Annotated in this window: 121 protein-coding genes, 4 tRNA genes and 3 pseudogenes; 81 read left to right on the top strand and 47 right to left on the bottom strand. The window is 65.6% G+C overall.

All coding sequences use genetic code 11. The features are described 5' to 3' along the window. On the bottom strand, window positions 1-2,918 hold a 2,918-nt coding region (locus tag AC1DYD_RS20915), incomplete at its 3' end, for a transglycosylase domain-containing protein (protein ID WP_478174669.1). 268 nt (window positions 2,919-3,186) lie between these two features. Here AC1DYD_RS20915 and AC1DYD_RS20910 point away from each other — a divergent pair. Next, entirely contained in the window at window positions 3,187-4,344 is a 1,158-nt protein-coding gene (locus AC1DYD_RS20910) for a hypothetical protein (protein ID WP_478174668.1), read from the top strand. 48 nt (window positions 4,345-4,392) lie between these two features. Here the strand turns inward: AC1DYD_RS20910 and AC1DYD_RS20905 are convergent, their stop codons facing one another. Then, on the bottom strand, window positions 4,393-4,632 hold the full coding sequence (locus AC1DYD_RS20905; RefSeq protein ID WP_478174667.1) for a hypothetical protein: 240 nt from the start codon (window positions 4,630-4,632) through the stop codon (window positions 4,393-4,395). 345 nt (window positions 4,633-4,977) lie between these two features. Here AC1DYD_RS20905 and AC1DYD_RS20900 point away from each other — a divergent pair, with 345 nt between their 5' ends. After that, window positions 4,978-5,211 (top strand): hypothetical protein, encoded by a 234-nt coding sequence (locus AC1DYD_RS20900; RefSeq protein ID WP_478174666.1) that lies wholly within the window; start codon window positions 4,978-4,980, stop codon window positions 5,209-5,211. A gap of 851 nt (window positions 5,212-6,062) precedes the next feature. On the opposite strand, the gene AC1DYD_RS20895 is transcribed toward AC1DYD_RS20900, so the two are convergent. From AC1DYD_RS20895 to AC1DYD_RS20870, 6 genes are all read right to left on the bottom strand, one after another. After that, window positions 6,063-6,138, bottom strand: a tRNA-Thr gene (locus tag AC1DYD_RS20895). Window positions 6,139-6,149: 11 nt separating this feature from the next. Beyond that, window positions 6,150-7,160, bottom strand: a complete 1,011-nt coding sequence (locus tag AC1DYD_RS20890; RefSeq protein ID WP_478174665.1) for a class 1 fructose-bisphosphatase — start codon at window positions 7,158-7,160, stop codon at window positions 6,150-6,152. A gap of 21 nt (window positions 7,161-7,181) precedes the next feature. Then, window positions 7,182-9,872, bottom strand: coding sequence for an aminopeptidase N (gene pepN / locus AC1DYD_RS20885; protein WP_478174664.1), 2,691 nt, complete (start codon window positions 9,870-9,872; stop codon window positions 7,182-7,184). After that, the gene (locus tag AC1DYD_RS20880; RefSeq protein ID WP_478174663.1) at window positions 9,859-10,539 is read right to left on the bottom strand and encodes an HAD family hydrolase; all 681 of its coding nucleotides are present in this window, start codon (window positions 10,537-10,539) and stop codon (window positions 9,859-9,861) included. Before AC1DYD_RS20880 ends, pepN begins: the two co-directional genes overlap by 14 nt. Then, window positions 10,539-11,643, bottom strand: a protein-coding gene (gene prfB, locus AC1DYD_RS20875) for a peptide chain release factor 2 (protein WP_478174662.1) whose coding sequence is annotated in 2 segments (ribosomal slippage) — window positions 10,539-11,561 and window positions 11,563-11,643 — 1,104 coding nt in all. Because the reading frame shifts where the segments join, the coding sequence is not laid out codon by codon here. Before prfB ends, AC1DYD_RS20880 begins: the two co-directional genes overlap by 1 nt. Window positions 11,644-11,724: 81 nt before the next feature. Then, window positions 11,725-12,642: an alpha/beta fold hydrolase gene (locus AC1DYD_RS20870; protein WP_478174661.1), complete on the bottom strand. Its 918-nt coding sequence runs from the start codon at window positions 12,640-12,642 to the stop codon at window positions 11,725-11,727. 82 nt (window positions 12,643-12,724) lie between these two features. On the opposite strand from AC1DYD_RS20870, the gene AC1DYD_RS20865 reads away from it, so the two are divergent. The 4 genes from AC1DYD_RS20865 to AC1DYD_RS20850 all read left to right on the top strand — a co-directional run bounded on the left by AC1DYD_RS20865 (window position 12,725) and on the right by AC1DYD_RS20850 (window position 15,501). After that, window positions 12,725-13,786: an aldo/keto reductase gene (locus AC1DYD_RS20865; RefSeq protein ID WP_478174660.1), complete on the top strand. Its 1,062-nt coding sequence runs from the start codon at window positions 12,725-12,727 to the stop codon at window positions 13,784-13,786. Window positions 13,787-13,975: 189 nt separating this feature from the next. Beyond that, a complete protein-coding gene (locus AC1DYD_RS20860; RefSeq protein ID WP_478174659.1) occupies window positions 13,976-14,467 on the top strand; it encodes an aminoacyl-tRNA deacylase in 492 nt (163 codons plus the stop codon). A gap of 34 nt (window positions 14,468-14,501) precedes the next feature. After that, window positions 14,502-15,131: a glycerol-3-phosphate 1-O-acyltransferase PlsY gene (gene plsY / locus AC1DYD_RS20855; RefSeq protein ID WP_478174658.1), complete on the top strand. Its 630-nt coding sequence runs from the start codon at window positions 14,502-14,504 to the stop codon at window positions 15,129-15,131. Between the two features lie 16 nt (window positions 15,132-15,147). Then, on the top strand, window positions 15,148-15,501 hold the full coding sequence (locus tag AC1DYD_RS20850; protein ID WP_478115097.1) for a RidA family protein: 354 nt from the start codon (window positions 15,148-15,150) through the stop codon (window positions 15,499-15,501). Between the two features lie 274 nt (window positions 15,502-15,775). Here the strand turns inward: AC1DYD_RS20850 and AC1DYD_RS20845 are convergent, their stop codons facing one another. Continuing rightward, window positions 15,776-16,411, bottom strand: a complete 636-nt coding sequence (locus AC1DYD_RS20845) for a retropepsin-like aspartic protease family protein (protein ID WP_478174657.1) — start codon at window positions 16,409-16,411, stop codon at window positions 15,776-15,778. 7 nt (window positions 16,412-16,418) lie between these two features. Further along, window positions 16,419-16,904, bottom strand: a complete 486-nt coding sequence (locus tag AC1DYD_RS20840; RefSeq protein ID WP_478174656.1) for a YajQ family cyclic di-GMP-binding protein — start codon at window positions 16,902-16,904, stop codon at window positions 16,419-16,421. A gap of 81 nt (window positions 16,905-16,985) precedes the next feature. On the opposite strand from AC1DYD_RS20840, the gene murB reads away from it, so the two are divergent. Beyond that, on the top strand, window positions 16,986-18,038 hold the full coding sequence (gene murB, locus AC1DYD_RS20835; protein WP_478174655.1) for a UDP-N-acetylmuramate dehydrogenase: 1,053 nt from the start codon (window positions 16,986-16,988) through the stop codon (window positions 18,036-18,038). 224 nt (window positions 18,039-18,262) lie between these two features. On the opposite strand, the gene argG is transcribed toward murB, so the two are convergent. From argG to AC1DYD_RS20815, 4 genes are all read right to left on the bottom strand, one after another. Continuing rightward, a complete protein-coding gene (argG, locus tag AC1DYD_RS20830) occupies window positions 18,263-19,603 on the bottom strand; it encodes an argininosuccinate synthase (RefSeq protein WP_478174654.1) in 1,341 nt (446 codons plus the stop codon). Between the two features lie 17 nt (window positions 19,604-19,620). Then, window positions 19,621-19,944: a pyrimidine/purine nucleoside phosphorylase gene (gene ppnP / locus AC1DYD_RS20825; RefSeq protein ID WP_478174653.1), complete on the bottom strand. Its 324-nt coding sequence runs from the start codon at window positions 19,942-19,944 to the stop codon at window positions 19,621-19,623. Between the two features lie 129 nt (window positions 19,945-20,073). Beyond that, complete coding sequence (locus tag AC1DYD_RS20820) at window positions 20,074-20,631, bottom strand: hypothetical protein (protein ID WP_478174652.1); 558 nt, start codon at window positions 20,629-20,631, stop codon at window positions 20,074-20,076. 78 nt (window positions 20,632-20,709) lie between these two features. Continuing rightward, the gene (locus tag AC1DYD_RS20815; RefSeq protein ID WP_478174651.1) at window positions 20,710-21,063 is read right to left on the bottom strand and encodes an ArsC family reductase; all 354 of its coding nucleotides are present in this window, start codon (window positions 21,061-21,063) and stop codon (window positions 20,710-20,712) included. A 46-nt stretch (window positions 21,064-21,109) separates the two neighbouring features. On the opposite strand from AC1DYD_RS20815, the gene folC reads away from it, so the two are divergent. The 9 genes from folC (at window position 21,110) to AC1DYD_RS20770 (ending at window position 28,394) form a co-directional block, all read left to right on the top strand. Next, the gene (gene folC, locus AC1DYD_RS20810; RefSeq protein ID WP_478174650.1) at window positions 21,110-22,405 is read left to right on the top strand and encodes a bifunctional tetrahydrofolate synthase/dihydrofolate synthase; all 1,296 of its coding nucleotides are present in this window, start codon (window positions 21,110-21,112) and stop codon (window positions 22,403-22,405) included. Window positions 22,406-22,497: 92 nt separating this feature from the next. Next, entirely contained in the window at window positions 22,498-23,364 is an 867-nt protein-coding gene (locus tag AC1DYD_RS20805; protein WP_478174649.1) for an SPOR domain-containing protein, read from the top strand. Window positions 23,365-23,378: 14 nt separating this feature from the next. After that, window positions 23,379-23,864: a CvpA family protein gene (locus AC1DYD_RS20800; protein WP_478174648.1), complete on the top strand. Its 486-nt coding sequence runs from the start codon at window positions 23,379-23,381 to the stop codon at window positions 23,862-23,864. Between the two features lie 12 nt (window positions 23,865-23,876). Then, window positions 23,877-25,376: an amidophosphoribosyltransferase gene (gene purF, locus AC1DYD_RS20795; RefSeq protein ID WP_478174647.1), complete on the top strand. Its 1,500-nt coding sequence runs from the start codon at window positions 23,877-23,879 to the stop codon at window positions 25,374-25,376. A gap of 10 nt (window positions 25,377-25,386) precedes the next feature. Continuing rightward, complete coding sequence (locus AC1DYD_RS20790) at window positions 25,387-26,610, top strand: O-succinylhomoserine sulfhydrylase (protein WP_478174646.1); 1,224 nt, start codon at window positions 25,387-25,389, stop codon at window positions 26,608-26,610. Further along, entirely contained in the window at window positions 26,607-27,995 is a 1,389-nt protein-coding gene (gltX, locus tag AC1DYD_RS20785) for a glutamate--tRNA ligase (RefSeq protein ID WP_478174645.1), read from the top strand. Before AC1DYD_RS20790 ends, gltX begins: the two co-directional genes overlap by 4 nt. 33 nt (window positions 27,996-28,028) lie before the next feature. Continuing rightward, window positions 28,029-28,104 (top strand) — tRNA-Ala (locus AC1DYD_RS20780). A 67-nt stretch (window positions 28,105-28,171) separates the two neighbouring features. Beyond that, a tRNA-Glu gene (locus tag AC1DYD_RS20775) sits at window positions 28,172-28,247 on the top strand. Between the two features lie 70 nt (window positions 28,248-28,317). After that, window positions 28,318-28,394 (top strand) — tRNA-Asp (locus AC1DYD_RS20770). A gap of 105 nt (window positions 28,395-28,499) precedes the next feature. Here the strand turns inward: AC1DYD_RS20770 and AC1DYD_RS20765 are convergent. From AC1DYD_RS20765 to AC1DYD_RS20735, 7 genes are read right to left on the bottom strand one after another with little or no spacing between them, the layout of a single operon-like run. After that, window positions 28,500-29,594 carry a hypothetical protein gene (locus AC1DYD_RS20765; protein WP_478174644.1) on the bottom strand — a complete coding sequence of 365 codons (1,095 nt, stop codon included), beginning with the start codon at window positions 29,592-29,594 and terminating at the stop codon, window positions 28,500-28,502. Beyond that, window positions 29,591-29,812 carry a DUF4224 domain-containing protein gene (locus AC1DYD_RS20760; protein WP_478174643.1) on the bottom strand — a complete coding sequence of 74 codons (222 nt, stop codon included), beginning with the start codon at window positions 29,810-29,812 and terminating at the stop codon, window positions 29,591-29,593. The genes AC1DYD_RS20765 and AC1DYD_RS20760 overlap by 4 nt, the downstream gene beginning before the upstream one ends. Window positions 29,813-29,861: 49 nt before the next feature. Further along, window positions 29,862-30,470 carry a hypothetical protein gene (locus tag AC1DYD_RS20755; RefSeq protein WP_478174642.1) on the bottom strand — a complete coding sequence of 203 codons (609 nt, stop codon included), beginning with the start codon at window positions 30,468-30,470 and terminating at the stop codon, window positions 29,862-29,864. A 53-nt stretch (window positions 30,471-30,523) separates the two neighbouring features. Then, window positions 30,524-31,165: a macro domain-containing protein gene (locus AC1DYD_RS20750; RefSeq protein WP_478174641.1), complete on the bottom strand. Its 642-nt coding sequence runs from the start codon at window positions 31,163-31,165 to the stop codon at window positions 30,524-30,526. After that, entirely contained in the window at window positions 31,162-31,389 is a 228-nt protein-coding gene (locus AC1DYD_RS20745; RefSeq protein ID WP_478174640.1) for a hypothetical protein, read from the bottom strand. Before AC1DYD_RS20745 ends, AC1DYD_RS20750 begins: the two co-directional genes overlap by 4 nt. After that, complete coding sequence (locus AC1DYD_RS20740) at window positions 31,386-31,730, bottom strand: hypothetical protein (RefSeq protein ID WP_478174639.1); 345 nt, start codon at window positions 31,728-31,730, stop codon at window positions 31,386-31,388. Before AC1DYD_RS20740 ends, AC1DYD_RS20745 begins: the two co-directional genes overlap by 4 nt. 17 nt (window positions 31,731-31,747) lie before the next feature. Then, window positions 31,748-31,915: a hypothetical protein gene (locus AC1DYD_RS20735; protein WP_478174638.1), complete on the bottom strand. Its 168-nt coding sequence runs from the start codon at window positions 31,913-31,915 to the stop codon at window positions 31,748-31,750. A gap of 134 nt (window positions 31,916-32,049) precedes the next feature. Here AC1DYD_RS20735 and AC1DYD_RS20730 point away from each other — a divergent pair, with 134 nt between their 5' ends. After that, window positions 32,050-32,337, top strand: a complete 288-nt coding sequence (locus AC1DYD_RS20730) for a hypothetical protein (RefSeq protein ID WP_478174637.1) — start codon at window positions 32,050-32,052, stop codon at window positions 32,335-32,337. A 62-nt stretch (window positions 32,338-32,399) separates the two neighbouring features. On the opposite strand, the gene AC1DYD_RS20725 is transcribed toward AC1DYD_RS20730, so the two are convergent. Both AC1DYD_RS20725 and AC1DYD_RS20720 read right to left on the bottom strand, forming a co-directional pair. Further along, entirely contained in the window at window positions 32,400-32,732 is a 333-nt protein-coding gene (locus AC1DYD_RS20725) for a hypothetical protein (RefSeq protein ID WP_478174636.1), read from the bottom strand. Between the two features lie 295 nt (window positions 32,733-33,027). Next, window positions 33,028-33,519, bottom strand: a complete 492-nt coding sequence (locus AC1DYD_RS20720; protein WP_478174635.1) for a helix-turn-helix domain-containing protein — start codon at window positions 33,517-33,519, stop codon at window positions 33,028-33,030. An 84-nt stretch (window positions 33,520-33,603) separates the two neighbouring features. Here AC1DYD_RS20720 and AC1DYD_RS20715 point away from each other — a divergent pair, with 84 nt between their 5' ends. From AC1DYD_RS20715 to AC1DYD_RS20705, 3 genes are all read left to right on the top strand, one after another. Beyond that, entirely contained in the window at window positions 33,604-33,867 is a 264-nt protein-coding gene (locus tag AC1DYD_RS20715; RefSeq protein WP_478174634.1) for a YdaS family helix-turn-helix protein, read from the top strand. Window positions 33,868-34,061: 194 nt separating this feature from the next. Beyond that, window positions 34,062-34,607: a phage regulatory CII family protein gene (locus tag AC1DYD_RS20710; protein ID WP_478174633.1), complete on the top strand. Its 546-nt coding sequence runs from the start codon at window positions 34,062-34,064 to the stop codon at window positions 34,605-34,607. A gap of 77 nt (window positions 34,608-34,684) precedes the next feature. After that, window positions 34,685-34,924: a hypothetical protein gene (locus AC1DYD_RS20705; protein WP_478174632.1), complete on the top strand. Its 240-nt coding sequence runs from the start codon at window positions 34,685-34,687 to the stop codon at window positions 34,922-34,924. A gap of 355 nt (window positions 34,925-35,279) precedes the next feature. Here the strand turns inward: AC1DYD_RS20705 and AC1DYD_RS20700 are convergent, their stop codons facing one another. The 3 genes from AC1DYD_RS20700 to AC1DYD_RS20690 form a co-directional block, all read right to left on the bottom strand. Next, entirely contained in the window at window positions 35,280-35,825 is a 546-nt protein-coding gene (locus AC1DYD_RS20700; protein ID WP_478174631.1) for a hypothetical protein, read from the bottom strand. Window positions 35,826-35,935: 110 nt separating this feature from the next. Further along, window positions 35,936-36,283, bottom strand: a complete 348-nt coding sequence (locus AC1DYD_RS20695; RefSeq protein WP_478174630.1) for a BrnA antitoxin family protein — start codon at window positions 36,281-36,283, stop codon at window positions 35,936-35,938. After that, window positions 36,267-36,536 carry a BrnT family toxin gene (locus AC1DYD_RS20690; RefSeq protein WP_478174629.1) on the bottom strand — a complete coding sequence of 90 codons (270 nt, stop codon included), beginning with the start codon at window positions 36,534-36,536 and terminating at the stop codon, window positions 36,267-36,269. Before AC1DYD_RS20690 ends, AC1DYD_RS20695 begins: the two co-directional genes overlap by 17 nt. Before the next feature lie 85 nt (window positions 36,537-36,621). On the opposite strand from AC1DYD_RS20690, the gene AC1DYD_RS20685 reads away from it, so the two are divergent. The 35 genes from AC1DYD_RS20685 (at window position 36,622) to AC1DYD_RS20515 (ending at window position 63,810) form a co-directional block, all read left to right on the top strand. Then, window positions 36,622-37,542, top strand: coding sequence for a hypothetical protein (locus tag AC1DYD_RS20685; protein WP_478174628.1), 921 nt, complete (start codon window positions 36,622-36,624; stop codon window positions 37,540-37,542). Window positions 37,543-37,564: 22 nt separating this feature from the next. Then, complete coding sequence (locus tag AC1DYD_RS20680; RefSeq protein ID WP_478174627.1) at window positions 37,565-38,164, top strand: hypothetical protein; 600 nt, start codon at window positions 37,565-37,567, stop codon at window positions 38,162-38,164. A gap of 38 nt (window positions 38,165-38,202) precedes the next feature. Beyond that, a complete protein-coding gene (locus AC1DYD_RS20675; protein WP_478174626.1) occupies window positions 38,203-38,808 on the top strand; it encodes a hypothetical protein in 606 nt (201 codons plus the stop codon). Beyond that, complete coding sequence (locus tag AC1DYD_RS20670; RefSeq protein WP_478174625.1) at window positions 38,798-40,777, top strand: phage terminase large subunit family protein; 1,980 nt, start codon at window positions 38,798-38,800, stop codon at window positions 40,775-40,777. Before AC1DYD_RS20675 ends, AC1DYD_RS20670 begins: the two co-directional genes overlap by 11 nt. Before the next feature lie 113 nt (window positions 40,778-40,890). Beyond that, window positions 40,891-41,958: a DUF4062 domain-containing protein gene (locus tag AC1DYD_RS20665; protein WP_478174624.1), complete on the top strand. Its 1,068-nt coding sequence runs from the start codon at window positions 40,891-40,893 to the stop codon at window positions 41,956-41,958. Between the two features lie 54 nt (window positions 41,959-42,012). Then, complete coding sequence (locus tag AC1DYD_RS20660; protein WP_478174623.1) at window positions 42,013-42,228, top strand: phage head-tail joining protein; 216 nt, start codon at window positions 42,013-42,015, stop codon at window positions 42,226-42,228. Between the two features lies 1 nt (window position 42,229). Beyond that, complete coding sequence (locus AC1DYD_RS20655; RefSeq protein WP_478174622.1) at window positions 42,230-43,804, top strand: phage portal protein; 1,575 nt, start codon at window positions 42,230-42,232, stop codon at window positions 43,802-43,804. A gap of 32 nt (window positions 43,805-43,836) precedes the next feature. Beyond that, window positions 43,837-44,898, top strand: a complete 1,062-nt coding sequence (locus tag AC1DYD_RS20650) for a head maturation protease, ClpP-related (protein ID WP_478174621.1) — start codon at window positions 43,837-43,839, stop codon at window positions 44,896-44,898. A 27-nt stretch (window positions 44,899-44,925) separates the two neighbouring features. Further along, window positions 44,926-45,924, top strand: a complete 999-nt coding sequence (locus tag AC1DYD_RS20645; RefSeq protein WP_478174620.1) for a major capsid protein — start codon at window positions 44,926-44,928, stop codon at window positions 45,922-45,924. Window positions 45,925-45,998: 74 nt separating this feature from the next. Continuing rightward, a complete protein-coding gene (locus AC1DYD_RS20640) occupies window positions 45,999-46,319 on the top strand; it encodes a hypothetical protein (protein WP_478174619.1) in 321 nt (106 codons plus the stop codon). After that, the gene (locus AC1DYD_RS20635) at window positions 46,312-46,845 is read left to right on the top strand and encodes a phage tail protein (protein WP_478174618.1); all 534 of its coding nucleotides are present in this window, start codon (window positions 46,312-46,314) and stop codon (window positions 46,843-46,845) included. The genes AC1DYD_RS20640 and AC1DYD_RS20635 overlap by 8 nt, the downstream gene beginning before the upstream one ends. Then, window positions 46,842-47,357 carry a hypothetical protein gene (locus AC1DYD_RS20630; RefSeq protein ID WP_478174617.1) on the top strand — a complete coding sequence of 172 codons (516 nt, stop codon included), beginning with the start codon at window positions 46,842-46,844 and terminating at the stop codon, window positions 47,355-47,357. The genes AC1DYD_RS20635 and AC1DYD_RS20630 overlap by 4 nt, the downstream gene beginning before the upstream one ends. Next, window positions 47,354-48,073, top strand: a complete 720-nt coding sequence (locus tag AC1DYD_RS20625) for a phage baseplate assembly protein V (protein ID WP_478174616.1) — start codon at window positions 47,354-47,356, stop codon at window positions 48,071-48,073. Before AC1DYD_RS20630 ends, AC1DYD_RS20625 begins: the two co-directional genes overlap by 4 nt. A gap of 75 nt (window positions 48,074-48,148) precedes the next feature. Then, window positions 48,149-49,309 (top strand): phage tail sheath subtilisin-like domain-containing protein, encoded by a 1,161-nt coding sequence (locus AC1DYD_RS20620; RefSeq protein ID WP_478174615.1) that lies wholly within the window; start codon window positions 48,149-48,151, stop codon window positions 49,307-49,309. 19 nt (window positions 49,310-49,328) lie between these two features. After that, on the top strand, window positions 49,329-49,835 hold the full coding sequence (locus AC1DYD_RS20615; protein WP_478174614.1) for a phage major tail tube protein: 507 nt from the start codon (window positions 49,329-49,331) through the stop codon (window positions 49,833-49,835). Between the two features lie 27 nt (window positions 49,836-49,862). Beyond that, window positions 49,863-50,099, top strand: a complete 237-nt coding sequence (locus AC1DYD_RS20610) for a hypothetical protein (RefSeq protein WP_478174613.1) — start codon at window positions 49,863-49,865, stop codon at window positions 50,097-50,099. Beyond that, window positions 50,096-50,377, top strand: a complete 282-nt coding sequence (locus tag AC1DYD_RS20605; RefSeq protein ID WP_478174612.1) for a phage tail assembly protein — start codon at window positions 50,096-50,098, stop codon at window positions 50,375-50,377. Before AC1DYD_RS20610 ends, AC1DYD_RS20605 begins: the two co-directional genes overlap by 4 nt. Next, window positions 50,374-50,508: a hypothetical protein gene (locus tag AC1DYD_RS20600; protein ID WP_478174611.1), complete on the top strand. Its 135-nt coding sequence runs from the start codon at window positions 50,374-50,376 to the stop codon at window positions 50,506-50,508. The genes AC1DYD_RS20605 and AC1DYD_RS20600 overlap by 4 nt, the downstream gene beginning before the upstream one ends. 36 nt (window positions 50,509-50,544) lie before the next feature. Further along, window positions 50,545-52,959, top strand: coding sequence for a phage tail tape measure protein (locus tag AC1DYD_RS20595; protein WP_478174610.1), 2,415 nt, complete (start codon window positions 50,545-50,547; stop codon window positions 52,957-52,959). Continuing rightward, window positions 52,949-53,503, top strand: a complete 555-nt coding sequence (locus AC1DYD_RS20590; RefSeq protein WP_478174609.1) for a phage tail protein — start codon at window positions 52,949-52,951, stop codon at window positions 53,501-53,503. The genes AC1DYD_RS20595 and AC1DYD_RS20590 overlap by 11 nt, the downstream gene beginning before the upstream one ends. Then, window positions 53,500-53,715 carry a tail protein X gene (locus tag AC1DYD_RS20585; RefSeq protein WP_478174608.1) on the top strand — a complete coding sequence of 72 codons (216 nt, stop codon included), beginning with the start codon at window positions 53,500-53,502 and terminating at the stop codon, window positions 53,713-53,715. The genes AC1DYD_RS20590 and AC1DYD_RS20585 overlap by 4 nt, the downstream gene beginning before the upstream one ends. Then, window positions 53,712-54,713 carry a phage late control D family protein gene (locus tag AC1DYD_RS20580; RefSeq protein ID WP_478174607.1) on the top strand — a complete coding sequence of 334 codons (1,002 nt, stop codon included), beginning with the start codon at window positions 53,712-53,714 and terminating at the stop codon, window positions 54,711-54,713. The genes AC1DYD_RS20585 and AC1DYD_RS20580 overlap by 4 nt, the downstream gene beginning before the upstream one ends. 468 nt (window positions 54,714-55,181) lie before the next feature. Then, window positions 55,182-56,078, top strand: a complete 897-nt coding sequence (locus tag AC1DYD_RS20575; protein WP_478174606.1) for a hypothetical protein — start codon at window positions 55,182-55,184, stop codon at window positions 56,076-56,078. Further along, window positions 56,075-57,202: a hypothetical protein gene (locus AC1DYD_RS20570; protein WP_478174605.1), complete on the top strand. Its 1,128-nt coding sequence runs from the start codon at window positions 56,075-56,077 to the stop codon at window positions 57,200-57,202. The genes AC1DYD_RS20575 and AC1DYD_RS20570 overlap by 4 nt, the downstream gene beginning before the upstream one ends. 226 nt (window positions 57,203-57,428) lie before the next feature. Next, a complete protein-coding gene (locus tag AC1DYD_RS20565; RefSeq protein WP_478174604.1) occupies window positions 57,429-57,761 on the top strand; it encodes a GPW/gp25 family protein in 333 nt (110 codons plus the stop codon). Further along, a complete protein-coding gene (locus AC1DYD_RS20560; protein WP_478174603.1) occupies window positions 57,758-58,702 on the top strand; it encodes a baseplate assembly protein in 945 nt (314 codons plus the stop codon). The genes AC1DYD_RS20565 and AC1DYD_RS20560 overlap by 4 nt, the downstream gene beginning before the upstream one ends. After that, window positions 58,699-59,289 carry a phage tail protein I gene (locus AC1DYD_RS20555; RefSeq protein ID WP_478174602.1) on the top strand — a complete coding sequence of 197 codons (591 nt, stop codon included), beginning with the start codon at window positions 58,699-58,701 and terminating at the stop codon, window positions 59,287-59,289. The genes AC1DYD_RS20560 and AC1DYD_RS20555 overlap by 4 nt, the downstream gene beginning before the upstream one ends. Window positions 59,290-59,309: 20 nt before the next feature. After that, window positions 59,310-60,416, top strand: coding sequence for a hypothetical protein (locus tag AC1DYD_RS20550; protein ID WP_478174601.1), 1,107 nt, complete (start codon window positions 59,310-59,312; stop codon window positions 60,414-60,416). Between the two features lie 14 nt (window positions 60,417-60,430). Next, on the top strand, window positions 60,431-61,036 hold the full coding sequence (locus AC1DYD_RS20545) for a hypothetical protein (RefSeq protein ID WP_478174600.1): 606 nt from the start codon (window positions 60,431-60,433) through the stop codon (window positions 61,034-61,036). Further along, the gene (locus AC1DYD_RS20540) at window positions 61,026-61,403 is read left to right on the top strand and encodes a putative holin (protein WP_478174599.1); all 378 of its coding nucleotides are present in this window, start codon (window positions 61,026-61,028) and stop codon (window positions 61,401-61,403) included. Before AC1DYD_RS20545 ends, AC1DYD_RS20540 begins: the two co-directional genes overlap by 11 nt. Further along, on the top strand, window positions 61,396-61,743 hold the full coding sequence (locus AC1DYD_RS20535; RefSeq protein WP_478174598.1) for a hypothetical protein: 348 nt from the start codon (window positions 61,396-61,398) through the stop codon (window positions 61,741-61,743). Before AC1DYD_RS20540 ends, AC1DYD_RS20535 begins: the two co-directional genes overlap by 8 nt. Next, window positions 61,743-62,246, top strand: a complete 504-nt coding sequence (locus AC1DYD_RS20530; RefSeq protein WP_478174597.1) for a hypothetical protein — start codon at window positions 61,743-61,745, stop codon at window positions 62,244-62,246. Before AC1DYD_RS20535 ends, AC1DYD_RS20530 begins: the two co-directional genes overlap by 1 nt. Further along, window positions 62,243-62,602 (top strand): hypothetical protein, encoded by a 360-nt coding sequence (locus tag AC1DYD_RS20525; protein WP_478174596.1) that lies wholly within the window; start codon window positions 62,243-62,245, stop codon window positions 62,600-62,602. The genes AC1DYD_RS20530 and AC1DYD_RS20525 overlap by 4 nt, the downstream gene beginning before the upstream one ends. Continuing rightward, window positions 62,599-62,880: a hypothetical protein gene (locus AC1DYD_RS20520; RefSeq protein ID WP_478174595.1), complete on the top strand. Its 282-nt coding sequence runs from the start codon at window positions 62,599-62,601 to the stop codon at window positions 62,878-62,880. The genes AC1DYD_RS20525 and AC1DYD_RS20520 overlap by 4 nt, the downstream gene beginning before the upstream one ends. Before the next feature lie 141 nt (window positions 62,881-63,021). Further along, a complete protein-coding gene (locus AC1DYD_RS20515; RefSeq protein ID WP_478174594.1) occupies window positions 63,022-63,810 on the top strand; it encodes a DNA adenine methylase in 789 nt (262 codons plus the stop codon). 274 nt (window positions 63,811-64,084) lie between these two features. Here the strand turns inward: AC1DYD_RS20515 and AC1DYD_RS20510 are convergent, their stop codons facing one another. The 4 genes from AC1DYD_RS20510 to AC1DYD_RS20495 form a co-directional block, all read right to left on the bottom strand. After that, window positions 64,085-64,303 (bottom strand): hypothetical protein, encoded by a 219-nt coding sequence (locus AC1DYD_RS20510; RefSeq protein ID WP_478174593.1) that lies wholly within the window; start codon window positions 64,301-64,303, stop codon window positions 64,085-64,087. A 94-nt stretch (window positions 64,304-64,397) separates the two neighbouring features. After that, window positions 64,398-64,958 (bottom strand): hypothetical protein, encoded by a 561-nt coding sequence (locus AC1DYD_RS20505; RefSeq protein ID WP_478174592.1) that lies wholly within the window; start codon window positions 64,956-64,958, stop codon window positions 64,398-64,400. A 122-nt stretch (window positions 64,959-65,080) separates the two neighbouring features. Further along, window positions 65,081-65,650 (bottom strand): hypothetical protein, encoded by a 570-nt coding sequence (locus AC1DYD_RS20500; RefSeq protein WP_478174591.1) that lies wholly within the window; start codon window positions 65,648-65,650, stop codon window positions 65,081-65,083. 686 nt (window positions 65,651-66,336) lie between these two features. Further along, window positions 66,337-67,980: a patatin-like phospholipase family protein gene (locus AC1DYD_RS20495; RefSeq protein ID WP_478174590.1), complete on the bottom strand. Its 1,644-nt coding sequence runs from the start codon at window positions 67,978-67,980 to the stop codon at window positions 66,337-66,339. Window positions 67,981-68,314: 334 nt separating this feature from the next. On the opposite strand from AC1DYD_RS20495, the gene AC1DYD_RS20490 reads away from it, so the two are divergent. Next, the gene (locus AC1DYD_RS20490; RefSeq protein WP_478174589.1) at window positions 68,315-69,106 is read left to right on the top strand and encodes an SOS response-associated peptidase; all 792 of its coding nucleotides are present in this window, start codon (window positions 68,315-68,317) and stop codon (window positions 69,104-69,106) included. A 325-nt stretch (window positions 69,107-69,431) separates the two neighbouring features. Here AC1DYD_RS20490 and AC1DYD_RS20485 read toward each other — a convergent pair whose 3' ends face one another. The 3 genes from AC1DYD_RS20485 to AC1DYD_RS20475 all read right to left on the bottom strand — a co-directional run bounded on the left by AC1DYD_RS20485 (window position 69,432) and on the right by AC1DYD_RS20475 (window position 72,487). Beyond that, window positions 69,432-70,154 (bottom strand): hypothetical protein, encoded by a 723-nt coding sequence (locus AC1DYD_RS20485; RefSeq protein WP_478174588.1) that lies wholly within the window; start codon window positions 70,152-70,154, stop codon window positions 69,432-69,434. Window positions 70,155-70,389: 235 nt separating this feature from the next. Continuing rightward, window positions 70,390-71,838, bottom strand: a complete 1,449-nt coding sequence (locus tag AC1DYD_RS20480) for an RES family NAD+ phosphorylase (protein ID WP_478174587.1) — start codon at window positions 71,836-71,838, stop codon at window positions 70,390-70,392. A gap of 526 nt (window positions 71,839-72,364) precedes the next feature. Next, window positions 72,365-72,487, bottom strand: a complete 123-nt coding sequence (locus AC1DYD_RS20475) for a hypothetical protein (protein WP_478174586.1) — start codon at window positions 72,485-72,487, stop codon at window positions 72,365-72,367. Between the two features lie 78 nt (window positions 72,488-72,565). Here AC1DYD_RS20475 and AC1DYD_RS20470 point away from each other — a divergent pair. The 3 genes and pseudogenes from AC1DYD_RS20470 to AC1DYD_RS20460 form a co-directional block, all read left to right on the top strand. After that, window positions 72,566-72,958: pseudogene (locus tag AC1DYD_RS20470) on the top strand (phage terminase large subunit family protein); the annotation flags it as partial. Beyond that, window positions 72,958-73,515 (top strand): annotated as a pseudogene (locus tag AC1DYD_RS20465) (phage portal protein); the annotation flags it as partial. The pseudogenes AC1DYD_RS20470 and AC1DYD_RS20465, both read left to right, overlap by 1 nt. A 456-nt stretch (window positions 73,516-73,971) precedes the next feature. Continuing rightward, the gene (locus AC1DYD_RS20460) at window positions 73,972-74,391 is read left to right on the top strand and encodes a nuclear transport factor 2 family protein (RefSeq protein ID WP_478174585.1); all 420 of its coding nucleotides are present in this window, start codon (window positions 73,972-73,974) and stop codon (window positions 74,389-74,391) included. 165 nt (window positions 74,392-74,556) lie between these two features. On the opposite strand, the gene AC1DYD_RS20455 is transcribed toward AC1DYD_RS20460, so the two are convergent. From AC1DYD_RS20455 to AC1DYD_RS20445, 3 genes are all read right to left on the bottom strand, one after another. Next, window positions 74,557-75,186, bottom strand: a complete 630-nt coding sequence (locus AC1DYD_RS20455) for a DUF2652 domain-containing protein (protein WP_478174584.1) — start codon at window positions 75,184-75,186, stop codon at window positions 74,557-74,559. Window positions 75,187-75,469: 283 nt separating this feature from the next. Further along, window positions 75,470-75,868 carry a type II toxin-antitoxin system HicB family antitoxin gene (locus AC1DYD_RS20450; RefSeq protein ID WP_478174583.1) on the bottom strand — a complete coding sequence of 133 codons (399 nt, stop codon included), beginning with the start codon at window positions 75,866-75,868 and terminating at the stop codon, window positions 75,470-75,472. Between the two features lie 10 nt (window positions 75,869-75,878). After that, window positions 75,879-76,082 carry a type II toxin-antitoxin system HicA family toxin gene (locus tag AC1DYD_RS20445; protein ID WP_478174671.1) on the bottom strand — a complete coding sequence of 68 codons (204 nt, stop codon included), beginning with the start codon at window positions 76,080-76,082 and terminating at the stop codon, window positions 75,879-75,881. A 1,145-nt stretch (window positions 76,083-77,227) separates the two neighbouring features. Here AC1DYD_RS20445 and AC1DYD_RS20440 point away from each other — a divergent pair. Beyond that, on the top strand, window positions 77,228-77,434 hold the full coding sequence (locus tag AC1DYD_RS20440; RefSeq protein WP_478174582.1) for a hypothetical protein: 207 nt from the start codon (window positions 77,228-77,230) through the stop codon (window positions 77,432-77,434). A gap of 59 nt (window positions 77,435-77,493) precedes the next feature. Next, window positions 77,494-77,742: a hypothetical protein gene (locus tag AC1DYD_RS20435; RefSeq protein WP_478174581.1), complete on the top strand. Its 249-nt coding sequence runs from the start codon at window positions 77,494-77,496 to the stop codon at window positions 77,740-77,742. A 143-nt stretch (window positions 77,743-77,885) separates the two neighbouring features. Here AC1DYD_RS20435 and AC1DYD_RS20430 read toward each other — a convergent pair whose 3' ends face one another. Together AC1DYD_RS20430 and AC1DYD_RS20425 are read right to left on the bottom strand one after the other, a co-directional pair. Beyond that, window positions 77,886-78,107, bottom strand: coding sequence for a hypothetical protein (locus AC1DYD_RS20430; protein WP_478174580.1), 222 nt, complete (start codon window positions 78,105-78,107; stop codon window positions 77,886-77,888). A gap of 84 nt (window positions 78,108-78,191) precedes the next feature. After that, entirely contained in the window at window positions 78,192-79,028 is an 837-nt protein-coding gene (locus AC1DYD_RS20425) for a transporter family protein (protein ID WP_478174579.1), read from the bottom strand. A gap of 746 nt (window positions 79,029-79,774) precedes the next feature. Between AC1DYD_RS20425 and AC1DYD_RS20420 the strand changes: the two genes are divergently transcribed. Continuing rightward, window positions 79,775-81,694: a sensor histidine kinase gene (locus AC1DYD_RS20420; RefSeq protein ID WP_478174578.1), complete on the top strand. Its 1,920-nt coding sequence runs from the start codon at window positions 79,775-79,777 to the stop codon at window positions 81,692-81,694. Between the two features lie 167 nt (window positions 81,695-81,861). After that, entirely contained in the window at window positions 81,862-83,331 is a 1,470-nt protein-coding gene (locus AC1DYD_RS20415; protein ID WP_478174577.1) for a DUF1254 domain-containing protein, read from the top strand. A gap of 394 nt (window positions 83,332-83,725) precedes the next feature. Here the strand turns inward: AC1DYD_RS20415 and AC1DYD_RS20410 are convergent, their stop codons facing one another. Both AC1DYD_RS20410 and AC1DYD_RS20405 read right to left on the bottom strand, forming a co-directional pair. Next, window positions 83,726-84,313 (bottom strand): hypothetical protein, encoded by a 588-nt coding sequence (locus AC1DYD_RS20410; protein WP_478174576.1) that lies wholly within the window; start codon window positions 84,311-84,313, stop codon window positions 83,726-83,728. Between the two features lie 12 nt (window positions 84,314-84,325). Then, window positions 84,326-85,153, bottom strand: coding sequence for a DUF2092 domain-containing protein (locus tag AC1DYD_RS20405; RefSeq protein WP_478174575.1), 828 nt, complete (start codon window positions 85,151-85,153; stop codon window positions 84,326-84,328). 432 nt (window positions 85,154-85,585) lie between these two features. Between AC1DYD_RS20405 and AC1DYD_RS20400 the strand changes: the two genes are divergently transcribed. The 5 genes and pseudogenes from AC1DYD_RS20400 (at window position 85,586) to AC1DYD_RS20380 (ending at window position 89,939) form a co-directional block, all read left to right on the top strand. Then, window positions 85,586-86,233: a response regulator transcription factor gene (locus tag AC1DYD_RS20400; RefSeq protein ID WP_478174574.1), complete on the top strand. Its 648-nt coding sequence runs from the start codon at window positions 85,586-85,588 to the stop codon at window positions 86,231-86,233. Window positions 86,234-86,274: 41 nt separating this feature from the next. Beyond that, window positions 86,275-86,646, top strand: a complete 372-nt coding sequence (locus tag AC1DYD_RS20395; protein ID WP_478174573.1) for a response regulator transcription factor — start codon at window positions 86,275-86,277, stop codon at window positions 86,644-86,646. Window positions 86,647-86,813: 167 nt separating this feature from the next. Then, window positions 86,814-86,981: pseudogene (locus AC1DYD_RS20390) on the top strand (transposase); the annotation flags it as partial. A gap of 257 nt (window positions 86,982-87,238) precedes the next feature. Beyond that, on the top strand, window positions 87,239-88,756 hold the full coding sequence (locus AC1DYD_RS20385; RefSeq protein ID WP_478174572.1) for an SLC13 family permease: 1,518 nt from the start codon (window positions 87,239-87,241) through the stop codon (window positions 88,754-88,756). Between the two features lie 109 nt (window positions 88,757-88,865). Beyond that, complete coding sequence (locus AC1DYD_RS20380) at window positions 88,866-89,939, top strand: NAD(P)-dependent alcohol dehydrogenase (protein ID WP_478174571.1); 1,074 nt, start codon at window positions 88,866-88,868, stop codon at window positions 89,937-89,939. A gap of 8 nt (window positions 89,940-89,947) precedes the next feature. Here AC1DYD_RS20380 and AC1DYD_RS20375 read toward each other — a convergent pair whose 3' ends face one another. From AC1DYD_RS20375 to AC1DYD_RS20360, 4 genes are all read right to left on the bottom strand, one after another. Beyond that, a complete protein-coding gene (locus tag AC1DYD_RS20375) occupies window positions 89,948-91,048 on the bottom strand; it encodes an FUSC family protein (protein WP_478174570.1) in 1,101 nt (366 codons plus the stop codon). A 142-nt stretch (window positions 91,049-91,190) separates the two neighbouring features. Further along, window positions 91,191-91,649: a MarR family winged helix-turn-helix transcriptional regulator gene (locus AC1DYD_RS20370; protein ID WP_478174569.1), complete on the bottom strand. Its 459-nt coding sequence runs from the start codon at window positions 91,647-91,649 to the stop codon at window positions 91,191-91,193. A 314-nt stretch (window positions 91,650-91,963) separates the two neighbouring features. Further along, window positions 91,964-92,380 carry a VOC family protein gene (locus tag AC1DYD_RS20365; protein ID WP_478174568.1) on the bottom strand — a complete coding sequence of 139 codons (417 nt, stop codon included), beginning with the start codon at window positions 92,378-92,380 and terminating at the stop codon, window positions 91,964-91,966. A 45-nt stretch (window positions 92,381-92,425) separates the two neighbouring features. After that, window positions 92,426-93,277, bottom strand: coding sequence for an IclR family transcriptional regulator (locus AC1DYD_RS20360; RefSeq protein WP_478174567.1), 852 nt, complete (start codon window positions 93,275-93,277; stop codon window positions 92,426-92,428). Between the two features lie 100 nt (window positions 93,278-93,377). On the opposite strand from AC1DYD_RS20360, the gene AC1DYD_RS20355 reads away from it, so the two are divergent. From AC1DYD_RS20355 to AC1DYD_RS20345, 3 genes are read left to right on the top strand one after another with little or no spacing between them, the layout of a single operon-like run. Further along, the gene (locus AC1DYD_RS20355) at window positions 93,378-94,367 is read left to right on the top strand and encodes a tripartite tricarboxylate transporter substrate binding protein (RefSeq protein ID WP_478174566.1); all 990 of its coding nucleotides are present in this window, start codon (window positions 93,378-93,380) and stop codon (window positions 94,365-94,367) included. Between the two features lie 37 nt (window positions 94,368-94,404). Continuing rightward, the gene (locus AC1DYD_RS20350) at window positions 94,405-95,919 is read left to right on the top strand and encodes a class I adenylate-forming enzyme family protein (RefSeq protein WP_478174565.1); all 1,515 of its coding nucleotides are present in this window, start codon (window positions 94,405-94,407) and stop codon (window positions 95,917-95,919) included. Window positions 95,920-95,932: 13 nt separating this feature from the next. Continuing rightward, window positions 95,933-96,718 carry a citryl-CoA lyase gene (locus AC1DYD_RS20345; RefSeq protein ID WP_478174564.1) on the top strand — a complete coding sequence of 262 codons (786 nt, stop codon included), beginning with the start codon at window positions 95,933-95,935 and terminating at the stop codon, window positions 96,716-96,718. 77 nt (window positions 96,719-96,795) lie between these two features. Here AC1DYD_RS20345 and AC1DYD_RS20340 read toward each other — a convergent pair whose 3' ends face one another. Together AC1DYD_RS20340 and AC1DYD_RS20335 are read right to left on the bottom strand one after the other, a co-directional pair. Next, complete coding sequence (locus tag AC1DYD_RS20340; protein ID WP_478174563.1) at window positions 96,796-97,200, bottom strand: Hsp20/alpha crystallin family protein; 405 nt, start codon at window positions 97,198-97,200, stop codon at window positions 96,796-96,798. 19 nt (window positions 97,201-97,219) lie between these two features. Next, complete coding sequence (locus AC1DYD_RS20335) at window positions 97,220-97,657, bottom strand: Hsp20/alpha crystallin family protein (protein ID WP_478174562.1); 438 nt, start codon at window positions 97,655-97,657, stop codon at window positions 97,220-97,222. 430 nt (window positions 97,658-98,087) lie between these two features. Here AC1DYD_RS20335 and AC1DYD_RS20330 point away from each other — a divergent pair, with 430 nt between their 5' ends. Together AC1DYD_RS20330 and AC1DYD_RS20325 are read left to right on the top strand one after the other, a co-directional pair. Beyond that, a complete protein-coding gene (locus AC1DYD_RS20330; RefSeq protein WP_478174561.1) occupies window positions 98,088-98,393 on the top strand; it encodes a hypothetical protein in 306 nt (101 codons plus the stop codon). A gap of 297 nt (window positions 98,394-98,690) precedes the next feature. After that, window positions 98,691-100,394, top strand: a complete 1,704-nt coding sequence (locus tag AC1DYD_RS20325; RefSeq protein WP_478174560.1) for a M30 family zinc metallopeptidase — start codon at window positions 98,691-98,693, stop codon at window positions 100,392-100,394. 156 nt (window positions 100,395-100,550) lie between these two features. Here AC1DYD_RS20325 and AC1DYD_RS20320 read toward each other — a convergent pair whose 3' ends face one another. Then, a complete protein-coding gene (locus AC1DYD_RS20320; protein WP_478174670.1) occupies window positions 100,551-100,826 on the bottom strand; it encodes a hypothetical protein in 276 nt (91 codons plus the stop codon). A 116-nt stretch (window positions 100,827-100,942) separates the two neighbouring features. Between AC1DYD_RS20320 and AC1DYD_RS20315 the strand changes: the two genes are divergently transcribed. The 8 genes from AC1DYD_RS20315 to AC1DYD_RS20280 all read left to right on the top strand — a co-directional run. Further along, complete coding sequence (locus AC1DYD_RS20315) at window positions 100,943-101,194, top strand: hypothetical protein (RefSeq protein ID WP_478174559.1); 252 nt, start codon at window positions 100,943-100,945, stop codon at window positions 101,192-101,194. A 37-nt stretch (window positions 101,195-101,231) separates the two neighbouring features. Beyond that, window positions 101,232-101,831 (top strand): Pvc16 family protein, encoded by a 600-nt coding sequence (locus AC1DYD_RS20310; protein WP_478174558.1) that lies wholly within the window; start codon window positions 101,232-101,234, stop codon window positions 101,829-101,831. Then, window positions 101,828-102,637, top strand: a complete 810-nt coding sequence (locus tag AC1DYD_RS20305) for a hypothetical protein (protein WP_478174557.1) — start codon at window positions 101,828-101,830, stop codon at window positions 102,635-102,637. The genes AC1DYD_RS20310 and AC1DYD_RS20305 overlap by 4 nt, the downstream gene beginning before the upstream one ends. A 59-nt stretch (window positions 102,638-102,696) precedes the next feature. Next, on the top strand, window positions 102,697-104,472 hold the full coding sequence (locus tag AC1DYD_RS20300) for a phage tail sheath family protein (protein WP_478174556.1): 1,776 nt from the start codon (window positions 102,697-102,699) through the stop codon (window positions 104,470-104,472). Between the two features lie 66 nt (window positions 104,473-104,538). Continuing rightward, window positions 104,539-104,982 (top strand): phage tail protein, encoded by a 444-nt coding sequence (locus tag AC1DYD_RS20295; RefSeq protein WP_286373904.1) that lies wholly within the window; start codon window positions 104,539-104,541, stop codon window positions 104,980-104,982. A gap of 25 nt (window positions 104,983-105,007) precedes the next feature. Further along, complete coding sequence (locus AC1DYD_RS20290) at window positions 105,008-106,627, top strand: phage tail protein (RefSeq protein WP_478174555.1); 1,620 nt, start codon at window positions 105,008-105,010, stop codon at window positions 106,625-106,627. Then, window positions 106,627-107,106, top strand: a complete 480-nt coding sequence (locus AC1DYD_RS20285) for a phage tail protein (RefSeq protein ID WP_478174554.1) — start codon at window positions 106,627-106,629, stop codon at window positions 107,104-107,106. The genes AC1DYD_RS20290 and AC1DYD_RS20285 overlap by 1 nt, the downstream gene beginning before the upstream one ends. A 14-nt stretch (window positions 107,107-107,120) precedes the next feature. Further along, the coding region (locus tag AC1DYD_RS20280; protein WP_478174553.1) for a CIS tube protein at window positions 107,121-107,997 on the top strand (877 nt) is incomplete at its 3' end.

Here is a 107,997-nt window from a genome sequence, read left to right as displayed (position 1 = left end):
CTCGTGAACCGATAGCGGGCGGCATAGGGTTCGTGCACGTAGGCCATGATGGTGCCGAAGTAGCGGTCGCCGATCATGAAGACGAAGGCGGCCGTGCGGTCGATCTTGCGCTCCGAGATCACCCGCCCGCCGCGGCCGATGCGTTGCAAGCGGTGGTCGCCGGTGCCGGTCTTGCCGCCGATCTCGATCACGCGGCCGTCCGCGTCCTTGAGCGCACCCTGGAGCCGCGCGGCGGTGCCGCCGTGCACCACGTCGACGAGCGCGCTGCGTACCGTCGCGGCCACCTCGACGGGCAACACCCGTTCGATGCTCGCGTTGCTCGGCTCGAGCCGGGTCTCGTAGGGCGTGTCACGCGCGAAGTGCAATGCGCCGACCCGTTGCGTCGGCTGCCGCACGCCGTCGTTGACGATGATGCCCATCAACTCCGCCAACGCGGCCGGCCGGTCGCCCGACGCGCCGATCGCGCTCGCGTAGGAAGGCGTGAGCGATGCGAACGGGTACCCCAGCCTCTGCCATGAACGATGGATCTGCGCGAAGGCGTCGAGCTCGATCAGTTCGCGCACGCGCCGGTCCTGCGCGCCCTTGTGGCGCGTCTTGAAGAGCCAGGCGTAGACCTCCTGGCGTTCGCGCGCGCTGGCGTCCAGCACCTCGGTCAGCGACGCGCCGGGGTGACGCCGCTGGTAGCCGACCAGCCAGAGCTCGAGCGGATGCACGCGCGCGACGTAGCCGCGATCCGCGAGCGACAAGCCGGCGTAGGTGTTGCGCAGCGCCTGCAGTGCGCGCGGCGAGGCGGCGCCGCGGCCGGTCTGCCGTATCAGCAGCGCGTCGAGCTGCGCCTCGCTGGCCTCGGGCTCGATCGAGAACAGCACGCTCGCCAGGCGCGGCGCCGACGGCCTCACGCCACGCAGCAGCAGCGCCTCGGCGGCCGCGGCGGGCTGGCCCTGGTACTTGCGATAGAAACGCACGAGGTAGGCCGAGCCTTCGCGGTCGGCAAAGCGCGCGAGCATCTCGCGCCGGCCCGGGTCGGCCGAGTCCTTCAGCATGCGCTCGGCATTCGACTCGCCGCCGAACATCCGGTGGCGCACCAGGTCGCGCATCAGGCGGATGAACACCAGGTTGACCGAGTGCTTGAAACCCTCTCGCACCGTCATCGAGCTGCCGTTGCGAGAGCGCTCGAAGTTTGCGAACTGGTGCATGCCGCCGCCGGTGAAGAAGGCCTCCGACGGGCTCGCCGAGTACCGGCGCTSCATGGCGGCCTCGAGCATCGGCGCGAGGCTGCGGTCCTTGGCGCGCAGGAGGTATTGCCGCGCCCAGGCGCCCAGCGGATCGCGCGGGCTCAGCGCCAGCGCCGACAGCTCGGCGGWGCTCAGATCGGCCCAGCGCGCGTGCAGCTCGGCGACGAGCTCCAGGTAGCTCACCAGGGTGCGCAGCTTGGCCGTCGAGCCCAGGTCCAGCCGCGCGCCCTGGTTCACGTCGAAAGGCTGGTCGATGCTGTCGGCCTGGACACGCAGCAGGTTCGCCCGTGCGCCGCGCTCGAACAGCGTGAAGCTGTAGACCAAGGGGGCGGGGTCCGCGCCGGGGTCGAGCATGTGGAAGCCRAGCAGTCCCGCCGCCTTCGCCGCGGCGGGCGTGCGCAGGCCGGCGAGAATCCGCGCCGCGAGCGCCTGCGCCTCGCCGTCGAGGCTGGTTTCCGCCTCGAGGTCGAGACGCTCGAGGTCGTAGGCGCGCGGTACGTCGAGCAGGGTGGAGATGTGGGTGCGCAGCGCGCTTGCGGCCTTGCGCTCGACGAAGTCGGTCCTCGGCGCCGGCGGCAGTTCGGGCTGCAGGCGCAGGGGCAGCGCCAGTGCCGCATCGCGCAGCGAAGGCGATATCACGCCGGCCTCGGCCATCAGCCGCAGGTAGCTGTCGGTCAGSCGCGTCAGGCCCGCGCCGTCGCCGAGCAGATGCTGCGACGGGCGGCGCTGCGCGATCATCAGCGACAGCGCCTGCTTGAAGGCTTCGGCCTGGCGCTGGAGCGCTTCTTCAGTGGGCGCGGCGCTTTCGTCGTGGTCGGCGAGCAGGCGGTTGACTTCACCGAAGTCGCGGCCGTACCAGGCCCACAGGCCGTCGCCCAGGCCGTGCACCTCGCCGATGCCGGGGCGCGCGGCCAGAGGCACCGTATCGAGGTAGTCGACGACGATCTGGCGGCGCCGCGCCAGCGTGTCCTCGCCGTCCTGGTAGGCGCGCAGCGAGGCCGATGCCATCTGGCGCAGCTTCTCGCCGACCGACGCGGTGCGGCCGTGAGGGGAATGGCGGTACTTCTCGATCTGGGTCGCCAGCGTGCTGCCGCCCGTCGCCGCCTGGCTGGGTTCGACGGCCCGGAGCGCCTGTTCGAGCGCGGCCTTCGCGAAGCGCTCCGGATCGATCGCGGGATTGCGCTGCGGCGGCTGCGCGTCCAGCAGGTGGCGGTCCTCGACGAACAGCAGGGCGCTCACCAGCAGCGGCGGCACCTCCTCGAAACGCTCGTACACGCGCGCCGGCACGCGCGTGTGCAGCAGCGTTGCATCGCGGCAGTCGCGCACGGTCAGGCCTGCCTGRTTCTTCTCCCGGTAGGGGATGAARAGCTTGCGCTCCTGCAGTTCGATCAGCCGCGGCGACATGCGGGCCTGGCGGGTGATCGCGAAGCCCAGRGGCTCCAGGTGCTCGATGAAGTTGGGTAAGTGGTCGTAACCCAGCCGCTCATCGTAGGGCCCGGTGTGCGGGAAGCGGATGGTATCGCTGGGCCCGGCGCCGACGCTGAAGCGGGCACCGCTGGCGAGGTCGCGCCACAGGGCCGATTGCAGCCGGGAAGTCTTCAATTCGTCCAGCGTGAATGCGGCAAGCGCACCCACGACGGCGAGCCTAGCGCCGACCCAGAAAGCCCTCTTGAACCATGTCATGCTCTGCCTCGCACACAGCCCGCACCGTGGGTTCGTCAATGGCGATGATGCGCTTTCCGCAGCCACTTGGCTTGGGCATGGGGTGGTCGATGGCGATGTCGACGACGCCTGGGGCTGCTGTGTTTGCCTGGTTCGCAGCGCAGTCCCGAGCCCGCCACCAAAATTCTCTTGCATCGGCCGCAATGCGATGGGCACAAGCTATTGATGGAGGTACTCTGGGCGACCAAAATGCGGTGTAAATCATTGACACAATATTTGGAGTCATTTGATGACTTGCGTCAGCGCGACCAACGGCCCATCGGTTTCCGAGCCCAACGACGCAACCGAGCCGGCAGTGGTCGGTCCGTCGGTCCAGCCGCCGGCAGAGGCTGCAATCCCTGTCGCAACGAAACTGGCATCGAACCCGCCGGCCGAGGTGCTGGTGGCTCATGAGGTGTTGGAGTTCAACAAGGCGCCGTGGCCCAGTGTCGAAGTAGCCGCCACCAGCGAGCCGGCCGCCAAGACGCCATCGTCTCGAACGGCCGTGCCGACACAATCGGTGGTCACTCAGACCTCGGCAGAAAGGGCGACGCCGGCCAAGACGGCGGCACCGACCAAGAGGGCGGCATCGGCCAAGACGGCAGCACCGACCAAGAAGGCGGCACCGGCCAAGAAGGCGGCACCGGCCAAGAAGGCGGCACCGACCAAGAAGGCAGCATCAGCCAAGAAGGCGGCACCGGCCAAGAAGGCGGCACCGACCAAGAAGGCGGCTCCGACCAGGAAGGTAGCATCGGCCAAGAAGGTGACACCGACCAAGAAGGCAGCACCGACCAAAGTGGGCGTCAAGGCCGCCGCCCAGAAGAAGATGACAGCGAAGAAGGCGGGACCTTCGAAGGCCAAGGCGGTGAAGGCCGTGGTCGCGCCGCCACCAGTCTCACCCCGTATTGCGGAAGAACCGGCAATGACGACCCCCTCCCGCACAGCCACGCTCGATGCTGTGCGCGACGACGCCAAAACAAGAGCGAAGCTCGTGCGCGACCGCTTCGCGATGCCCAAACAGGACTTCGGGCTGATTGCCGTCCTCAAGGACCGCACGCTGGCTTTCAAGCGGCCCGTCAAGAAGAATGAACTTCTGCGAGCCGGGCTGCAGGCCCTTTCAACAACCCTCACCGACACCCAACTGCATAGTGCGCTCGATACGCTGTCCCCGGACGCCAAAATCAAAGCCAAGCTCGTGCGTGACGATTTCACAATGCCCGAACAGGACTTCGGGCTGATTGCCGTCCTCAAGGGCCGCGCGCTTGGTTTCAAGCGACCCGCCAAGAAGAATGAACTGCTGCGAGCCGGGCTGCAGGCGCTTCAACAACTCACCGACACCCAACTGCGTAGTACGCTCGATTCGCTGCCCCCGCTGAACGCTAGACGTCCCAAGAAGAACGCCAACTGAAGGCCGCGCGCAGCCTTTGTGCATTGGCAGTGCCTTCCCCCAAGGGCTCTAGAGGGGAGGCGGTCGCTGGGTTGAGTGCAAGAGGCCCGAGACGCCCTCCCAGCTGTGCCTGCCGCCTCTCATGAGAAAGCGGTCGCGGCCAAGGGTGAACAGATTCTGATGCTGAGACTCCACGGCTTCAACGGCCTCAATCTCGTGCTTCACCTGCAGCACCGAATCATCCTTGTCCCCGTAGCGGTCCTTCAGTTCCTCGAAGAGATTTTTCAGTTCGCACAGATACCGGGACATGGTTTCTGCTCCTCAGGAAGAACGGGCCAGAGAAGCCCAGAGGGAAAGCTTGGAAACATACTCCAACTGCCCACGCAAACGTGTTACCAAAGGCTGCGCGGGCTAGGAGGCGCGCCACGCATGCCTGTGGGCTGCTCCGATGAGCGAGAGATGAATGCTTCACAAATCGCTGAACTCGGAGTCGGCGCTGTGTTCGCGCCGGCCCAATCGGCGACGTAATCTTTGGCCCTGCCTCGCAATGACCGTCGATAGGCCACCGTAGAGGAAGTCATCGCCTGAAGGTGAACACCACCGAAAGGTAAGACACCGACAAGGATGCTTCGGTGGCGAGTTGGCGCGAGGTCAATGTCAGCGGAGGTCCACGCCTTCGGCAAAGACCCGCCCGCTGCCGGCGAACTTCGCCAGCGCGACGCATCGGCCCGGCTGGTGCTGGTGCCTGACGTGGGCAAGGAACCGGACGCGCAAGCCATCGCCAGCGACGTGCGCGCCGCCGTGGTCTGCATGCCCGAGGGCTGCCCGTGCGCTGAGGGACCAAAAAGACGTACTCGCCGAAACATGGCCGTAACAGCCATTCGGTAGGCCTCATTGGTCTAGTCCATCGAGGCGTTCCGGTACTCAGCCAACGCTGTGCGGCGGAACTCACCCACCGGGATGAGCTTGTCATCCAGTTTCGGAAAGTGAGTGCGGATGTGGAGCCCTTCCCGAACCCAACATCCCCTAGACGCTCCGCCATCGAACGAAGTGAGGTAGGAAACGCGGTAGGGTGCGATGCATCCGTCTTGGGCATCGGTCAACTGCAGAGCCTGAAACGGACTCCCGTCCCTCACGAACAGGACTTGAGGTTCCAAGTCGCAGCCGAGAACCAGTGTGCAACCTGCGACAACCGCCGCGACTGAAGATGTCTTCATGTCGCCCCCCAATCGGGTAAAGATTGATTGAGCGCTTTGGTATGACAGTCGTCAACCTCCAGGTTGACGGCGATAGTCGGGAACTTCCGGTCAACTTGGCCGCGCACTGACAAGGCAAGGCTGCCGCGTCTCGCAACGGTTGGAAGGGTGGGGACCGGGAGATGCTGCGCGAACTTGCGCGAGTGTTGAACGAGCAGCGCCGGGAACTGGAGCGCCCCTAGTGGGGGTGGGGGGTGTCCAAAGTTTGGAGCGCCGCCCGAAGGAAACCGGTCGGTATCTCACGCGCAGAAAAAATCGCCCCGTGGGAAATCAAATCAAAAGTAGCCGCTGCTACTTAAGACGGCCCCCATCCCAGCCTGCCGCGAGCGGGCTTTTTGATGTCTGCGTCGTGTGCTGGCGCTGGGTGGCTACATGCTGGCTACACGGTACAAAACCCTGCACCGATGGCTACATGGTGGCTACATGACCTCAAAAGAAAAAAAGCCCGCTATCGTCTTGATAGCGAGCTTTCCTTGCTGACATTGGTGCCGGAGAGATGAATCGAACACCCGACCTTCTCATTACGAATGAGCTGCTCTACCGACTGAGCTACACCGGCTAAGCCTTCGATTATAGCGGATCGTGATAGCCGGTCAGCCGCTCGACCTCGTTTTTCGACCCCAACACCACAGCCACGCGCTCATGCAGCTTGGTCGGCTGCAGGTCCATGATGCGCTGGCGCCCGTTGGTCGAGGCGCCGCCGGCCTGCTCGACCAGCCAGCTCATCGGGTTGGCCTCGTACATCAGGCGCAGCTTGCCGGCCTTCTCGGGCTCGCGCTTGTCCCAGGGGTACATGAAGACGCCGCCGCGCATCAGGATGCGGTGCACGTCGGCCACCATGCTGGCGATCCAGCGCATGTTGAAGTCCTTGTCGCGCGGGCCGTCCTTGCCGGCCAGGCATTCGTCGATGTAGCGCTTCACCGGGGCGTCCCAGTGCCGCATGTTGCTCATGTTGACCGCGAATTCCTTTGTGTCGGCGGGGATCTGGATGTTCTCCTGCGTGAGCATGAAGGAACCCTGCTCGCGGTCGAGCGTGAACATCGCGACGCCGGCGCCCACGGTCAGCACCAGCGTGGTCTGCGGGCCGTAGATGCAGTAGCCGGCCGCCACCTGCTTGTTGCCCGCCTGCAGGAAGTCGCCTTCCTGCACGCCCGGCGTGTCGTCGGGCTTCTTGAGCACGCTGAAGATGGTGCCGATGCTGACGTTGACGTCGATGTTGCTCGAGCCGTCGAGGGGATCGAACAGCAGCAGGTATTCGCCCTGCGGGTAACGGTTGGGCACCACGTAGATGCTGTCCATTTCCTCGCTGGCCATGGCCGCCAGGTGGCCGCCCCATTCGTTGGCCTCGATCAGCACCTCGTTGGCGATGATGTCGAGCTTCTTCTGGATCTCGCCCTGCACGTTCTCGCTCTCGGCGGTCCCGAGCACGCCGCCGAGCGCCCCCTTGTTGACCGCCTGGCTGATGCTCTTGCAGGCGCGCGCGACCACTTCGAGCAGCAGGCGCAGCTGGCCGGGGATCAGGCCGTCGGCGCGTTGCTGCTCGACCAGGTAGCGGGTGAGGGATATCTTCTGTTGGGCCATGTAGTAGGGGTCCTTGAGGGGTCAGATCGACAGCGCGCGGCTGACGACCTCGAGCGTGTCCTTGCTCAGGTCGGGCCGCGCGGCCACGCGGGCGATGGCTTCGCGGGCGGCACTGCGGTAGGGTTCGGCCAGCTTGCTCCAGCGGTCGAGCGCACGCGCCAGGCGGGCTGCGACCTGCGGGTTGATGGCGTCGAGCTCGATCACGCGGTCGCTCCAGTACACGTAGCCGGCCGCGTCGGGGCGGTGCAGGGCCGCCGGGTTGGCGCTGCAGTAGCTGAAGATCACGCTGCGGGCGCGGTTCGGGTTCTTGATCGAGAAGTCCGGGTGCTTCATGAGCTGCTTGACCAGCGGCAGGATGTCGCCGCCGCGGTCGGGTGCGCCGGCCTGCAGCGAGAACCACTTGTCGATCACCAGCGCCTCGTCCTTGAAGATCTGGTGGAAGCGCGCCAGCGCCTGCGCCGCCAGTGCATGGCCGGCGGACACCAGCGCGTTGAGCGCGTTGAAGCGGTCGGTCATGTTGCCGGCGTCCTTGAAGCGCTGCAGCGTCTTGCCCGGCCAGACCACGTCGCCCGAGGCCCGCGCCGCCAGGCACAGGTGGGTGAGGGCGATGCCGGCCAGCGCACGGCGGCCCGAGGAGACCGGGTCGGGCGCATAGGCGCCGGTGTCGTGGTTCTGCTCGTAGGTCTGCTCCCAGTCGGCGAACAGCGCGATGGCGAGCTGCGCGCGCATCGCCTCGCGCACCGCATGCACGCGCTGCGGGTCGACCACTTCGAGCTGCTCGGCGATGTAGGTCTCCGAGGGCAGCGTAAGCACCAGTTCCTTGAAGGCGGCGTCGAGCTTCGGATGGCGCAGCACGCTGCGCATCGCATCGACGAAGGCGTCGTCGAGCGGCTGCTCGCCGGCCACCGCCGGTTCCGCGATCGCGCGAAGCGCGGCGCGCAGTGCCAGCCGCTGGCCGGCTTCCCAGCGGTTGAACGGATCGGGGTCGTTGGCCAGCAGCGTCAGCAGCTCGGCGTCGGTGTAGTTGTAGTCGAGGATCGCCGGCGCGCTGAAGCCGCGTAGGATCGAGGGCACCGGCTCGGCATCGAGGCCGACGAAGGTGTATTGCTCGCCGGCGCGTGTCAGCACCAGCGTGCGCGTGCCCTGCGTGGCCTCGGCCTCGCCTTCGAGCTGCACCGGCAGCTCGCGGCCATCCGCGCTCAGCAGCCCCAGATTGACCGGGATCACGAAGGGTTCCTTGGTCGCCTGGCCCGGGGTGGGCGGGCAGCTCTGCACGAAGCTGAGCGTATAGCTGCGCGACGCCGTGTCGTAGACGCCGTGGACCGCGAGGCGCGGCGTGCCGGCCTGGCTGTACCAGCGTTTGAACTGCGGCAGCAGGCGCGAGAGCTCGGTGTCGGGGTTGGCGTCGGCGATGGCCTGGGCGAAGTCGTCGCAGGTCACGGCCTGGCCGTCGTGGCGCTCGAAGTACAGCGTGATGCCGCGCTCGAAGCCCTTGCGGCCGACCAGCGTCTGCATCATGCGCACCACCTCGGCACCCTTCTCGTAGATGGTGACGGTGTAGAAGTTGCTGATCTCGATGTAGCTGTCGGGCCGCACCGGATGGGCCATCGGGCCCGCGTCCTCGGGGAACTGGGCGGTGCGCAGCACGCGCACGTCCTCGATGCGCTTGACCGCGCGCGCGGAAGGCTCGGCGGACAGGTCCTGGCTGAACTCCTGGTCGCGGAAGACCGTGAGGCCTTCCTTGAGCGAGAGCTGGAACCAGTCGCGGCAGGTCACGCGGTCGCCGCTCCAGTTGTGGAAGTACTCGTGGCCGACCACGCTTTCGATGTTGCCGTAGTCGGCGTCGGTGGCGGTGGCCTGGTTGGCCAGGACGTACTTCGTGTTGAAGATGTTCAGGCCCTTGTTCTCCATCGCGCCCATGTTGAAGTCGCTGGTGGCGACGATCATGAAGCGGTCGAGGTCCAGCGGCAGGCCGAAGCGGGCTTCGTCCCACAGCACCGAGTTGATCAGCGAGTTCATCGCGTGCTCGGTCTTGTCGAGGTCACCGGCGCGCACGTAGACCTGCAGCAGGTGTTCGCGGCCGTTGCGGGCCTTGATCTGCTGCTCGCGCGCGACCAGCTTGCCGGCCACCAGTGCGAACAGATAGCAGGGCTTGCGGAAGGGGTCGACCCACTTGGCGAAGTGGCGGCCCTCGGGCAGCTCGCCCTGCTCGACCAGGTTGCCGTTCGACAGCAGCACCGGATAGGCGGCCTTGGCGGCGCGCAGCGTCACCGTGTAGCTGGCCATCACGTCGGGGCGGTCGAGAAAGTAGGTGATGCGGCGGAAGCCCTCGGCCTCGCACTGCGTGAAGAAGGTGTCCTCGCTCACGAACAGGCCCATGAGCTTGGTGTTCTTGATCGGGCAGCAGGTGGTGAAGATCTCGAGCTCGAAGGCGTCGGGCAGGCTGTCGATGACCAGCTGCTCGGCTTCCATGCGGAACGATGCGCCCTGGCCGTCGACCAGCACGCGCGCCAGGTTCAGTTCGTCGCCGTCGAGGCGCAGCGGCTCGGGCGCCACCTCGGGGTTGCGGCGCAGCCGCATGCGGTTGAGCACCCGCGTCTTGGCGGGGTCGAGATCGAAGGTCAGCTCGACCGTGTCGATCCAGTAGGCCGGCGCGCTGTAGTCCTCGCGACGGATCGCGATCGGTTGGCCTTGGGCATCACGCTGCAGCATCGAGTGTCTCCAGGAAGTTTGAGTTGTTCAGTTCGTCGTAGTCGCGCACGGCCGCGATGACATGGGGCCCTGCGAGTTCGGAGGCGCTGTGGGTGGTGCAGACGGCCACTGCGCGCATGCCGCCGCGGTGCGCGGCCTCGATGCCGAAGGGCGCATCCTCGAAGACGATGCAGCGCGAGGGCGCCACGCCGATGCGGCGTGCGGCCTCGAGGAAGATCGCCGGCTGCGGCTTGCCGGGCAGCCCCTCGTCGCCGCCCACGATCGCCAGCGGCGCCGGGTCGGGCCGCAGCTTGGACATCGTGAAGGCGATGTTGTGCTTGTCGCCCGCGGTGCCGACCGCCACCTTCAGCCCGCGCGCGACCGCGGCCCGGTTGAAGGCGCTGAAGCCGGGCACCTCGCGGAACCGGGCGCCGAAGAGCTCGCGGTAGATCGATTCCTTGCGGTGCGTGATCTCGGCGCTCTCGGCCTCGCTCACTTCACGGCCCATGAGCTCGCAGGCGCATTCGAAGGCCGTGCGGCCGGTGGTCCGGCGCATGAAGTGCGGGACGTCGATCTCGATCCCGTGGCGCACGCCGTACTCGACCCATGCCTTGGCGTGCCAGGGCATGGAGTCGACCATGGTGCCGTCCATGTCGAAGATCAGGGCTTCCACCTTGCGGGTCTGCATCAGACGCCCTGCTTCAGCGACGCTTCGATGAAGGCATCGAGATCGCCGTCCAGCACCTTCTGCGTCGCCGAGATCTCGACGTTGGTGCGCAGGTCCTTGATGCGGCTGTTGTCCAGCACGTAGCTGCGGATCTGGTGGCCCCAGCCGACGTCGGTCTTGCTGTCCTCGAGCTTCTGCTGCTCTTCCTGGCGCTTGCGCATCTCGTGGTCGTACAGGCGCGAGCGCAGCCGCTTCCAGGCGACGTCGCGGTTGCTGTGCTGGCTGCGGCCGTCCTGGCACTGCACCACGATGCCGGTCGGGATGTGCGTGAGGCGCACCGCCGAGTCGGTCTTGTTGATGTGCTGGCCGCCGGCGCCGCTGGCGCGGAAGGTGTCGGTGCGCACGTCGGACGGGTTGATGTCGATCTCGATCGAGTCGTCGATTTCCGGATAGACGAAGATGCTCGCGAAGCTGGTGTGGCGCCCGCCCGAGGAGTCGAAGGGCGACTTGCGCACCAGCCGGTGCACGCCGGTCTCGGTGCGCAGCAGGCCGAAGGCGTAGTCGCCCTCGACCTTGATGGTCGCGCCCTTGATGCCCGCGGTATCGCCCGGGGTCTCGTCCTCGATCTGGGTCTTGAAGCCCTTGCGCTCGGCGTACTTCAAGTACTGGCGCAGCAGCATGCTGGCCCAGTCGCAGGCCTCGGTGCCGCCGGCGCCGGCCTGGATGTCGACGAAGGCGTTCAGCGGATCGGCCGGGTTGTTGAACATCCGACGGAATTCGAGCTGCTTGATGTCGGCTTCGAGCTTGGCGCCGTCATCGGCGATCGCCTGCAGGCCATCCATGTCGCCGTCTTCCTTCGACATCTCGAACAGCTCGGTGTTGTCCGACAGGCCGCTGGTGAGCCGGTCGAGCGTGACCACGACGTCGTCGAGCGCCTTCTTCTCCTTGCCCAGCTCCTGGGCTTTCTTGGGGTCGTTCCAGACGTTCGGGTCTTCGAGCGACGCGTTGACCGTCCTCAGGCGTTCGGCTTTGGCATCGTAGTCAAAGATACCTCCGTAAATCGACCGTGCGGGCGCTCAGGTCCGCGAGAGTTGCGCCGATTTGGTTGATTTGCTCTGCATCCATGGGGTGTCCTGACGGTGTTCGGGGAAACCGCGTATTTTCTCATGCCCGGCATGGCCCGGTTCCGGAGAGGGGGGAGAGCGCTCAGGAGGAGGTGAATTCTTCGATCAAGCGGGCCACGCGGGCGGGCTGGTCGTGGTGCAGCATGTGCCCCGCGTCGTCGACCCGCGCGATGCGCGCATCGGGCACGCTCTTCAGGCGCTCGTGGTATTCGTCCAGCGTGTAGCGGCCCTTCCACCATTGGCCCAGGCTGTCGTCCGAGGCCTCGACGGCCAGCAGCGGCGCCCGGATGGCGGCGTACAGCGCCAGCACCTCGTCGATCCGGAACAGGTTGGCGTTGATGATCTTGTGCGCCGGGTCGCCGAGGATTTCCCATCGCTCTTCGCCCTCGGCATTCGGCCGGGCAGCCGACCAGTGGGCGGCCAGCCAATCGGCCTTGTCCCGCGTCAGGCGCGGGTTGGTCTTCATGAGCCGGCGCGCCACGCCGTCGACCGCCGGGTAGCCGGCCAGCGCCATTTCGCCGCGGTGCAGGCGCTTGAGTTCGTCGATCCACTTGCCGAAGCGCTCGGGCGCCTGCTCGGGCTTGAGCGCCGGCATGCCGAAGCCCTCGAGGTTGACGAGGCGGCGCACGCGCTGCGGACGCACGCCGGCGTACTGCATGACCACGTTGCCGCCCATGCTGTGGCCGACCAGGTCGACCGGGGTGTCGCCGGCGTAGTGGTCCAGCAGCCAGTCGAGGTCGGCCAGATAGTCGGGCATCCAGTAGTTGTCGACCTTGCCGCCCTCGCTGAGTCCGAAGCCGCGCCAGTCGGCGGCGACCACGAATCGTTCCTCGGCCAGTGCGTCGACCACGAACTGCCAGGAGGCCGCGACATCCATCCAGCCGTGCATCATGACCAGCGGCGGGCGGGTGGTGGACGGTTCGCCCCACAGGCGCACGTGGTAGCTCAGGTGGCGGACGGGAACGAATTCGCTGCGCGAGGGGCGGAGGGCTTGGTACATCGAATCCGATGATAAGGACCCCGGCCGGGCGGCGCAGTCGACTGCAAGACAGGTCTTCGCCGCAACGGGTAGCATTTCGGCCATGCAAAAAATCCAACTCGGTCGGAGCGACCTTCACGTGACGCCGATCTGCCTCGGCACCATGACCTTCGGCGAGCAGGTCGACGAGGCCACCGCCCATGCCATCCTCGATCGATCGCTGGAACGCGGCATCGACTTCATCGACACCGCCGAGATGTACGCGGTGCCGGCGCGCAAGGAGACCTTCGGGGCCACCGAGACCATCATCGGCCGCTGGTTCGAGAAGAACCCGGGCGCGCGGCGGAAGATCGTGCTGGCGACCAAGGTCGCGGGCCCGTCGCGCGGCATGCCCTGGGTGCGCGAGGGCAGCGGCATGACGCCGGCCGACATCGCCGCCTCCTGCGAGGCCAGTCTGAAGCGGCTCAAGACCGACGTCATCGACCTCTACCAGATCCACTGGCCCGAGCGCCACGTGCCGGCCTTCGGCCAGCTCTACTACGACCCGAAGCGCGAGACCTCGACCACCCCGATCCACGATCAGCTCGAAGCCCTGGGCAAGCTGGTCAAGGCCGGCAAGGTGCGTGCGATCGGCCTGTCGAACGAGACGCCCTATGGCGTGCACGAGTTCGTGCGGCTGGCCGAGCAGCACGGCCTGCCGCGCGTGGCGACGGTGCAGAACGTCTACTGCCTGGTCAGCCGCGCGGCCGAGAACGGGCTCGACGAGACCATGCACCGGCTCGGCGTCTCGCTGCTGGCGTACTCGCCGCTGGCCTTCGGCCTGCTGACCGGCAAGTACGACCTGGGCGGCACCGAGGGACCGGACGCGCCCAAGGGCGCCCGCATCTCGAGCTACGAATCGGTGCGCAAGCAGCGCTGGGGCCGTCCCGATGCGCTGAAGGCGGCGCGCCGCTACAACGCGCTGGCCCGCGAGCACGGGCTCACGCCGACGCGGATGGCGCTGGCCTTCTGCTACACCAAATGGCAGGTGGCGAGCACGATCATCGGCGTGACCTCGGTGGCGCAGTTGAACGAGGACCTCGATGCCTGGGGCACGACCTTGTCGCCCGAGCTGCTGGCCGAGATCGACAAGATCCGCTGGGAGTTGCGCGATCCGGCGGCTTGAGAACTTGCGGGACAGACCAACAAACTGCGCAGCAGTTTTTGCTCTGTCCTCGACCTGCTGAGACCTTGCGGGACAGACCAACAAACTGCGCAGCAGTTTTTGCTCTGTCCTCGACCTGCTGAGACCTTGCGGGACAGACCAACAAACTGCGCAGCAGTTTTTGCTCTGTCCTCAACTGACTAGAAACCCGTGGCCAAGAAGACCCACGTCTCCGAAACCCCCGCCACCCAGCTGCTGCGGGCGAACGGCATCGCCTTCACCGAGCATCCCTACGACTACCTCGAGCACGGCGGTGCGCAGCACAGCGCCGAGGTGCTCGGCCTCGACCCCTTCATGGTGGTCAAGACGCTGGTGATGCAGGACCAGGACGCCAAGCCGCTGATCGTGCTGATGCACGGCAACCGCACGGTATCGACCAAGAACCTGGCACGGCAGATCGGCGCCAAGTCGGTGGAGCCCTGCAAGCCCGAGGTCGCGAACCGGCACAGCGGCTACCTGGTCGGCGGCACCTCGCCCTTCGGTACGCGGCGCGCGATGCCGGTCTACGTCGAGTCGACCATCCTCGAACTGCCGCGCATCGCGATCAACGGCGGGCGCCGCGGCTACCTGGTGGGCATCGACCCCCAGGTCTGCCTGAGTCTGCTCGGTGCCAAGCCGGTGCAGTGCGCGCTGGCAGAATAGCCGGTTGCCTCGAACGGAGGCGCCCGGAGAAGCCGTGAGTTCCTATTTCCCCTCGTTGATCGCGATCGTCCTGTCCTACCTGCTCGGATCGCTCTCGTTCGCCGTGATCGTCAGCAAGTCGCTCGGCATGGCCGATCCGCGCAGCTACGGCAGCAAGAACCCGGGTGCCACCAACGTGCTGCGCTCGGGCAACAAGGGTGCCGCGCTGGCGACGCTGCTGCTCGATGCGCTGAAGGGCTGGCTGCCGGTGTTCCTGATCCAGCAGTTCGGTGCCGCCTGGGACCTGGGCCCCGGGACCGCGGCGGTGGCCGGGCTGGCGGCCTTCCTTGGCCACCTCTACCCGGTGTTCTTCAGCTTCCAGGGCGGCAAGGGCGTGGCGACCGCGGCCGGGGCGCTGGTCGGCATCGCGCCGTTGCTGGGCCTGGCGACCGGCGTCACCTGGCTGATCATCGCGGTCTTTTTCCGCTACTCGTCGCTGGCCTCGGTCGTGGCTGCCTTCTTCGCCCCGGCCTACTACCTGATCGGCGGCCAGATCGCCTGGCCGCTCGACCTCGCGGTGCTGCTGGTGCTGGTGTCGATCAGCCTGCTGCTGATCTGGCGCCATCGAGAGAACATCCGCCGACTGGCGGCCGGCACCGAGTCCCGGTTGGGCTCCAAGAAATAGCAGAAGGGAACATTTCATGGCCTCCATCCAGCGCTTCCACGTCGGTCCGCGTCTCAGCGAGACCGCGGTCCACAACGGCACGGTCTACCTCGCGGGCCAGGTGCCCGACGACCTGTCGCAGGACATCCGGGGCCAGACCGCGCAGGTGCTGGCGATGGTCGACCGCCTGCTGGCCGAGGCCGGCAGCGACAAATCGCGCATCCTGATGACGCAGATCTTTCTGTCCGACATCACGGACATCGCCGCGATGAATGAAGTCTGGGACGCCTGGATCCCGGCCGGAAACACGCCGCCGCGCGCGACCGTGCAGGCCGCGATGGCCAAGCAGGGCTACAAGATCGAGATCGTGGTGACCGCAGCGGTGGCCTGAGCTCGCCCCCAGGTTGGGCTCACTTCGTGTAGCCCGCCCACCCCCTACCGGGGGCGCAGTCAGCGGCCCGGCGAAGCCGGTTCCGCGACTGCCCACGAACAGGCGGGCGCTGCGCGCCGCCGGAGAACAAGCACCGGGCGCCTCTCCCCTATCGGCCGGCGCAGCCAGGCCCGTTGGTGAAACACCGCGGAACCGGCTTCGCCGGGCCGCTGGTGTTGCCCCCGGTAGGGGGTGGGCGCCCGGACACGAAGTGCCGCGCAACCTGGGGGCGAGCCTAGAACCGTTTTTCGAGCACCATCTGGTCGGCGTCGCGGCGCATCGAGAAGCGGCTGATGAAGCTGTTGCCCAGCAGGATGTAGGGCATCGGCTGCTGCGAGACGATGGCCTCCACGTCGAAGACCTCGACGTCGCCGACCCGCACCGAGGCGAGCCGCAGGCGATAGCCCGGCGCGATGCCGTTGGCGGTGTTCATGCGCACCGGCTGGCCCTTGCTGAAATCGAGCCCGATGCGTTGGGCATCGGCGGCCGACATCGCGATCGTGGTGGCGCCGGTGTCGAGCATGAAGCTGACCGCACGGCCGTTGATGGCGCCCTGCGCCATGAAGTGCCCGCCGCTGCTCACCGGCAGCACGATGCGGGTGCCGCCGCTCGAAGACCCGCTACCGCCGATGCTCACCGGCGTGTCCATGCGCAGCGCAACGCGCTTGCCGCCGGCCTCGATCGTCGCCTGTTCGCCCTGCATCGAGACCAGCTTCACGCCCTGGAAGGTCTCGCCGACCGCCAGTGTCTTGGGCGCCCCGCCGTTCACGATCAGGATCGCGCGGTTGCCGATGGTGCCGGTCAGCGTCACCGACTGGGCCTGCGCGAAGCTGCAGGCTGCGGCGAGCAGCAGCGGGATGAGCGCCTTCATCGGGCCATCAGTCCCTGAAATTGTTGAAGGTCAGCGGCATGTCGGGCACGTCCTTCTTGATCAGTGCCATTGCCGCCTGCAGGTCGTCGCGCTTGGCGCCCGTGATGCGCACCGCATCGCCCTGGATCGCGGCCTGCACCTTGAGCTTGCTGTCCTTGATCAGGCGCTGGATCTTCTTGGCCGTCTCGGACTCGATGCCGCTCTTGACCTTGATGACCTGCTTGACCTTGTCGCCGCCGATCTTCTGGACGTCGCCCTTGTCGAGGAAGCGGACGTCGACGCTGCGCTTGGTCAGCTTGGCGCGCAGGATGTCCTCGACCTGGACGAGCTGGAACTCGGCGTCACCGATCAGGGTGATCTCCTTGTCCTTGAGCTCGACCGCGGCCGCGGTGCCCTTGAAGTCGAAGCGCGTGCCGATCTCCTTGGCGGTGTTCTCGACCGCATTCTTGACCTCGGGCAAGTTGGGTTCACAAACGGTGTCGAAGGACGGCATGAGGTAAAGGCTCCGGCAGCAACAAGAAAAGGAATAGGCCGCGCACGGGTTCGCGCGGCGTGCGAATGCGACAATTCTCCCATGATCGTGGAGCACAACGTACCGCTGCAGCAGCACAACAGCTTCGGCATCGTCGCGCGCGCCCAGCACCTGGCGCGCATCACCGGCGAGGCCGATGTCGCGGCGCTGCTGGCCGACGCGCAATGGCGCGACGCGCCCAAGTTCGTGCTGGGCGGCGGCAGCAACATCGTGCTGACCGGCGACGTCAAGCCGCTGGTGCTCAAGGTCGAGATCAAGGGCCTGCGGCTGGTCGAGGAGACCGCACGGGCCTGGATCGTCGAGGCCGGGGCCGGCGAAGTCTGGCACGACACGGTGCACTGGACGCTCGACCAGGGCTTTCCGGGCCTCGAGAACCTGGCGCTGATCCCGGGCACGGTGGGCGGCTCGCCGGTGCAGAACATCGGCGCCTACGGCGTCGAGCTGCAGGACCGTTTCGAGTCGCTCGACGCCATCGATCTGCAGACCGGCCGCGCCTTCACGCTCGATGCGGCCCAGTGCGCCTTCGGCTACCGCGATTCGGTGTTCAAGCACGTGGCCAGCGGCGACAACGATTTCGGGCTGGCGGGCCGGGCGCTGATCACGCGGGTGCGCTTCCGGCTGCCCAAGCCCTGGAAGCCGGTGCTGGGCTACCTCGACCTCGAGCGCAAGATGGACGAGACCGGCAACTTCCAGCCCGGCGCGTTCGACGTCTTCGACTGGATCTGCGCCATCCGCCGCGCCAAGCTGCCCGACTGGCGGGTGCTCGGCAACGCCGGCAGCTTCTTCAAGAACCCGACCGTGACGCCGGAGCAGTGCGCCGACATCATTGCCCGCGACCCGAAGATCGTGCACTACCCGATGGCCGACGGCAGCATCAAGCTGGCGGCCGGCTGGCTGATCGATGCCTGCGGCTGGAAAGGCAAGTCGGTGGGCAACGCCGCTGTCTACGAGCGCCAGGCGCTGGTGCTGGTCAACCGCGGCGGATCGGCCAATCCGGTGACCGGTGGCGAGGTGATGACGCTGGCCAAGGCGATCCAGACCAGCGTCTATGAGCGTTTCGGGATTCGCCTCGAACCCGAACCCGTCGTGGTCTGACCACCGGCCGCGCGAAGCGCCGGCCCCTTCGTGGAACACCGCGGAACCGGCTTTGCCGGGCCGCTGGTGTTGCCCCCGGCAGGGGGTGGGAGGGCTACACGCAGTGAGTCCGACCTGGGGGCGAGCAACAGTGCCACCGCGGAACCGGCTTTGCCGGGCCGCTGGTGTTGCCCCCGGCAGGGGGTGGGAGGGCTACACGCAGTGAGCCCGACCTGGGGGCGAGCCTATTCCTTGTCGTTCTTGAGTTGGGGCAGGGATGCACCCTGGGTCGACGACAGCAGCCCGGTCTGCGTGTAGATCGCCAGCTTGGCGCGCGTGTCGACGATGTCCAGGTTGCGCATCGTCAGCTGGCCGATGCGGTCCAGCGGGCTGAAGGGCGCGTCCTCGACCTTTTCCATCGACAGGCGCTCGGGCGCATAGGTCAGGTTGGGGCTCTCGGTATCGAGGATCGAGTAGTCGTTGCCGCGGCGCAGCTCGACCGTGACCTCGCCGGTGACCGCGCGCGCCACCCAGCGCTGGGCCGTCTCGCGCAGCATGATGGCCTGCGGGTCGAACCAGCGGCCCTGGTAGAGCAGGCGGCCGAGGCGGCGGCCGCTGTCGCGGTACTGCTCGATCGTGTCCTCGTTGTGGATGCCGGTCACCAGCCGCTCGTAGGCGATGAACAGCAGCGCCAGGCCGGGGGCCTCGTAGATGCCGCGGCTCTTGGCCTCGATGATGCGGTTCTCGATCTGGTCGCTCATGCCCAGGCCGTGGCGGCCGCCGATGCGGTTGGCTTCGAGCAGCAGGTCGACCAGGCTGGCGTACTCGACGCCGTTGAGGGCGACCGGACGGCCTTCCTCGAAGCGGATGCGGACCTCTTCGCGCGGGACTGAGACCTCGTCCTTCCAGAAGGCGACGCCCATGATCGGCTGCACGATCTTCATGCCGCTGTTCAGGAACTCGAGGTCCTTGGCCTCGTGCGTGGCGCCCAGCATGTTCGAGTCGGTCGAATAGGCCTTCTCGGTCGACATCTTGTAGGCGAAGCCGGCCTTCTGCATGAACTCCGACATCTCCTTGCGGCCGCCGAGCTCGTCGATGAAGGTCTGGTCGAGCCAGGGCTTGTAGATCTTCAGCGCCGGGTTGGTCAAGAGGCCGTAGCGGTAGAAGCGCTCGATGTCGTTGCCCTTGAAGGTGCTGCCGTCGCCCCAGATGTGGACGTCGTCCTCCTTCATCGCCGACACCAGCATGGTGCCGGTGACCGCGCGGCCCAGCGGCGTGGTGTTGAAGTAGGTCAGGCCGGCCGTCGTCACGTGGAAGGCGCCGGCTTGCAGCGCGGCGATGCCTTCGGCGGCCAGCTGGGTGCGGCAGTCGATCAGGCGCGCCTTCTCGGCGCCATAGAGCATCGCCTTGCGCGGGATCTCGTCGTAGTCGGGCTCGTCGGGCTGCCCGAGGTTGGCGGTGTAGGCGTAGGGAATCGCGCCCTTGTTGCGCATCCAGTGCAGCGCGGCGCTGGTGTCGAGGCCGCCGGAGAAGGCGATGCCGACCTTCTGGCCGGCGGGAACGTTCTGGAGGATGGTGGAGGACATGCGCGTAGGTTTCCGGTTCAGCCGAAGTGGCAGATGTAGCTGTAGGGCTCGCCGCTGACGCGGATCTGGAAGCTGGAGTTGCCCGGCACGCTGAATTTCTCGCCCGCGCCCGAGGCCACCCATTCGGTGCTGCCCGCAAGCAGATACTCGCATCGGCCGCCGGCGCCTTCCATGGTTTCCGGCGCGCCGGTATTGAAAGTCAGGGTCGAGGGCAGGATCACGCCGACCGACTTCTTGCTGCCGTCGGCCAGCGTGAGGTTGTGGCTCACGCACTTGCCGTCGAAGTACACGTTGGCCTTGGTCGAGACCGTGGCGCTCTGGAGGGTTTCGGTTGTGCTCATGGGTAGAAAGGCCTGGCATTGCTCGCGTTTCGGCAAGCAAAAGGCGCGTTCTGAGGAAACGCGCCCGATTGGGTTGGCAAAGCCGTTGATTTTAGGCTTGCCGGCCGGCCTTCCGGCCCGAACTGGGGATCAGCGCCAGCGGCCGTAGCCTCCGCCCCAGCCGCGCGAGTAGCCGAAGCCCAGCGAGATGCCGATCGGCGGGTAGGCGTAGGCGGGCGCCGGGTAGTACGCCGGTGCCGGGTAGTACACCGGGCCCGGCTGCACGTAGACCGGGGCCGGGGCATAGACCGCTGCCGGCGGCGCGTAGACCGGGGCCGGGGCACCGCCACCCGACACCACCAGGCCCGGCTCGGGCACGACGTTGCTCCAGTCCTGTTGCGGCGGGGGGCCATCGACCGGGCCGGCGGCCATCTGGGGCTGCGGCGCCACCGGCAGCGGCGTGGCCAAGCCGTATTGGGTCGAATCGACCCAGATGCTGGCGCCGGGCGGGTTGCTGACGCGCGTGTTGTACTGGCGGCCCGCGTACTCGTAGGTCACGTTGTAGCGGATGCTGCCGTTCGATGCGGTCACGGGTGAACTCGTGATCACCCGTGCCTGGACCTGCTCGGCCTGGGCCAGCGTGCCGAAACCGGCCAGTGCGGCCAGCAGCGACAGGGCGGACGCGGTACGAAAGCTTCTGTTGTTCATGTCGGATCTCCTGAATTCCCGGGGCGGGGCGCCCTCGCAACCCGGTTGGAGGCCTTTGGGCCCCCGGGGTTCCAGCGTTTACAAAGCGTGGCTTGCCCACTCGGTGGCGTCGAACCCGGTTGTGACGTCACGTCCGGCGCCCCAGTTGACCACCGGCCGCTTGATCAGGCTGGGATTCGCCAGCAGCACCGCGCGGGCCGAGGCCGCATCGACCACCGATTCGCGGGTGGCGTCGTCCAGGCGCCGCCAGGTGGTGCCGCGGCGGTTGACCAGCGCCTCCCAGCCGGGCGCGGCGAGCCAGCGGTCGAGTTCGGCCTCGGGCACGCCGCCCTTCTTGAAATCGTGGAAGCTGTAGGCGACGCCATGGTCGTCGAGCCAGGCGCGGGCGCGCTTGACGGTGTCGCAGTTCGGTATGCCGTAGAGGGTTGTCATGCGGCGATGATGCCCGCGGCGCCGGTCGGCGACAATTCGCGGCTCCATGAAAACCCTAGAAGACTGGCTGGCGCACGCCGAGCACCTGCATCCCAAGAATATCGAGCTCGGCCTGGACCGGGTCCGCGCCGTCGCCCAGCGCCTGGGCCTGGCCTTCGACTGCCCGGTCATCACCGTGGCCGGCACCAACGGCAAGGGGTCGACCTGCGCCATGCTCGAGTCGATCCTGACGCATGCGGGCTACCGCACCGCGGTGTTCACCTCGCCCCACCTGGTGCGCTTCGAGGAGAGGCTGCGGCTGTCGGGCGAGCAGGTCGACGGCGCCGCGCTGGCGCCTTTCTTCGAACAGGTCGAGCAGGGCCGGGGCGAAGTCCCGCTGACCTACTTCGAATTCACCACGCTGGCGATCCTGCTGTGCATCGCCGCGGCAAAGCCCGATGCCGCGATCCTCGAGGTCGGCCTGGGCGGCCGGCTGGACGCGGTCAACATCGTCGATGCCGACTGTGCCGTCATCACCAGCATCGACCTCGACCACATGGAATTCCTCGGCAACGACCGCGAGAGCATCGGCTTTGAGAAGGCCGGCGTGATGCGCGCCGGCCGGCCGGCGATCGTCAGCGACCCGATGCCGCCACAGAGCGTGGTCGACCACGCGCAAGCCATCGGCGCCGACCTCTGGCGCGTCGGCCGCGATTTCAACGTGATGGGCGACCAACAGCAATGGGGCTGGAGCGGCCGCGGCCGGCGCTACAGCGGGCTGGCCTATCCGGCGCTGCGCGGCGCCAACCAGCTGGTCAACGCGGCCGGTGTGCTGGCGGCGCTGGAGTCGCTGCGGCAGCGGCTGCCGATCACCGCCCAGGCGGTGCGAAACGGGCTGGCGATGGTCGAATTGCCCGGCCGCTTCCAGATCGTCCCGGGCGAGCCGGCGCTGGTGCTGGACGTTGCGCACAACCCGCACGCGGTGGCCGCGCTGGCCGAGAACCTCGACGCCATGGGCTTCTATCCGACCACCCACGCGGTCTTCGGCGTCATGGCCGACAAGGACCTGGCACCGATGTTCGCCCGCATCGGGCCGATGATCGACCGCTGGTACTTCACCGACCTGCCGACCGCGCGGGCCGCCAGGGCCGACGACCTGATCGTCCGCTGGCAGGCCCAGAACAAGCGCAGGGATGTCTCGGCCAGCGTCCACGGCAACCCCATGGAAGCGCTCCAGGCCGCCATCGATCGCGCCGACCCCGCTGATAGAATCGTGGTCTTCGGATCGTTCTTCACCGTGGGTGGTGTGCTCGAGCACGGAACACCCCGTCTGGGCGCCAGGCACCTGTCCCCCGGCTCCTGAAACAGCCTGAATCCCGGCGCCCTTACCCCCGATTCCCCCCCGTTTCCTCCCGTTTCAACCGCACGCAGCACCCCCTCAGGAAAACGAATTTCATGGCGTTCTTCAAGTTCCGCACCCGCGGTCCTCAAGGCAACGAAGGGCGAAGCACCGTCGCCGCCGCGCCGGCGGAGAGCATCGAGGCGCTGCGTCGCCGGGCACGCCACCGGCTGCTGGGCGCCGCGGTCCTGGTGCTGATCGGCGTGATCGGTTTCCCGCTGCTGTTCGACACCCAGCCGCGGCCGATCTCGGTCGACATTCCGATCGAGATTCCCGACCGCAACAAGGCCAAGCCGCTGGCGCTGCCGACGCCCCCGGCGCCGGCCGCTCCAAGCACCGACAAGCCGGCTGCCGGCAAGCCGGCCGCCGCCGCGCCCGCCTCGTCGGGCGGCGGCATGATCACCGAGGCAGCCGACGGCAGCGAGATTCCAGAGGGCAAGGTGGCGTCGTCGGTGCCGGCGGCCGAACCCGCACCTGCGCCCGAGAGCAAGCCGGTCTCCAAGGCCGAGCCGAAACCCGAACCGAAGCCGAAGGCCGAGGCCAGACCCGAGCCCAAGCCGGAACCCAAGCCGGAGCCCAAGCCCGCGGCGCCGAAGACCGCGGCGACCGATGAAGCCGCCCGCGCCCGTGCGCTGCTCGAGGGCAAGCCGACCGCCGTGGCGGCAGCCGCTGCCGCCAAGCCGGCCGACGAGAACGGCCGCTTCGTGGTCCAGGTCGGTGCCTTCGCCGATGCGGACAAGGCACGCGAAGTGCGTCAGAAGCTTGAAAAGGCCGGCCTCAAGACCTATACCAGTGTCGCGAAGACGGCCGACGGCGAGCGCACGCGGGTGCGTGTCGGTCCCTTCGGCAACCGCGCCGAGGCCGACCGCGCTGCGGCCAAGGTCAAGGGCTTGTCTTTGTCGGCTGCCGTCCTCAGCTTGTAGGCTCGCGGATCGACGTGGCCACGCTCGACTGGATCGCCGTCGCGCTGCTCGTGGTGTCGATGCTGCTGGGCCTGGTGCGCGGACTGGTGTTCGAGGTGATTTCGCTGGCGGGGTGGGTCGTGGCCTTCGTGGTTGCCCAGTGGCTGGCCGAGGACGTGGGGCGCTGGCTGCCTTTTGGCGAACCGGCCGCGAGTTGGCGCTATGCCGCCGGCTTCGTGGGGGTGTTCGTCGGGGTGGCATTCGGCGTCGGGATGCTGGCGGCGCTCACGCGCAAGCTGGTGGCGGCGATCGGGCTGCGGCCGGTGGACCGGATCCTCGGCGGCGTCTTCGGCGTGGCGCGCGGCGCGGTGGCGATGCTGGCCGTCGCCGTGTGTGTTCATTTGCTGGCGTTGAGCGACAGTGCCTGGTGGCACGGATCGCGCAGCGCCATTGTTCTTGATGCGGCATTGCAGGGCCTGAAACCCGCGCTGCCTGATAAGTTGGCAAGCTACCTGCCCTGAGAGGATCGCTTCATGTGTGGAATCGTCGGCGTTGTCAGTAACGCTCCCGTCAATCAACTGCTCTACGACGCCTTGCTGCTGCTGCAGCACCGCGGCCAGGATGCCGCCGGCATCGTGACGCTGCTGGAGCGCAAGTTCTTCATGCACAAGGCCAAGGGCATGGTGCGCGATGTCTTCCGGACTCGCAACATGCGCGGCCTGCCGGGCGACATCGGCCTCGGCCAGGTGCGCTACCCGACCGCCGGCAACGCCTACAGCGAGGAAGAGGCGCAGCCCTTCTACGTCAACGCACCCTTCGGCATCGTGCTGGTGCACAACGGCAACCTGACCAATGCGCATGCGCTGCGGGCCGAGCTGTTCTCCACCGACCACCGCCACACCAACACCGAGAGCGACTCCGAGGTGCTGCTCAACGTGCTGGCCCATGAGCTCGACCGCGCCACCCGTGGCGGCCTGTTCGATTCGGCCACCTTGTTCGAGGCGGTGCGCAACACCCAGCGTCGCCTGCGCGGCTCCTACGCGGTGGTGGCGCTGATCGCCGGCCACGGCTTGCTGGCTTTCCGCGATCCCTACGGCATCCGTCCGCTGGCGATGGGCCGCGGTGCCGACGGCACCGTGATGGTGGCCAGCGAGTCGGTCGCGCTCGAGGGCTCGGGCCATGTGTTCGAACGCAACATCGCGCCGGGCGAAGCGGTCTTCGTCGACCTGCAGGGCCAGGTCCATGCCGAACAATGCGCCGACTCGCCGACGCTCAACCCCTGCATCTTCGAGTTCGTCTACCTGGCGCGGCCCGACTCGGTGCTCGATGGCATCTCGGTCTACCAGGCGCGGCTGAACCTCGGCGAGACGCTGGCCAAGCGCGTGATCTCGACCGTGCCGCCGAGCGACATCGACGTCATCATCCCGATCCCCGAATCGAGCCGTCCGAGCGCGACGCAGCTGGCGCACCTGCTGGGCGTCCCGTACCGCGAAGGCTTCGTCAAGAACCGCTACGTCGGCCGCACCTTCATCATGCCGGGGCAGGGCGTGCGCAAGAAGTCGGTGCGCCAGAAGCTCAACGTGATCGCCAGCGAGTTCAAGGGCCGCAACGTGCTGCTGGTCGACGACTCGATCGTGCGCGGCACCACCAGCCGCGAGATCGTGCAGATGGCGCGCGACGCCGGGGCCCGCAAGGTCTACCTCGCGAGCGCGGCGCCGCCGGTGCGCTATCCCAACGTCTACGGCATCGACATGCCGACCAAGGACGAACTGGTGGCGCACGACCGCACCGTCGAGGAAATCCGCGAGCTGATCGGCTGCGACGCGCTGATCTACCAGGACGTCGACGCGATGAAGCGCGCCATCGGTTCGCTGAACCCGAAGCTTGACGGCTTCGATGCCTCCTGCTTCGACGGCGTGTACGTCACCGGCGACATCGACACCGAGGCCATCACGCGCATGAACGGCAGCCGTCCGCGCATCGAGGAGACCGAGGAAGACTCGTCCCGCCTCGCACTGCCCAACCTCAGCTGAAGGATCCCGCGTGACCGACCGATCCCTGCCCCCGGGGCTGCACCGCGACACGCTCGCGGTGCGCACCGCGCTCGAGCGCAGCCAGTACGGCGAGAACTCCGAAGCGCTGTTCCTCACCAGCAGCTTCGTGCAGCCCGATGCCGAGACTTCGGCGCGCCGCTTCGCCGGCACCGAGGAGGGCTTCACCTACACCCGTACGTCGAACCCGACGGTGGCCAGCTTCGAACGGCGCCTGGCCGCGCTCGAAGGCACCGAGGCCGCGATCGGCGCCTCCAGCGGCATGGGCGCGATCCTCATGATGTGCATGGGCCTGCTGCGCGCCGGCGACCACGTGGTGTGCTCGCGCTCGGTGTTCGGCTCGACCTTGAACCTGATCGGCCGCGAGTTCGGCAAGTTCGGCGTCGAGACCACCTTCGTCTCGCAGACCGACGTTGCCGAATGGAAGGCGGCGATCCGTCCGAGCACCAAGCTGCTGTTCGCCGAGACGCCGACCAACCCGCTGACCGACGTCTGCGACATCCGCGCGCTGGCCGATCTCGCGCATGGCGCGGGCGCGCTGCTGGCGGTCGACAACTGCTTCTGCTCGCCGGCGCTGCAACGGCCGACCGAGCTCGGCGCCGACCTCGTCATCCATTCGGGCACCAAGTACCTCGAAGGGCAGGGCCGCGTGCTGGCCGGCGCCATCTGCGGATCGTCCAAACTGATCAACGACGTGTTCGGTCCGGTGGTGCGCACCGCGGGCATGGCGCTGTCGCCGTTCAACGCCTGGGTCGTGCTCAAGGGCCTCGAGACGCTGGGCATCCGCATGCAGGCGCACTGCGCCGGCGCGCTGGCGCTGGCGCAGTGGCTCGAGGCGCAGCCGGGCGTGGCACGCGTGTACTACCCGGGCCTGGCCTCGCATCCGCAGCATGAACTGGCGATGCGCCAGCAGTCGGGACTGGGCGGGGCGGTCGTGTCCTTCGACGTCGAAGGCAGCGGCCCCGAAGCGTCGCGCGCCAACGCCTTTCACGTGATCGACAGCACGCGCGTGCTGAGCATTACCGCCAACCTCGGCGACACCAAGACCACCATCACCCATCCGGCCACCACCTCGCACGGGCGCCTCACCGAAGTGCAGCGGCAGGCGGCCGGCATCGGCCAGGGCCTGATCCGCGTGGCGGTCGGGCTGGACCACATCGAAGACATCAAGGCCGACCTCCTGCGAGGTCTAGCCGGCCTGAGCACCCCCGCATGACACAGAAGACCCGCACCCGTTTCGCACCGTCCCCGACCGGCTTCATCCACCTCGGCAACATCCGCTCGGCCCTCTACCCGTGGGCCTTCGCGCGCTCGACCGGCGGCGACTTCATCCTGCGCATCGAGGACACCGACGTCGAGCGCTCGACGCAGGCCGCCGTCGACGTGATCCTCGAAGGCATGCAGTGGCTGGGTCTCGACCATGACGAGGGTCCGTTCTACCAGATGCAGCGCATGGACCGCTACAAGGCGGTGCTGGCCGAGATGCAGGTCGCGGGCCTGGTCTACCCCTGCTACATGGGCATGGCCGAGCTCGACGCGCTGCGCGAGAAGCAGATGGCCGCGAAGGAGAAGCCGCGCTACGACGGCACCTGGCGTCCCGAGCCGGGCAAGACGCTGCCGCCGGTGCCCGAAGGCGTGCAGCCGGTGCTGCGCTTCCGCAATCCGCAGGGCGGGGTGGTGGCCTGGGACGACAAGGTCAAGGGCCGCATCGAGATCGGCAACGACGAGCTCGACGACCTCGTGATCGCGCGGCCCGACGGCACGCCGACCTACAACTTCTGCGTCGTGGTCGACGACATCGACATGGCGATCACGCACGTGATCCGCGGCGACGACCACGTCAACAACACGCCGCGCCAGATCAACATCTTCCGCGCCCTCGGCAAGGAGCCGCCGGTGTATGCGCACCTGCCCACCGTGCTCAACGAGCAGGGCGAGAAGATGAGCAAGCGCAACGGCGCCAAGCCCGTGACGCAGTTCCGCGACGAAGGCTTCCTGCCCGAGGCGATGGTCAACTACCTCGCGCGCCTGGGCTGGAGCCATGGCGACGACGAGATCTTCTCTCGCGCGCAGTTCATCGAGTGGTTCAACCTCGATCACCTGGGCCGCAGCGCGGCGCAGTTCGACGAGACCAAGCTGCGTTGGGTCAATGCGCAGCACCTGAAGGCCATGGCCGACGATGCGCTGGCGCCGCTGGTGGCCGCGCAGTTGCACAAGCGCGGCATCACGGCCGACGAGCGCCTGCCCGCGATCTGCGGCCTCTTCAAGGACCGCTGCGACACCACCGTCGCGCTCGCGGGATGGGCAGCTGCGTTCTATGCCGACGTGCATCCGAGCGATGCCGATCGCGAGCAGCATATTTCTGCTGCGGTGCGCCCGGCAATCGCCGAACTTGCGGATAAACTATCGGCCGTCGCTTGGGACAAGGCAGCGATCGCATCGGCCATCAAGGAAGTGCTGGTTGCGCAAGGTCTCAAGATGCCGGCACTCGCCATGCCGGTGCGAGTGCTCGTGATGGGCACCCCGCAGACGCCTTCTCTCGATTCGGTCCTCGCGCTTTTTTCACGCGAAACTATTTTGAAGAGATTGAAGGAAGCCTGATTTTCGGGCTATAATTTGAGGCTCGACACCCAGGGGGGTATAGCTCAGCTGGGAGAGCGCTTGCATGGCATGCAAGAGGTCAGCGGTTCGATCCCGCTTACCTCCACCAACATGGTGTCGAGTTGTAGAAGAGTTTGAGAAACAAGCGCTGATCGCAGCGCGGTTCCTAAGGTTTTGACCCTATCGTCTAGAGGCCTAGGACACCACCCTTTCACGGTGGCTACCGGGGTTCGAATCCCCGTAGGGTCGCCAGTTTCATCGCAAGGTGAAGCCGGCACAAGTCGCAGCACTTGGCTCCTTTTGGAGTGAACGTTGTCTACCAGGAGTGGTAGTTCAGTTGGTTAGAATACCGGCCTGTCACGCCGGGGGTCGCGGGTTCGAGTCCCGTCCACTCCGCCAGATAAAAGCCCTTGTGAGTCAATGACTTGCAGGGGCTTTCCTCTTTCTGGGTCGCCCCGAATCTTCGACTTTGGAATGGCGAGCGGGCCGACTTTGGAATATGCGTCAGCCGGCCGGCGTCGCCTTCTTCGTCTGGCGGCGGTCGTAAACCCGGGTGATCATTGCGTCGCTCGAGTGCAAGGTGGCCTCCTTGGTGTCCTTGTCGCCCCGGTCCAGCTTGTCGGTCACGCCCTTGGGCCTGCAGTCCTGCAGACTGAAATGCTCGAAGGGCAACTCCAGCGCCGCCGCATGCACCTCGGCCGTCGCCATGAGCGTGCCCAGCAGCTTCCCCCAGCCTGATTTCGTGTAACGCTGCCCCTGCAGGTTGCCGAACAGCAGGAACGAGCCGGCCAGGTCGTTCCGCTTGATGGCGAGCACCTCGTCGATCGTCTCCCGCAGGTCCGGCGACCACTCGATCAGGATCTTCGGCTTCGTCCGGTCCTTGGAGTCGGTCCACACGATGCCGCTGTCGGTGATCGCGTCGCGTGAGATCTTGCGCACCTCGAACGATCGGCGCACGCACAGCCATGCGGTCTTCAAAGCCAGCGCGATGATGTGATACGGGCCACCGAGCACGCGGCCAGTCGCGACCACGATCTCGAGCTCGTCGTGGGTGACATAGCGCTTGGCCTCCGCGACCACCTTGTTGTGCGAGATCCGGTCGAAGGGGTTCGACTCGATCATTCCCTTGCGGATCGCGTACTCGAGGATCAGTCGCGCCAGGGCGATTTCCTTGTTGGCCTTCACCGGCCTGGTGCGCTCGTAGTGCTCGAGGTACTCGTAGCCCATCGTGCGAGTGATCTCGGTCACCTCCAGGTGACCCATGGCCTCGGTGAGCTTCTTCGCTTCTTCCTTGTTCTCGGCGATGGTGGAATCGGCGCGCTTGTTGCCGGATGTCGCGGGCAGCTTTTCCTGCCATTCGAACCAGGCGTCGACCAGGCCCTTGAACCCGCCGACGGGCACGTCCTCCACGATGCGCGTCGATTCCTCGATGGCTTGCCGGCGCAGCTTGTGAATCTGGTTGGCGTCGTCGACCAAGCACTTGAAGCGGAACGCCCAGCGCCCGGACTTCATCTTGTAGCCGATGCTGTACAGCCGGACCCCGTAGCGCTCGTACACGCGGAAGGGCAGGCCGTCAGGCTTGGCACGGGGCTTGATCATGCGAGCCTCAGGGTCGGCAGGTTCAGAGTCTTCTTCATCGGCGCGGACGTCTGGCCGGCGACGACCGCATCGTAGTGGCCGCGCTCGAGCACGATGCCATAGCGTCCCATACGCGCACGGTAGAAGCCCTGGCGGCGGAGCTCGTTGAGCTGCATCGTCGGCACCTTGTACTGCGTGATCGCCTGGATCTCCGCGGCGGAAAGCACGATGTTGCTCATTTGCTTTCGCTTCCTGCAGCGCGGGTGCTTCCAGAACCGGCGGCCTGGCTCATGCGCTCGCCTCACCATTCCTGTCGAGCTCGAGTCGAAACACCAGTTCGTCGAACCGATCGCGGAACTGCTGCCGCCAATCCCGCCACGTCATCGCCTCGCGCTCCGGCGTGTCGAGCCGAATCCAGTACAGCGGCTCAATGCAGTCGTCGCGGTCGTCACCGAGCACTGCCCACGGCGCGTGCGTGTCCGCGCGCCAGGGCAGCAGGTCGCGGCGCTCGGTTGCCAGCGCGACCAGGTCGATGCTTCGCAGCGCTGTGTGCATCGTGCGGCTCACGGTCGAGATTCCGAACTGCGCGCGGACCACGTTGGCATGCTCTTTCTCGAACACGTCCCACGCCCGCGTGCCGCCGGCCGCGATGCTGCGGAAGTTCACCGCGGTCTTCGCCGGCGAGCTGAGATCGTTGGTGTAGATCTCGTGGGCATCGTGCAGCAGCGCCGCGAGCTGGGTGATGGGCTTCGCCATCGCGCGCTCGGCGATCTCGCTGCACAGAAGGCTGTGCTCGGCCACGCTGTAGGGCCTGCTCGTCGCTCCGTGGAAGCGGTTGATGATGGCGAGCTGGTGGGAGATGTCGTCGATGCGAACCGGTCGGCCTTCGTCTCTCATAGCGTCTGGTCCGCACAGGTGGTATTCGGCGCCTGTGGCCGTGATCATCCGACTCATCGCTGGAACCCCATCGACATGACGCCCGGGCGCTCGTCAAGCCCATCGTGACCTGGCGCCGGACGGCGGGCGATGGGGTCAACCAGGGGCGACATCGATGCCGCGCTGGTAACGGTCTTCTGGAATTCCTCCCAGGCACGTCGCATCTGTTCGGCGCACCTATCAGGGTGCATGCGGCCAGAACCGGTGGCGAGACCTGGCAGCAACACAGTGGCCTCGCGGCCTAGGACCTTGCCTTCGACCTCGCGCGCGACGCAATTCAAGACGGCCTTGAATGCGAGGAAGGCGTTGTCCGTCTTGCCAACGTCGCGGGGCGGCCAATCCATCGTCGGCGCGCAAATCATCAAGGGGATCGTCGGGTCGTAGGTGCTGATCAAGCGAGCCTCGCCAACTGGCAGTCGTCCGCCGTGCAAGGATTGGATATCGCGCATCAGCCGGCGCTCTAGCTGCCAGCCGAAGCGATCGATGTAGACCTGGTCGATCCCCCCATCCATACGCCCGGTACAGTTCGCTGGACTCACCAGTACGTCGGCGGGCAAGCCCGTGAAGATATCGCTCAGATGTGAGTTCCACTCGGGAAACGCATGGCGGATTGCAGCCAGGAGATCGGGGCTGAGTGTTCGGAATTTGATCTTCATGCAGATTGCTCCGTTGATATTTCGACGCCTTCGGTGTCCTCAGGCGTCGAGCGGGCGAGCGCCTCGAGCGCCGCCCTGTGAAAAATGAACTCGCGTTTGAAGAACTGTCCGGCCGAGCTGTCGTAGGGCCACGGGCAGGCATCGTTGAGGAGGAGGCCGCGCTCGGCGGCCTCCTTGGCGACGCGTCTGACCGCGTCGATGGCGACGATCTCGCTGTAGCTCATGCGCTGGCCGCCATCGTGGTTGGCGCGTGCCGCGGCATCAGCCGGCAGCACGACACCTCGGCGTGGATCTCGGGCGCGTTGAAGCCCGGGAATGCGCGCGGGTTGAGCAGCTCGAGCGCGAGCGCATCGCCGGCCTTGAGGGGGGCGTGGGCATCCCACCAGGCGCTCGCCTCGGCGCCCGCCCAGCGCACGACATAGGGCTCGACGCGGCGCGGGCCCTGGTTGTCGACGACGCGCAAGGTCACCGCGAATGAGCCGTCTGCGGCGGGCGCCGCGCTCGCGGCGGCTCGGCCGGGGCGATCCTTCGCCACGAAGAAGAGGCCGGATGTGACTGTCGGCATGTCAGGTCCTCCGCGCGTCATTGAGTGAGAGGCCATGCAGGTTCCTCCGACGCGGCGGTCTGCGCTGCCTCGATGGCATCGCGCACGTCGTCGGCGGTGGCCTGCAGGGCTTCGTCGTCATCCCAGGCGATGGACATGGCGAGGGCGACTGCGGCGGCGCCAACCCAGTGAAGGAGAAGATTCATGCGGCCCCTTTCCCGCAGGACGCGGCCATTAGCGAAGGTTCCGCATAAGAGCCGCCCAGGATGTGGTCTAGAGTTTTCGACTCACAAACTACATCAGGGGGATCACTATGACGCAGCCCATTCGAGCCACTGGGATGGCATGGTTCAAGCGCGAGAATTTCGATCTGCTTCGGACCATGTTCAAGGATGGCCACAAACTCCATCGGACCTACGATGAGTGGCTGGTCGCAGCCGAAACGGGACGCAAAAAGCTTGAGGTCGAAGGCACTCGGATCGTCCGAGTGAACATTGACCCGGACAAGTTCCCCGTATGGTGCGAAGCCCAGGGGATGGAACTCAACGCCGCAGCACGTACCCGGTATGCCGGCTTGGTCGCCTACCAAGTACTGACCGGCCTCCGCGCGCCCGACGTGATCGACTAGAACATTGGCCGCGGTCTTTTCCGTGAGAACCGCAGTGAGCGTCGCTCGGTCGAAGTCGGTCTTCATGCTTCACCGCCTGCAGCATGGTTCAAAGCATCGATCGTGCGATTGAGGAACTGAGCCTGCTCGGCGAACTGCACGCGGCGTGGTTCCGCTGCGCGCCGCGCCGTTTCGCGTGAAACAACGGTTGCGCCGGCCAGTGGGCCGATGCTCAGCTTGCCGTCACGCAGGGCCTTGTCGGCCTGGGCGACCTGCATCGGGCGCCAGTGCATGGCGCCCTCATTGGCAAGCCTGAAGAACGCCTGACGGCGGGTGCCGACTTTGCGTATCCAGATGACGCACTTGAGGCCCGGCTGCTTGGGCGCCTTGGCGAAGGACGCGATAGGTAATGACATTCGAAACTCCGTCGTGAAAACGGAGAGAACAATACCCGTGGGTAAGTTATTTTGTCAATACCCATGGGTAATCATTCAATCGAATGAAGTCAGGCGAGATGAGTGACGCTAAGGTCGAGGTATGCGATGGAGGAGGCGCGCTTCTGACCTCGTTTCATCTAGCGCTGTGTGCGGGCGGGTCGGCGCCCGGTTAGATCGACGATTCGCCCAACATGCCCAGACTTTCCGCGTGTGCCCATGGGATCCTTCGCCTTCCCAACCGGCATCGGGAACAGGTAAATTTGAGCGGGGGTAGTCAAGCCGCCTTGCTCTTTCGCCGATCCAATTTTGTGGGCTGCTCCAGTAGCGAAGCCACGGCGTCCGCGATGGCGCCGCCACTATCTGGGTCTTTCGCGAAGCTGGCGAGCATGGCGGCGACTGCTTCCCGCGTCTGCGGCGTAGCTGCCGATAGAGCGTCTCCCAGCGCCCCCAGCGTATTCCGCATGGGGGTTCGGTGAGCCGCTGTCACGGGAGCGTGGCGTTCGGGCATTCCGCGGTCTGTCCGTGCACTCGGTAGATCTGTGCCCAAAGGAAGGTCAAACCAGCCTGCAGCGAGATCAAAGTTCTGAACCGCAGTACGAATCGTCTGCAACCCCAGGTTCTTTCTTCCCTTTTTTCCGGGGGCGTAGAGAAGCCTCGACACATAGTCAGGCGACTTTTCGAGCTTGAGCGCGAGCTCGGCCTGCTTGAGGCCCAAGTCGTCCTTGAGTTCGATGAGTCGAAGTCGCCAGTGCTCGTTGATTTCCATTGCGCGATTGTTCCGATGTGTTACCACAAGGTAAATGGCCTGGGGGTATTGACTCGCAGATATACCCATGGGTAAACTTTGCTCATGGAATGTCTTCGCCTCTACCTGAATTCCTTGGGCAGCCTTGACCAAGTGGACTTCGCCCGCCGATGTGGCACGACGGTGGGCTATTTGCGAAAGGCGCTTAGCACCGGACAGCGCCTCGGCGAAGGGCTTTGTATCGACATCGAGCGAGCCACAGGCGGGCTGGTGACTTGCGAACAACTTCGCCCCGACCGTGCCGACGTCTTCGCGTACCTGCGACGTAGCGCGCATGCCGGCCAAGTCGGGGAGGGTGCGCGTGCGTGACGACTCGCTGGCCCACCTGAAATTCGCGCCTGGTCGGCGCTTCGGAGAAGGAACAGTGCATTGATTCATGCCTTTACTTTGCCCACCGCCAGAGCGCGCAGGTCCTCTATTCATCCGCCTGATTTGGTGGCGGCTCTTGGCTTGGTGTGTGAGGAGGTCGATCAGATCTTTCGGCGTTTCGGCGAGGCGGCCCAATGACCTGTCGACTTGACTCGCTTCATCCGCTCGACGCCCTCTACCGCGCCGCCCAGCAGTATCCCGGCGGCATCGAGGCCCTCTCCCAGCGCTTGGGGATCCACAAGGCGACGCTCTACAACAAGCTGCGGCAGCAGGCCACCAACAACTACGTCAACTTCTCGGAGGAGCTGTCGGAGATCCTGTTCTGCCTCGAGGGCGCCTCAGTGCCCGGCTGGGCGGACGCGCTGCATGCGCTCTGTTGGCGACACGGCCACACGGCCGTCGAGATCCCGAAGGATCTGGCGATGGACGACGAGGAGCTGTTCCGCCTGGTGTGCCAGGTCATGGTCACGATGGGCTCGGTCGCTGCGACGCTGCCCAACGCGATCGAGATGAACCACCGCGACTTCGCCGCGGCCGACGAGAAGATCGAGAAGGCCATCACCACGCTGGCCGTGCTGCGCGAGCGGCTGATCGATGCGCGCGCGTCAGCAGACAGCCTGGGGGCGGCGCTGATGAAGAGCGCGATCGCGCGCTATCCCGATCCGAAGGGCCGGCGTTGAGTGCGCTCCTTCGAACCGGTCCTCAGCGGTTGCGATGGCAACGAGTCCCACTAACCAAATTCAATCCGAACGAAATCATGAGCGCCGCATCCTTTATCCCGTGCCCCATCCTGGACAGCTACAACGCGAGGCGTTTGGTCCTCAGCATTGAAGGCGAGCACATCTCCCTGTCGGACGCCATCGGCGGACTGGAACTGGCGCTTGCAATGCTCCGCGAGAAAAGTGGACTGGCGCAAGAGGAGTTCGAACTGAGGATCAATTCCAACTGCCACGCGTCTTTCGCGTTCCCGTATCGCGGGCACTATGGCCTCAATTGATTCCTTGGAGGGAAACGAGAGAGGCCATGTGCTTGTGGCCTGACCTTCACATTTCGACGCCGCGAGCCGCGCATTCCTCAGCTTCAACTCTTCACAATTTCACGACTGAAAGACCATGAACCTCTTTTTTGACGAAGACCACATCCAGGACCGGAACACGCGGCTCCTTACGCTGAACATCGAAGGGCAGCAATTGAGCTTATTGGACGCAATCGATGGGTTGGAACGTGTGCTCGCGAGACTGCGAGCAGAGGCGGGAAGCTTGGAAGAGGAATTCGACTACCGGTTCGCCGGCCTGGCTAACGCCTCCTTCACCTATCCGTACGAGAGGTACTTCCATATCACGGGCTTCCCATCAAGGCAGTTTCGATACGCGCCGCCCGATGAGCACGGGAAGTTCTAGCACGTGCTCCCATTCGGATCGGTGCCCATCGGTGTCGCGGGTTTTGCCTTGCCAGTAGAGGTGCATGCTTTGATCGATTTCGGCCACCCGGAGATTGATGCGGTAGATAGCCATGTCGCCTCGATGCACTCTGGCTTGCGGTTCGAGTTCGTAGATGTGCGCCCCGGGGTGCGAATGCGATTGCCTGAATGCCAAGGCCTCGTCGAGCGAATCGAAGGCGTACATCGACTGATACCTGGACGGCTTGTCCGGAAAGTAAGCCTTGCGCGTCCCTTCGAGAAGCATTTCAAGCAACAACGAATTGCGATCGGTAAGGCTCAGAATTGCGAGCGGCTGCGGATGACCGAAGTAGGTGTTGCCATGCTGCGAAAGGCCTTCCGGGAAAAGCTGGCCGATGTGCGCGTGAAGCTCAGGCGACGGGTTTGGCTCTGTGCGCAGGCTCACCAGTTTGCCCTCCGCGTATTGGTTTCGGCGATCGACCGAAAAGTACTTCTTCATCTGTTCTCGTCTCTCTGTATCGATCCCACGATCGTATCGAACGAGCTTGCCGTCAGCCGCACGCCCATCCAGGCCCCTGTGTGGTCTGGAAGTCGCGTCCTCTGCTCGACCTATCGACGCCGAACGAACTCGCGTCGAAGGATGTCGTTCACGCGCGTCTGCCAGCCCGTGCCGCTCGCTCGCATCGCCTCGAGCAGTTCGGGGTCGAAGCGCATGCTCACGGCCACCTTTGTCTTCTCTGCCACGCTGCCCAATGGCCGGCCGCGGCGCTTCTTGATCGAGGCCAGCTTGGCCAGGGTCTCGGCATCGAGCGCATCGGCCGCGGGCTTGGCGCTGGCGAAGAACTCGTCCGTGAGCTCTCGCGCGTCAGCATCGGCCGCGATCCCTGCATTGATGCGCGCGTCCTCGGCCGGCGTCGGCATGCGGACCACCCGGCCCGACTTAGTTTTGGTCGACATATTTCCGCACCTCTCGGCTGTTTGCCTTGCGCAGGCTGATGAGTCTCACGGTGGTACTGCGCAAGCTGAATACCAACACGTGCACGCGGTCACCGATCAAGCCGACGGCCTCGAGCCGTGGCTCGCCATACGACTTGCGCGAGTCCACGTGGATGAGCGCCGTCTCCCATTCGAAGTCGTCCGCCGCCGAGAAGAAGACACCGTGCTTTTCGACATTGGTGGCGTTTTTCTTCGGGTCGAACGTGTAGCGCATCGATTTGATTGTATATACAGAAATATAGGCGTGCAAGCACCTGGCCGAGGACGGCTCGGAGCCGCGGCTCGAAGGAGGGTGACGCATGCCTAACCGGATTCTCCGAGAGGGGATCCTCACCAGCGAGCGCGTCGAGGCGCTCAGCTGGGCCGAGGAAGTGTTCTATCGCAGGCTGATGTCTGTGGTGGACGACTTCGGCCGCTACTACGCACGGCCGGCGCTGCTTCGGGCAGCTTGCTACCCGTTGTTGCTCACCAAGGTATCCGACTCGGACATTGAGAAGTGGCTCTCCGCTTGCGAGAACGCGGCTCTTGTAAGGGTGTATCCGGCATCGGACGGAAAGCGATACCTGCAGCTGCTGGACTTCCGGCAGCAGGTGCGAGCGGCTTCGAGCAAGTTCCCGGTGCCGCCCGGTGAATGCGTAGCGGATGCGCAGCAGGTGCATGTCGGTTGCGCAGCAGATGCGCAGCAGGCGCCTGTCGAGCGCTCAGCGCCTGCGCAGCGGGTGCGTCGCAGCGGCGCAGCGTCTGCGCACTTAGGCGTATCCGTATTCGGAGACGTAGTCGAAGGCGCAGGCGACGCGGGTGCGAGCGCGCGCGAGGCTTGCCAAGCGATGAAGCAGGCGGGTGTCGGCGATGCGAAGCCGTCGCACCCCAAGCTGGCGGCGCTGCTGCGGGCCGGGGCGACGGTCGAGGAGCTGGAGGCGGCCGCTGCGGACGCGGTCAGGCGCGGCAAGGGGTTCGTGTACGCGCTGGGCGTTGCCGAGGGCAGGCGCCGCGATGCGGCCGGCCTGGTGCTGCCCGTCCGCGCGCCGGACGACCCCGACTCTCGCAAGGCCGTCGAGGCCGAGGCGAAAGCCAAGGGCATCGGGCCGTGGTCGGAGGTGGAGCAGTGGGCCTCGTACAAGGCGCGCGTTCGCGATGCGCCGTCGGAAGAGGCTTGGCAAGGGAGGGGTGCGGGTGCGAGCGCCGCGCGCCTGGCGGGGAGTGCGCATGTCGATGCCTGACGAAAACGAACGAAGGAGGAAAGTGAAAAAGGAAATCTCGGTCTCGTGGACCAACACGCTGCTCGACGACATCGCGGCGGTGGTCGGCTTCACGCCGGCGGTGCTGATCGCGGCGCTGCACGGCGGCAATTCGCTCTACGTGCCGGAGTCGGCGTCGGCAGGGCATCCGCTCGTGACGCTGCTCGGGCCGGCTACCTTCAGGCGACTCGCGGACGAGTGGGGCGGGCAGACCATCCACGTGCCGCTGCTCAATGACTTCGAGCGCTGGCGCAATGTGGCGTGCGCGGGGGCTTGGCAGCGCCAGGGCCAGCCGGTCGAGGTGATCGCGGCGCGGCTTGGCATGGGCAAGCGCTACGTGGTCGGGCTGCTCGATGAGGCGAAGGCGCTGCGGCCTCGGCTGCGACTGCGCGCCGACCTAGCGGTGAGCCAGTGGTGCCGCACGCGGCTGATCAAGGTGCGGGGTGATGGCGGCAGCCTGCTCGAGCGGATGCAGGCCGAGCGCGGGCAGCTCGAGCTGTTCGATGGGCGGGCACCGGGCCGCAAGCGGACGGCCTCGACGAAGGCGGGGGACCCTGGCGCCGAAGCCGAAACACGGGTTCGCGAACCCGCGCAATTCGGCTAGGGACAGGGCGTTTTTGTTTTGATTTGCGTTTGTGATTCATGAGTGAATGGACCTGCCCGGAAGGGCTCGCGGGCATCGGTGATGTCGACGCGGATTCGCTGTCGCAGGTGCTCGGGCTGACGCCCGCGCGCGTGCGCCAGCTGGTGGACGAGGGCGTCTTCGCCAGGTCGGGCCGCGGCGCCTACCCGTTCCTCGCGAACGTCACGGCCTACGTGCGCTACCTGCGCGAGCGCCTGCCCGGGCCACGCAAGAACGTGGCCGAGGACGGCGGCGAGATCAACAGCGCGCGCGAGCGGGCGCTGCTCGCCCGTTCGCAGCGCCTGATGATCGATCTGCGCCGCGCGGAGCGTGCGCGCCGCTTGGTGCCGGTGGAGGAGGCCGCAGCGGTGTTCGGCGGCCTGGTCGAGCTGGTGCGCACCAAGTTGCTTGCGCTGCCGTCGCGCGCCGCGCCGCTGGTGGCCGGCCGCGACAAGATCCACGTGATGGAGACCCTCACCGGCCTGGTCGAAGAGTCGCTCACCGACCTGGCGCGAACCGTCGAGCTCGAGCCTGTCGACGACATCGACGACGAGGATCCGATGCTGCTCGGCGACGAGTCGGACATCGCAGTCGTCGACATCGAGGAGGCCGCCGGTGGACGATAGCCCGATCATCCTCACCGCCAGGCACAACGCCCGCATGCGCAGCACCCTGCGCGCGCTGCTGGTGCAGCGCCTCCGCCCACCGCCGCGGCTGACGATGAGCCGCTGGGCTTCGCAGCACCTGCACCTGTCGCGCGAGGAGGGGCCGGACCCGGGCGTCTGGCGTCCCGACCGGGCGCCGTTCCAGGCCGAGATCATGGATTCGCTCTCGGACCCGACGGTCCAGGAAGTGACCGTGATGTCGTCCAGCCAGGTCGGCAAGACCACCATCGCCAAGGCCGCGGCCGGCTATTTCATGGCGATGGACCCTTCGCCGATCCTCTACGTGCAGAGCACGCTCGACATGGCCGAGAGCTTCTCGAAGGACCGCCTGGCGCCCATGCTGCGCGACAGTCCGACGCTCTCGCGCCTGGTCGACGACAAGGCGCGCGACGCGGGCAACACGCTGCTGCACAAGGTGTTCCCGGGCGGGCACCTCACGATGGCCGGCGCCAACTCGGCCGCGTCGCTGGCCTCCAGGCCGATCCGCGTGCTGCTGCTCGACGAGGTCGATCGCTACCCGGCCTCGGCCGGCGCCGAAGGCGACCCGGTCAACCTGGCCGTCGCGCGGACCTCGAACTTCTGGAACCGCAAGATCCTGAAGATTAGCTCGCCGTCGCTGAAGGCCGACTCGCGCATCGCGCAGGACTACGAGGCGAGCGACCAGCGGCGCTTCAACGTGCCGTGCCCGCACTGCGATCATCCGCATGCGCTCGACTGGGAGCACGTCACCTACAACCGCGACGACCCGGAAGACCTCGAGTCGGCGGCGCACGTCTGCCCGTCATGCGGCGGCCTGTATGGCGACCAGCACAAGCCGGCGATGATGGCTAGAGGCCGGTGGGTCGCCGCGGTGCCGGGCCGCAGCCGCAAGGGCTACCAGATCAGCCAGCTCTACAGCCCGTGGGTGTTGGTGTCGGAGATCGTGCGCAAGTGGCACGACACGCAGGGCAAGCCCGAGCAGATCAAGACCTTCTACAACACGGTGCTGGGCCTGCCGTACGAGGAGGCGGGCGACACGTCCGATGCGTCGGAGCTGGCGAAGCGGCGCGAGGCGTACAGCCATCGTGCGATCCCGCTCGGGGTGCTACTGCTGGTGGCTGGCGTGGACGTCCAGGACGACCGCCTCGAGCTCGAGATCATCGGCCTCGGGCGCGATGAGGAATGCTGGGGTGTCAGCTACGTGGTGCTGATGGGGGATCCGGCGCAGCCTGAGGTATGGCGCCGGCTGGATGAGCTGCTGCTGGCGGATCACCAGACGGAGGATGGCCGCGTTCTGCGCGTGCGCGCCGCTGCGATCGACACCGGCGGCCACCATGCTCACGCCGTCTACACGTTCTGCCAGCCGCGCGCCGGGCGCAACATCTGGGCGATCAAGGGAGCGCCGGGCCCGCGGCCGATCTGGCCCATTCGGGCGAGCAAGTCGGTGAAGTACAAGGGGTTCGCGGTGCGGCTGGTGGGTGTGGATACCGCGAAGGATCTGATCCATGCGCGCCTGAAACTCACTGGGGGCGAGGCTGGCGCCGGCGCGGGCGTGTGCCACTTTCCGGATGAGTACGACGACTCGTGGTTCAAACAGCTTACGGTGGAGAGGCGGGTCACGACTTACAACGCGAAGGGGCAGATGGTGCGGACTTGGGTGGCGTCGAAGGGGGCGCGGAACGAGGCACTCGACGTGCGCGTCTACGCTTGGGCCGCCTATCAAGGATTAATTTCTGAGCGCCGAGTCAACCTCGCTGTGTTGGCTCTTGCATCCTATGAGCTGCCGTTTTGTCTGTTGCCCGCTGCGGCCCCAATCCCCGAGACTCATGTCGAAGTCAGCGAGCAGGTTTATCGCGGAACCCGTGAGATGTCTGCGAGTGCACTCACAGGAGGAGGGCAAGTCTCTCAAGTCCGCCAGATTCGTCGGCGGACGCGAAGTGCCTACCTCTAGGCTCCGAGCGCGGTGGAGTGCGTTTCAGTTGGGTTAGCCTAGAGCTTGCCGCTCATCTCGAAAGAACGGGACGATGAACGGCTCACGCCCAGTGAAATCGATTTTGAAAAAAAATGATGGCAACAAAAAGACGTCTCCAGGTTTTTGTATCTAGCACATTTACGGATCTAAAGGATGAGCGGCAAGCTGCGGTCGCAGCTATTTTAAAAGCGGGTCATATACCCGCTGGAATGGAGCTATTTACTGCAGGCGATGAAACTCAGATGAGTATCATCAAAAGATGGATAGATGAATCAGATGTTTATGTTTTAATTCTGGGTGGTAGATATGGTTCAATCGAAAGGTCTAGTGGGCTGAGCTACACGGAGCTTGAGTACAATTATGCAATAGAAAAGAACAAGGCTCTATTCGCGGTTGTTGAAAACGAATCTGCGCGGGAGTTGAGGGTTAAAAAGTTCGGTACTAGTGTTATCGAATTAGACCAGCCTGAAAAACTGAAAATCTTCAGGTCCAAAGTTCTTGAGAATATGTCTTCGTTTTTTGATGATGTAAAAGACATAAAACTAGGCATCCACGAAAGCCTCTCTGACTTTGCTACAAATAGGGAGCTTAAGGGGTGGGTGGCAGCGGGAGAAGTACAGGACACCGCCCCTCTCTTCGACCAAATTCAAAGACTCTCCCAGGAAAATGATGTATTGCGCGAAAAGTTGGCGGCATTAGAGCGGCAGATTCAGTCTAAAAGACCCAATACCGTGGCGTTCGATGAATTGCTAAGAGTCTTGCTTGCCACCAAGATTTTGGTGCCAAATCATCTTACTTCGGAGAAAAAAGACAGGGAAATGGATCTTTTTTCTGTCTTCTGGAGTACGCATGAGACCTTTCTTTCCGGAATTACAAACGAATATGGAATGGGTGAGGATCGAAATTGGTTGTTCTTCACTGTTGCGCCGAAATTGCAGATTCATGGTCTTGTGGGTAATGAGAAGGTCGCTGGCGCGAAATATCGCAGGGTTGCGACAACGAAACTAGGGGATGAATTTTTGGCCTATTACGACAGAAGACAGCTTGAAAAGCGGAAGCCTGAACGCGCTGAATCTGTGGAGGATGCTGTAGTTCAAACTCCGAGCGCGCGCAAAGCTGTGCCAACGAAGCGATCAGCAAGAAAGAAGCTGAGTTCCTAACGCCGAAGTTCGACCGCAGGCGCTTGGGACCATGGCAACGCACCATTCGCGCCCATGGCCCACACTCCCCAAGACCTCGCCGCCCTCAACCGCGCCATTGCCAGCGGCGAAAGACGTGTCCGCTTCGGCGACCAGGAAGTCGAATATCGCTCCACCGCCGAGCTCATCGCAGCCCGCAACGACGTAGCCCGGGCCCTCGCAGCCAGCCTGAATGAAGGCCTCCTCTCAGGCCGCCGCTTCTACGTCCACCAATCCGGCCGGGGCCTCTGACATGGTGAGCCTCCTCTGGCCCTGGGCCCGCAACCGCCCAGCCGCGCCCCAACCAAAAAATAGCCTCGACCAACTCAAGCGCGAGCTCCAAGGCGCCGTCCGTGCCGCCTACGACGCTTCCCGAAGCCAGCGCCGCCTCTCCTCCTGGCAGCCCTCCAACCTCGGCCCACAGCGCCGCGTAGCCGCCGGCCACCGCATCGTGCGCTCCCGCGCCCGCGATCTCGCCCGCAACAACCTCACGGCCCGCGCCGCGCTCGACCGCTGGGTGTCGACCCTCATCGGCAGCGGCATCGCCGCCAAGCCTTTGTGTGCCGACCCGGCGCTGCGCCGCCGCCTCATCACCCTCTGGGAAGCCTGGAGCGACGTCTGCGACTTTGACGGCCAGACCGACTACTACGGCCTTCAGAGCCTCGCCACGCGCTCGATGCTCGAGGGCGGCGAGATCCTGGTGCGCCTGGTGCCGGCCCGCGCCGCTGGCGTCGATCTGCAGCTGCAGCTGCTCGAAGGCGAGCACCTCAGCTACAAGACCGAGAGTTCGATCGCCAACGGCGGCCGCATCGTCGACGGCGTCGAGTTCGACGCGAAGGGCCGGCGAGCCGCCTACTGGGTCCACCCGCAGCACCCCGGCGACTCGACCGGCGCCGACAACGAGCCGCGCCGCATCCCGGCCGCGCAGATCATTCACCTGTTCGAGCCGCTGTCTCCCGGCCAGGTCCGCGGCGTGCCCAACCAGGTCACCACGATGATCAAGCAGCGCGATCTCGAGGAGTTCGACGACGCCACGCTGCAGCGGCAGAAGCTGGCCAACCTCTTCGTCGGCTTCATCACACGCCCGCCGCCGGACCAGAGCATGGCCGACGATCAGTTCGCGCAGCTGCTGTCCGCGATCAGCCGCCTCACGCCCGGCGACGAGTCGCTGGCCGCCGAGATGGTCAACGCCTGGCGCGGCAGCCTGCAGTCGGGTGGCATCACGGGCCTCGAGCCCGGCATCGTCGAGGAGATGCTCCCAGGCGAGGACATGAAGTTCAGCGATCCACCCGGCGTCGGCAGCGAGTACGACAAGTACATGCGCGAGCAGCGCCAGCAGATCGGCGCCGGTCTCGGCATTCCGTACTCGGTGCTGATGTTCGACTTCCGCGGCGAGAACGATCGCACCGTGCGCGTCGCACTCAACGAGTTCCGCCGCCACGCGCGCCAGCGCATCAACAACACGCTGGTGCCGCAGATCTGCCGCCGCGTGCGCGAGGCATGGTTCGATGCCGCGATCTTGGCCGGCCTGCTGCCGACCAACGTGCCCGACATGCGCGCCACGCGCTGGACGCCCGACGCGCATGCCTACATCCACCCGGTGCAAGACGTGACCGCCCGCGCGCTCGAGATCAAGCACGGCCTCGCCAGCCGCAGCGGCGCGCTGCTCGATCGCGGCATCGACGCGGACCTGCTCGACGAGGAGATCGCCCAGGACCGCGAGCGCGAGGAGCGCCTGGGCCTGCGCTTCGGCGCAGCAGCCGACGACGAGGAAGTTTCGCCGCAGGCGAAGGGCCAGCCCGCGTCGAATGATGCCCCCATCGATTGACGCACCCGTCCCTTACCCGCTCCCCAACTCGCATGTCCAAGAAGTCCTGGTACTCCATCAAGAGCCTTGCCGCCGCCGGCAGCGCGGCGCCCACGGCCACCATCTCCATCCACGAAGAGATCGGCCTGTGGGGCGTCACCGCCCGCGACTTCATCCGCGACTACCAGGCGCTCGATCCCTCCGCGGAGATCTCGCTGTCAATCCATTCCCCAGGTGGCGACGTCTTCGAGGCGCTCGCGATCTACAACACGCTGATCCGAGACCGAGCGCGCATCACCGGCCGGGTTGAAGGCCTCGCCGCCAGCGCCGCGAGCCTGATCCTCATGGCCGCGGGCCGGATCGTCATGCCTGAGAACGCCTACCTGATGGTCCACAACCCACTGGGCGGCATCCGTGGCGAGGCCGACGAGATGCGCGCGTTGGCCGAACTGCTCGACAAGACCACCACCACCTTCGCCGGCATCTACGCCAGCCGGACGGGCCTGCCGGACGACGAGGTGCGGACCATCATGGCCCAGGAGACCTGGCTGTCCGCTGCGGAGGCGGTCGCCAAGGGTTTCGCCGACGAGACCGAGGCGCCGATCCAGATCGCCGCGCTGATCGACGACGCGGTCCTCGGCCGTTTCGACGCGATGCCGACGGCGTTGAAGTCCAGCCTGGCCCAGCGTGAGCAGCAGCCCGCGCCGGAGCCGCGCCCGACTTCGTCGCTCGCGGCTGACGTCGTGATCCGTGCCTGCGCTGCAGCTGGCGAGGCATCCCTCGGTGCGGTGCTGGTCGAAGCTGCCGTCGACCAGGCCCAGCTCACCGAGCGCCTCGCCTGCGTCGCCGAAGTCCGCGCCCTGGGCCGCGCTGCCGGGCAGGCGGGTGTCGCCGACGAGCTGATCAAGGCCGGCGCGACCGCCCCGGTCGCCCGCATCGCGCTGTCGGCCGTGCGCCGCGCATCGGCCATCGTCGTCGATGGGGCCCACGGCACAGGCGAAACGCTGCTGCCCGCCGGCGGCCCCGACGACCTCGACGGTTCGTCTTCCACCGGGCGCCCCGTCAACGCACGCCTTTCCGTCGCCAGCATCTACGCCGCGCGCAAACCGAAGTAGCCCACTCGAGATTTTTCAGGAGCCACCATGAACCTTGGTCTTTTCGCCGACGACAAATTCAGCCTGCAGGAGCTGACCGCGGCCATCAACGAACAGCAGCCGCTGCCTTCGCGCATCGCAAAGCTCGGCCTGTTTGACGAGGAGGGCGTCGCCACGCTCGCGGTCAATGTCGAGCGCAATGCCGACACGCTCAGCCTGGTGCCGGCCGGCACCCGCGGCCGCATCGGCAGCAATCCCACGGGCGGCAGCAGCCGCTCGGTGATCCCGTTCAACACCGTGCACCTGCCGACCTCGGCCTCGATCGGCGCCGACGACATCCAGGGCCTGCGCGCCTTCGGCCAGTCGTCCGAACTCGAGGCCCTGGTCGACTACGTGACCAAGCGCCAGGCCAAGATGCGCCGCCGCATTGATGCGACGATCGAATACCAGCGCATCGGCGCGATCAAGGGCATCGTGGTCGATGCCGACGGCGCCACCGTCCTGGCCGACCTCTACACCGCCTTCCAGCTCGAGCAGCAGGTTCACTCGATGGCGCTCGACGTCGACGGCACCGACGTTCGCCAGAAGGTGGTCGACGCCCTGCGCAAGATGGAAGACGGCCTCGGCGACGCGACCTACACCGGCGCGCGGATCTTCGCCGGTCGGGACTTCTTCGACAGCTTCACCGGCCATCCCCGGGTCGAGGCCGCCTTCAACCGCTGGGCCGACGGCGAGTTCCTGCGCACCGACGTGCGCGATGGCTTCCCCTTTGCCGGCGTGGTGATCGAGGAATACCGCGGCGCGATCGGCGGCGTGCCGTTCATCGCGCCCGACGAGGCCTACCTGGTGCCCGAGGGCGTGCCCGACCTGCTGATCACGCGCTTCGCGCCGGCCGACTACCCCGAGACCGCCAACACTATCGGCCTGCCTCTCTATTCGAAGATGTGGGCCACAGAGGGCGGCAAGTCGCAGAACCTCGAAGCCCAGTCCAACCCGATCAGCCTGTGCACGCGCCCTCGAGCGATCGTTCGACTGGTCCGGCGCTGAAATGACTCCCTGGGCACGCGAGTGCCTTTCGAGCCGGCCGGCCCCGAGTCCGGCCGGCTCTTTTTTTGAAGCCCATGCCTGCAGCCACCCACATCTTCGAGCGCATGCACCGAACCGTGCTGCACACCTTCGGCCAGGCCGCCACCCTCGACGACGTCGAGCTGACGGTGGTGATGGACCACCTGTGGCGGCCGCCCGAAATCGGCAACCTGCGCACCAGCATCGTCGAGCCATCCTGCTACGTGATGGCCGTCGACTGCCCCGCGCTCGGCCGGCGTCCGGTGCTCGAGTCGCTCGGTCGAAGCTATGACGTGGTGAACGTCGAGCGCCTCGAGCACCACGCGATGCTGCGCCTGGTGCTGCGGCCCCGAACGGAGGAGGAGATCCGTGCTTGACCTCAAGGTTGAACTCGATCCGCGCGCGCTTCAGCGCCTGACCGACGGCTTCGCGCTCAGCGAGAGCGCGGTTCGCGGTGCCGCCCGGCGCGCCGTGGCGAAGGCCACGAAGTGGACGCAGATGACCGCCTCGCGCAAGATCAGCGCGGAGCTGCGCGTCGCGCAGAAGGTCATGCGCTCGCGGCTGCGCACCTACGTCAAGGGCACCGGCGAGGAGCGCAAGGTCTGGCTCGGCCTCAACAGCCTGGCGGCCAGCCGCCTCGGCTCGCCCCGGCAGACGCGCAGCGGCGTCCAGGTCGGCCGCCACCAACTGCCCGGCGCGTTCATCGTTCGCAAGTACGGCGGCGGCGTCTATCGCCGGACCGGTGCGGCGCGCTTTCCGATCGAGCTGGTCAAGATCCCGATCCGCGAAGAAGCGGCCCAGGCGCTGCGCGCGGCCGCGCTCGACGCCGAGGCGCGGCTGCTGGTGCTGCTGCGCCAGGAGCTCAACTACGAGTTCCAGAAGCTCCTGGGCCGCGCCAGATGACCCTCACCGACATTCACAAGGCGCTGGTCACCAGGCTGCGCACGCGGTTCGACGCCGACAGCGTGCCGACGCTCGCCTGCTACCCGGACCTCCAGCGCAGCCTGGCGCTGCCCGCGATCATCATCGAGCTGTCGGAGTTCGAGCCGGCGACGGAAGAGGGCACCGGCCGGTTGCTGCTCGATGCGCGCTTCGAGGCGAGAGTCGTGGTCGACCCGGCGCAGGCCGGCGCGCACCTGACCGTGCGCTCCATCGCCGCGGCCGTCGCCCACGAGCTCAGCGAGATGATCCGCATCGCGCCTGGCATCGGCCACAACCGGGTCGTGCGCGCGGGCGACGACGCCTTCCGCCCCGAGCTCGATGGCTACCTGTGCTGGGCCGTCGAGTGGGCCTGCGAGATTCCGGTAGGCGCGCTCGAGGCGGACCCCTTTCCCACGCCCTCGACCGTCTCCCTGAGCCACGTGCCGGACGTGGGCGAGGGCAACGCCGGCCGCTACATCGAGGTCACGCCTTGAGCTATGAACTCTCGGAGACCATGCGCCGACTCGACAACCTGGTGCGCGTCGGCACGGTGGCCGAGGCCGACTACGCGCGGGCCCGGATCCGCGTGCGCACCGGCGACCTGGTCACGGATTGGATCCCGTGGGCCACGACGCGTGCCGGCGGCGACCGCAGCTGGTGGGCGCCCGAGCTCGGCGAGCAGGTTCTGCTGCTGGCACCGGGCGGCCAGCTCGAGGACACGATCGCGCTTCCGGCCCTCTACCAGGACGCGCACGATGCGCCGCAGTCGAGCGCCGATGTAATGCACGTCGCATTCGGCGATGGCGCCTTCGTCACCTACGACCGCGCGGCCGGCAAGCTCACGGTCAACACGCCCGGCCAGGTCGAGATCACCGCGGCGCGCGAGGTCGAGATCAACACCGGCACGGAGGTCACGATCAACGCGGCCAGCAAGACGACCATCAACAGCCCGGACATCCTGCTCAACGGCGACGTGGTCACGACCGGCACCTCGACCGTGCAGAAGGTCATCAACGCGCAGAACGGCATCGCCGCGAGCGGCAGCGGACCAGGCGGCGGGGGCGCCACCGTGACCATCGAGGTGCCGATCATCGTCACGCGCGAGGCCACCTTCGGCCAGCGCGTCTCGATGGGCGCCACGCTCGACGTCGCGGGCGACATCACCTCGGGCGGCAGCATCACCGACGCGGACGGCGACGGCGGCGCTTGAACTTTGGCCGCAGGCGCGGCAGCGCCGGCGCAGGAATGCTCACGGTATTCGTTGAACACCGGAGCCCATCGCATCATGGCTGAGTCTTTCCTGCACGGCGTCGAAGTCGTCGAAATCGATGACGGCGCGCGTCCCATCAGCACCGTCCGCTCGTCGGTCATCGGCCTTATCGGCACGGCGCCCGACGCGTCGTCGATCGACTTTCCATTCAATACGCCCGTGCTCATCGCCGGCTCTCGCCTCGAGGCGGCCAAGCTCGGCACCTCGGGCACGTTGCCGCCCAGCATCGATGCCATCTTCGACCAGGTCGGCGCGATGGTCGTCGTCGTGCGCGTCGAGTCGCACGAGACCGCGGCCATGACCAAGAGCAACATCATCGGCCGAGCGGACTTCTCGGGCCAATACCGAGGCGTGCAAGCCTTCCTGGGCGCCGAAAGCATCGTTCACGTGCAGCCGAAGATCCTGATCGCGCCGGGCTTCACGTCCGACGAAGCCGTGCTGTCGGAGATGGTCGCAGTCGCCGAGCGGCTGCGCGCCGTGATCGTGGCCGACGGCCCGAACGTCAACGACGACCTGGCCATCGACTATCGGCAGTCCTTCGGTTCATCGCGCGTCTACTTGGTCGACCCTTCGGTGCGCGTGTGGGACACCACGAGCAACGAAGAGATCGTCCAGCCCGCCAGTGCGCGCGTGGCCGGCATGATCGCCCGCCAGGACAACGAGCGCGGCTTCTGGTGGAGCCCGAGCAACACCGAGATGAATGGCATCGTCGGCACCGCGCGCCCAGTGGATTTCACGCTCGGCGACGTCAACAGCCGCGCCAACTTCCTCAACGAGAACCAGGTCGCCACCATCATCCGCAAGGACGGCTACCGCCTTTGGGGCAACCGCACCTGCTCGTCCGACCCCAAGTGGGCCTTCCTGAGCGTGCGCCGCACGGCCGACATGATCAACGAGAGCCTGCTGCGCGCCCACATGTGGGCGGTCGACCGCAACATCACCAAGACCTACATCGAGGACGTGAGCGAGGGCGTCAACGCCTACCTGCGCCACCTCAAGGCCATCGGCGCGATCCTGGGCGGCAAGTGCTGGGCCGACAAGGATCTCAACACCTGGGACCAGATCAGCCAGGGCAAGGTGTATTTCGACTTCGACTTCACCGCGCCGTACCCGGCCGAGCACATCACCTTCCGCTCGCACCTGGTGAACGACTACATCGAAGAAATCTTCGCCTGAACCCCGGAGCACGAACCAAATGATTGCCGACATCCTGCACAACCTGAACCTGTTCGTCGACGGCCGTGGCTACGCTGGCAAGGTCGAGGAATTCAAGCCGCCCAAGATCGCGGTCAAGACCGAGGAGTTCCACGCCGGCGGCATGGCCGCACCCGTGGACGTGCCCATGGGCACCTTCGAGAAGCTCGAGGCCGAGGGCACGCTGCTCGCCTTCGACGCCGACGTGCTGCTCACGCTCAACGTCATCCCGGGCGTGCAGGTCGCCTGCACACTGCGCGGCACCATCGCCGGCGAGGACGGCGTGCAGAAGCCCGTCGTCGTGACCCTGCGCGGCAAGCTCATCGAAGCCGATCAGGACGCCTGGAAGCCCGGCGCCAAGGCCGCGCTGAAGCTCAAGTGGTCTCTGCACTACTACAAGCTCGAGCTCAACAGTCGGGTCATCTACGAGATCGACCCGATCAACTACGTCGCCGTCATCGGCGGCGTCGACCAGCTCGCCACGGCGCGGCAGCACCTCGGTATCTGACATCCCATCTGAAAAGGAGAATCCCTCTTGGCAACCAAGATCACCAACGCACCCGCCACCGAGCCGGTAAAGCCGGCAGAGGCCTCGACCTCGGCAGCAGCTCCGGCCAACGGAAAGAAGACCTACCGCACGCTGAAGCCTGTGGCGCTCGGCGCAAGCTTCCACGACAAGGGCGTCGAGGTGACGCTCAGCGATCGCCAGGCCGAGTTCCTGCGCGTGTCGGGCGCGATCGAGCCGGTCGAACTGAAGGAGGCCGCGAAGTGAGAGCCGCGCCATTTACCGTCAAGGTGCCCCTGGCCTATCCGGTCAAGGTCGACGGCGTCGAATGCGCGCAGCTCGTCATGCGCCGCCCCAAGGGCCGCGACATGAAGCTCGCGCGTCGGGCCAGCAACGGCGACGACGTCGAGATGGACACGATCCTCTTCGCGAACCTCTGCGAGGTCGCGCCCGACGTGATCGACGAGCTCGACCTGGCCGACCTGAAGCGCCTGCAGACGACGTTCGAAAGTTTTTTGTCCGCGCCTTCGCCGACGGCGAATTGAATCGGCTGCTCGTGTGCGCCGCGCGCGTCACGGGCTGGAGCCGCGCCGAGCTGCTCGATCTCGACCTGGTCGAGCTCGAGGAGGTGGTCGAGGCAGCGCTCGACGCCGGCTTCCTTGAGCGCAAGAAATAGACACCGACAGGATCTGACAGGAGCCCGCACGTGGCCATGGAGAAGTTTTCGCTGGGAGTCCTGATCGGCGCCAGCACGAGCGCCAAGTTCGCCTCGGTCACTGGCAGCGTGAGCAAGCAGCTCGCGGGCATCGGCCGGGCGGCGCAGGAGCTCAACCACAAGCGGGTCAAGTTCACCGCCTTCGACGAGGCTGGCACGGCGGCCAAGGCCGCGAGCGCCGAATTCTTCAAGGCCAAGCAGAGTGTCGCGGCCTACAAGGCGGCGCTCGACAAGGCCAAGGGCAGCGACCCGGCCGGCCTCAAGCAACTCGGCCGGCAGCTGGTCGAGGCGGAGCAGCGCATGACCAGCACCCGCCGCGCCATGGACCGCAAGGTCGAGGCCTTCAACAAGTCGAAGGCGGCGGTCACTGCGGCCGGGCTCTCGTTGAGCAACTACAAGAAGCAGCTGTCGAGCGTCAGCGCCGAGCTCGAGCGCGCTCAGCAGCGCCAGGCGAAGTTCGCGCGCGCGGCGCAGGCCCGCGCGAATCACGACGAGGCCAAGGGCAACTTCCGCAGCGCGGCGGTGAGCGCTTCGGTCATGGGCGGTGGTGTCATCGCCGGGATGATCCGGCCGGCGATGCAGTTCGAGGACGCGATGCTCGGCGTCGCCAAGCAGGTCGACGGCGCGCGCGACAGCAACGGCCAACTCACGCGCACCTATTTCGAGATGCGCGACGCGATCCAGGCCATGGGCCTAAAGCTGCCGATGGCGACCAACGAGATCGCCCAGCTCGTTACGCAGGGCGCGCGCATGGGCATCCAGGGCAAGCAGAACCTGCTGGTTTTCGCGAACGAGACGGCGAAGATGTCCACGGCCTTCGAGATGCCGGCCGAGGAGATCGGCGACCAGATGGGCAAGATCGCGCAGCTCTTCAAGATCCCGATCTCGCGCATCGGCGACCTGGGCGACTCCATCAACTACCTCGACGACAACGCGATCTCCAAGGGCCGCGACATCATTGAAGTAATGCAGCGTATGGCAGGCTCCGCCGCCACGCTGGGCATGAGCGCACCGAACGCGGCGGCGCTGGCCTCCACCTTCCTGTCGCTCGGCGAGTCGGCCGAGCGCGCCGGCACGGCCTCCGAGGGCATGCTGCGCCAGCTCAACATCGCGAAGATGAACCCGAAGCGCTTTCAGGAAGGCGTGAAGATGATCGGGATGACGGCCAGTGCGCTGCAGAAGGGCATGACCGTCGATGCGCAAGGCACCATCCTGACGGTGCTCGAGCGCATCAAGAAGCTCAAGCCTGACGAGCAGATGGAAGCCGTCACGCGGCTCTTCGGCAAGGACTGGGGCGGCGCGATCGCGAAGCTTGCAGGCGGCCTCGACGAGTACCGCCGGCAGATCGAACTCGCCAACGGCGCGGAGCGCCAGGGTTCGATGGACCGCGAGATGGCCGCGCGCCAACAGACCACCAGCGCGCACTGGCAGCGCATGAAAAACGGCGTCGGGCAACTGGCCGTTGCACTGGGGAGCGTCCTGCTCCCGAGCCTGAACGACGTGCTGGACAAGCTGATTCCCGTCGCTGCCGCAGCCGCGAAGTGGGCGGACGAGAATCCGCTTCTGATCAAATCCGTCCTGACCGCTGCCGGCGCGCTGGTGGCCTTCAAGGTCGGCGCGTCATCGATCGGCGTGGCGACAACGGCGCTCAAGGCCCTGGGCCTGGTCGCGAGCGCGAATCCGTTCGGCTTGATGCTGCGCCTGGTCGTGGTCGCCGCGGCGCTGATCTACTCCAACTGGGACGGCATCGTCGGCGGGCTGAAAGCGCTTTGGGAGGACCTGAAGTCTTTCGGCGAATCAATCTGGCAGAAGCTAGGCGGCTCGGTGTCGGCGGTGCTGACCAACATCGGCAAGGCCATCCTCGACTGGTCGCCGCTTGGCTTCTTCTACAGCGCCTGGGCCACAGTGTTCGGCTGGTTCGGCGTCGAGTTGCCGGGCAATTTCTCGGATTTCGGCTCGCAACTCGTGAACGGCCTGATCGACGGCATCACCGCCAAATGGACCGAGCTCAAGAAGACCGCAGCGGCCATGGCCGACACGGTGACCGGCATCTTCAAGAAGAAGACCGAGATCCACTCGCCGAGCCGCGTATTCCAGGGCTTCGGCCAGATGATCGGGGAGGGCGCGCGCCTGGGCATCCTGAGCACCACCGCAGCCGTCGGCCTGGCGGGCGGCCAACTCGCCGCCGCGGCGGAGGGCGGCGGATGGGGCCCCGGGGGCGCCGGCGCACCTGGAGCTTCGAGCGCGCGCAGCGCGGCTGCCGCGCCCGCCGGCGCCCAGACCATCACGATCAACATCAGCCAGCTGGCGGGCGAGAGTGGCCAGGAGCTGGCCGATCGCGTCGTGCGCAAGCTGCAGGCGGCGCAGGCCAAGACCCGGCGCGGCGCATTGGGAGACTGGGATGGCCTCTAGCTACCGCGATGCGCTCGGCATCGTCATCGGCGTCGCGAATGCCACGGGAAACCCTGAGCTCGCCCGCCTTGCCGACGCGGCAGGCGCCTTCCTCGGCATCGGCGGTGCCGCGCCGCGCTTGGTAGGCGACGTGCTGCTGCAGCTCGGCGAGTATCAGTTCTCGGTCGGCACCGCGGCGCACCAGAGCATCGCGCGCAAGCACGAATGGCGATGGGCGCAGGTCGACCGGCTCTCGCGAACGCCGGCGCAGCAGTACGTCGGGCCGGGCGTCGAGAGCATCAGCCTGCAGGGATTGCTCTACCCCGAGTTCGCGGGCGACGACGACCAGATCGCGGCGATGCGCGCGCAGGCCGACCTCGGCGAGCCGCTGCTGCTGGTCGACCACTTCGGCAACGTGTTCGGCCTCTACTGCATCCGCTCGATCGCGGCGACCGGCACCGCGCTCGATCCCAAGGGCCTGCCGCGGCGCATCGAGTTCAGCATCGAGCTGGTGGCCTATGGCGAGGACGACATCGGGGGCGGCGAGGCCGCGGCAGCGCCATGAGCAGGCTGTATCGGACGATCGACGGTGACATGGCCGATGCGCTCGCGTTGCGCCTGCTGGGCTCGGCGCAGCATGTCGTGCTGCTGCTGGAGGCCAATCCGGGCCTGCCTGCCCACGGCGCGGTGCTGCCGGCCGGCCTGGTGCTCGTGATCCCGCCAACGCCGGTGAGCACCAGCCGCTCGACGATGCGGCTCTGGGGGCGCTCGGAATGATGCCGGTTTTCCAGATCGAAGCCAATGGCGCGGACATCACGGCGCTGGTGAAAGATCGTCTCGTGTCGTTGTCGATCACCGACGAGGCGGGCATCACGGCCGACACGCTCGAGCTCACGCTCGACGACCGTGACTTTGCGCTCGAGCTGCCGCCCTCGGGCGCCACGCTGCGTGTCTGGCTTGGCTACGCTGGCCGGGCGCTGCAGGACATGGGCAGCTACAGCGTCGATGAGGTTGAGCTCTCCGGCCTGCCGGCGCAGATGGTGCTGCGCGGGCGCAGCGCCGACATGCTCGCGAGCCTGAAGACCTGGAAGAAGCGCAGTTGGGACAAGAAGCTCAATCCGCGCGGCACGCTCGGCGCGATCCTGGAGACCATCGCCCGCGAGCACGGGCTGACGCCGGCGATCGCGCAGGAATTCGTCGGCTTCCCGGTCGACCACCTCGACCAAACCTACGAGTCGGATCTGAACCTGCTCACGCGCCTGGCTGAGCAGCACGGCGCGGTGGCCAAGCCCGCCGGCGGCTACCTGGTGTTCACGCGCAAGGGCAGCGGCAGGGACGCGCACGGCGAGCCGCTGCCGGAGGTGGCCCTGCACCCGGTCGACGACAGCTTCCTCGACTGGCGGGCCAGCTACCACGAGCGGGCGGCGTACGCGCGGGTCGGTGCGCACTGGAACGACAAGAAGGGGGCGGCGGTGCGCTACGTCTACGCGGGCAACGGGGATCCGACAATGTATGTGCGGCATCCGTTCAAGTCCGAGCGAGACGCGCTCGCCGCGGCGGAGGCGAAGCTGCGGCAGTTCCAGCGCGGCCGGACCGGGTTGTCGTTGAACTGCATGGGGCGGCCTGTGGTGTGTGCGGAAATGCCGGTCGTGGTCTCGGGCACGCGCGAGGGCGTGGATGGGCCATGGATCTGCACGCGGGCGCAGCACACGCTGGATGGTGGTGGGCTGCGGACCAGCCTCGAGGCACAGAGGCGAGAGGATTTTGATCCCTGAGCCGGGGCGGTTCAATGGCAGAAAGAGATGCTACGGGGAGCCTGTCACAAGCAGCATCCAGGTTGTTGACAGGGCGCAATTTGGTGAAACGACTTCGTTGAATGTTTGACGCTCACTGCGATTCACCCATTGCTAGAAGTGAAAGGGCTGACCACAATGGCCGCTCGCTTGCACATAACGTCGTTCCTGCACTAATAACTCAAAAGCGTGGAGGTGCTCATGGATTCGTCGAGGCAGTCCGGACTTTGCCGCCGGTCACTCATCGTGAGCGCCTGCTGTTTGCTCAGCGCGTGCTATGGCTACGGTGACTTGGGAACCTGTTCTAGCCCATGTCAGGAGAAAGGCTATCAACGCGACGCTTTCTGTGTGTGCCGGGAGAAGTCAACAGACACGGTTCTGCTTCCACCGAATGACTACGCACCAGTTGCGGGCAGAGACATTTATTCCGCTCCGACTCCACATTGCTTCTTGAACAATATTGTTTATTTATATAACGTATCTAATCGAGATGTCATAGCCACTTACTCCTACCTGAAGAATGGAACAAGAGAGCGTGACACTAGAAGGGTGCCGCATGGTTTCAGGGGATATGAGGACGCCAAGAAACGCAATACCGTCCTCGGCTACGACATGCTAGATGATCAGAATTGCACGGCGGTAGACTATCAGCTAGAAAGGTCTATGCCAGCGCTGATGACGGAGTTAGAAGAACAACAACACGCTCTTCAAGATATCTTGGTCAAGAGCAAATCCGATTTATTGGAAAGACTAAAGAACTCAGATTTGCTCAAGCCGGCTGATTCGATAATTTCTCCGGCGTCACGCGATTTGGTCGCCCCTGATCACTTGGTGATTGTTAAGAAAGTAGAGCTTCTCGATTGCTCCAAAGAGTGTAACGGTCCAACGCCCTCTCTGATGTGCCTTAAAGGTACCCCTCCCGATCAGGTGCAAGTCAAAGCAATCAGGGATCAGCTGCAGAAACCATTGGTGTCGGACAAGTTGCTTATCAGCGATGTTCAAGCTGTGATTGGCAAGGCCGTGGGTTGCAAACGTGAAGATGTTAAATTAACTGCCACTGGGGCATTAAGCAATGGAGAACCATGCGCATATCCATTTTATTTCAAAGAGAAAGACTCCGAGCCCTCCATTGTTGTTCATTACCCAGCAACGGTCTCCGCAAATAGGGTCAACCAGCACAATCTATCAGCTCTGGAGTTCAAAGCACCTGCCGAAACGCCAGTCTTGTACTTTAGAAATAAGGCAATTAATGAAGATTGGGGAGGCAAGGTTGTGCGAATCTCGTCTGACGACAACGGCGTTTACTACCAAACAACTGGCGGTTGCATTGCACTGGAGATCAAATGAATTCTCAAATGCATATGCTAGTGGGCCTGGTCGTAGCAGGCCTGATGGCATCCTGTGTGACTCACAACGAACATGAAATTGGAAGCACGATCGGCGAGCATTCGGATGCTTCCGCCGAGGCCAGTTTTCCTTCGACGCCTAGTGGCGGAAGAAGATCGGTGGCTACTGTCAGCGAAGGGGCACCTCGCCGAACGCCCTCTGCTACACCAAGCCAATCAAGCCAATCGAGCCAATCGAGCCAATCGAGCCAATCGAAGAGCGCATGCAACATTGATCCCATAACTGTTTCAGCCGAGCGATTGTTGCCTCCAGTTATCGGTGTGGGACCTTCTTTAAACGGGGTGGTAAAATCGAATTTACGATTTTCACATATTACTCGCAATGGTGTACCGGGATTGGCAATAAATGAAACACTAACGGTGATGTATATTGACTCGCTACAAGCCGCAACCGCAAATGAACTTCAACAAGCGCTAACGGCGCGGATAAAAAGTCAAGAATCCTGTCAGCTCTCTATAGGAAGGATTTTTGTCGATCCATTGACGGATCAACCTCTCGCAATGAGGGCAGGCGCTGAGTTTAAATTGCGAAGCTGTAGAAGCGCGGATGTGCCTTGCGGGCACGTAACGTGCGAAATCAAATGGAACTACCAATCTTGCAGAGATGACCTTTGTCGCGTCTCAGTGATCGACGACATTCCCGGAGGCAACGGCACAGCTAGTGGGGTAATTTCGGTTGCGCTCAAAGCAGAAGACAAAGCATCCGTGCGAAGTGATATCAACGTTTCGGAATACAGTTCCAACGTTTCTGTCGGTGATGTTGGCGAAGCATTAATCAGGCTCGGGCTCTCGAGGGCCGACTTTTCCAAGATCTTTGGACTGGCTGCGCCGGATTTCCCTGTCATGAACGAGAATCGAAGCTATTTATTTAAAATTCCACAAGAAGCCTTTCTTTATAAGCCGCAGGTAAATTCTGCAGCATGGAAGGACGTGAGCGACGAAGGAATTCGGGGGGTGCAGAGATTCGGAATTCAAGTGGCTCGCTACGCAGAGGTTAAGGAAAAGACGGCCTGCGAGTGGATTAAGTGCGTGAGAAACGGGACGACGGAGAGTTGCTCCCTTTAGCTGCACCATGCGCGGGGCCAAACCACAGCGCAAAGAAACCGTGAATTTGGGAGTTCGTGCTCGCGTAGCCCATAGCTCCGCCTGACGCAACGGCGCGGCAGGAGCGGCGCACCCTGATGAGCCGGTTGCAGGACTGCTGCAGCTACCCACCGTCTGCGGCACTCCATCTGAACTTTCCCTGCAGGCGACAGGCGACCACTCCGGCGACCATCGCTGCATGAGTGGCATGAGTTCAAACACCGGCGCGGCCTTGGGCGGCCTGGCGCACCTGCGCCAATCCCTCTCCGACATCCTCGCCACCCCGATCGGCTCGCGCGTCATGCGCCGCGAATACGGCGCCCGCGTCTTCGAGTTCATCGACGCGCCGATCAACCGCCGCACCCTGGTCAGCATCGTGGCCGCAAGCGCAGCCGCGATCGCGCGCTGGGAGCCGCGCGTGAAGCTCAAGCGCATCCACGTCACCAAGGCAGGCGTCGGCTTCGTCACGCTCGCGATGGACTGCGTCTACCTGCCGCTGAACGCGGCCGTGACTGTCTCGGACGTCGAGGTGCGGACGTGAGCGCGAGCGGATCGGAGGCGAGCGTCTTCAACGCCATCGACATCTCGAGCCTGCCGAAGCCCGCGATCCTCGAGGCGTTGGACTTCGAGGCACTGCTGGCCGCGTTCAAGGCAGAGCTTCTCGGCCGGATCGACCCCGCAGAGCGCGCCAACGTCGCCGCGGTGCTGGCGCTGGAGTCCGAGCCGCTTGCGAAGCTGGCCGAGGTCGCTGCCTACCGCGACCTGCTGCAGCGCGCGCGCTACAACGACGAGGCGCGCTCGCTGATGCTGGCCTTCGCGACCGGTTCGGATCTCGATCACATCGGCGTCACCTACTTCCGCGGCGAGAGGCGCTTGACGATCATCGAGGCGGATCCCGACGCGCGCCCACCGCGGCCCGCGGTGATGGAGTCCGACGCGGCATTTCAGAGCCGCCTCGCGCTGAAGGCCGAGAGCTATAGCGTGGCCGGGCCCACCGGCGCCTACCTGTTCCACGCGCTGAGCGCGGCAGGCACGGTCAAGGACGCATCGGTGACCAGTCCGAGGCCCGGAACCACGCTCGTGACCGTGCTCGGCACGTCTGGCGACGGCAGCGCCGACGACGCCACGCTCCACGCCGTGACCGCCCGGCTCAACACCGACAACGTGCGGCCCCTGTGCGAGGAGGTGATCGTCAAGGCGGCCGCCATCGTGCCGTACGCGATCGAGCTGCAGATCTACCACTACGCGGGTCCCGACGTCTCGCTGGTGCGATCGGCCGCGCGGGACGCACTCGCGGTTTTCGCGGAGCGGCACCACCGCTGCGGCCACGACATCACGCTCAGCGGCATCTATGCCGCTGCCCATCAGCCGGGCGTGCAGCGGGTGGTGATCGTCAGCCCCGCCGCGGACATTTCGGTCGACTACGAGAACGCCGCCTATTGCACCGGCATCACCGTCACACTGGCCGGGGAAGCGCTGTGACGCTGGCTCAGCAGACGATCCTTCCGCCGAGCGCCTCGAGCACGGAACGCGCCTTCGACCTGGCCTATGCCGCGCGTCTTTCGGCGGTCCGCACGCTGGTGCCTTCGCTGTGGAACGCTGACACTTGTCCCGCCTCGCTTCTGCCCTGGCTCGCGTGGGCGCTGTCCGTCGACGACTGGGACGCGGACTGGCCCGAGCAGATGAAGCGCAATGCCTGCCGCGAGGCGGTCGAGATCCACGAGCACAAGGGCACGCCGGCAGCCATCAAGCGCGCGCTGGCTGTGCGCGGGCATGGCGATGCCATCCTCCTCGAGCGCAGCAACAGCATCGCGCACGACGGTCGGGTCACTGCGCGAACCGGCATCCATCGCCGCGGCGGCAACGGCCACTGGGCGACCTACACCGTGATCCTGCAGCGGCCGGTGACCATCGACCAGGCCGAGAGCATCAAGCGCATGTTGCTCAACGTGCGACGCAACTGCTGCCACCTGGTCGAACTGAACTACACGCGCGCAGCGCTGGGCCACAACGGCTTCGCGCAGCGCAACGGCACCTACACGCGCGGCACTGTCGCGCCCGGCGCCTAAACCCATTGGAGAGGAGAAACATGGCAACGGTCGTCCCCGGTCTCGTGCTTCCATCGACGGCGGTGAACCTCACCGAAGTCGATGTGTGGCCCGAGGGCATCTATCAACTCGAGACGTCCGACCCGGTGCTGGGCGGACCCGATGGCATCGACAACGCGCAGGCGCGGCAACTCGGCGCGCGAAGCCGCCATCAGCGGCTGCGGAACATCACGGCCTGGGTCGCGGGCTTCGACTACCCGGCAGATGCTTACGTCGCCCATGCCGGCGCGACTTGGAAGAGCGCCGCGCCGAGTCGTGGTTCCGAGCCCGGCACCGTGGGAGCCGCATGGCTGCGCTGGGGGTTCACGATCAAGGAGATCGAGGCACTGCTCGACGGATCGCTTGCCTGGCACGAGACCAAGACCGATCCGCATCCGGGCTACGCATTCCGCGACGGCTTCGCCTCGCCGCCGCTCGACTACCGCGGCCAGGTCATCACGATCATCGCGCCGCACGTGCGCCAGATGATCTGGAACGGCACGAAGTACGTCCGTGCGCCATGGAACCAGCCCGGCCTGGTGCAGTACAGCTACGACAACCCGGCCACGATTCCCGGCTACCTGCCGATCCGCGGCGACGTGAGCTACAACCAGGCCAACTACCCCGACCTGGTCGCACGGCTCGGCCTGTCCGGCACCGGCACCTTCTCGCTGATCGAGCTGCGCGGCGAGTTCATCCGCTGCCTGGACAACGGCCGCGGAGTCGAGGCTGGCCGTGCGCTGCGCTCCTGGCAGGACGGTGACAACCGGCATCACGCGCACGCCGTGGCCGACCCCGGCCACAACCACTACGTCAACGACCCGGGGCATGCGCACCACGCGTGGACGGACGTGCAAGGCGCACACAACCACGGAATGCTGGTCCCGCAATACGTCGGCGACAACGACCGAGGCGGGCAGGGCTCCACCTTCAGCATCGACACGCCGGTCTGGGTCAACACCGACGGCGCCCACGGCCACAACGTCGGCGTGGCCGGTGCGCTCACCGGCATCTGGCTCAACGGCAGCGGCACCGGCATTGGCATCTACGGCGACGGCTCCGAAGCACGCCCGCGCAACGTTGCCCTGCCGGCCTGGGTCAGCTACTGAAAGCCCCTCGCACCATGACCAAGACCATCTACCTGATCGACCCTGAAACCCGCGTGCTGCTCGGCAGCTCGCCGCATCCGCTCGACCCGGTCGAGACTGAGCGCGCCGGCAAGCCCGTCTACGCGCTGCTCAACGCGAACTTCGCCACTGACGTCGCACCGCCTCCCATTCCCCCGGGGATGAAGGCGGTGCTGATGGGGCGCACCTGGGTGCTCGAGGAGGTTCCCCCTCCGCCCGCTCCGCCTGCGCCGATCGCGCTGCCGGCGCCAGCCGAGACTCGCGAGCCAACGCTCGGCGAGAAGCTCGACGCCTTCAAGGCCTTGATCCAGGAATACATGGACGCCATGGCGCGCTCGCTCAACTACGACGACATCAAGACTGCGGTGACTTACGCCGACGAGCCGTCGGTGCCGAAGTTCCAGATCGAGGGCAGGGCCCTACGCGCCTGGCGCTCGCAGATCTGGGCGGCCGGCTACGCGTTGCTCGCGCGCGTCGAGGCCGGCGAGATCGCGGAGCCGACCCAGGAGGAACTCGTCGAGCTGTTGCCGCGCCTGGTCGTGCCGCCGCTCGAGCCTGTGCCGCCGATCGAAACCGATTCGGGGGTGCAGGTTGAAGACTGAACTGATTTCGTCCAGCGCTGCCGGCGCTGTCAGTGGCATCACGTTGTCGGCGGCGATGTGGCCGCACCTGGACATCGGATTGCTGAGCGGCGTGTTCTGCGGCGCGCTCGTGTTCCTGCTGCGCAGCAAGGAGCCGTCCCGGCTCAAGAAGGCGCTGTATTTCGGCATCTCGCTCGTCGGCGGGTATGCGCTGACCCCGCACCTTCGCGCGGCCGTTCCGTCGCTTCCGCTGTGGCTCGCGGCCTTCGTTTCGGCCGCGCTGCTCGTAGCGATCGCGATGGTGGTGCTGGACTGGGCCGAAACGAGCGTGCCGCAGATCCTGAGTCGTTTGGTCGAGCGTGTCCTTGGAGGAGGAAGAAATGAATGAACTGTTGATGTACTTCGAGGCGCAAGGGGCTTTCGACCTCGCGCTGCTGCTGGTGAACGGGCTGATCGGCGCGGTGATCTTCCTGCTGCTGGTCCTGGCGGACCCCGACGCGGAGGATGCGTGCGCCACGCATGGGCGGATCGCGCGCTACGTGCTGGCCGCCGTTTATGGCGTGATCGCAATGCGAGTGCTGGGCGGGTGGTACTACACGCCGGTCGAACCGGCCGAGGCTGCGGTCAACGGCCTCGTGCTCTGGCAGGTCTGGTTGGTGCGGGGAGACATGTCCGTGCTGATTCGCGCGATTCGGTACCTGCAGGCTCGAGTGGGGGTGCGGGGATGATGAGTCTTCAATCCGTCGTGTCCCAGGTCCTCGAGCCCGCCATGAAGCTGCTGCCGGCGCGCACGGACAGCCTCGCGGCCCGCGTCCTGCTGCTCGCCATCGGCCAGCAGGAGAGCCGCTTTGAGTTTCGTCGCCAGCTCGGCAACGGCCCCGCGCGCGGCTTGTGGCAGTTCGAGTGCGGCACCAGGGCGAGCAGGGGAGGCGTGTGGGGCGTATACCTGCACGAGCAGAGCCGTGGCTATCTGGAGGCCCTGTGCCAGGCTCGGCGCGTGGCCTTCGAGCCGGCCGCGATCTGGTCGGCGCTCGAGCGCGACGACATCCTTGCCGCCGGCGTGGCCAGGCTGCTCCTATGGACCGATCCGAAGCCGCTGCCAGCGACCGACGATGCGGCCGCGGCGTGGGACCTCTACGCGCTGCGCACCTGGCGGCCGGGCAAGCCGCATCGGCTGACTTGGGACGCATACCACCTGGCGAGCCGCCGGGCGCTGGGTCTGGTCGCATGAGCCCGGCACTTGCGGCTTTGGCCGGCGCAATCGCGCTCAGCGTCGCGGCCAATGCGGCGCTCGGCTGGGCATGGATCGGAACTCGCCACGAGCTCGCCAAGGCCGTGAGCGAACGCGATGCCACTCGCGCCCTGGCGTCGGCATGCAGTGATGCCACCGACGATCTTCGCAACTTGGCCGACGAGCGCGCCGCGACCGCGAGGAAGGCCCAGGCGAGCGCGCGAGGCGCAGCCGCGGCGCGCGAGGAGTTGGCGCACACGATCCTGTCCACCCCGGCGGCTCTGGCTGGCGACGACTGCGGCAGTGCGCGCGTGCGAGTCGATCGCTGGCTGATCGAGCGGGGAGAGGCGCAATGATGGGTCGACATGGCCTCGCTTCGCTGGCGGCGATCGCGTCTTTGGCGCTCGCGGCCTGCGGCACCGCCGGCGTGACCAAGATCAAGGTTCCGATCCCCGTTGAATGCCGCGTGCAGACGCCCGCTCGCCCGGCGATGCCGACTGAAGCGCTGGCGCCAGGGGTCGAGCTGGACCGCTTCGCGGCGAGCGCGATGGCCGAGATCGAGATCCGCGAAGGTTACGAGCTCGAGCTGCGCGCCGCGGTCGATTCCTGCACGGCGCCGGTCGCGCCGTCGTAGAGAAAAAAGAACAAGGCGACTTGCCAAGGTGTTGAAGCACCGAGGCGAGCCACCAATCCCACAGCGCATGCCTGTGAGCCCAGCCAAGGCCCTGTCCACCTCTAGAGGCGGGGCGAGTGTAAACGCAGTCTGGAACCCCTCATGGCAATCCCAATCGTCCCCTGGCTCGGTGGCAAGCGCCGCCTGGCCGACACCATCATTCCGCGCTTCCCGGCGCATACCTGCTATGTCGAGGTCTTCGCGGGCGGGGCGGCACTGTACTTCCTGCGACCGCCGGCCGACGTCGAAGTGATCAACGACGTGAACGGTGACCTGGTCAACCTCTACCGCGTGGTGCAGAACCACCTCGAGGAGTTCGTGAGGCAGTTCAAATGGGCGCTGTCGAGCCGCGAGGTGTTCAAGTGGCTGCAGGCCACGCCGCCGGCCACACTCACCGACATCCAGCGGGCCGCGCGCTTCTTCTACTTGCAGCACCACGCCTTCGGCGGCAAGGTTTCGGGCCAGACCTGGGGCACGGCGACTACGGCGCCGCCGGTCAATCTGCTGCGACTCGAGGAGCAGCTGAGCGCGGCGCATCTTCGGCTGGCAGGGACGCACATTGAGCGTCTTGATTGGCGCGAGTGCATGCGGCGCTACGACCGGCCGCACACGCTGTTCTACCTGGACCCCCCGTACTGGCAGACCGAGGGTTACGGCGTGCCTTTCGACTGGCAGGAATATGAGGCCATGGCCAACACTCTGAAGTCATTGCAGGGCAAGGCGATTCTGAGCATCAACGACCATCCCGAGGTGCGGTCCTGCTTCGCCGAGCTGCACATGGAATCGCTCGACATCACCTACCAGGTCGGGGGAGGGCACCGGCCGGCGGATCGGAAGGAATTGCTGATCTTCAGTTGGGACGTAGCGGCGGAGCCCGCGGGTCTCTTCTAGGCGGTGAGGCGATCCGGCCTGAGCAGCGCGCCTCCGCTCCCTGAAGTCCGGGAGCTCGCCCGGAAATCGACCTTCCCTGTTGCGGTGGATCATGTCGCCTCTACGCCTCTACTGTAGTGAGGAAGAGTTAGCTGCGGCTAGATGTGGCCGAAGCCGGGCTCGTGTGTGGGTTGAGATTCAGATCGATCCAGCCTGGCAGATCGAAGGCGAGCTGGCACTCGGCCAGCAGCATCAGCGGATAGTCGGCCGAGGTCCATGCGAAGGACCAACCGAGCTATTTGCTGCCGCTCTGCTGAGCCTTGATTGCGGACTGGAGCAGTTCCTCGGCGCGCCGCATTGCGTAGATTTGCACCTCAGAGATGGACAGATTCGCGCTCCTGGGGATTGCGACGGTGAACGAAATGGTCTCGATGATCTCGCCCGCGCTCGATCGGTGCGCGACGGCGTCGTTCCACGTGACGAGCCAGCCGTGGTCGGCCGTGTTTTGAATCATGAAAGGTTGTCCGAGATATTCCATCTTGTCTGCCCCTCGTAGGGTCCCTGTTGAGAAATCGAAAAAGTGATCGCTGCCGTTGCCGTGGCGGGCGTTAAGCCGCCGGCTCCGTGGCCTTGGACGAGTTCTCCTGCTCATCGAGCGCCGCCCGCAGCCGCTTGAGCACGCTCGCCGCCGGCTTGACCTCGACGGTATGGCCGACCGTGGTCGAAACGGTGCCCCGGAGGGTCTGCAGCATCTCGGTCGAGGTGATGAAGCCGTCGATGAAGTTAGCCGCCCACAGCGGCACCAGCGGGAACATGAAGCGGGCGACCTCGCCGTGCTCAAGGCGCTTGGGGGTCATATCCCCGAGCCCATCGTGCAGGAATTGAGTCGCGTGCTCCTTGCCCCCGCCGGTGTCGACGACCCAGCCGATGGCATTGATGATGACCGGACGCTCGCCGAGGTTGGTGACGACGTAGCCTATGCAATCGACCCAGGCAGGGTCGCCGGGCGTGAACTGCGTGTAGACATTAAGGTCGGTCCTGAGTTGCACATGGCTGGCGCTGCGGGCCAGTCGCAGGGCCACGATAACCGCCGCGACGGTGCCGATGCCGGCCACCCATGTGCCTGCGGCGTTGACGACCCCGATCCACTGATCTGCGTGAAAACTCATGAGCGCCGATTGTGGCAGCGCAAGTGTGCAGCCTTTGGGGAAGGCGCCCAGGCCCCCCGATTGGCTCAGGCGATGAAATGGGCCCATTCGCCTGACCGCCCCCATGGGCCGAGATCAGCCGGTCATGGCAGCAGCGTGAGGGAGTGCCGAAAGAATCCGTACATCACCGCAAGCGCATCTCGCGCATCCTGCTCAAGAATCGTCCTGAAGTGGGCCTTGATTGTCCAGATGCGATGGCCAAGGGTGTCCGGGTCGTCCTCGTCACGGCGGTGCACGAACGGGTTGCGCAGCGCGCACAGGGCCTCGGCGCGATCGAGCAGGTCGGCCGGAAACAGATCTGCTGCGCGTGCAAGGTCGATCGCCTCCATGATCATCGGGCTCCTCGCCTTCTTCTTCCCTGGCAGCGGCTCGGGCAGCGACGGCAGCGAGTCGGCCAGCGCGTGCTCCACATAGGCGAGGGCTAGGATCAACGTCGCCACGTTGTTGCCGTACACGAAGCTGGCGCGGGCCTCTTCCAGGACCATCGACGTCTCAGGTCTGTCGAAGATCAGACCGATCGGCGGGTGATACTGCGACAAGCAGACGAGTCGCTCCACACGCTCGACCCGGCTGGCTGCGTCATGTCGCTCAAGGGAAGCGGAGATTCGTTCGCGGAATTCCGCGTCGGTCTCCGAAGGTTTGGGGTCAGTCATGCTGCGCATTGTGCGTGCGGCCAGAGTCGCTACCGTCGCCGATGGGTGTCACGTGGAACAGCGCCAGGGGCCGCGCGATGGCCGGGGCGAGCATCAGCACCCTCCCGCGCCGATCGCGCCCCGCGCGGGCGTAGTGGGCAAAGTCAGCTAAAGAGCGATGTCAAAGACCGGAGTGGGCCTGAGCAGACATTCCGCTCGCCCGAACGCGGTCATAGCGCGACGGGCAAATTAGCGATGGGCGACGCCATCGCGTGCAGTGCTCGCCGAGCGCGCTCCATCTGCCATCTATCAGCAGCGCTCGAAGGTCGTATCGGCACTCGATGCTGCCGAGCAGGAACGCGCGGCGATGTAGCCAATGTCCGCGGAACTAAGCAGCAGCCAGTCCTGGCTTTGCACCGGGTGCCCAAGGAGGCTTAGTGAGAGCGCTCACGCCACTCAAGCGAACAGGTCTGCGGGCTGCTTCGCGAGTTTGGCCTCATCTGGGGCCGTCGTCTAAGTGAGCGGCCGGACAGACCTGGTGGCCCTAGCAAACCGTGCAGGCGCGCCAGCGCCGCCCGCATCTGCATTCGACCCAGCGACCCACACTCCACCCTGCCGTCATGCGCGGCATTGCCCTATGTCAGCTTAGGAAGCTAAATCTTTAAAATTATGCGCATTGGCTCTTATACATAGAAATTGTGCGGCTGTCAAGTTGTCGCTTGGCGCTTCACGATATTTAGTTTCCACTCGGAGTCCAAGGGGACCTCCTCTGCAACCCACCCTACAAACTCCATGTCTGGCAATAATACACTCTGTGGGGTGGCCTCTTCCTTAGAAAGAGCATGCATACGCAATCCCAATCCCGGTCGACAATGACCTTCCACTGAAATGTTGAATTGACGCGGATAGCCAAAAATGTACTCAACCTTTCCTACAGGCCCAGAACCGCGGAGTGGAACGTATGCAATTATGTCTTCTCCTTTTTTGACAAGGTCCTGCATGAGTCTTTGCGCATTCTCTATGAAATTTAGCGTGTAAGGCCCTGTGCCTGGCTCAAGTGGGGGATCAAAAAATAGGCATAGCGAGCGAGAACGGAGGTCATCATCCTCACAGCGCACAGGCGTTTCAATAATGCGGTGCTTGCCGTTAGGTCCAAAAAGCTGGATCGAAGCTGTGCGCTCAACAAACAAGCTTCCACTATCAATATTGAATAATCCCATTCTCAAAGATGCTACAGAGTCGCGTTCGGTGTGAAAAACAAATTGGACCTCAGCCGTATCCGGCACGTCATGCCAAGGATCACCCGGCTGACGCAATGAATTGCAATATATCGAAAACCGACAGGATAGATACCTAATAAGCTTCTTCTGCTCTATGTCCCGATAGACCTTGCCCACCTGTCTCAAAAGAAACTGTGCTGTTGGATTCTCTTCAAGCCACGGGTCTACTTTGAGCTGCCTCTTGCCATCCTTCTTGAACCTAACCCAGTTAGCGATCCACTGCGTGGCGCGAATATAGGCAAGTTCATACTTGTCGTTCAACCCGCTACGGAACGCATCCTCGAAATCGAAGGTCCCGATTGATGTGTCTATATAGTGAATGTTGGCGGGGTGCAACGACAAGCGAGTCTTGCGCTCCGCCGTAGAAATGGCTGAATCAAGCAGGGAGAGAGCGAACGAAAGCGTTCCGCTAGGACTTCTACCCGTCAAGGGCTCAAATGAAATCGCAATAATATTTTCAGAATATTCTTCAATTTCCTCGCGCAGCAAATCTACAGGCAGATTTTCACATAAGCCACCGTCGTATCGACCGCTAGGAGTTTTCCACGCACCAAAGAAAAAGGGAATGTTCGTCGAATTAAGAATCGCGAGTTTTACGTCTTTGACCTGAGCCTCAGGGATGGCTTTGGCCTCTGCGAGGTCTGTCGAAGGGATTATCAAGCCGATTTTTGATTCTTTTGATATAGCGCCGATCTGCAATTCCTTTGTGTCGAATATACTATCTAGCCAGTCGCGCAATTGCTTTTGCGAGCGAAGTGGGCGGCCGGTCGCAATCATCCAAAGACTTAATAGTCGAGGCCATTTCAGCGTATAGGCCTTCACCATTCGCTCCCCGTGACCCGCAATTAGTTCTTTACGAATCTGATCGATTGGCTTCTTGCTCGCCACTAGCGCCGCAACTATCGAGCCGGCCGAAGTGCCTGAAACGCGCTTAATCTCTATCGACTTACCGTGGGCGTCTTGCAATGCTTGACCCACTGCCATAAGTGCGCACAGCTTCGCGCCACCGCCTTGGAACGCTATTTGAACTGGGATGAGCTCATCTGTCTGCTCAGTGGGCGAAGAATTCAAATGTGCTCCTTCCGACCTTTCGGCTGATTCTTGCTGACCTGTGTCTCACAAATCCAGAGTTTGGTCAACATGTAGTTTCATGGACAACATCCCCAAATCGGCCGAAGTGGCGTAGATTACTGGATGTGCATCCATATATCCGGAGCTAAATGGATACCCTTCTCATGGACCCCGTGGCCGCGGACATCTGGATCGCCGCCTGTGCGCACGAACTGCATCGGCGCTGGCGAATCGTCGACCCGTCAGCTGGGCGAGCTGGCGGGCGATCTCTGGCGGGACGAGCGACTGCGCGCGCTGCCGCCGGCGACGGCTGCAGTCGAGTGGCTGGCCCCGGTTGCGCACCGGCCGGACTCCAGCAGAATGCGCTGATGTGCAGCCACTACCAGGCCGAGAAGCGCCGCAAGCAGATCGAGAAACACTTCGGCATCCACCTGCCGCCGAGCTGGGAGCCGCCGCCCGGTGGCACATCTACCCGATGCAGATGGCGCCGTTCATCCGAAGGCCACCCGAAAGGGAATCAGGCGACGAGGCCGTGCCGGACTTCGAAGTCGTAGAAGGCCACTTCGGGCTGCTGCCCGGCTTCGCCAAGGAGGTCAAATACGGCCTCAAGACGTACAACGCCCGCATCGAAACGGTCCGCGAGCTGGCGAGCTTCAAGAACGCCTGGGCCAAGCCGCGGCACTGCATCGTGCCTTGCGAGGCGATCTGTGAGCCGGACTGGCGCACGGGCAAATTCGTTCCCACGCGATTCACCGCGGCCAACGACGAGACGCTTGGCGTCGCCGGGCTGTGGTCGCCCTGGAAGAACCCCGAGACAGCGGAGTGGGCGCTGAGTTTCACGATGCTCACGATCAACGCGGACGAGCACCCGCTCTTCAAGCTGATGCATCGGCCCGACCCGAAGCGCCCGCCAGAGAAGCAGGACAAGCGCATGGTCGTGATCCTGCCGGAGGCGCAGTACGGCGAGTGGCTGGATGCACCGCCGGAGCGCTCGATGGATTTCATGATGCAGTTCCCGGCCGAGCGGCTCGCTATGGCCGCAGAGCCTTTGCCGCCGAAGGAGCCCGAGGCGATCATCGTTGCCCGTGTGACGAAGGCACCGCCAGAAGAGCCTTTGCTTTTTTAGTTTGGGATGAAGCAGTCGCCTCGGTTGGGACCGCAGTCGAGCCAGATGCGGGTATCAAGCGACGCCAAAGGTCGCGATCCATACACGCCAAGCAGCTTGAACCACAGCCGATGAAGTACTACCACGGCCAGACCCCACAGTGAATCAAAAGCCTGTCACCCCCTTCAGTCCCGACTACGTCAGTCAGATCGGACCAAGCAAGGAAAGGCCTCGCAAGAGGTCCAACCTCAAACCACCGCCTGCAAATCCGCACGCGAACATCGCACACAAAGAGGAAGGAAAGCTACGCCGGCTGCTGAAAGCCCGCATATGACATGTGGTCCAGTTATTCGGGCCTATGCGGCGGCAGGTTTCGATTTGCCCAAATATTGATTCGACGAAGCACTCGACCAATGATTCCTGGTCGCTTCAACAACGCTCGACCAAATCGGTACACGAGAATTAAGAAGAGCGCGAGCCAAAGCCACCAAGGCGAAGCCAACGAATTCCCCAAGGCGATATCAAATGGTGTACCGTCAATCGTTTTAACTGATGTGCCGTCAAGCGATCTCGAAAATGCGTAGGCGGAGTAGCCCCAAAAAATACCGTTAACGCCAGCTGCGACGGCACAGAACTTTACGATACTCCAGAAGACAAAACGAAAAACAGGATCCAGAAAAATCGGCGCTGATGCGCAGCCATAGAGGCCGCTGAGAAAATAGGCGAGAAACTGTGGTATTACCAGTAGTGCCAAGAGCGCACCAAGAATATACCCCTCCGTATGGAGGTCAGTCGAATCTTCCATAAGGCTCTCGATAAATGGCCCAAATCTCCCTGTAAAACGATTGGTCCCCTGAACGACCCCTGTGCTGAGTGCCCACCACAATACCAACGAACAGATCGTCAGAGATAGAGAAAATACGTAAGCTACGATGCGGATGTCTGACCCATAACCGCGAGTGGCAAGCGGCTTCCCCGTAAACCAGACAGCCGCTAAGCTAAGGACGTAAATCACGGTATAAAACGCGAAGTACGAGATGCTATGCATCGGGGCTATTTTGCCGTCCATCTCGCAATATCTGCAAGCATTCCAAACGAAGAGCTACCGCCTTACTGGCTCAGGGCCTCTCGAGCTTGGTCGAACCTGGCGTAGCAGGCGCCGAGGTGTAGTCGAATGAGGTCTGCTCGGTGGGCCTCAGCCACATGCTCTTCTCCAATCGATCCAAGAAGCTCGGCTCCATCACCTCCGCTGGGAGCTTCCGGTCTTCGAGCGCGAGCCGAGCGAGGACCGGCAACGGTCCCCATCAAAACTTCCAATCCCGTTTCTCGCGGCGGTCGCGTGTCACTGCAAACCGAGTACTGTTGACCTTGACCCACCCAACATGGTGGACCACGACGGTGGCAGGGTCGACGCGCAAAGCCGCATCGCGATAGTCCTCATCCGCGCTGTAGGAAGGGCTGAAATGCGGAGCAAAGCCGATCAGCTCATCCTTTTCATTCTGCGGCGCTGGCCCTTCCGTCTTCGGTACAGCTTCGCTCACCCAGTAGTCAGTCTCCCACCCGTCCTCGGTTCCGTAGCCGGTGTGAGCCTCGATCTCGGTGCCTTTGGGAAGCGCCATTTCTTCCACACGCGCCGCCTTGTGGAACAGCACGACATTGCGCCCGTCCTTCGACTGCGCTGAACCAAAAATGATGCCGTCGAGCTTTGGCTCGTTCTCGGTCGCGAGGAAGTCCGCGATGGCCTGCGTCGCGAGGTAGTCGAAGGCCTCGTCATCCGGCATCACGGGTCGCGTCATGCGCTGGCCGAGGGACCGCAGAAACGCGACGCGTTCTAGGCGGCCTTTCAGGGATGGATCGAAGATGCTGCCCCCATCCCGGACACCATCGAGGGCGGTCAGGTCCAAAAGGCGCAAGGGGCGGTTGATGCTGAATTTCCCGACCACGACCTTGCTCCCCACGGGTGGGCGCACTTCGGCTAGGGCCACGGATGCGTTGGTTGCCCCGTAGAACACCGAGATTCCGCGCGCGTTCATTCGGCCCGCGCTGGCAAGGCGGGCCGGAGGCGAACCCAGATGCAAGTCCGGACGGCACAGCGCTTCTTCAAGATTTTCGTCTGATTGGAAGACGCGGGCGCGATATAGGTGAGTCAGCCTGCGGTCGGGACCGGCATCCACAACAAGCGGATGGCGCGGCTTGGTCTTCAGCGCGTCAATGTTTCCGAATACCCGGGCGAGAAGTCCTGAGGCGGAACGGCTGAAGAACCGGGCCTCGGTCTTGAGCGACTGCTCGAAGTATCGCCACTCCTCATGCCACACCTGAGCGCTTGCGCCTTTCTCCTCGTAGTACGAGTCGGATGAGAACTCGGTCTCCTCGCCCATGGCCGCTGAATCGAAGTCACCGTGCCGGTCGTCGAGAATCTCAAGCACATCTTCGGCGGCTTCCTGCGGGATCGCAGCGGCTTCTTCGATGGCATCGAGCACCGGCTGGCCGTCTCGCTCCCAATCGTATTCGGACTCGCGATCTGACAGCAGGCTTTGCTGCCAGGAAGTCGGCTGATCTGAGGTGCGGACATAGTGATCGTCGAAGGCGGTCTCGATACGATCCGCCAGTTCGTCTATGGGGATGCAGGCCTGCGTCTGGCCGCAGTAGGAGCATTCCTCCGCCTTGCCATCCTTCGCGATCACCTGCGCCAGGTAGGGTTCTTCGGCGCACTCAAAGCAGATGTGCTTCTGATTGTCATCGTCGTCATTCATGCCGCGAGTACCTCCTATTTTGCGGCGAGCATAAGAGCATTGCAGCGGCCTCTTCGGGAGCGCCGTCAGGTGTCATTTTTCGGCATAGGGGAGAAGGCAACTGGAGGTCGATTGGCAATGTCGGCTCCTGGCCGAAAAACGCGAGCATGCCGAACCGCCAGATCGTGGCGCCAGTCCGCCTAGCGGAGCGTCATCTCAAGCGCCCGGTTTGCTTCACAGCAACCCTCGATCTGGGGACTTCCGCATGTAGGGATCGTAGCGTCCATGTTTGGAATCCGCATCGATCGCCCAGAGGGAAGGCCGGGTCAAAAATGACCGATGTTTGGAATATCCAAAGTGGCTGGAACCCGCATGGATGCTTGCTTCTTGCGCCGGCCTGTCACGCCGGGGGTCGCGGGTTCGAGTCCCGTCCACTCCGCCAGATAAAAGCCCTTGTGAGTCAACGACTTGCAGGGGCTTTGCTCTTTCTGGCCTGCCTAAATGATCAGCATTCTTGCGCGTCAGATTCCAAACTTTGGAATATGGCTCATCGCGCGGCCTTCGCGACGCGCACCCGGCGGCGGTCGTAGATCTGCCGAACCATGCGCTCCGAGGTGTGCATCGTCGCCTCCATGACGTCGCTGTCGCCGCGGCCCATCTTGTCGCTCACGCCCTTCGGCCGGCAGTCCTGAAGGCTGAACGGGCGGAAGGCTTGCTGCTCGTTGCTGCCTGCTTCACGGACTCTGCCATCCGCCAGATCACGCTGCGCTACAACGTGACCTTCATCGGCATCGACACCACCGGGCTGGGGCAGGGCGTCTACCAGTTGGTGACCAAGTTCTATCCGGCCGCCAAGGCGCTCAACTACTCGCTCGACGTCAAGACGCGCCTGGTGCTCAAGGCCAAGAGCGTGATCGGCAAGAAGCGCTTGAAGTTCGACGCCGGCTGGGTCGACCTGGCGCACGCCTTCCTGGCGATCCGCAAGACCCTCACGGCCAGCGGCCGCAACATCACCTTCGAGGCCGGCCGCAACGAAGAGACCGGCCACGCCGACCTCGCCTGGGCCTGCATGCACGCGCTCGACAACGAGCCGCTCGAGGGCATCACCGCCGCGAACAGCGGCTTCATGGAGATTTCCTGATGAACACAGAAGCGCTTGCCGACCCGTCGGCTCGGATGGAGGCCTTCACCTTCGGCGACCCGACGCCGGTGATGGATCGGCGCGACCTACTGGACTATGTCGAGTGCTGGTCGAACGGCCGGTGGTTCGAGCCGCCGGTGTCGTGGGACGGCTTGGCCAAGTCGATCCGCGCCAGCACGCACCACAGCAGCTCGATCTACTTCAAGCGCAACATCTTGTTGAGCACCTTCATCCCGCACCCGATGCTCGATCGCGCGACCTTCGGCGCCTGGGTGCTCGACTTCCTGATCTTCGGCAACGCCTACCTGGAGACGCGCCGCCCGCGCACCCGGCGGCCGGTGGCGTTGAAGCATGCGCTGTCGAAGTACATGCGCCGCGGCGCCGACCTCGAGCGCTATTTCTTCGTGCGCGGCTGGAAGGACGAACACGAGTTCGCGCCGGGCACCGTGCACCACATGCGCGAGGCCGATATCAACCAGGAGGTGTACGGCCTGCCCGAGTACCTGAGTGCGCTGCAGTCGGCCTGGCTCAACGAGAGCGCCACGCTGTTCCGGCGGCCCAGGTGTTCGTGCGCAATGAGATCCGGCCGCTGCAGGAGCGCTTCCGTGAGAACAATGCGTGGCTGAGCGAGGAGGTGGTGCGGTTCGAACCGTATGAGGTGCCCGTGTCGGGCTCCGCGGGGGGCGGCGGCAACGCCTGACCTTCGGAAAAAGACGGGCGATCCGTGCAAGTGTTGGAGCACCTTCATGAACCCTTGAGCGGCAGGGCTGTCGATCACATTCACGGTGGGATGGGCAGGCAGGCGGTCTGCGTCGGCCGAGTTGCCTATCAGCGATTTCTGGCGCGCAGGCGACGCCGGGCCTCCTCCCAATGGCTTATTGATCGATCGGTCCAATATCGACATCATGCGTCGGCGGCTAGGTCGGCGGCTAGGTCGGCGGCTAGGTCGGCGGCGGTCGCTCAGTGGATCGCAGTACGCGTGTCTGTGAAAGACCCTCAACCAGAAGACTGTCATGACCCCCGAGGAAATAGCTAACGTCGAACTTCTGCGGGACGGCTATCGACGCTGGAATGAATCCAAGGCCTGCAGCGTGGAGCACTGGCTGAGTCTGATGTCCGACGACATACGTTGGCGGTCGCTGGGCGCTGCTCCGGCTGGCGCTGAGTTCACCGAGGAATGCTGTTCGAAGTCGGATGTGAAGCGCTACTTCGAGATAGTGAGCAAGCAGTGGGAACTGCTCAGCTACACCGCGGACGAGTTCATCGCCCAGGGCGATCGCGTGGTCATGCTGGGAAAGTGCCATTGGAAGAACCGTCAGACGGGCAAGACAGTCGAGTCGCCGAAGGCGGACGTGCTCCGTTTCCGTGAAGGCAAGATCGTCGACTTCATGGAGTACTACGACACCGCAAAGGCGCTCGCCGCCACGACGTAGCAGTTGGGCCTGCTTTGGACGTGTACCGATCCACCTGATCGCACCTTGAACTTTAGTCGCAGCACACGGCTGGATTTTTCCAGAGGGAGATCGCGATGGATCGCTCACGGTATGGTTATCTGCGCGCGCTGGATCCCGCCCCGGTTTGGGTTGAGCTTGCGCTTTTCATGCAGGGGATCCGGTGACCGTAGCCTTCGCCTCGGCCAGGTACGGCGACATCGAACGGTGCCGATACGCCACCTCCCCGATCTCGTCGTAGCTGCAGTGGCCACACTCGAACGACGAGGCCGTCGCGGTGCCGTCGGCCAACTGGTTCAGCGTCTCCTCGCTCACCAGCAGGTACTCGGACTCGGGCACCTGATTCTTCAACAGCCGGTGCGCGACGATGATGCTCTTGCCGATGAATTTCGAATGTCCCTTGACCTGCATGGTCCTGGCCGGCCCGAAATGCGCGACGAACTTGAGCGACAGGCAATGGACGCTGGAACAGGCGCCGCATGCGCAGGTGCGCAGGATCTCGATCCGCTTGATGTGCGAATGGAAGTCCACGAACATCTTCCGTGCCTGCGCCAGAAGCTCGTCCAGCGACGGCGGCGCGCCGGGACGAACGAACAACACCGCATCGCCTTCGAACTCGGAAACCTCCAGCCCGAGTTGATTGGCGTCCACGATCAACTCCAGCAGCTCCTGGATGATGTGCTGGCTATGGCTCACCTCGGTCTCGGTCACGAACTTTGTGAAACCGCTGATGTCCGGGATGAAGAAGAGTATGTTGTCGGGATTGGTTGTCGCCACGGCTCGCTCCAAGGATTTGCGCCATCACATTCAACCACGCGCCCACGCAGGTCAGTCACAGCAACAACAAGACCCCGAAGGCAGCCCCGTCTTGCGATCAACGAGGCCGAGCGACAACACCGCGAGCGCCACGGCCAAGGCTCGCAACCGCGCAGCCGGCGACCTCCTCGAACGATCGATCGTCGGCTGTTAACGACGTCGGTGAAGGTCAAGTCCAATCTCGACCGGTAGTAGCCTGCGGCCTTGCTGCCCGCTGACTTCAGCCCGCCGAGCGCGGGCATTTTTATCCCCGCATGGCAGAGCGCGCCGCATCAGCGAGAAAGCGGCTGCGGTTGGTGTGGTGCGACCGCGCGTAGGAATCGATCTTCGCCAACAGTCGGCCCGGCAGCGTGATGTTGATCTTCTCGGACTTGCCTTCGTAGCGCGTGACGTCCACTTCGACCACGCCCCACGTCCAGCCTGCGTATTCAGGGTCGGCCATGTGCATGGCCATAGGCTTGGGCGTGGGAATGTCGGCACCGTCCTCGGCCATGGCTTCCAGAAAGGTGTCGATCGCTTCCGTGGCGTTGTCGAAGGCATCCTCCAACGTATCACCGGCCGAGAAGCACCCAGGCAGATCGGGCACGGCTACGCCGAAGGCCGTTTTGTCGGTCCCCGGCTCAATGGCGATGAGGAACTTCATGGTGGCTCCTTTACTTCAATCCGGCCTGCTTGAGCAGCTTCTGGACAAGGCCGATGCCCAGATCTTTCTTCGGATGCGGCACGGTGATGTGGCCCGGCTTGGTTGGGTGATTGAACACATGGTGGCTGCCGCGCACCGAACGTAGCGCCCAGCCATCGGCTTCCAGCTTCTTGATGATGTCTGCGTACGCATGGTGGTTATTATAACCACCAATCGCAAGTTGTACCCACCATACCCACCAATGCCATCGTTCGCGACCACCCGGGGCGGCAGCGCGCGCTCGGGACCCCGCCCCGCCCCCGGTCTGAATGTGTCGATTTCGACTGGGTTGCGCGGAGGCTTGAGGCCAAGGTGGGCGCGGCTTGGCGAGCGGTTCGAGGAGGCGCGCAGCCGTCGGGAAATGACGGCCTTTGAGCCGATTTGGGGTGTTGGCCTTCACCGCTCGGGTGAAGCCGCCCTCCGGCATGTCTTCCACGATGCGTGTCGACTCCTCGATGGCCTGCCGGCGCAGCTTGCGGATCTGGTTCGCGTCGTCGACCAGGCATTTGAAGCGGAACGCCCAGCGCCCGGACTTCATCTTGTAGCCGATGCTGTACAACCGCGCGCCGTACCGCTCGTCGACGCGGAAGGGCGGGCCGTCAGGCTTGGTGCGGGAGCGGATCATGCGAGCCTCGGCGTTGGCAGGTTCAGGGCCTTCTTGATCGACTCGTCGACCTGGTGGTCGGCGTCGCTCGGGTCGAACATGCAGACCAGCAGGACCGGCCGGTCATCCCAGGTGCGGGCAAGAGGGAAGCGGTAGGCACCGCAGGGGGGAGAGCTGTGCGGTGCGCTTCGTGCGATGGCCCTTCTGCGGCTCGTCCCTACTTGCAACGTTGACTGCGAAGGTCTACGGTAGCTTGGACGATTGGAGGTACCGCCTATGCCACGCGCTCGCAAGAACGCCCAACTTTCAGAAGACCCGAAGTTGGCTGCAGAGGACCCCTCGGCCCTGATTCCGCCGAGGGAACATCGCAATAGAGACATCGACACCGTGATGGCGACCGGAGGATCTGCGTCGGAAGAACACGTCGGCGAGCAGACGAACTCGAAGGAAGGGATGAGGCATTCATCCCAAACGGGAAGAACCTGACGAGGGCAATCGAAAAGTCTCATGGTCGAATCCTTCTGAACTCGACCGCCCACGCCCGGGGGGTTGGCCGCCCATACAAGCGGTGCCCCTGGACATGCCGTAGCGCGGTTGATGTAGGTGGAAAGAGAGAAGATCAAGCGCGTCTTGCCGCCGCTGAGGAGGGCGCACCTTCGACGCCGACAAGAGGGGGCGGCCTTTCATACGTCGGTCCTCTTCGTTGGAGGCAACACATGTCCGACACCAGCTTTGAACACCACAGGCACCAAGTCACGATCAACGTCTGGCCAATCGGCGCGCGCTGGAGTTGGTCGTACCAGATCGACGACCGGAAGACTATTGAGATTGCCGAGCCCGGTGCACGCTCGGAGGAAGAGGCGCTGATCGAGGCGAGGCACGAAGCCATCGCGGCGATCAAGGAGCTGGATGCCGGGCCGTAGGCTCGCGAAAGGAATGGGGAGCGCCTTCATACTGCGTGCCCCGATCGATGGAGGTGGAAATGGCGCTCGAAGGCATGCACCACGTACTGCTGGGCTATCTGAGAGACAAGGGAGCCGTGCAGTTTGTGATCGACGCTTGGGAGAGCGCGTGGTATCAGGCGCAGAGATTTCCTGATGAGCCGCTGCCTTGCCCTGAATGTTTCCTTGATGGCAGCCTTCAGCGCCTGGAATTGCTCCCCAGTGGAGGCCCTCAGGTCGTAGCGCGTTGCGAGGCCTGCCACATCAAATTTGAGTTTGATGAGCCCTGACATCACGTTGCAGCCCTCCTGTAGATCTGCACGCAGTCGGTGATCGCGCGGATACTCAAGGCTCTGAGATGGGAGCGTGGCTGGTGGGGGATGGACAGACCCGAAAGCTGATCGCCGCGATCGGTCTCGCCCAGCTCGGATAATTATTTGCGGACGACCGCAGCCCCGTTGGGCCCGGCGCACCCCGCGCGATAGACGCCCTTGACGCACGCGGCCGCCGAAGCATCCAGCGGCATCAAGGTCATCATTCCCAAGGCTGCCGTTGCCGCCAGCAAGGATCCATTTCTCAACGCAATGGTCAAGTTCGACAGCGACAGCGCGGCCACCGATGAGAGGCGCGCTCGATGCGTGGTGCGTGGAATCATTCCTGCTCTCCCTCTACCTGAGATCGAAGAATCAACGAAAGAATTTCGAGACACGTGTTGTCGAGTCCGCATCCTGAAAGGCGGTCATTTGGGGAACATCAGCTGCGCCTGGAGTCTCAGCGCCCAGCGGGGTGCGTTGTCGGGTCGCTCGACGTTGTAGTAGGCAGAGGCCTGCAGGTTCACCGGCAGCTTGCCAAAGCGGACAATCTTGCCGACGCCTCCGCCCACGGGCACGGTCCACTTCTGGCCTCCGGCCGCCTCCCAGTTCGCGGTGATGAGCGGCGACGAGGTCAGGTAGAAGCCTCCCGGAAAGTTGTAGTTCAGGAATGGCTGCAAGGTCAGCTGGTTGATCTTTGGATCGGTCGACGAGCTACTCACTGACCAGATGTTGTTGATCAACGCGCCATAGACCCAGGGACTGCCCTTCTCGAGCCGAAGCACGACCGCGGTCGGCCCCAGGCCCCAGCGGTCGTTGCCGAGCTGGTCGTTGGTGTGCGTGGGCAGCTGCGCCACGGCGCCGACGCCCCAGATCCAGCTGCCCGAGTTCTTCGGTGACAGGAAGCCGTTGAGCTGAATGTCTCCGAGACCGAAAGTGGAGCCTTCGAAAGGCGAGGAGGCCGGCTGCCAGATCAGCGGCATGATGGTCCGCGAGATCAGGTTCCAGTCCTCGTTGAGGCTGAAGGGCACGACCGGCTGGATGTTGAGCACGTTCTGCGTGCGCTGCTCCGGCCCTGTATCGAAGTTGGTGTTGAGCTGAAATGGCACGCTGATCAAGCTGGCCAGCGGGTTCTGCGCAGCCTTGGCGAGTTCCTCGTTGCTTTGTTGCGCATGGGCAGACGCTGAGAGGAGGCCCGCCGCCATGACACCGACGGCCCAACTCCGCTCACAGGGGAAGTGGTCCTTGATTCGAGATTGAGACATGTCTTTTTCAGCTATTGCGATGCAGCGCGCAGAGCGGCGAATCGGTGGAACAGCCGGCAAGGAGTGCGCCAGAAGAAATTGCGACAATGGCGAGATAAGGACGAGCTCGACTTCCCACATTGACCTCTCTTGAATTCGGGGCCGAGCATATGGGCAAACAGGCGTGCGCGCGCCTTCCCTAAAGGGCAGTAGACGACGCTCCGGAAAGCGCACACAGTGCACCGACCACCCCATGAGCGCGCCGATCCCCGTTTCCATGTCGCTGTCGTTGATGACGCATTGCGGAGCGTTACAGCAAGCCGCTTGAAGGCCAGCAAATCTTCGTTCGCACCGACAGTGGTGTGCTTGTCGAGGTGACGCAGCCGGCGATGCCCGGACTGCGAGTGGGTCAGCGGGTCTTCATCCAGGGCAATGGCGAGGCCGCTCGCGTCCTGCTCCAATGAGCCACCCATCGGCCCAGTCCGATTTTTGGCATCGCGGACGCTGGTTCTTCGAAATGGCACTCAGGGAACCTGGCGCTGAGCGCCCGGTGGGACCGGGCCGCAGTGCCGCAGATCTCGAACTCGTCAACTGACGCATGTCCGTTCCGGTGCAGCAGCACCGGAACGCGTCGATGAGCTTGTGCACCGCCATGAATCCCGTCTTCGAGGCCGGGATCGCCGTCGTCATGCTGCCCTTCGGTATCCTCTCAAGTCACGTCACTCGACCCAGACGAGAATTGGGCTTGGTCGCCGATTGGAGTTTTCATGAGTTGGGTCACTATTGTTTGGGCCATGGTCGGGTCCGCGTGCCTCATGCTGGCTGCCGTGCATCTGCCGGTGTGGGTGAAGGATCGGGCAGCCTGGCCGAGTTTGTTCTTGTCGATCTTGGCGGCGGCGACCGCTGCGCTTGCCTTCGGCGAACTCGTCATGATGAAAGCGCAGGCGCCAGAAGAATATGCCCTCGCGAACCGCGCGGGACAGTTGGCGGTTTGGCTCGCTACCGTGTCGCTGGTCGGCTTCGTGCGCAGCTATCTCAAAAGCGGTCGCGCTTGGTTGGGGTGGACAGTCATCGTGCTGCGGACCTTCACGTTGTTTCCCAACTTCCTGAGCGGTCGGTCACTGAACTTCAAGGAGATCTCGGCGTTGCGCGCCATTCCGTTCCTGGGCGAGAACGTCTCGGTCGGCATCGGGACGCCCAATCCGTGGATGCTGGTCGGCCAGTTGACGATGTGTCTGCTCGCGATTTTTGTCTTGGATGCCAGCCTCTCGGCCTGGCGCCGCGGCAACAGGGCCACTGCGCTCACGATCGGTGGCACGGCCTGCTTCTTCGCCCTGGGGGGTGTCGCTCAAGCGGTGCTGGTGTTCTGGGGCTTTGTCGAGGCGCCGATCATGGTCAGCTTGTTCTCTTTGGGCATTGTGTTCGCGATGGCCTACGAACTGAGTCGCAACGTGCGTCACGCGGCGAGACTGCTGCATGCGTTGCGCGAAAGCGAGGAGCGCATGACGCTCGCCACGCAAGCCGCGAACCTGGGCCTCTGGATGCGTGATGTCGCTTGCGGTACCTTCTGGGCGAGCCCGAGGACTCGGCAGCTGTTCGACTTTTCGCCTAGCGAGCCAATGGATTTGGAGTCGTTGCTATTGAAGGTGCATGCCGACGACCGCGACATGGTGCGCCTGGCGTTCTCCGAGGCGGGAGGGGAAAGGGTTGGCCACTATCAGACGGAGTTTCGCGTCTGCGTTTCCGATGGCAGCACGCGGTGGCTCTCGGCGCAAGGACAATTCGAATTCGAATGCCAGCGCGCTGTCCGTAGCCGGGGCGCCTGCAGCGACATCACCGCACGCAAGGAAGCCGAGCAGGAAATGCTGCGTCTGCGGCACGAGATCGCTCATGCAGGCCGTGTGTCCGTGATGGGGCAACTGGCGGCTTCTCTGGCGCACGAACTCAACCAGCCGCTGGGCGCCATCCTGCGCAATGCCGAAGCCGCAGCACTCATGTTGCAATCCGGTCACGCGGACCTCGAAGAGATCCGCGCGATTGTCGACGACATCCTCGCCGATGACCAGCGCGCGGGACTCGTGATCGATCGCATGCGCGCCATGCTGCGGCGCCACGAGGTGGAGGTCATGCCGTTGGACGTGCGTGACCTCCTGGAGGATGTCACCGCATTGGTCCGTCCCGACGCCGCGGCGCGCCACATTCGCGTGGAATTGGAAGTTGCACACCATCTGCCGCCGGTTCTTGGCGATCGCATCCATCTGCAGCAAGTGCTGCTCAACCTCATCTCCAACGGCATGGACGCGATCGATGAAGTAGCACACAAAGTGCGAAGCATTGTGGTCACCGCGATGCATCGCGGCACCGAGACGGTCGAGATCGCTGTCAACGACACGGGGTCCGGTATTCCGAAGGACCGGTTTGAACAGATCTTTGGGTCGTTCTTTACCACCAAGCCGACCGGGATGGGTATGGGCCTGTCGATCTCCCGCACACTGGTCGAGGCACATGGAGGGCGACTGTGGGCCGAGAACGTCGAAGGTGGCGGCGCCAGCCTGCGCGTGACGCTACCGGTCTCACCGGCCGACGGGCCAGCAATGGCTACGCCTGCGCCTGAGCGATCCGCCAGGCAAGTGCGATACACAGATGAATCGCGCCGAAGTCTGAAGGCGTGGTCTGGCGCATCTTGACGTTCTATTCGCCCGAACTGATGTTTCTCGTTCGAGGAGGCCCGCGCCCGCGTGGGCCTGTAGACCCTCCCTAAAGGGCAGTTGCCAACCCATTGGAGCCGGTGTCATCATCGCGCGGACCGCTGCAACCGTGCACGGATCACGATCTTCAAGGCAGAAAGGCAAGCATGAAAGCGGAATTAGTGAAATGGCTCGCGGTGGTCGCCGGGGCGATCAGCCTGACGGTTGGCTGCGCCAGCAAGACCGATCCGATCGCGCAGGCAGCCAGGACGGATGTGGCCAAGGGCGTGCCCGCGCCGAGTCTCGAGCAGACCAAGGCAATCGCCGAGGAAGGCTTCATCTACGGCTTGCCGCTGGTCATGAACTACGCCGTGATGAACGAGTTCGCGGTGGACACCAAGTCCAGCCAGTTCAAGGCGCCCTTCAACCAACTGCACAACGAGCATCGGGTCGCGACGCCCGCTGACACGGCCGTCATCACGCCGAACAGCGACACGCCCTATTCGATGCTCTGGGCCGACCTGCGCGCCGAGCCGCTCGTGATCACGGTGCCGGCGGTCTCGAGCAAGCGCTACTACTCGGTTCAGTTGATCGACGGCAACACCTACAACTACGGCTACATCGGGAGCCGGGCAACCGGAAGCGCGCCTGGGAACTATCTGATTGCCGGCCCCGACTGGAAGGGCGCGACGCCCCCGGGCATCCAGAAGGTGTTCAACGCCACGACCCCCTTCGCGCTGACCTTGATCCGCACCCAGCTGTTCAATCCGGCCGACATGCCGAACGTCGAGAAGGTGCAGGCGGGCTACAAGATCCAGCCGCTTTCCGCATTCCTCCATCAACCCGCGCCCCCCGCTGCGCCGAAGATCGATTTCGTACCGGCCACGACGGAGGGCATCAAGGCCAACTTCTTCGAGTACCTGTCGGCCGCGCTGCAGTATGTGCCGCCTTCGGCTGACGACAAGGAGATCCGGGCCAAGCTGGCCAGCATCGGGGTGGGCCCCGGCCGGAGCTTCGAATTCAAGGACCTCTCGCTCGAGCACAAGGGCGCGGTCCTCCTCGGCATGAAGGCCGGCGACGAGAAGGTCGACAAGTTCATCTCGGGCGGGATGAAGAAGATCAACGGCTGGAACGTCGGCGCGTTCTTCGGCGACCAGGCGTTCTACAAGGCCGACTGGCTGATGCGGGCCGGCGCCGCGAAGGCCGGCCTCTACGGCAACGACGCCGCCGAGGCGATGTACCCCTACACGCGCACCGACGGCGCCGGGCAGACGCTCGATACCGGCAAGCACAACTACACGCTCACCTTCCCGGCCGGCAAGCTGCCGCCGGTCAATGCCTTCTGGTCGGTGACCATGTACGACGGCAAGAGCCAGCTGCTGATCAAGAATCCGATCAATCGCTACCTGATCAATTCGCCGATGCTGTCGGGGATGAAGAAGAACGCGGATGGTTCGCTGACGCTCTACATCCAGAAGGAGTCGCCGGGCAAGGCCAAGGAGGCCAACTGGCTGCCGGCGCCCGACGACACGGTCTATATGGTGATGCGTCTCTACTGGCCGAAGCCCACGCCGCCTTCGATTCTTCCCGCCGGCGCCGGCAGCTGGCAGCCCCCGGGGATCGTTGCGTCGAAGTAGCGGTTCGGAGTCCGCGCTTGAAAAAAGGCTTCTCGCCGAACTGAGCACGCGCGTGTCGGATTCAAGGGCTGCTCCGACTTTCATTGCGGTCGCTCGGTGGCGCCCATCGAAATCCTCTACGCCGCGACACCAGGAAGGATGCCTGAAGGTCTTGAGCCCGGGGCCATTCGCAGACCAGGATGACGACCGCCGACCAGGCAACAACGTTCACCAGGCTTCGCAAGCGTCTTGAGGGACTTCATCGGCGAGTACCGTGCCACCTTCAGGGTCGAGCGGATCTGCTGGGGTCCTGCAGATCGCGCCCATCGGCGCTACGTGGCCAGCACGAGGCAGACGAGGGAGGGATGGGTGAGCTGCGCGATCTCGCGCAGTGTCCTGGAGGGGCAGTCGTTCATCAGTAAGGAGCCGGTACGACGGTGTAGTACACGCCGTTGGCGCCGTAGTACGGCCGGAACCAAGTGCTGCCGACCTGGTAGTAGGTGATGCCGGCCTGACTCACGATGACCGCGTCGGGCGGCACAGTCGCGTAGTTCACGCCCATTGAATAGATCGGGCGCGCAGCACTGGCGACCGCGGCGCCGGCGGCCAGGCCGACGACCGCACCCGCAGCGACCGCGCCGGCGCAGTTGTAGCAGCCCGCGTGGTAGTACGGCACCGCCACCGGTGCGTGGTAGGGCGCATAGCCCGCGTAGCCGTAGGCCGGCGGGCGGTAGGTGCTGAAGCCTCCGGCAGTCGTGTGCACGGCGCCGTAACCCGGTACCCCGGCGGAATGCCCGCCGTAGATGTTGGAGTGGCTGACGGCGCCGTCCCAACTGCGCGAGGTGGAGCCGCCCCAGCGGTTGACATGCGTGGCGCCACCCCAGCCGCCATAGGAATGGCCGCCGAAGCGGTTGGCGCTGGCCCAGGCGGCCGCCGGTTCATGGAAGCCAGCCGCGATGAGCAACGCGACCAGCACGGGAAGAAGGACCTTGGTATTCGTCATGGTTCGTTCTCCTTACTTGGTCTTGGTGGCCTTCTTCGCCGCCGCCGGTGGTTTCGGCACCGCGAAGCCGATCTTCTTCGCATTGGCCGCATTGACCGCCGCGAAAGCCTCGGCCGCGATCACCGGGTCGAGCTTCCAGTTGGACAGCTCCACCTGGTGGCGCAGCAGCAACGGGTCGCCACGGAACACCGCGCGCAGCTTGCGCGGCAGCTTGTCGTCGGCGCCGATCCAGATCTGCATGAACATCTGGTCGCTGGCGATGGCGACCATCTCGGTGGTGGTGCCGCCGACGACTTTCGACTGGCCGATATAGAAGGCCTTGGTGAGGCCCTCGGTGAGCGTCTTGAAGGGGTCGCTGCCGACGATGTCGGCAAAGGGGAAGTAGATCGCGGCATTGTCGAAGGCCTGCTTGAGCATGGCGTCGATGGTGGGCGGGGCTGGCGCCACGGCCACCAGGTTCTCAGCCGGCGCGAAGGCGCTGAGGGTCTTGCCGTCGTAGTAGTACTCCGCGGGCGGTCCGTCACCCAAGGTGACGACGCGCAGCCTGTCGGGGCGCTGCAGCAACACTTCGGAAGTGGTTCCGTAGGCCAGCGCGGGGCCGACGCTGCTCGGGCTCTCGTAGGTGGCGACGGCCGTGAACGACATCGAATTGGCGGTCGCCAGAGCACCGCCCATCGCGCGCAGGAGGTCGATCGCCTTGGCTTCGAGTTCGGGCTGGGCTGACTTGGCGGCGGATCTGGCGGGCTTGGTGGGTGGAGGTTGCTGTGCATTTGCCTCCGCCATCAGCGACAGGCCCAGCGCGACCAGCAATGTGCAGGCGCAGCGTTGGAGTTGGATCATTGCTGATTTCCTTCTTCGACATTGATGGACACAGGCCCGGATCGCGGGCGCATCGATCTGCTCGCTGGACGGGCACTGGGCCTTGCGGTTCGTTTCCGTGCTGAGGATAGTGACAATGGCGTCGACGCACACCTTCCCTTTCGGGAAGTAGCCGGCGAGTCACCAGCCCACGTTTCTCGGCGGCGCAGTAAGCTCGCACGTTCGAGACAGAACTGCCGCTCAGAGCCGAGTTCGTGGCTTGCCGAAACTGGGGAACGCTGTGCTTGGCCGCGATCAACTTGCGTAGATCAGGCCCGATTTTGCTGAATGGAGGACCGTGAAGTTGAGAAAATCACCCGATTGCCGAGCCCGGTTCCACGATCGTGGCCGACGCGATGGCGCCTGCGCCGGTCTGCGTTTCAGGCTGTCGGTTGGGCTGGAACTCGCCGCAGCATGAAAGCGAGCGAACCTACCGTCCACATTGTCGACGACGACGTGTCGTTTCTCACCGCCACGTCCCGATTGCTGCTCGTGAGTGGTTTCACCGTGAAGACCTTCCCGTCCGCGAGTGAATTTCTTGCGCAGTGCGACAGCAACGCGCGGGGTTGCGTGGTGGCGGATTTGCAGATGCCCGGATTGAATGGGCTCGATCTGCAATCGGCGCTCGCGCTGACGCGCAACCCGCTGCCGCTGCTCTTTCTTACCGGCCACGGCGACATTGCTTCGACGGTGCGCGCGATGCGCGGCGGTGCGGAGGACTTTCTGGAAAAGCGAGCCCCCAAGGAAGAACTGCTCGACGCGGTACGGCGCGCCCTGGCGCGAGACGGGCATGAGCGCCAGGCGAGGGCACGCCAACGCGAACTGGAGGAGCGCTTCAGCGCACTGTCGGTGCGAGAGTTCGAGGTACTCTCCCACGTTCTGCGGGGCCGGCTCAACAAGCAGATTGCCGGCGATCTGGGAATCAACGAACGCACCGTGAAACTGCACCGCACGGCGATCATGATGAAACTGGAGGTAGGGTCCGTCGCGGCGCTTACACGACTGTCGCAGGAGGCAGGTGTATTGACGGCGGCCGCGCCGACCTTCCCTAAGGGGCAGTAGACAAAGGGTTCGGAGGCGCCCAAAGTGCACGTGGACCTCCGATGAGCACCATCATCCCCATCTATGTCGCTGTCGTCGATGACGACGAGAGCCTTTGCCGATCTCTTGGCAGGCTGCTGCGTGCGTCGGGCATGCAGCCGATCACCTATGGCTCGGCAGAAGCGTTCCTCGCTGACACGAAGCAGCCCCGGTTCGACTGCCTCGTTCTCGATGTCCAGCTCGGGGGGATGTCGGGAATCGAACTGGCCCAGCGCCTGGTTGCGGAAGGCGGACACGCGCCGTTCATCTTCATCACCGCGCACGACGACCGGGAAATGCGCGCTGCGGCGCAAGCCGTCGGTTGTGCCGCCTACTTTCGCAAGAACGATACCGGGGCCGATGTTCTCGAGGCCATCCGCCGAGCGGCTGGCTGAGCAGCTTGGGCATCTGCCATCGACATTGCGCGCGTATCTGTGGGCGGCGCGCTAGAAGCTGACTGCCAGGCCGACCGGGAATCCCGAGACCTTGTGACCGAAGATGTGGCGCAGCACGAGACGCGTGCGGGTGATGAAGAGGTCGTGCGCGCTCGAGCGATTTCGAGGGTGGTGACATCGGCTCGGACGGTGGTGTGCTACTACTTCGGCGCGTGGACGAATGCATTGGCCTGAGCCGAGCAGCCGCAGCGGTACTCAGCGATCCACGCGATCCGACGCGCATCAAGCACAGTCTTCGCGACCTGCTTGCGCAGCGCATCTCCGATGCGAACTGAATGCTCCGAATGGTCTCGTCGAGATGAGGTAGCGAGAGGCTCCGAGCAATGACGTCGAGGTTCTCAGGCGTGAGATCGCTCTCGGTCTTAAAGCGTAGATTGAGATTGGGGTAACTCATGGCCGTTCGCGATTTCTTCAGAGAGGATCGTAGCTTTCCTCTTTCTGGGGCTGGGCCGTCAGCTTGATCCACATCAGCCGCCGTCGCCGGCTCGGCGTCGATGATGAAGGGGTCTCAGACCCAGACCCGGGAGCCCCCATGAACGCCATCGCTACGCCCACCTCGCCTGCCGGACCGGCGCCCGTATCCTTCGTCAAGCGCGCTGGACTCGTTGCCGCGTTCGCGGCGCTGATTGCGATCGTCTGGATGCCTTCGGCCCAGGGGTTGCCACAGGCCGGGCAGGTGATGCTCGGCATCCTCGCTTTCGCCGTGATCGTCTGGATGACCGAGGCGCTCGATTATGCGGTGAGCGCGGTGGTGATCGGCGCGCTGATGATCTTCCTGCTGGCCTACGCGCCCGATGCGGCCAGGCCGGACGGCGCCGACATGGGGACCGCCGCCGCGCTGGGCCTGGCGCTGTCGGGCTTCGCCAGCAGCGCCGTCGCGCTGGTGGCGGCGGCCTGTTTCATCGCCGCGGCCATGACCGCGACCGGGCTCGACCGGCGGATCGCGCTGATGGTGCTGTCGAAGGTCGATGCGCGCACCAAGCACATCGTGATCGGGGCCATGGCGGTTGGCTTTCTGCTTTCCTTCATCGTGCCCAGCACCACGGCGCGCGTGGCCTGCCTGATGCCGATCATGATGGGCTTCATCCTCGCATTCAAGGTCGACAAGCGCAGCCGCTTCGCGGCGCTGCTGGTGATCACCGCGGCACAGACCGCCAGCGTCTGGAACATCGGCATCAAGACCGCGGCGGCGCAGAACATGGTGGCGACCGGCTTCATCGAGAAGCAGTTCGGGGTCAACATCACCTGGACCGAATGGTTCGTCGCCGGCGCGCCCTTCTCGGCGCTGCTCAGCGTCGCGCTCTACTTCATCATGACCCGGATGCTGAAGCCCGAGATGGCCGAGATCCAGGGCGGCAGGACCACCATCCGCCTGCAGCTCGACGCGATCGGTCCGATGACCGGGCGCGAATGGAAGCTGCTCATGCTGGTGCTTGCGCTGCTGGGCTTCTGGTCGACCGAGAAGGTGCTGCACGACTTCGACACCTCGTCGACCACCATCGCCGCGATCGCGCTGATGCTGCTGCCGCGCGTGGGCGTGATGGACTGGAAGGAATCGCAGCGCGCATTCCCGTGGGGCACGGTGCTGCTGTTCGCCGTGGGCATCAGCGTCGGCACGGCACTGCTCAAGACCCACGCCGCCGACTGGCTGGCGAACCTGATCGTGCATCACCTGGGCCTGCAGCAGGCCGGCGCCTTCGTGATCCTGATGCTGCTGTCGATGTTCCTGATCGTGATCCACCTCGGCTTCGCCAGCGCCACGGCACTGGCGTCGACCATGATCCCGATCGTCATCAGCGTGCTCACGGCCGTGCAGACGCCGGGCCTCAATGTGGTCGGAATGACGATGCTGCTGCAGTTCGTGGTGAGCTTCGGCTTCATCCTGCCGGTGAACGCACCGCAGAACATGATCGCCTACGGCACCGACACCTTCGAGGCGCGCGACTTCGTGCGCACCGGGCTGGCGATCACGGCGGCGGCCACCGTGCTGCTGCTCGTGTTCGCGCTCACCTACTGGCCGTGGATGGGGTACATGGCATCGGGTGGGTGAATCGGCGCGCGGCCGCCGGCCGTTGCTTTCCCGGTCACTGTTGCGCGAGATCAAGGGCGCGCCGCGCACATGGCGATCCAATGGAATCGATTGACGAAAGGGCCTTGCCATGAAGAAGATGAAAGCCGCGATCTTTGTTGAAAAGGGTCGCATCGTTCTCGATGAGAAGCCGATCCCCGACGTCGGGCCGCTGGATGCGCTGGTGCGCGTCACCACCACGACGATTTGCGGCACCGATGTCCATATCCTGAAGGGCGAATACCCGGTCGAGCGCGGCCTGACCATCGGCCACGAACCGGTGGGCGTGATCGACAAGCTGGGTTCGGCGGTCACCGGGTTCCGGGAGGGCCAGCGCGTGATCGCCGGCGCCATCACGCCCAGTGGCCACAGCTACGCCTGCCTCTGCGGCTGCGGCTCGCAGGATGGGCCGGGGACGAAGCACGGCTTCAAGGCCATGGGCGGCTGGAAGTTCGGCAACACCATCGACGGCTGCCAGGCCGAGTACGTGCTGGTCAAGGATGCGATGGCCAACCTCAGCCCGATCCCCGACAGCCTCACGGACGAGCAGGTGCTGATGTGTCCGGACATCATGTCCACGGGCTTCTCGGGTGCCGAAAGCGGCAAGGTCAGGATCGGCGACACGGTCGTGGTCTTCGCGCTGGGGCCGATCGGCCTGTGCGCGGTCGCCGGCGCCAAGCTGATGGGCGCGACCACGATCATCGGCGTCGACACGGTGCGCGAGCGGCTCGACGTCGCCCGCGCGCTCGGCGCCGACCACGTCGTCGACTTCAGGCAGGGCGACCCGGTCGAGCAGATCATGGCGCTGACCGACGGGCGAGGCGCCGATGTCGCGATCGAGGCGCTCGGCACGCAGGGCACCTTCGAGTCCTCGTTGAGGGTGCTGCGGCCGGGCGGCACGCTGTCGAGCCTGGGCGTCTATTCGAGCGACCTGCGGATTCCGCTCGGTGCCTTCTCCGCCGGCCTCGGCGACCTGAAGATCGTCAGCACGCTGTGTCCCGGCGGCAAGGAGCGCATGCGCCGCTTGATGGACGTGGTCGGCTCGGGCCGGGTCGACCTCAAGCCGCTGGTGACGCACCGCTTCAAGCTCGACGACATCGAGGCCGCCTACGAACTGTTCGCCAACCAGCGCGATGGGGTGCTCAAGGTGGCGATCACGCCCTGAGCGGGTGCTCAGCCGGCGCGTGTCTGCTCGTGATGCGCCGCCAGGTGGGCGCGGTCGTCGAGCGTCGAGAAGACCACCGCGAAGGCGATGCCGACCAGCGCGCCGAGGATCGTGTCCAGGACGCGCGCCATCGGCATCCCGTCGGTGGCGTGCGGCACCGCGAGCGAGGTCATGAGCAGCGCCATCGGCGTGACGCAGACCAGGCCGAACACATAGTTGAAGCCGATCACCAGTTCGGTTGCGAACTGAAGCAGGACCACGGCCAGCAGCACCCACCAGAAAGAGGGATGGTTCACCAGGAACACCCACGCCAGCGCGGCGCCGATGACGGTGCCGACGGTGCGCTGCACTGCGCGGTGCATGGTGACGTGCAGGCGGCCGCCTTGCATCACGGCCGTCGCGCCGATTGCCGCCCATGCCGGATGGGCCCAGCCGGCGGCCAGCGCCAGCAGTGCCGCACTCGCCGCGCAGAGCGCGATGCGCGCGCCTGCGATCCACAGGTGCAATGCGGGTCGAGGGCTGTCGCCGGCGCCAGGCAACGGGGCGCCGGAACGCAGCCGGTCGGTCGAACGGCAGATCCCCCAGGCGACGACGGCGCCGGCCGCCGTGAAGGCGGTGCGCTCGACCACCGTTCGCCACGAGTCCACGGGGTCGACCGCGGCGCAGGCCGCGAAGACGAAGATGACCGCGCCGGGGCCGCCGAGCCGCCAGCGGTTCACCAGGACGCTCAGCAGACCGGCGAGCAGCGCCAGGCACAGCAGCATCGTCGCCGGCGCCGCGCCTGTCTTCGAGACCACGGACAGCACGCCGACCGGCGCCGTCAGCAGCAGGCCCGCCAGCAGGACGATCGGCATGCGCCGCCGCGCCGGCGCGAAGCGGCCGAAGAGGGCGGCCAGGGCGCCCAGCGCGGAATAGCCCTCGAGCTGCGCCCACGGCGACAGATGGGTGGCCGCGACCGCGATCAGCACCGCCAGCGAGGTCTGCATGCCAGCCACCGCGGCGTTGCGCAGCGAGGGCGGGGCGGCGACCGCGAAACTCTCGCGGATGCGGGCCGGTGCGAGCATGCGGCGGATGGAGGCGCGGCGCGTCCGGTCTGGCGCGGCGCTCATTCTGGCCCCCACGCTCGGCACTTCGTGTCCTCGCTGCCCCCCGAGGGGGCGCGAGCTTGCTTGGGGCGGCCCGGCGCGGCGCTCATAAGGCAACCTTCGCGCAGCAGCGCTTCGGTATTCGCCTTGGGAGCGGCCCGGCGGCTCATGTGGTTCTCTCGGCCATGGCGGCGATCCGGGCCTCGATGCGCTCGAAGGCCTGCAGCATCGCGGCTGCAGCCTCGTCGTCGACGTCGGCCAGCAGTTCGGAGTCGATGGCCTGCAGCCGCTTGCGGATCGACGCCACGGTGCGGCGGCCGGCCGGGGTCAGGTGCACCCGCTTCACGCGGCGGTCTTCCGGGTGGGGGCGGCGTTCGATCAACGCCTGTTCGACCAGGATGTCCAGCAGCCGGACCAGGCTGGAGCCGTCGAGCCCGACCGCGGCGGCGAGTTCGCTCTGCGAGATGCCGCTGCCCAGTTCGTGCAGGTGCATCAGGGGTGCCCAGGTGGCGTCGCTCAGCCCGGCGGAAGACAGCCGGGCGTCGAGCGCCTGGCGCCAGCGGCGGGCCAGGCCGACCAGGCGGATGCCGATGCGCTGCTGAAGTTCCGATGTTTCGTTCGTCACCAGAATGATTTTATCACAATCGTTTGAATCCAAACGAAGTGAGGGAACGCGAAGCGTCCTTGCCGCTTTCTAGAAGGACAGCAAGGTTCGCCCGATTGAACAAAGTCAGCCTTTCGATGGAATAAAGTCTGCCCAGATCCTGACCGCGGAGAGGTCGCGCGGCGCGTAGCTAGCCACACCTGCAGGATTGCGCCAGCCGTGGACAGAGAGCGAAGTTCTACTGGTTCGAAAGGGAAAAATTCCGGCTATGCGACCCATGCTGTTGGCGCCGACCTCCGATTGAGCCACCGCGCCGACCGTGCCCCGCGCCACCGCTAACCGCGCTGGGGAACATTGCCCAAGGGCGTGGCGAAGCTCAGTTCGTGGCCATCCGGATCGGTGATGTGGAAGTAGCGCTCGCCCCAGGTGGCGTCGCGCGGCTCCGCCTCCGGCGCCAAGCCCTGGGCGACGGCGCGCCGGTGAAAGGCATCGACGTCGGAAACGTGGAAGATCACGCGGCCCCACCAGGACCATGCCCGCTCGCTGCCCTCGGTGGTCAGGTTCAGGCGGGCGTTGCCGGCGTCAAGGCTGCTGAACCCCGCGGCGTCACCGCCATAGTGCAGGGCGAAGCCCAAGGCGCGGTAGAAACGCAGCGCACGCGCCATGTCGTGCGTGGCCAGCGTCACCGCGCTGATGCGATCGATGGTGATCGGGTGCTGCCCGGTGCGGTCGTCGAAGGGTGGGTCGCTCATGGTCGGCCAATCATGACAGTCCAAGCCAACAGATAAACCCATTTCTTACAGCCCGCCCGGCAGCAATGCGGCAAGTGCTTCGCGCATCCAGCGCGCGATCAACTGCTGGCGCTCGCGCGGCATGCGGTCCAGGGTCGACGCCACGCTGATCGCGGCCACGGGCTCGCCCTCGGTGCTGTGCACCGCCATGCCCACGGCCAGCACCCCGTCGGTGGCATGGTTGCCGATGACCGACCAGCCCCGCTCGCGCGTCGCGCGCACCAGCAGCGCCATGCGCTCGGGCGTCATGCCGCCGTAGCGCCCCAGGACGAGGGCATTGGCCGCGATGGCGGTGTTCACCTCGTCGTCCGGCAACGCCGACAACAGGGCCAGGCCCGCCGCGCCCACGCCCAGCGGCTGGCGCGTGCCCACCTGGATCACCAGGATCTGTACCGGATGCGTGCCTACATGGCGCGCGATACAGTGCGATGCGGGGCCTTCGCGCACGATGGCGAAAGCCGCATCGCCGCAGGCTGCGCTCACGCGTTCCAGCACCGGACGCAGGCGCATCGCCATGTTGGGCATGCCGGCGGATTGCGCCATGGCCGCCAGCCGTGGCCCCGCCACATAGCGAAAGCGCCCGCGCTGCGCGGCGTAGCCGCTCTCCACCAGCGTGGCCAGCAGGCGGTAGACCGTAGCGCGCTCCAGCCCCGCCGCGCGGCACAGATCCACCACGCGCAGGCCTTCGCGGCCACTGCCCAGCACGGCGTCCAGCAACTGCAGGCCGCGCCGCAGCGTGCGGCTGCCGGGGTCGTCGCCGGGGTCGTCGCCGGGCTCGACGCCGGGTGCGCGCGCGGCTGCGGCACGGGCTGAAACGTCCGGCTGGCGGACGTTTGTATTCGCGGTTCGGGAAGGCATGCGAAAAAATTTCTCGGTCAACGGAGCCATCGCGCAGTGTGCCGCAGCACGGCAAGACGCGGCCCGCGACAGGCATTGCATACCCAAACGGAGACAAGAAGTGACCTCGTATTCCGCACCCCGCCGGCATGGGCTGGCGTTCGCCGCCGCCCTCGCCTGCAGCGCCGCGCTGCCCCTGCAGGCGCAGCCCGCCGCCTGGCCATCCAAGCCCGTGAAGCTCGTGGTCGGCTATGCGGCCGGCGGCGCCACGGACGTGATCGCGCGCCTCGTCGCCATCAAGCTGGGCGAGCAGCTCGGCCAGCCCTTGCTGGTGGACAACCGCACGGGCGCCAACAGCAACGTGGGCGCCGAGTACGTGGCCCGTGCGCCCGCCGACGGCTACACGCTCTACGTTTACACCATCGCAAACACCATCAACGCCTCGCTCTACGGCAGGCTCGGCTACGACCCCGTCAAGGACTTCGAGCCGATCGGCCTGATCGCCAAGATTCCCAACATCCTCGTGGTGAACCCGTCGCTGCCCGTGAAGAGCGTGGCCGACTACGTGCGCTTCGCCAAGGAGTCCAGGGAGGGCATCACCTTTGCGTCGTCCGGCAGCGGCTCGTCCATCCACCTGTCGGGCGAGATGTTCAAGATGCAGGCCAAGCTCAATATGCTGCACGTGCCCTACCGCGGCAGCGCGCCCGCGGTCACCGACCTGCTGGGCGGCCAGGTGCAGTCGATGTTCGACAACACGCCATCGGCCCTGCCGCACGTGCAGGGCGGGCGCCTGCGCGCCATCGCGATCACCAGCGCCCGGCGTTCGCCGCTGCTGCCCGACGTACCCACGCTGGCCGAGTCGGGCTATCCGGGCTTCGACGTGCAGTCGTGGTTCGGCCTGGCGGCCCCCGCCGGCACGCCGCGCCAGGTGATCGACCGCCTGAACGCCGCGCTCGGCAAGGTGCTGGCCGCGCCCGACGTGCGCCAGCGCCTGCAGGACCTGGCCGCCACCCCCGAACCCGGCACGCCCGAGCAGATGCGCAGCTTCGCCGCGGCCGAGATCAAGCGCTGGCGCGCAGTGGTGAAAGAGTCCGGCGCCAAGGCCGAGTGACGACGACAAGAGAGCCCGTACAGGAGCACACCGACCCATGTTTCCCATCGACTTCTTCTGGCGTGCCGCGGCGCGCTGGCCCGACAACATTGCGATCGACGCCCCCGAGGGCACCATCCGCTACGAGGCGCTGGCCGCCCAGGTGGCGGCGCTGGCGGCCGCGCTCGTCGCCCTCGACCCCGCGCCGCAAAGCCGCGTGGCCATCTGCGCGAAGAACAGCGCGGAGCACATCGCCGCGCTGCTCGCGGTGCTGGCCTGCGGCAAGGTCTGGGTGCCGCTGAATCCGCAGAGCACGCAGCCGGAGATCCGCCGCATCGTCGATGCGACCGAACCTTCGATCCTCGTGCTGGACGGTGCCTGCGCCGAACTGCTCGACGGTGCGCCCGGCACACGCATCCGCACCGGCACGGCGCCGCAGGAGGAAGCCACCATCGCAGCCCTGGTTGCCCGGCATGCCGGCGCACCGCGTCCTTCCTTCGCGTTGCCGCTGGACGCCACGCAGGCGATCAAGTTCACCGGCGGCACCACCGGCGCGCCCAAGGGCGTGATGCAGCCGTACCGCGCATGGCTCGCCAACATCGCCAACCAGATCCACGCCTGGGGCTTCGACGCGCATGAGCGCTACGTCGTGGCGGCGCCGATCACGCACGGCACCTCGACCTACGTGCTGCCCATCCTGGCGCAGGGTGGCTGCCACGTGGTGCTGCCCGCAGCCGGCGCCGAGGCCGTGCGCGCGGCCTTCCGCGAGCGCGGCGGCACGGCATGCTTCATGCCTCCCACGCTGGTCTACATGCTGATGGCGCTGCCGGGCGCGTCGCGTGACGATTTCCCGTGCCTGCGCCGGCTGATCTATGGCGGCGCACCGATGCCCTCCGAAAAGATCCGCGAGGTGCGCGAGTTCTTCGGCCCGGTGCTGGGCACCACGTATGGCCAGACCGAGGCGCCCCAGATCCTCACCGTGATGCGCCCCGAGGACTTCGAGGACGAGCGCAACTGGGCCGCCGTGGGCCGCACCGCCTGGTTCAGCGACGTGGCCATCATGGCGCCGGACGGCCGGCTGCTCCCCGCCGGCGACGTGGGCGAGGTGGTGGCGCGCGGCGACCTGTTGATGACCGGCTACTGGCGCCTGCCCGAGAAGACCGCCGAGACGCTGGTGGACAGCTGGCTGCACACCGGCGACCGGGGCCTGATCGACGAGCGCGGCTATCTCTACCTGAAGGACCGCCTGAAGGACATGGTCATCACGGGTGGCTTCAACGTGTACCCGGTGGACGTGGAGAACGCACTGGGCCAGCACCCCGCTGTACACGAGTGCGCGGTGTTCGGCATCCCCGACGACAAGTGGGGCGAGGCGGTGCAGGCCGCCGTGCAGCTGCGCCCGGACCGGCACGCCACCGAGGCCGAGCTGATCGCCTTCGTGCGCGAGCGCCTGGGCCCCGTGCAGACGCCTAAGCACATCCATTTTCACGAGTCCCTGCCGCGTTCACCCGTGGGCAAGGTGCTCAAGAGCGCCGTGCGCGAACTCGCCATGGCCCCCGCCGCCACTTCCTGAAAGAGACCACACGATGACTTCCACCTCCGCCACCCCCGTCACCCGCCTGTGCACCCACACGCTCACCAGCCTGCACTACCGCGATGCCGACCTGGTCGAAGACCTGCTCGGCAAGAAGACCTTCACCGAGGTGATGCTGATGCAGATCCTGAACCGCACGCCGCGCGGCGTGGACCTGCGCATCACCGACGCGGTGCTGGTCGTGCTGATGGAGCACGGCCTCACGCCCAGCGCCATTGCCACGCGCCTGATCTACATGAGCGCGCCCGAGAACCTGCAGGGCGCCGTCTCGGCCGGGCTACTGGCCGTGGGCAGTTCGTTCGTGGGCACCATGGAGAACTGCTCCGGCCTGCTTGACCGCATCGACGCCGCCGCCGACCCCGATGCCGAGGCGATGGAGATCGCGCGCCGCTGCAAGGAGATCAAGAGCCCGGTGCCCGGCTTCGGCCACCACCTGCACAAGCCGGTGGATCCGCGCGCCTACAAGCTGCTCGACATGGCGCGCGCCGAGCCCGAACTGGCCGGCGACAAGGTGCGGGCGCTGGAGCGCCTGTCCGCCGCGGTCGACGCCGTGGCCGGGCGCCCCATCACCATCAACGCGACCGGCGCGGTGGCCGCACTGCTCGGCGAAATCGGCGTGCCCACCGGGGTGATGCGCGGCTTCGCCGTCATCTCGCGCGCTGCGGGGCTGGTCGCGCACCTCGTCGAGGAGCAGCAAGTTCCCTCGGGCCGCTTCATCTGGGACACCATCGAGCATGCGATTCCGTTCGTCGGCGCGACCGGGAAGGATGACGCATGAGCTTCACCCCTCCCGCGCCGCCACTGGACCTGTCGCCGCGTGTGCGTGGCAGACCGCGACGCCGGGTTCTTGCACGCTCAGGCCACCCGGACTTCGATGCGCCGCGGCTGCGCGTGCTCCGCCTTGGGTATGCGCAGCTTCAGCACGCCCTGTGCAAGCTCTGCCGAGATCTTCTCGGTGTCCAGTTCCTTGCTCAGGGTGAAGACTCGGCGGAAGCGCCCGAGGCCGACCTCCGTGTGGCTGGACTGCAGCCCTTCGGGCAGTTCCAGATCGACTTCGCCCTCGATCGTCAGCGAGTCGGCTTCCACATGCAGATGCAGCTTGTCGCGTGGCACGCCCGGCAGGTCCGCGTACAGCGTGATGCCGGCACTGTCCTCGATCACGTCCACCGGCGGGGTCAGCGCGGGTTCGTCGTAGCGCCGTTCGCTCTTTCGTTCCAGGCCGGTCCCGGGTTGGGGCTCGCGTTTCTGAATGTCGTTCATCTCTTTTCTCCCGTTCGCTTCATTGGATGGTGATGCGACGCGGCACCGCGGAGGCGCGCCGCTTGACCGTGATGTGCAGCACGCCGTCGCGCACCTTGGCATCGACCGCGTCGGGATCGGCATCGTCGGGCAGGGTCAGCAGGCGGCGGAAGGCGCCTTCGAAGCGCTCGTTGACGTGCAGCGTTTCCTTGGCGCCGGGCTCGGGCCGGTTGCTCTTGCGCTCGCCGGAAATGGTGAGCAGGCCGCGATCGATCTGGACGTCGAGCGTTGCGGGGTCGAGACCCGGCGCAAAGGCGTAGATCTCGACCGTCTGCGGCGTGCCGCCGACGTTCAGCGCCGGAAAGCTGCCGTGGCCGAAGCCTCGGATGGTGGGGGAGAGATCGAAGGCCTGCTGCATCTCGCGCTGCAGGCGATCCATCTCGGCGAACATGTCGCGCGGGAACAAGGATCGAACCATGGCGAAAACCTCCATTTGGGTTGAACGGAGCGCCGGAGGCGTCTCCAGCGCTTCCAACTCCCAAGTAGGCGTGGCGGCCGAAAGTTCAAGAGGCATCCTGCCGATGGATGGCGCGATCGCGCCATCGGGACGTGAAGAAGCCCGCGCGAGGCGGGCTTCTTCGTGAATGTGGCCGTGGGCACTTACGCGACCCACGTTACGGCAAATGTTCACTTGCGGAAGTCACCTGTCGTTTTTCTCGTCGTGGTGGCTTCGACGCGCCGGCGTGAGATGCGGCTTGCCTGCGCAGGCAACCGAAAGAGGCCAGGGCATTTCGGGGGAGGGCGAATTATACCCGGGTCGAAGGATGCGCGCCGCAAAGACTTCGGGATTACACCTAGTCCATTCGAAGGGCTTGTAACCAAAAGTGTTATTAGTCATAATGCCTTACATGCAATCCACCCGCTCCCCCCAACTGCAGTGGTCCTCCAAGGGACTGCTTGGCATTCTTCGTGCGACCCGGGCGGCCCGGGCGCCGCGCCCTGAGCGGACGGTCAATGACCCGCCGGAGCCGTTGAGCGTCGAGGAGCTGAGCGAGGTCGCGAAGAACTGGCGCAGCCGCGCCGGTGAGGACGAGGGCCGTGCCGACACGGTCGCCCAGGCGCTCGAATCGGTGGTGGAACGTCGCCGGGCCGCGGCGACCCGCAGCCGGGCCCGCGTCGTCGGCGAGCGGATTTCGCAGTTCATGCGGATCTAGATCAGGTACCGGGAGGACGACCCGAGCAGGGTCAACGGCGCGCACTCGGCCGTGCCTGAGCGTGAACTGGTGGCACGACAACGCCCCGTTCGACGTAAGTGGTGCGCGCGTTGGCGGAGCCCCCGGAGAATTAAGAGTTTCGCCTCACTGCAGATTCCCCCGCAGCTGCCGATATCCACTTGCAACCCGATTCACTGAACGCCGATCCGTCGTGCATTCCTCGGGTTGTGCGGGGAGGCGCCTGCCACCTCGCCGAACCCTGCAACGAGGAAGCGAAAGATGCGCCGCAGATCACGAGTGGAATTGCCATGGGGCGCGACGGCCATGCTGGCCGTCGCCATGTCCTTGTCGGCCTGTGGCGGCGGTGGTGGTGGTGGTGGTGGTGGTGGCGGCGGCGGTGCCGTGGCAGTGCCCGCGGCAGCAGCTGCGCCACCCGCGGAAGTGAAGCCGCCGGACGCGGCGATCACGACCTCGTGCAGTTCCTGCAGTGCGTTCGAGGTCAGCACCTATTCGGGCTCGGGCACCGTCGTCTGGCAGGGTATCAACAAGTCCCAGGTCTCGGCGGATGTTCCGTTGTCCGTCGCCGGCCTCGACGGCCAGACCGTGACGCTCGTGCTGACCAACGAGAGCACCACCGACCAGGCAATGGCCGGCATCGTGCTGCGCTCCAATGTCGATCGCAGCATCGTGTCCCGCAAGGCGATGTTGACGGACGCCGGGACCCGCATCGACAGCGTCGAGGCACAGAAGCGCGCGATCGGCGAATTCAATCGTTCGGGCTTCGGACTGCTGATCGATCCGCAATCGAAGACGCAGCCCGCGCTCTCCAAGTCGATGGCGCCATCGGCGGCCTATGCCGTCGATGACCAGCGCCAGATCTACCTCTACGACCATTCGCAGCGGACGGTGAAGCTGGCGGTCCAGCGGGCCGCCAGCGACGGCACCATGGTCAACCTGTGGGTCGAGGCCGGTGAACTGGGCCCGTTGCGGATCAGCGCCGAACTCGCCAACCGCATGGAAGACAAGTTCGCCGCGCCCGGCGGGATCTACGACATGCTGGTGCGCACCGGCGGCCCATTGTGGGGCGACCACGACTTCAGCCAGATGGTGGCGGGCAGCGGCCAGCCCGTGGACATCTTCTTCGTCAATTTCGAACCCAATGGCAAGCCCTATGGCCTCATCGGCTACTTCTGGGGCCTGAACAACTTCAGCAAGGGCAGCGGCGATTTGAGCTACAGCAACGAATCGCTGAGCCTCTACTTCGACTCCGAATCGCTCTACCTGGACGGGGAAGCCGGCGTGAAGCAGATCGCGACCGCGATGGCCCACGAGGGCCTGCACATGCAGAACTTCTATCGCCGCGGCGTGAAGATGGGCTCGCAGTACACCTACGACACCTGGCTGGAGGAAATGTCGGCGCTGATGATGGAGGACTGGGCCAGCTTCAACATCGACCCCAGCCACAACGCCATTCGCGACACGCGCTTTCCGAACTATCTGGCCTACAACGGCTCGGGCAGCTACAACTGCACGCTCTCCGAGTGGACGCCGATGGGGGCGAGCTGCGAGAGCTATGCGTTGACCGGCTCGTTCGGCGGCTTCCTGAACCGGCAGTTCGGCCTCGACTTCTACAAGTCGCTGCTGAACAGCACGGGGATCGAGGACTCGACCGCGATCCTGGACAACGCCATCAAGTCGAAGCGGCCGAACTCCAGCCTGGGGCAGGAACTGCGCCGCTTCTCGGCCACCGCCGCCGGCGTGATCCCCCTGGGTGCGGGCATTGCCGAGTACAGCATGCCGGCCCGCAGTGAAGGCGGCTTCAGCCTGCCCGCGATCGACCCCTCGAGCCTGGGCCGCAGCAACCGCGCGCTGCCGCAGGCGGTGCCGGACATGCTGCACAAGCTGGGCAGCTTCCCGGTGGCGCGTCCCGGCCTGAAGGGCACCTATACCGAGACCGTCCGCGTGCCCGCGGGGACCACCCTCTCGGTGGTCGTGAACTGAATGCCGGAAGAAGGCAGGGCCCGTCAGGAGCCCAGCAGATTGCGCCGTACGTGGAGCAGATGGTCCCGCGTGTGGGCCGTCGCGCGCGGCAGGTCGCGGTCGGCCAGCGGCCCGTCGTGATCGAGAACAAGGCTATCGGCAAGGTCGAATAGCCCCTCATTTGCCCTTCGCCGCCGCCACCATCGCACAGGTGTTGCCCGGCTCCACCGAGCGGAACTTCTCGACCACCATCTGCTCGCGTGCCGGTCCTTCCATCGCCTCGCGCACTTCGAGTCGGCCATCGAAGTTGACCAGCAGCGGCGCTGCGGGTTCCTTGCGCCATTCGAGGTAGCTGCGCTGCAAGGCGACGGCGTCGGCGGGCCACAGACTACTACGCCGGCCGCGGGCCGGGTCCGTCCCGCCCCGGTGGGTCGCGGCTGCCGGGTCGGCAATGACCCGGCAGGCGTCCCTGCAGCGCGGTCACTCCCAATCAAATCAAGCACTTGCGCGCAGGCGTCGATTGGCACGCGATTCGCAATGACAGTGCATGACTTTGCCTGGAGACTGCATTGCTCGACGGGTCGGCGGAAAGCAGAACGCGGCGCGCTGCCGAGGCCATCGAGGCCTACCTCGCGCGCTGGCCGCAGGCTGCCGACACGGAAGAGGGCATTGCGCAATGGTGGCTGCCGCGCATGGGCGTCGAGCTGCCGTTGCCCGATGTGCGATCGGCGCTCGAGCGCTTGGTGCGCCAGCGCGTGATGATGTGCACCAGCCTGCCCGAAGGCAGCGTGATCTACCGGGCCGCGCCGGCGGGTCCGTGAGGCCGCGCGGGATGCGTCGGAACGAGCGCTGACGAAGATGGCCAACATCCAGGCGATCCACTCGGTAGGCGCTTCGATTGCGACCTTCCTGCGCAACACCTATCCGGCGAGCGTGGGTGCGCAGGCGATGCCGGCCTGCGATTTCGCGCTGGTGTCGTCGGGTGAACTGGCCGGCACCATCGAGGACACGACACGCATCACGCTCTACCTCTACCGCGTGACGGTGAACGAGCACAACCGCCAGCAGCGCCCCGGTCTGATGTCGCCGCAGCAGCAGGCGCCGCTGGGGCTGGACCTGCACTTCCTGCTCACCGCATGGGCCGGTACGGCGCAGGACGAACTGCTGCCTTTCACGTGGGCGCTGCGCCAGTTGTATCTGCACCCGATCCTCGATGCGTCGTCGCTGTCGCCCGAGGGCGCGTGGAGCGCGGAGGAGGTGATCCAGATCATTCCTTCGGAGTTGCCGGTGGAAGACATGATGCGCATCTGGGATGCGCTCGCGCCGCCGTACCGGCTCTCGGTGTCGTATGTGGCGCGGCTGGTGCGCATCGATCCCGACCTGGTCCTCGAAGCGGGGCCGGTGGTGGCGACGCGCTTCGGCTATGGCACGGTGCGGCCGGCGGGAGCCGGGCCATGACCCTTGTCATCCGCGAACTCGAACACATCGACACGCGCGTGCTCGGCGCGCTGCGCTGCGTCGACGCGAGCACGCGCGCGGCGGTCGATGCGCCGCTGCAGGTCAGCGTCGATGGCGCGCGCGTGCGGCGCAATCGCAGCGGGTTCTACGTGATCACGCAAGCCGATCTGCTGGCCGCGCACGAGGCTGCCTTCGACGCGCCGCCCGCCGCACCCGCGATCGGCTCGGTCGCGCTGAGCGCATCGCTGCGAGACCTTTCCGGCAGCTACCTGCCGCGCATCGCCGCGCTGGCGCTGCCGCGCGACCCGGCGCCGGATCATGCGGATCAAGCGACGTCGTTGTTCCGCCCGATCGAGGTCGAGATGTATCCCGCGAGCAGTGCGCCGGTGGGCGTCAACTGGGCGGTGCTGCGCGTCAGCGTTCGAGAAAGCGCCAGCGGCGACGCGCTCGGCGGCGCGCTGCTCGTCGTCCGCAGCAGCGCCGGCGTGGTCGCGCGCGGCCTGAGCGACTGGCGCGGCGAGGCGCTGGTGCCGGTGCCCGGCGTGCCCGCCACGACGTGGTCCGACGAGGCCGAGGCGGTCGTCGTCGACGAGACCGCCGTGACGCTCGAACTCGTCTACGACCCGGCCACGGGCCTGCGCACCCACGCCGATGCCGTGCGCGCCGGGCGTGCGCCGGCCGTGCTGCCGCTGGTCGATCCGGACCAGCTCGAGGCCCATCGCGCCACGCTGCCGAACGCCACGCTCGACCTGCGGATCGCCTCCGGGCGTTCGCAGTCCGTTTCCCTCGCGCTCGCATTGCCATGAAGGCCCAGCGAGTCACTCGTCGTCCAGCACCCGCAACCTTCATGCAAAGGAGATAGGCCATGCCCGAATACCTGGCACCCGGCGTCTACGTCGAAGAAACCAGCTTCCGCGCCAAGTCGATCGAAGGGGTCGGCACCAGCACCACCGCCTTCATCGGGCCGACGCGGCGCGGACCGCTCGGCGGCGTGCCGGAGCTGGTCACGAGCCTGCCCGATTTCGAGCGCATCTACGGCAGCCTCGAGAACCTGGCGCTCGGCGACGTAGGCGATGCCGCGCGGCGACTCAACTTCGTCGCCCACGCGGCGCGGGCCTACTTCGACAACGGCGGCTCGCGGCTCTACGTGGTGCGCACGCTCAACTCGGCAGCGGTGGCCAGTGGCTCGCTGCTGGCCGGCGGCTCGGACGCCGAGAACGCCTCGATTCGCGCGCGCTTCGCGGGCGCGGCCTACAACGGCCGTGTGCTGTTCCGCGAAGCGGCGCGTTCCGCCACGGTGCGAACGCTGGGCACCGCGCCCGCGGGCAGCCTGCTGAGCATCCGGGTCGGCGACACCGAGACGCTCTACACCGGGAGCGGCGCCACCTGGCTCGACAGCGGCAACACGGCGCTGTCGCTCACCGGCCTCGCCGCCGGGGACACGCCCGGCGGCGCCGGTTCGGTCGCCAACCTGGTGACGCTGGCGGTCGACGTGATCGACGCCGATGGCTACGCGCAGTCGTGGGACGAGCTCGGCTACGCGCCCGCGCATCCGCGCTGGCTCGGCACGGTGCTGGCGCAGAACCCGGCGAACCGGGCCGACGCGCTGGCCAACCTGGTGGCGGCGCAGATCGGCAACGGCGTCAGCGCCTTCGAACTGGCGGCCGCGGTGCGGGCGCTGCCGGCGGTGGTCGGCGACACCGACGGCCGCCGCCTGCTGGTGATGGCCGGCGGCACCGACGGCAACGCGCCGATCACCGGGGCCGAAGGCACGCCCGGCAGCTATGCCGACGGCCTGGCGACCCTGTCGGGGCTGGAGGACGTGTCGATCGTGGCGGCGCCGGGCGGCAGTGCGTACGCCGATGCGCAGGCGATCCAGGGCGCGCTGATCGGCCACGCCGAGCGGCGCCGCGCCTACCGCATCGCGGTGCTCGACTGCGAGCCGAGCCAGACGCCCGGCGGCATGCGCATCGCGCGCGGCCGCATCGACTCGCGCTACGCCGCGCTCTACTACCCGTGGGTGATCGTCTCGAACCCGCTGGCCCGGCCGGGCCGCGACGACATCCCGCGCGAGATCGCCTTGCCGCCCTCGGGCTTCGTGGCCGGCATCTATGCGCGCAACGACACCCAGCGCGGCGTCTACAAGGCGCCGGCCAACGAGGTCGTGACCGGCGCGCTGCGCTTCGAGAGCGACATCAACTTCGCGCAACAGGAACTGCTGAACCCGATCGGCGTCAACTGCCTGCGCTATCTGTCGGGCCGCGGCTATCGCGTCTGGGGAGCCCGGCTGGCCTCGAGCGACCCGGAATGGAAGTACGTCTCCGACCGGCGCTACTTCAACTACCTCGAAGCCTCGATCGATCGCGGCACGCAGTGGGCGGTGTTCGAGCCCAACGGCGAGCGGCTGTGGGCCAACGTGCGGCAGACCATTTCGGACTATCTCTACAACGAGTGGCGGGGCGGGGCGCTGCTCGGCACCACCACCGAGGAGGCCTACTTCGTGCGCTGCGACCGCACGACCATGACGCAGAACGACCTCGACAACGGGCGGCTGATCTGCCTGATCGGCGTGGCGATCATCAAGCCGGCCGAGTTCGTCATCTTCCGCATCGGCCAGAAGACGGCTGACGCCCGGCAATGAAGCATCGCCGGCACGAAGCGAAAGAGCTGACGGCATCCGCATTGAATCGCACCGAAAGGAATCACCATGGCCAATCGCACCACGCCCTACGGCGCCTTCAACTTCGTCGTCAACTTCGACGGCGGCGAGACTTTCGGCGGCTTCTCGGATGTCTCGGGCATCGGCACCGAGCTCACGATCGCCGAGTACCGCAACGGCAACGACAAGGAGAACCATGTGCGCAAGGTCGGCGGCGTGCACAAGGTCTCGGACGTCACGCTGAAGCGCGGCATCGTCAATTCGATCTCGCTGTTCCAGTGGATCAAGGACTCGCGCACCAAGGGTCCGGATGCCAAGAAGAGCATCACCATCTTGCTGCTCGACGAGTCGCAGAAGCCGGTGCAGTCGTGGGTGCTGCGCGGCGTGCTGCCGATGAAGTACACCGGCCCGACCCTGGCGGCCAAGGGCGGCGGCGACGTCGCGATGGAAGAACTCGTGCTGTCCTCCGAAGCGCTCGAGATGGAAGCCTGAGCCCCCTGCGCTTCATTGCCACGCCATGAGCCTGCTGTTCGAAACCGCCGCCCCGCCGGTCGTGCCCGACCTGCGCCGCGCCGACGTCGCCTGCTTCGTCGGCCATGTGGCGCGCCGGGCCGGCACGCCGCTGCCGGACGCGGTGCGCGACCAGTTGCGCGAGGGCGGCTGGATCGACGGCCTCTGGGCCCGGCCGCCGGAGCAGGTCGAGTCGCTGCTGAACCTGCCGGTGGTGATCGACAGCTGGGCGCGCTTCGATGCGCTGTTCGCCTGGGAGGCCCGGCCGCTGCGCGCGGACCCGGTCGACACCGACACCGGCATCGCGGTCTGCGCCACCTACCTGGGCGCCGCGGTGCGCAGTTTCTTCGCCCGCGGCGGGCGGCGAGCGATCGTGGTCCGGGTCGGCGACCCCTGGCCCTTCATCGAGACGCTGACCGACCCGGCCGCGGCGCGGCGCGAGCGGCTGCGCCGCATGGTTCCCGATTTCGCCGACCGCACGAACCCGGCCCGCTTGTTCGTGCCTTCCGAGCCGTCGACCTGGCAGGGCATCCATCATGTCTACGGCCTGCGCGAGCTGAGCCTGCTGCTGCTGCCCGACCTGGCCGACGCCTGCTGCACCAGCGATCCGCCGCCGCGCACCGCGCTGCCGCCGCCCGCGGTGCCGACCGGCTTCGTCGAGTGCAGCGACAACGATGCGCCGCCCGACGACAGCACGCTGCGCCGGCTGCCGGCGCCGCGGCTCGACAGCGACGGCTACCTGGCCTGGCAGCTCGCGCTGATCGCGGTGCGCGCCTTCCTGGCCCGGCACCAGCGCGAGCTGATGCTGCTTGCCGCGCTGCCGCTGCCGCAGCCCGAGACCCGGCGCGTCAGCGGCGACGGCCAGGTGCATGCGCAGGCCGAGATGGGCGCCTACCTGCGGCGCATCGGCGTGCTGTCCGTCGCGGCGATTCCGTCCGACCAGGACCCGGGCGCGTCGAGCGCCTTCGTGCAGCTGGCCTGGCCCTGGCTGCGCACGCGGGCGGCCGTCGACCTGCCCGAAGGGCTGGAGTCGCCCGATGGCGTGCTGGCCGGGCTGGTGGCCGCCGGTGCGAGCCTGCGCGGCTGCTTCCGTTCGGTGGCCGGCGATTTCTCGGTGCCGCGGCTGCGCGACGTGGTCGAGGCCGAGCCGCGGCCTTCGTGGGGCCTCGGCGACGACAGCCCCGATGCGCAGCTGGCGCGCCACGTCTGCCTGTTCGCGCAGCAGCCCGAGGGCTGGGCGCTGCAGTCGGACGTCACGCTGTCGTCGCAGGAGGCCTGGCGCTTCGGTGGCAGCTCGCGCCTCATGGGCACCATCCTGCGCGCCGCGCGTGCAGCCGGCGACAGCCTGGCCTTCGACCTCAACGGCCCGGCCACCTGGGCCCGGCTGCGGCGCAGCATCGACAACCTGCTGGCCGGCTTCTGGACCGAAGGGGCCTTCGCGGGAGCCACCATCGCCGATGCCTTCGCGGTGCGCTGCGACCGCACGACCATGACCCAGGCCGACCTCGATGCGGGCCGTTTGATCGTCGTGATCACGCTGCGGCCCGCGGCCTCGATCGAGCGCATCACGGTGGTGCTCGACCTCAACAACGCGAGCGGCGCCGCGGCGCTGCGGGAGGCCGCCTGATGCCCGACCAGGACCTGCCCGAGAACCTGCTGCAGCCGCTGCATGCGTTCCGCTTCCACGTGAGCTTCTCGAACGCGCAGGGCGGCGACGACGTGGCCGTCTGCAGCGGCGCCTTCGCCGAATGCACCGGCCTCGAGGCGACCATGGAGCCGAAAGTGATCAAGGCCGGCGGCCTCAACTACGGCGCGGCGCAGCGGCCCGGGCCGGTGAGCTTCGCCACCGTGGTGCTCAAGCGTGGCATGACGACCACGCGCGATGCCTTCACGTGGTTCCAGCTGGTGGCCGGCGGCGCCTATGCGTACCGGCTCTCGGCCGAGATCCAGATGCAGGACGCGGCCGGCGAGACGGTGGTCACCTGGAGCCTGGACAGGTGCATGCCGGTCAAGTTCAAGGCCTCGGACCTGAATGCCAAGGGCACCGACATCGGCGTCGAGGAACTGCACCTCGCGCACGAGGGCCTGCGCCTGATCGTCGACTAGGAAAGCAAGAAGCCATGGCCAGCCTGCCCGACGCCCCCACGGTCGAATCCGCCACCTTCGACGTGCTCGAGGGACCGGGCGCGGGCACCGGCGCGATCGCGGTGCAGTTCAACCCGGTCTCGCTCGAATACACGATCAGCAACGAGTTCGACGATCGAAACGGCAACAACGGCGCCCGCCAGTTCGTCAAGAAGAGCACCGCCAAGCTCGCGATGACGCTGGTCTACGACAGCAGCGACGACGGCAGCGACGTGCGGATCCAGACCGAGACCATCTCGCGCCTGATGGAGCCGGCCAAGGACGGCAAGAAGAAATTCGCGCCCAAGGTCGCGTTCGGCTGGGGCACCTACACCTTCAAGGGCGTGATCGAGCAGTACAAGGAAACGATCGACTTCTTCGCCGCCAGCGGCGTGCCGCTGCGCGCCAGCATCGCGCTGACGCTGGCCGCGCAGGAGGTCGAGTTCCAGAGCAGCAAGAACCCCGACGCCAGCGTCGACGGCAACCTGACGCCCGATCCGGTCGATGTGCCGCCGGGCGCCGCGCCGGCCTCGGTCGCCAATGCGCTCGGCGATCCGCGCGCGGCGCGCGCGATCGCCTCGGCCAACGGCGCGGCCAGCCTGCGCTTCGGTGCCGATGTCTCGCTGTCGGTCGGCGGCTCGGTGAGCATCGGCGCGCCGGTGGCGTTCTCGGCGGGGGCGGGGCTGTCGGTCGGCGGAGGTGCCTCCATCGGCGGCGGGCTGTCGCTCGGTGGCGGCGCCGGGCTCGGCATCGGCGCAACGGCCGGCGCCGCGTTCGCGGGGCTGCGCGTCGGCACCGCGGGCGCCAGCGCTTCGGTCGACACCGCCTCGCGTCGGCACCGCGGGCGCCAGCGCTTCGGTCGACACCGCCTCG

This window comes from Variovorax sp. P4_B11 (genome assembly GCF_056402355.1).
The sequence above is the reverse complement of the archived record's forward strand: the minus strand, read 5'-3'. Positions and strand labels throughout refer to the sequence as shown.

What these genes read in the sequence shown, in the direction of transcription:
- AC1DYD_RS20645 (WP_478174620.1), top strand. Translation starts at nt 44,926, where the DNA reads ATGAACCTTGGTCTTTTCGCCGACGACAAATTCAGCCTGCAGGAGCTG.
- AC1DYD_RS20580 (WP_478174607.1), top strand. Translation starts at nt 53,712, where the DNA reads ATGATGCCGGTTTTCCAGATCGAAGCCAATGGCGCGGACATCACGGCG.
- AC1DYD_RS20900 (WP_478174666.1), top strand. Translation starts at nt 4,978, where the DNA reads ATGTCAGCGGAGGTCCACGCCTTCGGCAAAGACCCGCCCGCTGCCGGC.
- AC1DYD_RS20395 (WP_478174573.1), top strand. Translation starts at nt 86,275, where the DNA reads ATGAGCACCATCATCCCCATCTATGTCGCTGTCGTCGATGACGACGAG.
- AC1DYD_RS20515 (WP_478174594.1), top strand. Translation starts at nt 63,022, where the DNA reads ATGGCAATCCCAATCGTCCCCTGGCTCGGTGGCAAGCGCCGCCTGGCC.
- AC1DYD_RS20500 (WP_478174591.1), bottom strand. Translation starts at nt 65,650, where the DNA reads ATGACTGACCCCAAACCTTCGGAGACCGACGCGGAATTCCGCGAACGA.
- AC1DYD_RS20725 (WP_478174636.1), bottom strand. Translation starts at nt 32,732, where the DNA reads ATGTCATTACCTATCGCGTCCTTCGCCAAGGCGCCCAAGCAGCCGGGC.
- AC1DYD_RS20565 (WP_478174604.1), top strand. Translation starts at nt 57,429, where the DNA reads ATGAGTTCAAACACCGGCGCGGCCTTGGGCGGCCTGGCGCACCTGCGC.
- AC1DYD_RS20650 (WP_478174621.1), top strand. Translation starts at nt 43,837, where the DNA reads ATGTCCAAGAAGTCCTGGTACTCCATCAAGAGCCTTGCCGCCGCCGGC.
- AC1DYD_RS20305 (WP_478174557.1), top strand. Translation starts at nt 101,828, where the DNA reads ATGACCCTTGTCATCCGCGAACTCGAACACATCGACACGCGCGTGCTC.
- AC1DYD_RS20720 (WP_478174635.1), bottom strand. Translation starts at nt 33,519, where the DNA reads ATGGAAATCAACGAGCACTGGCGACTTCGACTCATCGAACTCAAGGAC.
- folC (WP_478174650.1), top strand. Translation starts at nt 21,110, where the DNA reads ATGAAAACCCTAGAAGACTGGCTGGCGCACGCCGAGCACCTGCATCCC.
- AC1DYD_RS20350 (WP_478174565.1), top strand. Translation starts at nt 94,405, where the DNA reads ATGTTTCCCATCGACTTCTTCTGGCGTGCCGCGGCGCGCTGGCCCGAC.
- AC1DYD_RS20765 (WP_478174644.1), bottom strand. Translation starts at nt 29,594, where the DNA reads ATGATCAAGCCCCGTGCCAAGCCTGACGGCCTGCCCTTCCGCGTGTAC.
- AC1DYD_RS20690 (WP_478174629.1), bottom strand. Translation starts at nt 36,536, where the DNA reads ATGCGCTACACGTTCGACCCGAAGAAAAACGCCACCAATGTCGAAAAG.
- AC1DYD_RS20745 (WP_478174640.1), bottom strand. Translation starts at nt 31,389, where the DNA reads ATGAGCTACAGCGAGATCGTCGCCATCGACGCGGTCAGACGCGTCGCC.
- AC1DYD_RS20630 (WP_478174617.1), top strand. Translation starts at nt 46,842, where the DNA reads ATGACCCTCACCGACATTCACAAGGCGCTGGTCACCAGGCTGCGCACG.
- AC1DYD_RS20615 (WP_478174614.1), top strand. Translation starts at nt 49,329, where the DNA reads ATGATTGCCGACATCCTGCACAACCTGAACCTGTTCGTCGACGGCCGT.
- AC1DYD_RS20890 (WP_478174665.1), bottom strand. Translation starts at nt 7,160, where the DNA reads ATGGCCCAACAGAAGATATCCCTCACCCGCTACCTGGTCGAGCAGCAA.
- AC1DYD_RS20310 (WP_478174558.1), top strand. Translation starts at nt 101,232, where the DNA reads ATGGCCAACATCCAGGCGATCCACTCGGTAGGCGCTTCGATTGCGACC.
- AC1DYD_RS20385 (WP_478174572.1), top strand. Translation starts at nt 87,239, where the DNA reads ATGAACGCCATCGCTACGCCCACCTCGCCTGCCGGACCGGCGCCCGTA.
- AC1DYD_RS20485 (WP_478174588.1), bottom strand. Translation starts at nt 70,154, where the DNA reads ATGGACGGCAAAATAGCCCCGATGCATAGCATCTCGTACTTCGCGTTT.
- AC1DYD_RS20870 (WP_478174661.1), bottom strand. Translation starts at nt 12,642, where the DNA reads ATGTACCAAGCCCTCCGCCCCTCGCGCAGCGAATTCGTTCCCGTCCGC.
- AC1DYD_RS20850 (WP_478115097.1), top strand. Translation starts at nt 15,148, where the DNA reads ATGGCCTCCATCCAGCGCTTCCACGTCGGTCCGCGTCTCAGCGAGACC.
- AC1DYD_RS20460 (WP_478174585.1), top strand. Translation starts at nt 73,972, where the DNA reads ATGACCCCCGAGGAAATAGCTAACGTCGAACTTCTGCGGGACGGCTAT.
- AC1DYD_RS20620 (WP_478174615.1), top strand. Translation starts at nt 48,149, where the DNA reads ATGGCTGAGTCTTTCCTGCACGGCGTCGAAGTCGTCGAAATCGATGAC.
- AC1DYD_RS20285 (WP_478174554.1), top strand. Translation starts at nt 106,627, where the DNA reads ATGCCCGACCAGGACCTGCCCGAGAACCTGCTGCAGCCGCTGCATGCG.
- gltX (WP_478174645.1), top strand. Translation starts at nt 26,607, where the DNA reads ATGACACAGAAGACCCGCACCCGTTTCGCACCGTCCCCGACCGGCTTC.
- AC1DYD_RS20815 (WP_478174651.1), bottom strand. Translation starts at nt 21,063, where the DNA reads ATGACAACCCTCTACGGCATACCGAACTGCGACACCGTCAAGCGCGCC.
- pepN (WP_478174664.1), bottom strand. Translation starts at nt 9,872, where the DNA reads ATGCTGCAGCGTGATGCCCAAGGCCAACCGATCGCGATCCGTCGCGAG.
- AC1DYD_RS20840 (WP_478174656.1), bottom strand. Translation starts at nt 16,904, where the DNA reads ATGCCGTCCTTCGACACCGTTTGTGAACCCAACTTGCCCGAGGTCAAG.
- murB (WP_478174655.1), top strand. Translation starts at nt 16,986, where the DNA reads ATGATCGTGGAGCACAACGTACCGCTGCAGCAGCACAACAGCTTCGGC.
- AC1DYD_RS20335 (WP_478174562.1), bottom strand. Translation starts at nt 97,657, where the DNA reads ATGGTTCGATCCTTGTTCCCGCGCGACATGTTCGCCGAGATGGATCGC.
- AC1DYD_RS20910 (WP_478174668.1), top strand. Translation starts at nt 3,187, where the DNA reads ATGACTTGCGTCAGCGCGACCAACGGCCCATCGGTTTCCGAGCCCAAC.
- AC1DYD_RS20865 (WP_478174660.1), top strand. Translation starts at nt 12,725, where the DNA reads ATGCAAAAAATCCAACTCGGTCGGAGCGACCTTCACGTGACGCCGATC.
- AC1DYD_RS20660 (WP_478174623.1), top strand. Translation starts at nt 42,013, where the DNA reads ATGGCCCACACTCCCCAAGACCTCGCCGCCCTCAACCGCGCCATTGCC.
- AC1DYD_RS20705 (WP_478174632.1), top strand. Translation starts at nt 34,685, where the DNA reads ATGAGCGCCGCATCCTTTATCCCGTGCCCCATCCTGGACAGCTACAAC.
- AC1DYD_RS20665 (WP_478174624.1), top strand. Translation starts at nt 40,891, where the DNA reads ATGATGGCAACAAAAAGACGTCTCCAGGTTTTTGTATCTAGCACATTT.
- AC1DYD_RS20525 (WP_478174596.1), top strand. Translation starts at nt 62,243, where the DNA reads ATGAGCCCGGCACTTGCGGCTTTGGCCGGCGCAATCGCGCTCAGCGTC.
- AC1DYD_RS20400 (WP_478174574.1), top strand. Translation starts at nt 85,586, where the DNA reads ATGAAAGCGAGCGAACCTACCGTCCACATTGTCGACGACGACGTGTCG.
- AC1DYD_RS20505 (WP_478174592.1), bottom strand. Translation starts at nt 64,958, where the DNA reads ATGAGTTTTCACGCAGATCAGTGGATCGGGGTCGTCAACGCCGCAGGC.
- AC1DYD_RS20430 (WP_478174580.1), bottom strand. Translation starts at nt 78,107, where the DNA reads ATGATTCCACGCACCACGCATCGAGCGCGCCTCTCATCGGTGGCCGCG.
- AC1DYD_RS20820 (WP_478174652.1), bottom strand. Translation starts at nt 20,631, where the DNA reads ATGAACAACAGAAGCTTTCGTACCGCGTCCGCCCTGTCGCTGCTGGCC.
- AC1DYD_RS20710 (WP_478174633.1), top strand. Translation starts at nt 34,062, where the DNA reads ATGACCTGTCGACTTGACTCGCTTCATCCGCTCGACGCCCTCTACCGC.
- AC1DYD_RS20380 (WP_478174571.1), top strand. Translation starts at nt 88,866, where the DNA reads ATGAAGAAGATGAAAGCCGCGATCTTTGTTGAAAAGGGTCGCATCGTT.
- AC1DYD_RS20535 (WP_478174598.1), top strand. Translation starts at nt 61,396, where the DNA reads ATGAATGAACTGTTGATGTACTTCGAGGCGCAAGGGGCTTTCGACCTC.
- AC1DYD_RS20750 (WP_478174641.1), bottom strand. Translation starts at nt 31,165, where the DNA reads ATGAAGATCAAATTCCGAACACTCAGCCCCGATCTCCTGGCTGCAATC.
- AC1DYD_RS20905 (WP_478174667.1), bottom strand. Translation starts at nt 4,632, where the DNA reads ATGTCCCGGTATCTGTGCGAACTGAAAAATCTCTTCGAGGAACTGAAG.
- AC1DYD_RS20435 (WP_478174581.1), top strand. Translation starts at nt 77,494, where the DNA reads ATGGCGCTCGAAGGCATGCACCACGTACTGCTGGGCTATCTGAGAGAC.
- AC1DYD_RS20360 (WP_478174567.1), bottom strand. Translation starts at nt 93,277, where the DNA reads ATGCCTTCCCGAACCGCGAATACAAACGTCCGCCAGCCGGACGTTTCA.
- AC1DYD_RS20330 (WP_478174561.1), top strand. Translation starts at nt 98,088, where the DNA reads ATGCAATCCACCCGCTCCCCCCAACTGCAGTGGTCCTCCAAGGGACTG.
- AC1DYD_RS20550 (WP_478174601.1), top strand. Translation starts at nt 59,310, where the DNA reads ATGGCAACGGTCGTCCCCGGTCTCGTGCTTCCATCGACGGCGGTGAAC.
- AC1DYD_RS20410 (WP_478174576.1), bottom strand. Translation starts at nt 84,313, where the DNA reads ATGACGAATACCAAGGTCCTTCTTCCCGTGCTGGTCGCGTTGCTCATC.
- AC1DYD_RS20685 (WP_478174628.1), top strand. Translation starts at nt 36,622, where the DNA reads ATGCCTAACCGGATTCTCCGAGAGGGGATCCTCACCAGCGAGCGCGTC.
- AC1DYD_RS20760 (WP_478174643.1), bottom strand. Translation starts at nt 29,812, where the DNA reads ATGAGCAACATCGTGCTTTCCGCCGCGGAGATCCAGGCGATCACGCAG.
- AC1DYD_RS20530 (WP_478174597.1), top strand. Translation starts at nt 61,743, where the DNA reads ATGAGTCTTCAATCCGTCGTGTCCCAGGTCCTCGAGCCCGCCATGAAG.
- AC1DYD_RS20755 (WP_478174642.1), bottom strand. Translation starts at nt 30,470, where the DNA reads ATGAGAGACGAAGGCCGACCGGTTCGCATCGACGACATCTCCCACCAG.
- ppnP (WP_478174653.1), bottom strand. Translation starts at nt 19,944, where the DNA reads ATGAGCACAACCGAAACCCTCCAGAGCGCCACGGTCTCGACCAAGGCC.
- AC1DYD_RS20595 (WP_478174610.1), top strand. Translation starts at nt 50,545, where the DNA reads ATGGAGAAGTTTTCGCTGGGAGTCCTGATCGGCGCCAGCACGAGCGCC.
- AC1DYD_RS20290 (WP_478174555.1), top strand. Translation starts at nt 105,008, where the DNA reads ATGAGCCTGCTGTTCGAAACCGCCGCCCCGCCGGTCGTGCCCGACCTG.
- AC1DYD_RS20425 (WP_478174579.1), bottom strand. Translation starts at nt 79,028, where the DNA reads ATGTCTCAATCTCGAATCAAGGACCACTTCCCCTGTGAGCGGAGTTGG.
- AC1DYD_RS20880 (WP_478174663.1), bottom strand. Translation starts at nt 10,539, where the DNA reads ATGCAGACCCGCAAGGTGGAAGCCCTGATCTTCGACATGGACGGCACC.
- AC1DYD_RS20365 (WP_478174568.1), bottom strand. Translation starts at nt 92,380, where the DNA reads ATGAGCGACCCACCCTTCGACGACCGCACCGGGCAGCACCCGATCACC.
- AC1DYD_RS20570 (WP_478174605.1), top strand. Translation starts at nt 56,075, where the DNA reads ATGAATTCTCAAATGCATATGCTAGTGGGCCTGGTCGTAGCAGGCCTG.
- purF (WP_478174647.1), top strand. Translation starts at nt 23,877, where the DNA reads ATGTGTGGAATCGTCGGCGTTGTCAGTAACGCTCCCGTCAATCAACTG.
- AC1DYD_RS20340 (WP_478174563.1), bottom strand. Translation starts at nt 97,200, where the DNA reads ATGAACGACATTCAGAAACGCGAGCCCCAACCCGGGACCGGCCTGGAA.
- AC1DYD_RS20300 (WP_478174556.1), top strand. Translation starts at nt 102,697, where the DNA reads ATGCCCGAATACCTGGCACCCGGCGTCTACGTCGAAGAAACCAGCTTC.
- AC1DYD_RS20520 (WP_478174595.1), top strand. Translation starts at nt 62,599, where the DNA reads ATGATGGGTCGACATGGCCTCGCTTCGCTGGCGGCGATCGCGTCTTTG.
- AC1DYD_RS20700 (WP_478174631.1), bottom strand. Translation starts at nt 35,825, where the DNA reads ATGAAGAAGTACTTTTCGGTCGATCGCCGAAACCAATACGCGGAGGGC.
- AC1DYD_RS20545 (WP_478174600.1), top strand. Translation starts at nt 60,431, where the DNA reads ATGACCAAGACCATCTACCTGATCGACCCTGAAACCCGCGTGCTGCTC.
- AC1DYD_RS20715 (WP_478174634.1), top strand. Translation starts at nt 33,604, where the DNA reads ATGGAATGTCTTCGCCTCTACCTGAATTCCTTGGGCAGCCTTGACCAA.
- AC1DYD_RS20480 (WP_478174587.1), bottom strand. Translation starts at nt 71,838, where the DNA reads ATGAATGACGACGATGACAATCAGAAGCACATCTGCTTTGAGTGCGCC.
- AC1DYD_RS20375 (WP_478174570.1), bottom strand. Translation starts at nt 91,048, where the DNA reads ATGAGCGCCGCGCCAGACCGGACGCGCCGCGCCTCCATCCGCCGCATG.
- AC1DYD_RS20440 (WP_478174582.1), top strand. Translation starts at nt 77,228, where the DNA reads ATGTCCGACACCAGCTTTGAACACCACAGGCACCAAGTCACGATCAAC.
- AC1DYD_RS20640 (WP_478174619.1), top strand. Translation starts at nt 45,999, where the DNA reads ATGCCTGCAGCCACCCACATCTTCGAGCGCATGCACCGAACCGTGCTG.
- AC1DYD_RS20450 (WP_478174583.1), bottom strand. Translation starts at nt 75,868, where the DNA reads ATGAAGTTCCTCATCGCCATTGAGCCGGGGACCGACAAAACGGCCTTC.
- AC1DYD_RS20805 (WP_478174649.1), top strand. Translation starts at nt 22,498, where the DNA reads ATGGCGTTCTTCAAGTTCCGCACCCGCGGTCCTCAAGGCAACGAAGGG.
- AC1DYD_RS20345 (WP_478174564.1), top strand. Translation starts at nt 95,933, where the DNA reads ATGACTTCCACCTCCGCCACCCCCGTCACCCGCCTGTGCACCCACACG.
- AC1DYD_RS20585 (WP_478174608.1), top strand. Translation starts at nt 53,500, where the DNA reads ATGAGCAGGCTGTATCGGACGATCGACGGTGACATGGCCGATGCGCTC.
- AC1DYD_RS20510 (WP_478174593.1), bottom strand. Translation starts at nt 64,303, where the DNA reads ATGATTCAAAACACGGCCGACCACGGCTGGCTCGTCACGTGGAACGAC.
- AC1DYD_RS20845 (WP_478174657.1), bottom strand. Translation starts at nt 16,411, where the DNA reads ATGAAGGCGCTCATCCCGCTGCTGCTCGCCGCAGCCTGCAGCTTCGCG.
- AC1DYD_RS20735 (WP_478174638.1), bottom strand. Translation starts at nt 31,915, where the DNA reads ATGAATCTTCTCCTTCACTGGGTTGGCGCCGCCGCAGTCGCCCTCGCC.
- AC1DYD_RS20695 (WP_478174630.1), bottom strand. Translation starts at nt 36,283, where the DNA reads ATGTCGACCAAAACTAAGTCGGGCCGGGTGGTCCGCATGCCGACGCCG.
- AC1DYD_RS20655 (WP_478174622.1), top strand. Translation starts at nt 42,230, where the DNA reads ATGGTGAGCCTCCTCTGGCCCTGGGCCCGCAACCGCCCAGCCGCGCCC.
- AC1DYD_RS20295 (WP_286373904.1), top strand. Translation starts at nt 104,539, where the DNA reads ATGGCCAATCGCACCACGCCCTACGGCGCCTTCAACTTCGTCGTCAAC.
- AC1DYD_RS20730 (WP_478174637.1), top strand. Translation starts at nt 32,050, where the DNA reads ATGGCATGGTTCAAGCGCGAGAATTTCGATCTGCTTCGGACCATGTTC.
- AC1DYD_RS20420 (WP_478174578.1), top strand. Translation starts at nt 79,775, where the DNA reads ATGAGTTGGGTCACTATTGTTTGGGCCATGGTCGGGTCCGCGTGCCTC.
- AC1DYD_RS20740 (WP_478174639.1), bottom strand. Translation starts at nt 31,730, where the DNA reads ATGCCGACAGTCACATCCGGCCTCTTCTTCGTGGCGAAGGATCGCCCC.
- AC1DYD_RS20415 (WP_478174577.1), top strand. Translation starts at nt 81,862, where the DNA reads ATGAAAGCGGAATTAGTGAAATGGCTCGCGGTGGTCGCCGGGGCGATC.
- argG (WP_478174654.1), bottom strand. Translation starts at nt 19,603, where the DNA reads ATGTCCTCCACCATCCTCCAGAACGTTCCCGCCGGCCAGAAGGTCGGC.
- AC1DYD_RS20405 (WP_478174575.1), bottom strand. Translation starts at nt 85,153, where the DNA reads ATGATCCAACTCCAACGCTGCGCCTGCACATTGCTGGTCGCGCTGGGC.
- AC1DYD_RS20675 (WP_478174626.1), top strand. Translation starts at nt 38,203, where the DNA reads ATGAGTGAATGGACCTGCCCGGAAGGGCTCGCGGGCATCGGTGATGTC.
- AC1DYD_RS20590 (WP_478174609.1), top strand. Translation starts at nt 52,949, where the DNA reads ATGGCCTCTAGCTACCGCGATGCGCTCGGCATCGTCATCGGCGTCGCG.